General features: G+C 63.7%; 101 protein-coding genes, 4 tRNA genes and 1 other RNA gene (2 of these 106 running past the window's edge). 64 read left to right on the top strand and 42 right to left on the bottom strand.

What is annotated here, in order from left to right; translation table 11 throughout:
• On the bottom strand, nt 1-1,282 hold the 5' portion of the coding sequence (gene hemL / locus HWY05_RS13580; protein WP_176058674.1) for a glutamate-1-semialdehyde 2,1-aminomutase. Its footprint begins 2 nt before the window's first position; the window shows 1,282 of its 1,284 coding nt (coding positions 1-1,282); the start codon lies at nt 1,280-1,282; its stop codon straddles the left edge of the window (only 1 of its three bases is visible, at nt 1).
• A 131-nt stretch (nt 1,283-1,413) separates the two neighbouring features.
• Complete coding sequence (locus HWY05_RS13575) at nt 1,414-1,947, bottom strand: hypothetical protein (RefSeq protein ID WP_176058862.1); 534 nt, start codon at nt 1,945-1,947, stop codon at nt 1,414-1,416.
• 345 nt (nt 1,948-2,292) lie between these two features.
• On the opposite strand from HWY05_RS13575, the gene HWY05_RS13570 reads away from it, so the two are divergent.
• The gene (locus HWY05_RS13570) at nt 2,293-3,513 is read left to right on the top strand and encodes a Bcr/CflA family multidrug efflux MFS transporter (protein ID WP_035547777.1); all 1,221 of its coding nucleotides are present in this window, start codon (nt 2,293-2,295) and stop codon (nt 3,511-3,513) included.
• Nucleotides 3,514-3,677: 164 nt separating this feature from the next.
• Nucleotides 3,678-3,908, top strand: a complete 231-nt coding sequence (locus HWY05_RS13565) for a hypothetical protein (RefSeq protein ID WP_176058861.1) — start codon at nt 3,678-3,680, stop codon at nt 3,906-3,908.
• On the opposite strand, the gene HWY05_RS13560 is transcribed toward HWY05_RS13565, so the two are convergent.
• Complete coding sequence (locus HWY05_RS13560; protein ID WP_176058673.1) at nt 3,898-4,365, bottom strand: hypothetical protein; 468 nt, start codon at nt 4,363-4,365, stop codon at nt 3,898-3,900. The two genes, HWY05_RS13565 and HWY05_RS13560, sit on opposite strands and share 11 nt — an antisense overlap.
• Nucleotides 4,366-4,927: 562 nt before the next feature.
• Between HWY05_RS13560 and HWY05_RS13555 the strand changes: the two genes are divergently transcribed.
• Nucleotides 4,928-5,422: a hypothetical protein gene (locus HWY05_RS13555; protein WP_208459090.1), complete on the top strand. Its 495-nt coding sequence runs from the start codon at nt 4,928-4,930 to the stop codon at nt 5,420-5,422.
• Between the two features lie 195 nt (nt 5,423-5,617).
• Here the strand turns inward: HWY05_RS13555 and HWY05_RS13550 are convergent.
• The 4 genes from HWY05_RS13550 to rph all read right to left on the bottom strand — a co-directional run bounded on the left by HWY05_RS13550 (nt 5,618) and on the right by rph (nt 8,369).
• A tRNA-Ser gene (locus tag HWY05_RS13550) sits at nt 5,618-5,707 on the bottom strand.
• A gap of 55 nt (nt 5,708-5,762) precedes the next feature.
• Nucleotides 5,763-6,992 (bottom strand): radical SAM family heme chaperone HemW, encoded by a 1,230-nt coding sequence (hemW, locus tag HWY05_RS13545; protein ID WP_176058671.1) that lies wholly within the window; start codon nt 6,990-6,992, stop codon nt 5,763-5,765.
• A complete protein-coding gene (gene rdgB / locus HWY05_RS13540; RefSeq protein WP_176058670.1) occupies nt 6,989-7,636 on the bottom strand; it encodes an RdgB/HAM1 family non-canonical purine NTP pyrophosphatase in 648 nt (215 codons plus the stop codon). Before rdgB ends, hemW begins: the two co-directional genes overlap by 4 nt.
• Nucleotides 7,629-8,369 (bottom strand): ribonuclease PH, encoded by a 741-nt coding sequence (gene rph / locus HWY05_RS13535; protein WP_035547766.1) that lies wholly within the window; start codon nt 8,367-8,369, stop codon nt 7,629-7,631. The genes rdgB and rph overlap by 8 nt, the downstream gene beginning before the upstream one ends.
• A 242-nt stretch (nt 8,370-8,611) precedes the next feature.
• Here rph and HWY05_RS13530 point away from each other — a divergent pair, with 242 nt between their 5' ends.
• The 5 genes from HWY05_RS13530 (at nt 8,612) to HWY05_RS13510 (ending at nt 13,657) form a co-directional block, all read left to right on the top strand.
• On the top strand, nt 8,612-9,535 hold the full coding sequence (locus HWY05_RS13530) for a YicC/YloC family endoribonuclease (RefSeq protein WP_035547763.1): 924 nt from the start codon (nt 8,612-8,614) through the stop codon (nt 9,533-9,535).
• Between the two features lie 18 nt (nt 9,536-9,553).
• Nucleotides 9,554-10,234 carry a guanylate kinase gene (gene gmk, locus HWY05_RS13525; protein WP_035547760.1) on the top strand — a complete coding sequence of 227 codons (681 nt, stop codon included), beginning with the start codon at nt 9,554-9,556 and terminating at the stop codon, nt 10,232-10,234.
• Nucleotides 10,235-10,294: 60 nt separating this feature from the next.
• Nucleotides 10,295-10,498: a DNA-directed RNA polymerase subunit omega gene (rpoZ, locus tag HWY05_RS13520; RefSeq protein WP_006025620.1), complete on the top strand. Its 204-nt coding sequence runs from the start codon at nt 10,295-10,297 to the stop codon at nt 10,496-10,498.
• Nucleotides 10,499-10,639: 141 nt separating this feature from the next.
• Entirely contained in the window at nt 10,640-12,997 is a 2,358-nt protein-coding gene (locus HWY05_RS13515; protein ID WP_035547757.1) for a bifunctional (p)ppGpp synthetase/guanosine-3',5'-bis(diphosphate) 3'-pyrophosphohydrolase, read from the top strand.
• Between the two features lie 168 nt (nt 12,998-13,165).
• Nucleotides 13,166-13,657: a phage protein NinX family protein gene (locus HWY05_RS13510; protein ID WP_176058669.1), complete on the top strand. Its 492-nt coding sequence runs from the start codon at nt 13,166-13,168 to the stop codon at nt 13,655-13,657.
• Nucleotides 13,658-13,789: 132 nt separating this feature from the next.
• Here HWY05_RS13510 and HWY05_RS13505 read toward each other — a convergent pair.
• A tRNA-Arg gene (locus HWY05_RS13505) sits at nt 13,790-13,866 on the bottom strand.
• A 77-nt stretch (nt 13,867-13,943) separates the two neighbouring features.
• Nucleotides 13,944-14,020, bottom strand: a tRNA-Arg gene (locus tag HWY05_RS13500).
• Nucleotides 14,021-14,140: 120 nt separating this feature from the next.
• Here HWY05_RS13500 and greB point away from each other — a divergent pair.
• Nucleotides 14,141-14,710: a transcription elongation factor GreB gene (greB, locus tag HWY05_RS13495; RefSeq protein WP_035549386.1), complete on the top strand. Its 570-nt coding sequence runs from the start codon at nt 14,141-14,143 to the stop codon at nt 14,708-14,710.
• Nucleotides 14,711-14,857: 147 nt separating this feature from the next.
• On the opposite strand, the gene HWY05_RS13490 is transcribed toward greB, so the two are convergent.
• Both HWY05_RS13490 and HWY05_RS13485 read right to left on the bottom strand, forming a co-directional pair.
• Nucleotides 14,858-16,006, bottom strand: coding sequence for a porin (locus HWY05_RS13490; protein WP_035549383.1), 1,149 nt, complete (start codon nt 16,004-16,006; stop codon nt 14,858-14,860).
• A 533-nt stretch (nt 16,007-16,539) separates the two neighbouring features.
• Nucleotides 16,540-16,803 (bottom strand): hypothetical protein, encoded by a 264-nt coding sequence (locus HWY05_RS13485; protein ID WP_176058668.1) that lies wholly within the window; start codon nt 16,801-16,803, stop codon nt 16,540-16,542.
• Nucleotides 16,804-17,243: 440 nt separating this feature from the next.
• Here HWY05_RS13485 and HWY05_RS13480 point away from each other — a divergent pair, with 440 nt between their 5' ends.
• Nucleotides 17,244-17,447, top strand: a complete 204-nt coding sequence (locus tag HWY05_RS13480) for a cold-shock protein (RefSeq protein ID WP_035547750.1) — start codon at nt 17,244-17,246, stop codon at nt 17,445-17,447.
• Nucleotides 17,448-17,803: 356 nt separating this feature from the next.
• A complete protein-coding gene (locus tag HWY05_RS13475; protein ID WP_176058667.1) occupies nt 17,804-18,955 on the top strand; it encodes an exonuclease domain-containing protein in 1,152 nt (383 codons plus the stop codon).
• 48 nt (nt 18,956-19,003) lie between these two features.
• Here HWY05_RS13475 and HWY05_RS13470 read toward each other — a convergent pair whose 3' ends face one another.
• The 3 genes from HWY05_RS13470 to HWY05_RS13460 form a co-directional block, all read right to left on the bottom strand.
• Nucleotides 19,004-19,600, bottom strand: coding sequence for a chorismate mutase (locus tag HWY05_RS13470; RefSeq protein WP_035547745.1), 597 nt, complete (start codon nt 19,598-19,600; stop codon nt 19,004-19,006).
• 289 nt (nt 19,601-19,889) lie between these two features.
• On the bottom strand, nt 19,890-20,039 hold the full coding sequence (locus HWY05_RS13465) for a hypothetical protein (RefSeq protein ID WP_028200145.1): 150 nt from the start codon (nt 20,037-20,039) through the stop codon (nt 19,890-19,892).
• 473 nt (nt 20,040-20,512) lie between these two features.
• Nucleotides 20,513-23,197, bottom strand: a complete 2,685-nt coding sequence (locus HWY05_RS13460) for an excinuclease ABC subunit UvrA (protein WP_176058666.1) — start codon at nt 23,195-23,197, stop codon at nt 20,513-20,515.
• A 374-nt stretch (nt 23,198-23,571) separates the two neighbouring features.
• On the opposite strand from HWY05_RS13460, the gene HWY05_RS13455 reads away from it, so the two are divergent.
• A complete protein-coding gene (locus HWY05_RS13455; protein WP_176058665.1) occupies nt 23,572-23,754 on the top strand; it encodes a hypothetical protein in 183 nt (60 codons plus the stop codon).
• A 27-nt stretch (nt 23,755-23,781) separates the two neighbouring features.
• Nucleotides 23,782-23,982, top strand: coding sequence for a hypothetical protein (locus HWY05_RS13450; protein ID WP_035547738.1), 201 nt, complete (start codon nt 23,782-23,784; stop codon nt 23,980-23,982).
• On the opposite strand, the gene HWY05_RS13445 is transcribed toward HWY05_RS13450, so the two are convergent.
• The 6 genes from HWY05_RS13445 to pepN all read right to left on the bottom strand — a co-directional run bounded on the left by HWY05_RS13445 (nt 23,967) and on the right by pepN (nt 30,433).
• Entirely contained in the window at nt 23,967-25,088 is a 1,122-nt protein-coding gene (locus HWY05_RS13445; protein WP_035547736.1) for a hypothetical protein, read from the bottom strand. The two genes, HWY05_RS13450 and HWY05_RS13445, sit on opposite strands and share 16 nt — an antisense overlap.
• 407 nt (nt 25,089-25,495) lie before the next feature.
• A tRNA-Thr gene (locus HWY05_RS13440) sits at nt 25,496-25,571 on the bottom strand.
• A 55-nt stretch (nt 25,572-25,626) separates the two neighbouring features.
• Entirely contained in the window at nt 25,627-26,643 is a 1,017-nt protein-coding gene (locus HWY05_RS13435) for a class 1 fructose-bisphosphatase (protein ID WP_035547733.1), read from the bottom strand.
• Between the two features lie 123 nt (nt 26,644-26,766).
• Nucleotides 26,767-27,222, bottom strand: coding sequence for a HigA family addiction module antitoxin (locus tag HWY05_RS13430; protein WP_176058664.1), 456 nt, complete (start codon nt 27,220-27,222; stop codon nt 26,767-26,769).
• Between the two features lie 16 nt (nt 27,223-27,238).
• A complete protein-coding gene (locus HWY05_RS13425) occupies nt 27,239-27,520 on the bottom strand; it encodes a type II toxin-antitoxin system RelE/ParE family toxin (RefSeq protein ID WP_176058663.1) in 282 nt (93 codons plus the stop codon).
• A 207-nt stretch (nt 27,521-27,727) separates the two neighbouring features.
• Nucleotides 27,728-30,433 carry an aminopeptidase N gene (gene pepN, locus HWY05_RS13420; protein ID WP_176058662.1) on the bottom strand — a complete coding sequence of 902 codons (2,706 nt, stop codon included), beginning with the start codon at nt 30,431-30,433 and terminating at the stop codon, nt 27,728-27,730.
• A 225-nt stretch (nt 30,434-30,658) separates the two neighbouring features.
• On the opposite strand from pepN, the gene HWY05_RS13415 reads away from it, so the two are divergent.
• The 19 genes from HWY05_RS13415 to HWY05_RS13325 all read left to right on the top strand — a co-directional run bounded on the left by HWY05_RS13415 (nt 30,659) and on the right by HWY05_RS13325 (nt 49,491).
• A complete protein-coding gene (locus HWY05_RS13415) occupies nt 30,659-31,366 on the top strand; it encodes a DUF4136 domain-containing protein (RefSeq protein WP_035547721.1) in 708 nt (235 codons plus the stop codon).
• Between the two features lie 643 nt (nt 31,367-32,009).
• Nucleotides 32,010-32,774 (top strand): beta-ketoacyl synthase chain length factor, encoded by a 765-nt coding sequence (locus tag HWY05_RS13410; protein ID WP_176058661.1) that lies wholly within the window; start codon nt 32,010-32,012, stop codon nt 32,772-32,774.
• Entirely contained in the window at nt 32,758-33,552 is a 795-nt protein-coding gene (locus HWY05_RS13405; RefSeq protein WP_035547718.1) for a lysophospholipid acyltransferase family protein, read from the top strand. Before HWY05_RS13410 ends, HWY05_RS13405 begins: the two co-directional genes overlap by 17 nt.
• Nucleotides 33,527-33,826, top strand: coding sequence for a phosphopantetheine-binding protein (locus tag HWY05_RS13400; protein WP_035547715.1), 300 nt, complete (start codon nt 33,527-33,529; stop codon nt 33,824-33,826). Before HWY05_RS13405 ends, HWY05_RS13400 begins: the two co-directional genes overlap by 26 nt.
• Nucleotides 33,827-33,829: 3 nt before the next feature.
• Entirely contained in the window at nt 33,830-34,081 is a 252-nt protein-coding gene (locus tag HWY05_RS13395; RefSeq protein ID WP_035547711.1) for an acyl carrier protein, read from the top strand.
• Nucleotides 34,081-34,782, top strand: coding sequence for a membrane protein (locus tag HWY05_RS13390; RefSeq protein ID WP_035547708.1), 702 nt, complete (start codon nt 34,081-34,083; stop codon nt 34,780-34,782). The genes HWY05_RS13395 and HWY05_RS13390 overlap by 1 nt, the downstream gene beginning before the upstream one ends.
• Nucleotides 34,779-36,485: an AMP-binding protein gene (locus tag HWY05_RS13385; protein WP_176058660.1), complete on the top strand. Its 1,707-nt coding sequence runs from the start codon at nt 34,779-34,781 to the stop codon at nt 36,483-36,485. Before HWY05_RS13390 ends, HWY05_RS13385 begins: the two co-directional genes overlap by 4 nt.
• Nucleotides 36,485-38,254, top strand: coding sequence for a glycosyltransferase family 2 protein (locus HWY05_RS13380; RefSeq protein WP_176058860.1), 1,770 nt, complete (start codon nt 36,485-36,487; stop codon nt 38,252-38,254). The genes HWY05_RS13385 and HWY05_RS13380 overlap by 1 nt, the downstream gene beginning before the upstream one ends.
• Entirely contained in the window at nt 38,241-39,860 is a 1,620-nt protein-coding gene (locus tag HWY05_RS13375) for an aromatic amino acid ammonia-lyase (protein ID WP_176058659.1), read from the top strand. The genes HWY05_RS13380 and HWY05_RS13375 overlap by 14 nt, the downstream gene beginning before the upstream one ends.
• Nucleotides 39,857-40,288, top strand: a complete 432-nt coding sequence (locus HWY05_RS13370) for a thioesterase family protein (protein ID WP_035547697.1) — start codon at nt 39,857-39,859, stop codon at nt 40,286-40,288. The genes HWY05_RS13375 and HWY05_RS13370 overlap by 4 nt, the downstream gene beginning before the upstream one ends.
• Nucleotides 40,276-40,992, top strand: a complete 717-nt coding sequence (locus HWY05_RS13365; protein WP_176058658.1) for an outer membrane lipoprotein carrier protein LolA — start codon at nt 40,276-40,278, stop codon at nt 40,990-40,992. Before HWY05_RS13370 ends, HWY05_RS13365 begins: the two co-directional genes overlap by 13 nt.
• Nucleotides 40,992-43,532: an MMPL family transporter gene (locus tag HWY05_RS13360; protein ID WP_176058657.1), complete on the top strand. Its 2,541-nt coding sequence runs from the start codon at nt 40,992-40,994 to the stop codon at nt 43,530-43,532. The genes HWY05_RS13365 and HWY05_RS13360 overlap by 1 nt, the downstream gene beginning before the upstream one ends.
• Complete coding sequence (locus HWY05_RS13355) at nt 43,529-44,713, top strand: beta-ketoacyl-[acyl-carrier-protein] synthase family protein (RefSeq protein WP_176058656.1); 1,185 nt, start codon at nt 43,529-43,531, stop codon at nt 44,711-44,713. The genes HWY05_RS13360 and HWY05_RS13355 overlap by 4 nt, the downstream gene beginning before the upstream one ends.
• 8 nt (nt 44,714-44,721) lie before the next feature.
• Nucleotides 44,722-45,261 (top strand): hotdog family protein, encoded by a 540-nt coding sequence (locus tag HWY05_RS13350; protein WP_176058655.1) that lies wholly within the window; start codon nt 44,722-44,724, stop codon nt 45,259-45,261.
• Nucleotides 45,258-45,983 (top strand): 3-ketoacyl-ACP reductase FabG2, encoded by a 726-nt coding sequence (locus HWY05_RS13345; RefSeq protein WP_035547687.1) that lies wholly within the window; start codon nt 45,258-45,260, stop codon nt 45,981-45,983. Before HWY05_RS13350 ends, HWY05_RS13345 begins: the two co-directional genes overlap by 4 nt.
• Nucleotides 45,983-47,209 (top strand): beta-ketoacyl-ACP synthase, encoded by a 1,227-nt coding sequence (locus HWY05_RS13340; RefSeq protein ID WP_176058654.1) that lies wholly within the window; start codon nt 45,983-45,985, stop codon nt 47,207-47,209. Before HWY05_RS13345 ends, HWY05_RS13340 begins: the two co-directional genes overlap by 1 nt.
• Nucleotides 47,206-48,459 (top strand): beta-ketoacyl-[acyl-carrier-protein] synthase family protein, encoded by a 1,254-nt coding sequence (locus HWY05_RS13335; RefSeq protein WP_176058653.1) that lies wholly within the window; start codon nt 47,206-47,208, stop codon nt 48,457-48,459. Before HWY05_RS13340 ends, HWY05_RS13335 begins: the two co-directional genes overlap by 4 nt.
• A 38-nt stretch (nt 48,460-48,497) precedes the next feature.
• Complete coding sequence (locus tag HWY05_RS13330; protein ID WP_035547678.1) at nt 48,498-48,983, top strand: hypothetical protein; 486 nt, start codon at nt 48,498-48,500, stop codon at nt 48,981-48,983.
• Between the two features lie 64 nt (nt 48,984-49,047).
• Nucleotides 49,048-49,491, top strand: coding sequence for an excinuclease ABC subunit A (locus tag HWY05_RS13325; RefSeq protein ID WP_035547676.1), 444 nt, complete (start codon nt 49,048-49,050; stop codon nt 49,489-49,491).
• Between the two features lie 175 nt (nt 49,492-49,666).
• Here the strand turns inward: HWY05_RS13325 and HWY05_RS13320 are convergent, their stop codons facing one another.
• On the bottom strand, nt 49,667-50,407 hold the full coding sequence (locus HWY05_RS13320) for a class I SAM-dependent methyltransferase (protein ID WP_176058652.1): 741 nt from the start codon (nt 50,405-50,407) through the stop codon (nt 49,667-49,669).
• A 136-nt stretch (nt 50,408-50,543) separates the two neighbouring features.
• Here HWY05_RS13320 and HWY05_RS13315 point away from each other — a divergent pair, with 136 nt between their 5' ends.
• Entirely contained in the window at nt 50,544-51,788 is a 1,245-nt protein-coding gene (locus HWY05_RS13315; RefSeq protein ID WP_176058651.1) for an NAD(P)/FAD-dependent oxidoreductase, read from the top strand.
• A 124-nt stretch (nt 51,789-51,912) separates the two neighbouring features.
• On the opposite strand, the gene guaD is transcribed toward HWY05_RS13315, so the two are convergent.
• From guaD to HWY05_RS13265, 10 genes are all read right to left on the bottom strand, one after another.
• Complete coding sequence (gene guaD / locus HWY05_RS13310) at nt 51,913-53,277, bottom strand: guanine deaminase (RefSeq protein ID WP_035547672.1); 1,365 nt, start codon at nt 53,275-53,277, stop codon at nt 51,913-51,915.
• A gap of 105 nt (nt 53,278-53,382) precedes the next feature.
• Nucleotides 53,383-54,435 carry an adenosine deaminase gene (locus HWY05_RS13305; RefSeq protein WP_035547668.1) on the bottom strand — a complete coding sequence of 351 codons (1,053 nt, stop codon included), beginning with the start codon at nt 54,433-54,435 and terminating at the stop codon, nt 53,383-53,385.
• 82 nt (nt 54,436-54,517) lie between these two features.
• Entirely contained in the window at nt 54,518-55,534 is a 1,017-nt protein-coding gene (xdhC, locus tag HWY05_RS13300; RefSeq protein ID WP_176058650.1) for a xanthine dehydrogenase accessory protein XdhC, read from the bottom strand.
• A gap of 125 nt (nt 55,535-55,659) precedes the next feature.
• Nucleotides 55,660-58,104 (bottom strand): xanthine dehydrogenase molybdopterin binding subunit, encoded by a 2,445-nt coding sequence (gene xdhB, locus HWY05_RS13295; protein WP_176058649.1) that lies wholly within the window; start codon nt 58,102-58,104, stop codon nt 55,660-55,662.
• Nucleotides 58,104-59,651: a xanthine dehydrogenase small subunit gene (xdhA, locus tag HWY05_RS13290; RefSeq protein WP_176058648.1), complete on the bottom strand. Its 1,548-nt coding sequence runs from the start codon at nt 59,649-59,651 to the stop codon at nt 58,104-58,106. Before xdhA ends, xdhB begins: the two co-directional genes overlap by 1 nt.
• A 372-nt stretch (nt 59,652-60,023) precedes the next feature.
• Nucleotides 60,024-60,533 carry a disulfide bond formation protein B gene (locus HWY05_RS13285; RefSeq protein ID WP_176058647.1) on the bottom strand — a complete coding sequence of 170 codons (510 nt, stop codon included), beginning with the start codon at nt 60,531-60,533 and terminating at the stop codon, nt 60,024-60,026.
• A gap of 195 nt (nt 60,534-60,728) precedes the next feature.
• Nucleotides 60,729-62,108: an amidase gene (locus HWY05_RS13280; RefSeq protein ID WP_176058646.1), complete on the bottom strand. Its 1,380-nt coding sequence runs from the start codon at nt 62,106-62,108 to the stop codon at nt 60,729-60,731.
• A gap of 83 nt (nt 62,109-62,191) precedes the next feature.
• Complete coding sequence (locus tag HWY05_RS13275) at nt 62,192-62,872, bottom strand: GntR family transcriptional regulator (RefSeq protein WP_035547652.1); 681 nt, start codon at nt 62,870-62,872, stop codon at nt 62,192-62,194.
• 174 nt (nt 62,873-63,046) lie between these two features.
• Complete coding sequence (locus tag HWY05_RS13270) at nt 63,047-64,399, bottom strand: MFS transporter (RefSeq protein WP_176058645.1); 1,353 nt, start codon at nt 64,397-64,399, stop codon at nt 63,047-63,049.
• A 7-nt stretch (nt 64,400-64,406) separates the two neighbouring features.
• Nucleotides 64,407-65,093: a DUF2848 domain-containing protein gene (locus tag HWY05_RS13265; protein ID WP_176058644.1), complete on the bottom strand. Its 687-nt coding sequence runs from the start codon at nt 65,091-65,093 to the stop codon at nt 64,407-64,409.
• 209 nt (nt 65,094-65,302) lie between these two features.
• On the opposite strand from HWY05_RS13265, the gene HWY05_RS13260 reads away from it, so the two are divergent.
• From HWY05_RS13260 to HWY05_RS13245, 4 genes are all read left to right on the top strand, one after another.
• Nucleotides 65,303-67,060, top strand: a complete 1,758-nt coding sequence (locus HWY05_RS13260) for a cation:proton antiporter (RefSeq protein WP_035547643.1) — start codon at nt 65,303-65,305, stop codon at nt 67,058-67,060.
• Nucleotides 67,061-67,192: 132 nt separating this feature from the next.
• Nucleotides 67,193-68,806: a type 1 glutamine amidotransferase gene (locus HWY05_RS13255; RefSeq protein ID WP_035547640.1), complete on the top strand. Its 1,614-nt coding sequence runs from the start codon at nt 67,193-67,195 to the stop codon at nt 68,804-68,806.
• A gap of 91 nt (nt 68,807-68,897) precedes the next feature.
• The gene (locus HWY05_RS13250) at nt 68,898-69,065 is read left to right on the top strand and encodes a hypothetical protein (protein WP_176058643.1); all 168 of its coding nucleotides are present in this window, start codon (nt 68,898-68,900) and stop codon (nt 69,063-69,065) included.
• Between the two features lie 137 nt (nt 69,066-69,202).
• On the top strand, nt 69,203-69,928 hold the full coding sequence (locus HWY05_RS13245; protein WP_176058642.1) for a DUF2968 domain-containing protein: 726 nt from the start codon (nt 69,203-69,205) through the stop codon (nt 69,926-69,928).
• Nucleotides 69,929-70,061: 133 nt separating this feature from the next.
• Here HWY05_RS13245 and HWY05_RS13240 read toward each other — a convergent pair whose 3' ends face one another.
• Nucleotides 70,062-70,586, bottom strand: a complete 525-nt coding sequence (locus HWY05_RS13240; protein ID WP_035547634.1) for a GNAT family N-acetyltransferase — start codon at nt 70,584-70,586, stop codon at nt 70,062-70,064.
• Between the two features lie 317 nt (nt 70,587-70,903).
• Here HWY05_RS13240 and HWY05_RS13235 point away from each other — a divergent pair, with 317 nt between their 5' ends.
• Complete coding sequence (locus HWY05_RS13235) at nt 70,904-72,205, top strand: MFS transporter (protein WP_035547631.1); 1,302 nt, start codon at nt 70,904-70,906, stop codon at nt 72,203-72,205.
• A gap of 122 nt (nt 72,206-72,327) precedes the next feature.
• Here HWY05_RS13235 and HWY05_RS13230 read toward each other — a convergent pair whose 3' ends face one another.
• Nucleotides 72,328-74,175, bottom strand: coding sequence for a tetratricopeptide repeat protein (locus HWY05_RS13230; RefSeq protein ID WP_176058641.1), 1,848 nt, complete (start codon nt 74,173-74,175; stop codon nt 72,328-72,330).
• Between the two features lie 117 nt (nt 74,176-74,292).
• On the opposite strand from HWY05_RS13230, the gene HWY05_RS13225 reads away from it, so the two are divergent.
• The 3 genes from HWY05_RS13225 to HWY05_RS13215 all read left to right on the top strand — a co-directional run bounded on the left by HWY05_RS13225 (nt 74,293) and on the right by HWY05_RS13215 (nt 77,795).
• A complete protein-coding gene (locus tag HWY05_RS13225; protein ID WP_035547625.1) occupies nt 74,293-74,661 on the top strand; it encodes a metalloregulator ArsR/SmtB family transcription factor in 369 nt (122 codons plus the stop codon).
• Entirely contained in the window at nt 74,658-75,869 is a 1,212-nt protein-coding gene (locus HWY05_RS13220) for a cation diffusion facilitator family transporter (protein ID WP_244146605.1), read from the top strand. The genes HWY05_RS13225 and HWY05_RS13220 overlap by 4 nt, the downstream gene beginning before the upstream one ends.
• A gap of 201 nt (nt 75,870-76,070) precedes the next feature.
• Nucleotides 76,071-77,795, top strand: a complete 1,725-nt coding sequence (locus HWY05_RS13215) for an FAD-dependent monooxygenase (RefSeq protein ID WP_176058640.1) — start codon at nt 76,071-76,073, stop codon at nt 77,793-77,795.
• Between the two features lie 59 nt (nt 77,796-77,854).
• On the opposite strand, the gene HWY05_RS13210 is transcribed toward HWY05_RS13215, so the two are convergent.
• Genes HWY05_RS13210 through HWY05_RS13195 form a run of 4 tightly spaced genes read right to left on the bottom strand, consistent with a single transcriptional unit; the run spans nt 77,855 to nt 83,158 of the window.
• Nucleotides 77,855-78,106: a formate dehydrogenase subunit delta gene (locus tag HWY05_RS13210; protein WP_035547616.1), complete on the bottom strand. Its 252-nt coding sequence runs from the start codon at nt 78,104-78,106 to the stop codon at nt 77,855-77,857.
• Between the two features lie 8 nt (nt 78,107-78,114).
• The gene (fdhF, locus tag HWY05_RS13205; protein WP_176058639.1) at nt 78,115-81,072 is read right to left on the bottom strand and encodes a formate dehydrogenase subunit alpha; all 2,958 of its coding nucleotides are present in this window, start codon (nt 81,070-81,072) and stop codon (nt 78,115-78,117) included.
• 14 nt (nt 81,073-81,086) lie between these two features.
• Nucleotides 81,087-82,676 (bottom strand): formate dehydrogenase beta subunit, encoded by a 1,590-nt coding sequence (locus HWY05_RS13200; RefSeq protein WP_176058638.1) that lies wholly within the window; start codon nt 82,674-82,676, stop codon nt 81,087-81,089.
• Nucleotides 82,673-83,158 (bottom strand): NAD(P)H-dependent oxidoreductase subunit E, encoded by a 486-nt coding sequence (locus HWY05_RS13195; protein WP_176058637.1) that lies wholly within the window; start codon nt 83,156-83,158, stop codon nt 82,673-82,675. Before HWY05_RS13195 ends, HWY05_RS13200 begins: the two co-directional genes overlap by 4 nt.
• A 135-nt stretch (nt 83,159-83,293) precedes the next feature.
• Between HWY05_RS13195 and HWY05_RS13190 the strand changes: the two genes are divergently transcribed.
• The gene (locus HWY05_RS13190) at nt 83,294-84,370 is read left to right on the top strand and encodes a substrate-binding domain-containing protein (RefSeq protein ID WP_035547603.1); all 1,077 of its coding nucleotides are present in this window, start codon (nt 83,294-83,296) and stop codon (nt 84,368-84,370) included.
• Between the two features lie 109 nt (nt 84,371-84,479).
• Nucleotides 84,480-84,746, top strand: a complete 267-nt coding sequence (locus HWY05_RS13185) for a hypothetical protein (protein ID WP_035547600.1) — start codon at nt 84,480-84,482, stop codon at nt 84,744-84,746.
• Nucleotides 84,747-84,852: 106 nt separating this feature from the next.
• Here HWY05_RS13185 and HWY05_RS13180 read toward each other — a convergent pair whose 3' ends face one another.
• A complete protein-coding gene (locus tag HWY05_RS13180) occupies nt 84,853-85,221 on the bottom strand; it encodes a hypothetical protein (RefSeq protein WP_176058636.1) in 369 nt (122 codons plus the stop codon).
• Between the two features lie 564 nt (nt 85,222-85,785).
• Between HWY05_RS13180 and HWY05_RS38630 the strand changes: the two genes are divergently transcribed.
• From HWY05_RS38630 to HWY05_RS13160, 5 genes are all read left to right on the top strand, one after another.
• Nucleotides 85,786-85,911, top strand: coding sequence for a hypothetical protein (locus HWY05_RS38630; RefSeq protein ID WP_279614171.1), 126 nt, complete (start codon nt 85,786-85,788; stop codon nt 85,909-85,911).
• A 71-nt stretch (nt 85,912-85,982) separates the two neighbouring features.
• Nucleotides 85,983-86,936, top strand: coding sequence for a hypothetical protein (locus tag HWY05_RS13175; RefSeq protein ID WP_176058635.1), 954 nt, complete (start codon nt 85,983-85,985; stop codon nt 86,934-86,936).
• A 119-nt stretch (nt 86,937-87,055) separates the two neighbouring features.
• The gene (locus tag HWY05_RS13170; protein WP_176058634.1) at nt 87,056-88,249 is read left to right on the top strand and encodes an HlyD family efflux transporter periplasmic adaptor subunit; all 1,194 of its coding nucleotides are present in this window, start codon (nt 87,056-87,058) and stop codon (nt 88,247-88,249) included.
• 2 nt (nt 88,250-88,251) lie between these two features.
• Nucleotides 88,252-90,354: a peptidase domain-containing ABC transporter gene (locus HWY05_RS13165; protein ID WP_176058633.1), complete on the top strand. Its 2,103-nt coding sequence runs from the start codon at nt 88,252-88,254 to the stop codon at nt 90,352-90,354.
• Nucleotides 90,347-91,906, top strand: a complete 1,560-nt coding sequence (locus HWY05_RS13160) for a TolC family protein (RefSeq protein ID WP_176058632.1) — start codon at nt 90,347-90,349, stop codon at nt 91,904-91,906. Before HWY05_RS13165 ends, HWY05_RS13160 begins: the two co-directional genes overlap by 8 nt.
• Before the next feature lie 117 nt (nt 91,907-92,023).
• Here HWY05_RS13160 and ssrA read toward each other — a convergent pair.
• The 4 genes from ssrA to ompA form a co-directional block, all read right to left on the bottom strand.
• Nucleotides 92,024-92,393: a transfer-messenger RNA gene (ssrA, locus tag HWY05_RS13155) on the bottom strand.
• Between the two features lie 129 nt (nt 92,394-92,522).
• Nucleotides 92,523-93,236 (bottom strand): phosphoglycolate phosphatase, encoded by a 714-nt coding sequence (gene gph / locus HWY05_RS13150; protein ID WP_176058631.1) that lies wholly within the window; start codon nt 93,234-93,236, stop codon nt 92,523-92,525.
• Between the two features lie 31 nt (nt 93,237-93,267).
• Nucleotides 93,268-93,966 (bottom strand): bifunctional 2-polyprenyl-6-hydroxyphenol methylase/3-demethylubiquinol 3-O-methyltransferase UbiG, encoded by a 699-nt coding sequence (gene ubiG / locus HWY05_RS13145; protein WP_035547584.1) that lies wholly within the window; start codon nt 93,964-93,966, stop codon nt 93,268-93,270.
• Between the two features lie 264 nt (nt 93,967-94,230).
• A complete protein-coding gene (gene ompA, locus HWY05_RS13140) occupies nt 94,231-94,878 on the bottom strand; it encodes an outer membrane protein OmpA (protein ID WP_007180879.1) in 648 nt (215 codons plus the stop codon).
• 476 nt (nt 94,879-95,354) lie between these two features.
• On the opposite strand from ompA, the gene gyrA reads away from it, so the two are divergent.
• The 16 genes from gyrA to HWY05_RS13065 all read left to right on the top strand — a co-directional run.
• Nucleotides 95,355-97,991 (top strand): DNA gyrase subunit A, encoded by a 2,637-nt coding sequence (gene gyrA, locus HWY05_RS13135; protein ID WP_176058630.1) that lies wholly within the window; start codon nt 95,355-95,357, stop codon nt 97,989-97,991.
• A gap of 123 nt (nt 97,992-98,114) precedes the next feature.
• The gene (locus HWY05_RS13130) at nt 98,115-98,717 is read left to right on the top strand and encodes a DUF2059 domain-containing protein (protein WP_035547578.1); all 603 of its coding nucleotides are present in this window, start codon (nt 98,115-98,117) and stop codon (nt 98,715-98,717) included.
• A gap of 307 nt (nt 98,718-99,024) precedes the next feature.
• Nucleotides 99,025-100,107: a 3-phosphoserine/phosphohydroxythreonine transaminase gene (gene serC / locus HWY05_RS13125; RefSeq protein WP_035547575.1), complete on the top strand. Its 1,083-nt coding sequence runs from the start codon at nt 99,025-99,027 to the stop codon at nt 100,105-100,107.
• 68 nt (nt 100,108-100,175) lie between these two features.
• A complete protein-coding gene (pheA, locus tag HWY05_RS13120; RefSeq protein ID WP_176058629.1) occupies nt 100,176-101,258 on the top strand; it encodes a prephenate dehydratase in 1,083 nt (360 codons plus the stop codon).
• A gap of 97 nt (nt 101,259-101,355) precedes the next feature.
• Entirely contained in the window at nt 101,356-102,468 is a 1,113-nt protein-coding gene (hisC, locus tag HWY05_RS13115) for a histidinol-phosphate transaminase (RefSeq protein ID WP_176058628.1), read from the top strand.
• 63 nt (nt 102,469-102,531) lie between these two features.
• On the top strand, nt 102,532-103,473 hold the full coding sequence (locus tag HWY05_RS38315; protein ID WP_035547569.1) for a prephenate dehydrogenase/arogenate dehydrogenase family protein: 942 nt from the start codon (nt 102,532-102,534) through the stop codon (nt 103,471-103,473).
• An 18-nt stretch (nt 103,474-103,491) separates the two neighbouring features.
• The gene (gene aroA / locus HWY05_RS38310; RefSeq protein ID WP_035547566.1) at nt 103,492-104,796 is read left to right on the top strand and encodes a 3-phosphoshikimate 1-carboxyvinyltransferase; all 1,305 of its coding nucleotides are present in this window, start codon (nt 103,492-103,494) and stop codon (nt 104,794-104,796) included.
• Between the two features lie 35 nt (nt 104,797-104,831).
• Nucleotides 104,832-105,518: a (d)CMP kinase gene (cmk, locus tag HWY05_RS13105; protein WP_176058627.1), complete on the top strand. Its 687-nt coding sequence runs from the start codon at nt 104,832-104,834 to the stop codon at nt 105,516-105,518.
• Nucleotides 105,519-105,676: 158 nt separating this feature from the next.
• Nucleotides 105,677-107,410, top strand: a complete 1,734-nt coding sequence (rpsA, locus tag HWY05_RS13100) for a 30S ribosomal protein S1 (RefSeq protein ID WP_035547560.1) — start codon at nt 105,677-105,679, stop codon at nt 107,408-107,410.
• 21 nt (nt 107,411-107,431) lie between these two features.
• On the top strand, nt 107,432-107,755 hold the full coding sequence (locus HWY05_RS13095; RefSeq protein WP_007180889.1) for an integration host factor subunit beta: 324 nt from the start codon (nt 107,432-107,434) through the stop codon (nt 107,753-107,755).
• Nucleotides 107,756-108,033: 278 nt separating this feature from the next.
• On the top strand, nt 108,034-108,327 hold the full coding sequence (locus HWY05_RS13090) for a LapA family protein (protein ID WP_035549363.1): 294 nt from the start codon (nt 108,034-108,036) through the stop codon (nt 108,325-108,327).
• Between the two features lie 69 nt (nt 108,328-108,396).
• Nucleotides 108,397-109,572, top strand: coding sequence for a lipopolysaccharide assembly protein LapB (gene lapB / locus HWY05_RS13085; RefSeq protein WP_035547557.1), 1,176 nt, complete (start codon nt 108,397-108,399; stop codon nt 109,570-109,572).
• 155 nt (nt 109,573-109,727) lie between these two features.
• On the top strand, nt 109,728-111,131 hold the full coding sequence (locus tag HWY05_RS13080; RefSeq protein WP_035547555.1) for a UDP-glucose/GDP-mannose dehydrogenase family protein: 1,404 nt from the start codon (nt 109,728-109,730) through the stop codon (nt 111,129-111,131).
• Complete coding sequence (gene rfaE1, locus HWY05_RS13075; RefSeq protein WP_081935690.1) at nt 111,097-112,104, top strand: D-glycero-beta-D-manno-heptose-7-phosphate kinase; 1,008 nt, start codon at nt 111,097-111,099, stop codon at nt 112,102-112,104. Before HWY05_RS13080 ends, rfaE1 begins: the two co-directional genes overlap by 35 nt.
• 93 nt (nt 112,105-112,197) lie before the next feature.
• Nucleotides 112,198-113,190, top strand: a complete 993-nt coding sequence (rfaD, locus tag HWY05_RS13070; RefSeq protein ID WP_176058626.1) for an ADP-glyceromanno-heptose 6-epimerase — start codon at nt 112,198-112,200, stop codon at nt 113,188-113,190.
• A gap of 77 nt (nt 113,191-113,267) precedes the next feature.
• A protein-coding gene (locus HWY05_RS13065; RefSeq protein ID WP_035547549.1) for a helix-hairpin-helix domain-containing protein crosses the window boundary here: on the top strand, nt 113,268-113,317 show its 5' portion. 316 nt of this gene lie beyond the right edge of the window; the window shows 50 of its 366 coding nt (coding positions 1-50); the start codon lies at nt 113,268-113,270; its stop codon lies beyond the right edge, outside the window.

Genomic DNA, 113,317 nt, shown 5'->3' with positions numbered 1-113,317 from the left:
AGGCCGCGAGCGAAGCGAACGCGCCACGCGCCGCGTCGATCGTGGCGTCGATGATCGCGTCGTCGTGAACGATCGACACGAAGCCTGCTTCGTACGCCGACGGCGCGAAATACACGCCGGCGTCGAGCATTTTGTGGAAGAACGCGTTGAAGCGCGGCACGTCGCTCTTCGTCACTTCGGCGAAGCTCGCCGGAACCGCGTCGGCAAAGTAGAGGCCGAACATGCCGCCGAGGGAATCGGCCGCGAACGGCACGCCGGCTTCATGCGCGACCTTCACCAGACCTTGCGCGAGGCGCGTGGTGCGGGCGGTAAGCGTGTCGTAAAAGCCCGGTGCCTGGATCAGTTGCAAGGTTTTCAGGCCCGCGGCGACCGCGATCGGATTGCCCGACAGCGTGCCGGCCTGATAGACGCCGCCGAGCGGCGCGAGGTGCGCCATGATGTCGCGCCGTCCGCCGAATGCCGCGGCCGGCATGCCGCCGCCGATCACTTTGCCCAGACACGTCAGGTCCGGCGTGATGCCGTAGACCTGCTGTGCGCCGCCCAGCGCGACGCGGAAACCGCACATCACTTCGTCGAAAATCAGCACGGCGCCGTATTCGGTGCACAGGCGCCGCAAGGCTTGCAGGAATTCCGGCGTGGCGCGCACGAGGTTCATGTTGCCCGCCACCGGCTCGACGATCACCGAAGCGATCTCGTTGCCGAACGCCTTGAACGCTTCTTCGAGTTCCGCGACGTTGTTGTATTCGAGCACGGTGGTGTGCTTCGCGATATCGGCCGGCACGCCCGCCGAGGTCGGATTGCCGAAGGTCAGCAGGCCCGAGCCGGCCTTGACCAGCAGGCTGTCCGCGTGACCGTGATAGCAGCCCTCGAACTTGACGATGCGGCTGCGGTCCGTGAAGCCGCGTGCGAGACGCAGCGCGCTCATGGTGGCTTCCGTGCCGCTCGACACCATACGAACCTGTTCGATCGACGGCACCAGCTTGCAGATTTCTTCGGCGATTTCGATTTCGGACTCGGTCGGCGCGCCGAACGAGAAGCCGTTGCCGAGCACTCGCTGGACCGCTTCGAGCACGTCGGGGTGGACGTGGCCGAGAATCATCGGGCCCCACGAGCCGATGTAGTCGATGTAGCGCTGGCCGTCCGCGTCCCAGAAGTACGGGCCTTGCGCGCGCTCGATGAAACGCGGCGTGCCGCCGACCGAGCGGAACGCGCGCACCGGCGAGTTCACGCCGCCGGGGATGGTACGTTGCGCGCGTTCGAAGAGGGTTTCGTTGTTGGACATGGCGATAGCTGGAATAGAGGTTGCGCAGCGGCGCGGGTTGCCGGAAGGCGGTTCGCGCGGCGCTGGGATCGGTGAGGAAATTGTACCGGAGTCAGCGTGAAGCGGCTTTGCGGCTGGCCTTGTACCTGGGCTCAGGTTTTGCGCGCGCTTTTTGCCGCCACCGCGGCGTGCGCGCTGACTTTACTGGAACGCGGCGGTGTGGTCGGCGGTTCGAGTGCCGGCGACGGACGTGCACCGGTTAGCTCGCGCCAACGCTTTTCCAGCGCGCCTTCGGCGATCGCCTTGATGACGGTGCCGGAACTTTGCGCGTCCCATGTCTGCACCGAGAATGGATGCACGCGCAACGTGTCGCGCGGAATCACCACGCTTGCATGCGCATCGACCAGCCAGTCGTACACGAAGTCGATACACAGGCGGTAGCCGCGCTTCGTCGCCGCGTCCGGGACCTCGTACGGCGCACGCGTCACGTAGCCGGAGCCGAAGATACCCTTGGGTTCCATGGCCACACGGTGCAGAAACACCCGATCGCCCGGCAGGATGCCGCGCGCGAATCCGCAGCCCCAGACGTCGGACACCGCGACACCTGCGGCGACGCGCTTCGCCACGTCAGGCAGTTCGGGCCAAGGCCATTTCTTGGGGCTCCAGATCAGCAGGAAGGCGGTCATCGCGTGGTCGTTGCGGGAGGGTGGAGTAGGGCGGCCCGGATCGTTCATGCGGCGTCCGGATCGGTCTGGCGGCAGCTTAACCGATCGGCGGCGCGGTCGCGGTGGCGGGCCGGGGCCTACGCGCGCGGTTCAGCATGGACGCGCATTATTCGCGGATGCGATAGTGCGTGCGGCTGCGCGGTGTGTCGCGGCGCCAAGTGGTGCCAAGTGGTGCCAAGCGGTGCCGCGCGGTGTTGCACGATGTTCAGATTAACCGTCGCGTACAATTGAGGCGGTCAAGTCGTCGCATTCCCCGTTTCACCCGTTCCGCCGCCGGTCACGGCGCGGCGCATCATCTGGATTCCCATGTCTCACGTCACCAGACGCCGGCCCGATGGCCGGCTGATTCTGTTGCTCGGTGCGCTCGCCGCATGCGGGCCGATCTCCATCGATATGTATCTGCCGAGCCTGCCGACCATCGCGCAGGCGTTCGCGATCACCAACGGCGCCGCGCAGACCACGCTGACCAGCTTCATGTTCGGCTTTTCGATCGGCATGCTGCTCTACGGTCCGCTGTCGGATACCTATGGACGCCGGCCGGTGCTGCTCGGCGGCATCATCATGTATGCGCTGGCGAGCGTGGCCTGCGCGTTGTCGTTCTCGATCGGCTCGCTGGTGACGTTCCGCTTCGTGCAGGCACTGGGCGCGGGCGCGGCGTCGGTGCTCGCACGGGCAATCGCGCGCGACGCGCACGGTCCAACCGATGCCGCCCGCGTGCTGTCGATGCTCGCCATCGTCACGTCGATCGGGCCGCTGCTTGCCCCGCTGATCGGCGGCCAGTTGCTGCTGCTCGGCGGCTGGCGCGTGGTGTTCGTGGTGCTGACGCTGTTCGGCACGCTGTGCGCGGTCACTGCGTTTTTGAAGGTGCCGGAAACGTGGCCGCGCGAGAAGCGGGCCGAGTCGGCGCTGCTGAAGTCGTTCGGCGCGTACGGCAAGCTGCTGCGCGATCCGGTGGCGTGGGGGCACATGCTGTGCGGCGGCATGGCGTTCGCGTCGATGTTCGCGTACATCACGGCGACGCCGTTCGTTTATATCGAGTACTTCCATGTGTCGGCCCAGCATTACGGCTTTCTGTTCGCGCTGAATATCGTCGGCATCATGTTCGGCAACTTCATGAATACGCGGCTCGTCGGGCAACTCGGGTCGCTGCCGATCATCTCGTTCGCGGCAACCGTCAGTTGTATCGCGTCGTTGTTCGTATGCTTCGTGTCGCTGACCGGGCTCGGCGGATTGTGGTCGATCGTGTTCGGTCTGTTCTTCGTGGTCGGCGTGGTGGGACTGTTGTCAGCCAATTGCACGACCGATCTGATGCATCGCTATCCGGTCAATGCCGGCGCCGCGGCGGCCGTGTTCGGCGCGGTGCAGCTGGCGCTCGGCGCGGTGTCGAGTCTGGCGGTCGGATGGTGGCAGGACGGCTCGCCGAAGGGCATGGGTGTCGTCATCGGCGTCGCTGGCGTGTTGTGTTATGTGGGCCGGATTCTCGTTGTCAGATGGCATGGAACGAAGGCGCCGGTCGCGGCTGTGTGAACGCCGCGTTACGCAACGGTGACAAAGGTGCCTGAAGCGGCGCGCGCTTGTGCACGTCGCGCAATGCGATGTGTCTACGGAAAACACCAGGTGTTGCACGCGCGCGACCCTGTGTTTCGATTTGCATTGCTATGATGGGACCACTGTTCCTCGGAGCGGCAATCATGGCGATCAGAGATTTGATAAATGGCGAACGGCAACATGCCGCTTTCGCTGAAGCGCAGAAGCTGGCTGACAGCGGCGCCTATCACGATTACACGGACATCGAATACGTCCTGCGCTTTGATTTCGGTTTGTCTGATGTATCGGCGCTGCTCGACAGCCAGTTGATGCATCGCGACCTGAATCGCCGGTGTGCGGACGCGCGCGAAAGGCTGGAAGCGCTTAGTGTGTGAGATGGACCACGAGTCCATTGAACTGCGCATTGCCTGCGCCGGCGGCGATATTCACACCGACGTTGCCGCTCGCACCGGCTAATGCATGAGCGCCGAGTTCTGCGCTATCGCTGCCGCTCAACTGTGCGACGGCATGCACATTCTGCTGCGTGGAAATCTCCGCGCGAGGCGTGTCGATCACCGCGATTTCATTGGCTTGCGCGTTCAGCGCACCGGCGGCGAGATTGACGCCGAGGTTGCCGCTGACGCCGCGCAATGCATCCGTACCGAGTGCCGCCGAAGCGGGCCCGAGTTTCGCGCTGCCGCCGATATCCTGCAGATTTGACAATGTCGCCGAGCCGAACACGGCGGCGCTGTCATCGTCGGACAAAGCCGTCGATACCCCTGCGAACGCGAACGATGCGCCCGACCCCGCGGCCACGTAAATCAACGTAAAGACTAACGAACGGATCTTCATGAGCGCCTCCTGGCGTGTGCGTACCGCATCGATAGATTGGATATCGACCGGGGAAACGGGAAGTTGAGGGGCGCGGTCGACCTGAGTTTTCTATCGGTAGAGCGATACGCCTGTTTGAATCGGGCCGAACGAAGTGAGCGTCGCTGGAGAGATGGAGGCTGACGAAACAATATGCCCGATATAAGACTACGACCTTGTGCCGGCGCTCCGGTGCTTCAATGGACTCGCACTTCTGCAATGGAAAGTGCTCGGCGAAGCCGATTCGACTTTTCACGTAGACAAGGATAGCGAAATGAGAGTCCAGTCAGCCAACAGTCAAGCGAACGCATCAGGTCTGGCACAGGCACAGGCGACGCAAGGCGTAGGGCCGGCGGCAACGTCGGGTGCGGCGCCAGCCGTGTTCGATACGTCGGCACACGGGTCGTCGGATGGGGAAAGGCGCGCGGGTGGAGTCGGCCCAGGCGAGTCGCGGCCATTCGCGAGCAACGCGCGGTTCGGTGTGCCCGCGCATTACGCCATCGAACCGGTGGGTCGACTACGGGCCGATGCGATCCATCGAGGCGTGTACAAAGACGACAGCGGGGCGGCATACATCAGGCAAGGCACCCAGGCTTACCCGGTGAGGTACGACAAGGACAACGGCACCTGGCGAGTGCACCGGCCGGATAGGCCGACGAAGTACGCGTATCCCGTCAAACCGGACGATAGCGGCAGCTGGCGTGCGCACGGTGAGGTCGGGGTGCCGGGCGGCTGGCGTGGTGGGGCGCCTGGGGGGATGAGTTTTGGGCACCATGCCATCGGACAGTTGCAGCAGCAGGTGCAACAGTTGCAGCTTCAGAGGCAGGACTTACTGCAGCAGCGCCAACACTTGCAAGGTCAGCTGCATCAATTTCCGGGGCCCCAGCACGCGAACCGGTCGCCACTGGAACTGGCGTTTCTGCAGAGCGCGTTGAGCGCGCAGCTTGCTAACGTCAACAATCAATTGCATGGGGTCGAGCAGCAACTGCAACAGGCGAATCAGGCGTTACAACACCTTCAAAACGAGTTGCCGCAGTAGCGACAATAGCGTCGTCGAGAGTCAGCCGGTCGCTAGCAATCCAGACGGGACCATCGGACCAGGATGGCTGTCGGCGCATTCGGCGTTTCAGATTTTGCTGAGGGAAAGACAGTACTGTCGATGCCGGGAAGTGCAACCTGCGAGGCTTCCCGGCCAAGGAATCAGAGCGATTCCGAAGAGATAAAACACTTATTCTGGCGGAGGCGGTGAGATTCGAACTCACGGAAAGATTGCTCCTTCGCCGGTTTTCAAGACCGGTGCCTTAAACCACTCGGCCACACCTCCAAGCCCTAAATTGTAACCTGAAAAATCGGCCGTGCGGCACTCGCTCGAACCGCTATCACAGCGGATCTTTCAGAAACAGCTCCTGCAAGTCGTTCAGGAACGCCTGACCGAGCGGTGTCGGCGCGATCTTTTCATGGTCGCGCGTGATCAGCTTGCGCCGCTCCGCTTCCTGCAAAGCCGGTTCGATCGACGTCATCGACAACCCGGTGCGCTCGATAAACCGATGCACCGGAAACCCTTCCACCAGCCGCAGCGCGTTCAGCATGAATTCGAACGGCAGATCGCGCGGCCCGACTTCGTTCTCTTCCTGCACCGCCGTGCCGGCCATGGCCTGCTCGATAAAGGTGGTCGGATGCTTGTAGCGCACCTGGCGCAGCACGCGATTCGGAAACGACAGCTTGGTATGCGCGCCCGCGCCGATGCCGAGATAGTCGCCGAAGCGCCAGTAGTTCAGATTGTGCTTGCTCTGCTTATGCGGCTGCGCGTACGCCGACACTTCATAGCGACCGTAACCGGCAGCCGTGGTGCGCTCGTGAATCCAGTCCTGCATATCCGCGGAGGCGTCGTCGTCGGGCAGCGCCGGCGGGAATTTCGCGAACAGCGTGTTGGGTTCGAGCGTGAGGTGATACAAGGACAGATGCGGCGGCGCGAATGCCAACGCCGTATTGATATCGGCCTGGCATTCGGCGAGCGTTTGCCCCGGCAGCGCGAACATCAGGTCGAGATTGAAGTTGTCGAACGTGGTGGCCGCCACCTCGACCGCGTGGCGCGCCTGCGTCGCGTCGTGAATCCGGCCGAGCGCTTTCAGATGCGCCTCGTTGAAACTTTGAATTCCCACCGACAGCCGGTTCACGCCGCTCGCGCGAAACTGCGCGAACTTGTCGGCTTCGAAGGTGCCGGGGTTCGCTTCGAGCGTGATTTCCGCATCGGCGTCCAGCGGCAGTAGCGCACGCACGTCCGACAGCATCCGGTCGAGTCCCGCCGCCGACAGCAAGCTCGGCGTGCCGCCGCCGATGAACACCGTATGCACCTGGCGTCCCCACACCAGCGGCAGCGCCATCTCCAGATCGGCGCGCAACGCGTCGAGATATTCGTTTTCCGGGAACGTGTCGCCTTTCCACTCATGCGAGTTGAAATCGCAATACGGACACTTGCGCACGCACCACGGAAAATGCACGTACAACGCCAACGGCGGCAGCGACGTCAGCCGGATACTGCCCGGCGACGTGAATGCCTTGATGACGCCATTGCCGATGTCGGCCGGCACCGGTTTGATCGGAATCACGCTTCCTCCGTCAGGCGCGTGAGCAGTTGCCGTAACGCCATCGCGCGATGACTGCCGGCGTTCTTCACCGCCGGTTCGAGCTGCGCGGCGCTCGCGTTCAGCGACGGCAGGAAGAAGTGCGGGTCGTAGCCGAAACCATGCTCGCCGCGCGGCGTGTCGAGAATTTCGCCATGCCAGCGGCCTTCGGCGATCAGCGGTTCGGGGTCGTCGGCGTGACGCACCAGCGCCAGCACGCAGAAGTAATACGCGCGACGATCGGTCTCGCCTTGCAACGCGGCGACGAGCCGCGCGTTGTTCGCGGCGTCGCTTTTCTCGCCGCCGGCCAACTGCGCATAGCGCGCCGAATAAACGCCCGGCGCGCCGCGCAACGCACGCACGCACAGGCCGGAGTCGTCGGCGAGGGCGGGCAGGCCGGTCAGCTTCGCCGCATGACGCGCCTTGGTCAGCGCGTTTTCGACGAAAGTCGGATAGGGCTCTTCCGCCTCGGGCACGTTCAACTCGCCTTGCGGAATCAGTTCGATGCCGGCCGCGCCGAGCAGCGCCGCGAACTCGCGCAGCTTGCCGGCGTTATTCGACGCCAGCACCACCTTTTTCAACGGCGAATCCGAGCCGGACTCGCCGCCGCTTTGACGAACCTCATTCACTCTTTTGCTCCAGCGCTTCTTTCTGCTTCGCGATCAGCGTGGTGATGCCGTCGCTCGCCAGGTCCATCAGCGCGTTCATTTCGGCGCGCGAGAACGGCACGCCTTCGGCCGTGCCCTGAACTTCGACGAAACCGCCCGCACCGGTCATCACGACGTTCATGTCGGTATCGCACTGCGAGTCTTCGTCGTAATCGAGGTCGAGCACGGGCAGCCCGTCGTAGACGCCGACCGAAATCGCCGCGACGTAGTCGTTGATCGGCGAGCTTTCGATGCGGCCCGTGGCCAGCAACTTGGCCACCGCGTCATGCGCGGCCACGAAAGCGCCGGTAATGCTCGCCGTGCGCGTGCCGCCGTCGGCCTGGATCACGTCGCAATCGATATGCAGCGTGCGCGCGCCGAGCTTCTCGAGATCGAACACCGAGCGCAGCGCGCGGCCGATCAGCCGCTGGATTTCCTGGGTGCGGCCGGTCTGTTTGCCGCGCGCGGCTTCGCGGTCGTTGCGCGTGTTGGTGGCGCGCGGCAGCATGCCGTATTCGGCGGTCAGCCAGCCCTGGCCGCGGTCGCGCAGGAATGACGGCACGGATTCGGCGATGCTCGCGGTGCAGATGACCTTGGTGTCGCCGAACTCGACCAGCACCGAGCCCTCCGCATGCTTCGTGTAGTGGCGCGTAATGCGCACGTCGCGCAGCTGGTTGGCCTGGCGGCCGCTGGGGCGTTGGGTGGTGTGGGTCATGTTGGGATCGGTCTGGAAGAAAAGCGGGAGGGAAAGCGCGATTTTACCGCCGATCGCGTGGCGGCGGTCGCGTGCGGGGCGCTCGCATGCATCGCCGTGCGCCGGTCGGCGGCGAGCGTGGCAGGACGGCCCTTCCGGCAAAAATGGGATAATGCCGATTCTCCGCCCCGCGCCTCGTCAGCGCCGGGCGATTCGACTCTCCGGCCATCGTCTAGCGCATGGCCACAATCGCGAGAAATACGATGATCTACAGCATGACTGGCTATGCGAGCGCCACGCGCGAACTCGTCGCGGCCTCGGGCACCGGCGGCGTGAGCGTATCGGTCGAACTGCGCACGGTGAACTCGCGCTTTCTCGATCTGAACTTCCGCATGCCGGAAGACGTGCGCGTCTGCGAACCGACGCTGCGCGAAATGCTGATGAACAAACTGTCGCGCGGCAAGGTGGATATCCGTATCAATCTGCAGCGTAGCGAACAGACGGCCAGCGCGGGCTCGGTCAACCATGAAGCGCTGACGCAACTCGCGGTGCTCGAACGCACGGTGCTGTCCACGTTCCCCGAAGCCGGGCGCCTGCGCACCGGTGAAATCATGCGCTGGCCGGGCGTGCTGGCTGAAACTGGTGTGGCGCAGGACGTGTTGCGCGACGCGGTGCTCGCCTGCGGCAAACAGGCCATTACCGACCTGATCGACGTGCGCGGCCGCGAAGGCGCGCAACTGGCCACCATGCTGCTCGCCAACGTCACCGAGATGGAAGCGATCGTCACGAAGATCACGCCGCTCGTGCCGGAACTGATCGCCAAGCATCAGCAGAAGATCGTCGAGCGTCTGCAGGAAGCGCTGGGTATCGCCGCGCCGGACACGGCCGCGACGATCGTCTCGCGTGAAGAGATCAACGAGCGGATTCGCCAGGAAGTGACGATGTACGGCATTCGCATCGACATCGCCGAAGAACTGTCGCGCCTTACCGCGCACCTGAACGAAACGCGCCACGTGATCCAGAAGGGCGGCAAGGTCGGCAAGCGCCTCGATTTCATGATGCAGGAACTGAATCGCGAAGCGAACACGCTCGGCTCGAAGGCCGCCGCGAAAGAACTGGCGGATTCGTCGATGACCCTGAAGCTGCTCATCGAACAGATGCGCGAGCAAGTACAGAATCTGGAATAAGGCGGGAGCAACACGAACATGACCGACCACACACGCGAAACCGGCGCTCCGCGCAATCCCTACGCCGGCGCTTATCCGGGCAACCTGTTCATGGTGGTGGCACCGTCGGGGGCGGGCAAGTCGACGCTCGTGAACGCGCTGCTCGCCGGCGACGACGCGATCCGTCTGTCGATCTCCTACACGACGCGCCCGCCGCGTCCGAAGGAGCAGGACGGCGAGCATTATCACTTCACCACTGTCGACGATTTCATGACGCGTCACGACACCGGCGAGTTTCTCGAAAGCGCGGAAGTGCACGGCAATTACTACGGCACGTCGCGCGTCTGGATCGAGGATCAGATGAAAAGCGGCCATGACGTGCTGCTCGAAATCGATTGGCAGGGCGCGCAGCAGGTGAAGAAACAGTTTCACAACGCGGTCGAAATTTTCATCCTGCCGCCGTCGCTCGAAGCGCTCGAAGAGCGTCTGAAGAAACGCGGCCAGGACGAGCCGAATGTGATCACGCGGCGTTTGCTCGCAGCGGGTAGCGAGATGGCGCACGCGGCCGAAGCGGAGTACGTGGTGATCAACGAGAATTTCGATCGCGCGCTCGGCGAACTGCAGTGCCTCGTGGCCGCAACGCGTTCGCGCTTTGCGTCGCAATACGCGCGCCACACGCAGCTTTTCGTGCAGCTCGGCATTCACCTGCCACACGCGTGAACGCGGCGGCGTGTCGAGCACATAAGGTAGAATAAGTAACATACTGAGAAGGAACCCAACATGGCCCGCATTACCGTCGAAGACTGTCTCAAACAGATCCCGAACCGTTTCGAACTCGCGCTTGCCGCGACCTATCGCGCGCGTCAGCTCGCGCAAGGTCACACGCCGAAGATCGAAAGCCGCGACAAGCCCACGGTCGTCGCACTGCGCGAAATCGCAGCCGGCCAGGTCGGCGTCGAAATGCTGAAGAAGGTGCCGGTTTAAGGCGCGCTGTTTTCCGGTTTCGATTGCCCGCTTGCTTCACGTGCTTTTTGCTTCACCGCTACACTCGCTTTACGCATTTGCTACACGTAATTGCATCAACGTGCAGACCGGCGTCCAACCCCAACCGCTGCGGAGGCGACCATGAGTACCACCCCGCCCACCGCCACGGAAGTGGAACACGACGCCGACTCGCCCTCGTCCGCACGCAAATACATCGACGCGGTCCTCGAACAGTCGTTTCGCCATCTGTTCGGGCCGACCGCCACGCCGGAGCAACCGCGCCGGCATGACGTCGTCTCGATTGCCAAACTGACGTCCGCCTTGTCCGGCTATCTGCAGCCGGAAGAGATCAAGGACATCAAGGCGGCCTTCCATTTCAGCGACGAAGCCCACCTCGGCCAGTACCGCCAGAGTGGCGAGCCTTACATCACGCATCCTGTCGCCGTCGCGGAAATCTGCGCCGGCTGGAATCTCGACGCCCAATCGATCATGGCGGCGCTGCTGCATGACGTGATGGAAGACCAGGGCGTGACCAAGGCCGAACTCGCCGAGCGTTTCGGCGCCAAGGTCGCGGAACTGGTCGACGGGTTGTCGAAACTGGACAAGATGGAGTTTCGCAATCGCGAGGAAGCGCAGGCGGAAAACTTCCGCAAGATGCTGCTCGCGATGGCGCGCGACGTCCGCGTGATTCTGGTGAAGCTCGCCGACCGGCTGCACAACATGCGCACCCTGGGTGCGGTGCCGCACGAGAAACGCCGCCGGGTTGCGCGAGAAACGCTGGACATCTACGCGCCGATCGCTCATCGGCTCGGTCTGAACAATACTTATCGCGAGCTGCAGGACCTGAGCTTCGCGAACTTCAACCCGCACCGGTACGCCACGCTCGAAAAAGCCGTCAAGGCGGCGCGCGGCAACCGGCGCGAAGTGGTGGGCAAGATTCTGGAGTCGGTGCAGCGCGCGATTGCCGACGCGAAGATCGACGCCGAAGTCACCGGCCGTGAGAAAACCATCTTCAGTATCTACAAGAAGATGCGCGACAAGCAGTTGTCGTTCTCCCAGGTGCTCGACGTGTACGGCTTCCGCGTGGTGGTCGAGAGCGCGTTGGAGTGCTACACCTGCATCGGCGCGCTGCATGCGCTGTACAAGCCCGTGCCGGGCAAGTTCAAGGATTACATCGCGATCCCGAAGGTGAACGGCTATCAGTCGTTGCACACCACGCTGGTCGGCCCGTTCGGCGCACCGATCGAGTTTCAGGTGCGCACGCGCAAGATGCACGAGATCGCCGAAGCCGGCGTGGCCGCGCACTGGCTGTACAAGAACGGCAGCGCCGACCTGAACGACGTGCAGAAGCGCGCGCACCAGTGGCTCAAGTCGCTACTCGATATTCAGAGCGAAGCCGGCGACTCGAGCGAATTCCTCGAACACGTGAAGATCGATCTGTTCCCGGATGCGGTCTACGTGTTTACGCCGAAGTCGAAGATTATGGCGTTGCCGCGCGGCGCCACCGCGCTCGACTTCGCGTATTCGATCCACAGCGACCTGGGCAACCAGTGCGTCGCGGTGAAGATCAACAATGAACTGCTACCGCTTCGCACCGAGTTGAAGAGCGGCGACATCGTCGAAGTGATTACGGCGCCGTATTCGAAGCCGAATCCGGCGTGGCTTGGGTTCGTGCGCAGCGGCAAGGCGCGCTCGGCGATCCGTCATTATCTGAAGACTATGCGTTTGAACGAGTCCGTGCAGCTCGGCGAGCGGCTGGTCGATCAGTCGTTGAAGGGCTACGGACTGGCGTTGTCGGACGTTACACCGGAAGCGTGGGAAAAGCTCGTGCAGTGGACGGGCAACAAGAACCGTCAGGAAATTTTCGCGGACATCGGCCTCGGCCGGCGTGTCGCGGCCGTCATGGCCAAGCGCATCGAGGTGCTGATGAGCGGCCGCGACGCCGACGACGACGGCTCGCGCTCCAACTCCGATCTGCCGCATGCGCCGCCGGTGGTTATCACGGGCACCGAGGGCATGTCGGTGCAACTGTCCGCCTGCTGCCGTCCGATTCCCGGCGACGACATCATGGGCTATATCGGCATCGGCCTCGGCATGGCCATCCACACGACGGATTGCCGCGTCGCGCAGCGTATCCATAAGCGCGATCCGGGTCGCTGGATCGACGTGGCATGGGCGCCGCAGCCGGGGCGTCTGTTCGACGTCGCCGTCAAGGTGCTGGTCCAGAACACCAAGGGCGTGTTTGCCCGCGTGGCAGCCGACATTACATCGGCGGACGCGAACATCGTGCACATCGCGATGGACGAAGACCTGTCGCAGGAGTCCACGGTGCTGCGCTTCGTGATTCAGGTGAGCGATCGCGTCCATCTTGCCAATGTGATGCGTCGCGTGCGTACCAATCCGGACGTCATGCGCATTTCGCGCGAGCGACCGAGCGAGGAAGGTCATCACCGTCACGACGGCGGGATGCGGATTGATCGCGAGCGGGCGGATTACTGATTTTGTTCCGCGCACCGCGCGCCATGTGCGGTGTGCTTGAGATGGGGCCGAAGGCGTGCGCGAGCGCGCCTTTTGTTTTTTGCACTTAGCTTGTCTCAAGCGCCTTCCGCGTCAATCTGAACGCCCGGGCCGCCTGCGAGTCTCACGTGTTCTTCAGGGAGAACGCTCATGAACGTAGCTGACCTCACCGGCCTTGCGCTCGACTATTGGGTCGCGCGCAGCCTGCACGACTTCGTGCGCGAAATCCACTTTACCGACGGCGGCGAAACCGTTTCGATTCTCGGCAATGATCGCGGACGTCCGTGGGACGGCCGGTTCACGCCGTCCACGTCATGGGAGGCCGCGGCTGCGGTACTGGAGCGCGCGCAACGGCTCGAAGTTCGCGAGCGGACCGATCAGGGCTTGGCGCACTGCGTCGCGGATTTTGAAGGTAGTCACCGGACGGTGGAAGGGCGAGGGGACTCGCTGCGGGAGGCGTTGCTGCGGGCGTTCGTCGAAAGCCGGTATGGCGCGACCGTGGACGATGTGCTGCACGAGGCACAGGTGCTCAGCGGAGAGCGAGCACGGCCGATCGGCGAGGAAACCGCGCAAGGTTCGTATGGTGGCGATATGCCGAACCCGGATGGGCAGATTGGGGATATTCAGTCGGCGCCGCGGTAACTGAAGGGCTGGCGCGCCGTTGCGAGCCCAGCGAACTCATCAGCGCATGGGCTGCCTGCTTGAAGCAACTGAGCAAAGCAAAATCCGTCGAACAAAAACAAAGGGCCTTCCGATCGGAAGGCCCTCTATAGGTGGTGCGGCTGGCAGGATTCGAACCCACGACCCCTTGGTTCGTAGCCAAGTACTCTATCCATCTGAGCTACAGCCGCACGCTAAACGGGTAATGCATTACTTGTGAAACTGGGTAAAACGTAAGGGCCTCCCGGGAGGAAGGCCCTCGAATAAGTGGTGCGGCTGGCAGGATTCGAACCCACGACCCCTTGGTTCGTAGCCAAGTACTCTATCCATCTGAGCTACAGCCGCACGCAGAAACGAGATTATAGCAAAGGTTTTCAAAAAGGGAAGGGTGTAACTGCGATTTGTCTCATGGTCATGATCGTGTACCCTTGATAGGCAGTCGTTTGCTGCAGTCAACGGATGATCATGAACAAGGCCTTTGTTAAAGAGTCGAGTGAAGAGAATGACGACGACCTCGACGTCGCCCAGCCGGATGTCCCTGCGGGGACCAAAAATTACCTCACGCCTGCCGGCTACCGGCGCATGCGTGACGAACTGCTGAATCTGATCGACGTCGTGCGGCCCGAAGTGGTCAAGCTGGTGTCGTGGGCGGCGTCGAACGGCGATCGCTCGGAAAATGGCGATTACATCTACGGCAAGCGTCGGTTGCGTGAGATCGACCGGCGCATCCGCTTTCTGACCAAGCGCCTCGACCTCGCGGAAGTGGTCGACAGCAGTAAGCAGGAGAACATCGATCAGGTGTTCTTCGGCGCGACCGTCGAGTACGCGACCGAAGACGGCGAGGATCACGTCGTGACCATTGTCGGCGTCGACGAGGTCGATCTGGATATCGGCTACGTGAGCTGGATCTCGCCGGTTGCGCGCGCGCTGATCAAGGCAAAAATCGGCGATACGGTGACCTTGTACACGCCTGCCGGCCCGCAGCCGATCGACATACTCAACGTCACGTATCCACCGCCGGACACGGGCGGCTAGGGCGCTGAGCCGCCACGTTGTCGCACAAGAGATCCCGGGCGAGGCGATCGTGACATCGTGACGTTGACCCGGCGCGCCTGCGGCTCGACGACATAAAAAAAGGCGCCGCGAACGGCGCCTTCGATACGACGAGACCTGCCTGCCGCTTTAGAAGCGGTGACGCAGACCCGCAGTGACAGCCACTTGCTTGTTGTTGCCCGAAGCCGCCAGACCGTTGATGTCGGCGTCGACGATCGCGCCGTCGTTGACTTGCTGGTATTCGCCTTGCAGGTACACGTCGGTACGCTTGGACAGCGCGTACGCGGTTTGCAGGTTGAACTGGTTCCAGTGCGGACGCGTACCGGCCAGGCTTGCCTTGGTGTACGTGTAGGAACCGGCGATGCTCACTGCCGGCGTCAGAGCATAACGGGCGTTCGCTTCAAAGTTCTGGAAGTGAGCGCTGTCGCCGCCGAAGCCGCCGATACCAGCCGATTGACCCGACGCACCTGCGCCGATGCCAGCCAGACCCGACAGGTTGGTTTGCGAGTACACCAGGCCGACCGTTGCCGGGCCGAACGCGTAGTTCGCACCCGCGCCCCACGTTTGCTGGCGGCCAGCAAAGAACGTGTTGTCGCTCGACACCGCGCCGCCCGAGTTGAACGCAGCCGCTGCGCCGGTCGCGCCGTTGCTGTTCAGTTGCAGGTAAGCGGCAGCGACGTTCAGGCCGCCCCAGTTGTACGACGCGCCGGCGCTATACGCGCGGTTGTTCGCGAAGCCGTCAGCCTGGTTCGAGAAACCGTACAACGCGCCGAACTTGAAGCCGCCGTAGTTCACGCTCTGATACTTGACCGAGTTGTTCACACGGAACGAGTTGTTCAGGTTGTCGTTGTCGAACGGGTGCGCGAACTGCGTGCCGCCGTATTGCGTACCGGTCAGTGCCAGCGGGCCGACGTAGTCGACCATGCTGTCGTATTGACGGCCGAGCGTGACAGCGCCGAACTGGTCGCTTGCGAGACCGACGAACGCTTGCCGGCCGAATTCGCGACCGCCTTGCTTCAGCGTGCCGTCATTGATGCCGAAGCCGTTTTCCAACGTGAAGATGGCCTTGAGACCGCCACCCAGATCTTCAGCGCCGCGCAGGCCCCAACGGCTGCCGTTCACCGAACCGCTGGTTTCCTGCCAGTTGCTATGGCCGTGCTGGTTGTTCGTATAAGTAATGCCGGCGTCGATCAAGCCGTACAGCGTGACGCTGCTTTGAGCTTGCGCAGCCGTTGCAAAAACGCCCGTGAGGGCAGCGACCATGAGTGTCTTCTTCATCATTTTGTAACTCCGAGAGCGAGAGTGGGCATTGAACCCAGGCTTTAGGGAGACCTTCACGCGGCCGCTGCGAGAGGCGTGATCCGTGTGAGATGCGCGCGATAAAAAACGCGCTGGTTTCCGGTTACGCAAAGTGTAGAGAGACGGCTTGCGACATGGACATTCCGAATTGCGCAATAAAGTATTACGCAATTGGAAACGATGTGTGAATGCCGCGCGAGCCTTATAGATAAAGGCTGTCGGCGCTATTCGCGGAATGGGGAAAGCGGTTCGAAGCGATTGTCGTTGCTCATTTGCGACAGTAACCGATGCAAAAAAACAACGAGATAATTCGTAAAAAAGGATTGTTGTTGAGAATGAAATAGATGATTGTTGATTGTGTAAATAATCGGCGTCTTCTCAACCGCTATACTGAAACCTCTGCTTTTCGAAGCAGACTTTTTCGTTGACGAAAAAGATCTCCAAACCTTTGTCGGCGCGACTTCCCAGTCGCGCTTTTTTTTCGCCTGTCGGCGTGCGGATGCGTGCGCCGGTTAGTGTGCGGGCGCTGCGCCGTCAGTCAGATCCCATTCGGCGCTGACCGGCACGCTCCAGTCTTCCATCACATAGCGGCGCGCGCCCATGGGCGACGACAACAGGTTCTGCCAGTGATCGCCGTGCCAGGCGGGAGACACAGTATCGAACTGAAAGGCGGAGGAGCCTGTCATTTCCGCGTGAGCTTCGGACTGACCGTCCGTTGCCTTGACGTGCGACTGCGTGAGCCACGTGACCAACCGGCGGATTTCATTGAACAACATGGCACTCTCCTGATCTGCATCACAACATTTACTATTTTCAATGATGCTGATGCGAGTGCGGCGCAACAACTCGGAAAAACACTTACTAAAAATATCATTTGTTACATAAGTGGGCGTCGTGCAGAACTTTTTCCCGCTATTTCGCATGTCGCGCCGTTAAGTCAGTAATAATGACGTGAAAATTATTCAGTATTTACTGAGATATGCGATAAACATTGCCGATTGAGTTTGCGTTACGCATAGCGTGTTGCAAGCTAAACGAATATTAAAAATTTGCTTGACGACGATTCTTCGTCCCCCGTATAACGGCAAAGCTGAATTCACTAACCGATCTGATTTCAGATGGGTTGTCAGAAATAATCCATGGCGGATAATTTGACAGTGATATTCAGCGTGAGGGCATTGCCCGATTTTTATAAATCCTCGAGGGAAACTGGAACATGGAAACTGGTATCGTCAAATGGTTCAACGATGCTAAGGGCTTTGGCTTCATCACATCGGATTCGGGTGGCGAAGATCTGTTCGCGCACTTCTCGGAGATTCGCGCGGACGGCTTCAAGTCGCTGAAGGAAAACCAGCGCGTCTCGTTCGAAGTCAAGGCCGGCCCGAAGGGCAAGCAGGCTGCGAATATCCAGCCGCTGTAAGAAGCCGCGCACGGCCGTATCGCGCAGTGGATCGCCAAGGAGCCCTCGCACGAAAGCGAGGGCTTTTTTAATGCCTGTTTCGTTATCTCGACGTTATCGCAGCGCTGGATCGAATTAACTATCCGGTTCGAATGGCCGTTTCTGATCGAAAAAATCAAATGCACAACGTTTTTCAGATCGTTGCAACGTTTATCCGAAAAATATAATCGTGATGGATTTTATCGGTCGCGCGAAGGGCCGGGAAATGTGGCGCGCCGCGCTGCCGTTCAACCCAGATCGTTCGATGCAATCCGGGTACAGGCCAGCCAACTGGTGCATACTTGCCGCAAAGTCACGCGTCCAAAGTATCCCTTTCCATGTCTGAACAGTTTTTGTCGGAGCCGGCCCTGGATGGCCCGATCGTTTTCGTCGACCTCGAAACCACCGGCGGCTCGACCAGCGAGCATCGCATTACCGAAGTCGGCGTGGTTGAAATCGGACCCGCCGGCGTGTCGCGCTGGAGCAGTCTCGTCGACCCTCAGCAGCCGATCCCGTCCTTCATCCAGCAGCTCACCGGTATCACCAATGCGATGGTGCGCGGCGCGCCGACCTTCGACGTGATCGCGCCGGCATTGTTCGAGCGTCTGAACGGCAAACTTTTCGTCGCTCATAACGCGAGTTTCGATCGCGGCTTTTTGCGCGGTGAGTTTCGCCGCGCCGGGCTGGCGTTCGATCCGGACGTGCTGTGCACGGTGCGTCTGTCGCGCGCGTTGTTTCCGGCGGAAAAGCGTCACGGGCTGGATGCATTGGTCGAACGTCACGCGCTGGTGCCGTCAGATCGTCACCGCGCCCTCGCCGACGCCGATCTGATCTGGCAGTTCTGGCAGCGCCTGCATGGCCTTGTGCCGCTAGACGTATTGCGGACCCAGATCGAGCGCACCACGCGGCGCTACCGGCTCGCCGGCGACATCACCGAGGACCTGCTGGACAGCGCGCCGGCCGGATGCGGCGTCTACGCGTTTTATGGGGAAGAGGATTTGCCGCTGTACGTCGGACGAAGCGTGCGGGTGCGTCAGCGTTTGCGCTCGCATTTGACCGGCGAAAAGCGGTCGTCGAAAGATGTTCGACTTGCGCAGCAGGTGCGGCGCGTCGAATGGCGCGCGACCGGTGGCGAACTGGGCGCGATGCTGGCGGAAGCGCAGTGGATCGCGACCTTGCGTCCCGGTCACAACCGGGTGCCGCGAGTCACGAAAAGCGATCCGGCGGACGCCCCCTGGCCGTTTCAAGGCCCGATTGTTTTCGAGGAGCGCGAGGAAGGATCGCAGGCGCGCGCGTTTCATGTGGTTGATCGCTGGCGCTATGTGGGCCATGCGCCATCGCTCGCGCAGGCGGCGGATTTGCACGCGTCGAGCGTCGCGGGGCCGTTCGAACTGTCGACCTACCGCATCCTGCAAAGTCACCTCGCGCGCGGTTTGCGCGTGATGCCGTTGAGCGTGACGAGCGGCGCATCCGCGCCGAGTCTCGCTTAAACCATTCAGCCGGTTGAGCCTGGCGGCGTTCTATCACGCCGCGTAGCCTCAACCCGTCGCGCCTACACCGCCCGTCTCGCACACATGACCCAGCGCGCGAGTCAGCGCGCCCGAGCGGGCCGAGTCGTAGCGTGTCAGCGACTTCCAATTAGCCAGCGCTTGCGCGACGCGCGACGGACAATCCGGCGCCGAGCGCAGCGGCTGCACGCGCGCGAGGCCGGCCACCAGCGATTGCGTCAGCCGATCCAACTGCGGCCGCGTCGTGGTGGCGAGGTCCGGCGCCGGTCCTTGCGGTGGTTGCGTGGCGCGCCAGTCGGCAAACAGCGCGTTCTGCACGTCCTTGCTCGCGTCGATCTGATCCTGGAAGAACGCATGAGCGAACGCGGGGTCGACATTGGCGGCCGCCGCGCGTTTCTCCACGTCGGCGAGCAGTGCGTTTTCGCGCGGCGTATCGGTGATGGCCTGATGATTCGCCCACTTCCAGCGCGCGACCGGCTCCGCCAGCGCAAGGCGCTGCGAAGCCAGCGCGATCAGATTGGTGAGCGCTGTGTCGTCGCCATCCGCCACAGCGGGAGCGGACGTGAAAGCAAGCGCGGCGAACAACGTCAGCGCACAGAACGCGCCAATGCGAAACGAACGATTCATGGAGAAGGCGATGGCCGGACGGCCGTGGAAGAAAAACCAGAAGAATAGACGATGCCCGGCGCTGCGGGCGTATTCATCGGCGAAAAGCGGCGCGTGAGACAGAACCCGTAGCGCGTATTAAACCTTGAGGGCGAGCGTAACCGGACGCTGGGCGTCGCGCCCGGGCGTCGAATTCAGACGGTTTTAACCCGCGTCACCCGCAGAGCGTAAAACTCATCGCGAGGGGCGTGCGAATCCGCGCCGCGCGCCGAATGCGCGGACGCCGATGCTGCATCGCGCCACCGACTGATTACTTCGAGTCGCACGACTTTCGTTGTTCGTCGAAAAAGGCGCGAACGTGCTCCGGCAGTTCTGCACCCAGAAACTCGACGCCAGCGGGTTCCGGATCCGGGCTGAAAACTTTGTCCGGGGTCGGAATCTTCGGTGGTTTGGCATCCATGATCTTTCTCCTTTACAAACCGATTATCTGCCTCGGTCCCCGTTTTGCACCAGCAGCTGATGCAGCTCACCTGTTCTTTGTTGCTTTATCGGCACAGCTCAACATTTGAACAGAGTGTTTGAATAAAATTTATCGGTTGCCTTGCGGATGTCCGGTTTTACCCGCGCCCGTTCAAACCAGTCCGATACTCCCCTCCATTTCCCTGTCAGCCCTGTCGCACGGGCATTTCGCCGCAGTGCTTCTCATGCTTCGCGCGTCACGCGTTCAACGCAGTTGATATGAACAAACCGCGGTGATTTTTGTGCGCTGCCGCATTGGCAGGCTTTTCTCGTTAAGAGGCCGAACGTTCGTTAATTACCGGTTCGTTGGTCTGCTCATTCAGCCGCCTAATCTTTTCGTAAACGATTGATTCTCCGATTTCGTTGACGCCCAACAGGCGTTTTTAAGTTTTTTTTGCAAAAATTAAAAAAGCGTCACGCCGCCAGCAGTGGCCGCAGATAAACGGCCGTGCGGCTATCCTTCGCGCGCGCGATTTCAGACGGCGTGCCGCTCGCGACGATCGTGCCGCCGGCGTCGCCCGCGCCGGGCCCGACGTCGATCACCCAATCGCTTTGCGCGGCCACCCGCATATCGTGTTCGACGACCACGACGGTGTTACCGGCGTCGACGAGTCCCTGCAACTGAATCATCAGCCGATCGACGTCGGCGGGATGCAGGCCGGTGGTCGGCTCGTCGAGGATGTACAGCGTGTCGCCGCGCTGCGTGCGTTGCAGTTCGGTGGCGAGTTTGATGCGCTGGGCTTCGCCGCCTGACAGTTCGGTGGCGGGTTGTCCGAGCCGCAAATAGCCGAGTCCGATGTCGCGCAGCACACTTAACGCGCGCATCACGCCGGGTTCGTCGGCAAAGAAGGTGCAGGCGGCGTCGACGGTCAGGTCCAGCACCTCGGCGATGTTTTTGTCGTGCCAGGTCACTTCCAGTGTCGGCGGGTTGTAGCGCGTGCCGTGGCAGGTCGAGCAGGGCGCGTAGACGCTCGGCAGAAACAGCAACTCGACGCTGACGAAGCCTTCGCCTTCGCAGGTCGGGCAACGGCCCTGGGCGACGTTGAACGAGAAGCGGCCCGCGTTGTAGCGGCGTTTGCGCGCTAACGGCGTGTCGGCGAACAGCTTGCGCACGTGGTCGAACAGACCCGTATAAGTGGCGAGGTTCGAGCGCGGCGTGCGGCCGATCGGTTTCTGATCGACGCGCACCAGCCGCCGCAACGCGTCCATGCCGGCGGCGATATGGCCGCCGGTCGGTAGCGTGGCATCGGCGAGCAAGGGGTCGAGTTCGTCGTCGTCCGCGCTTTCGATGATTCGCCCGAGATGACTCGCGACGAGTTCGGGCAGCGCCTGACTCACCAGGCTCGATTTGCCGGAACCCGATACGCCCGTGACGGCCGTCAGGCAGCCAAGCGGAAACGCGACGTTCAGGCCACGGAGATTGTTGCGCGTGATGCCGGCGAGCTTCAGCCAGCCCGCGGTCTCGCGTGGCGTGCGAGCGACGGGCGAGGGCGGCGCGAACAGATGCCGGCGCGTCTGCGAGGCCTCGATCTTCTCGAGCCCGGCGGGCGGTCCGCTATAGACCACATGGCCGCCGGCTTCACCGGCTGCGGGGCCGACGTCGACCAGCCAGTCGGCGCGCCGCATCATCTGCAGATCATGTTCGACGACGAACAGCGAATTGCCCGCCGCCTTCAGCGATTGCAGCGCGGTGAAGAGCGCTTCGCCGTCGGCGGGATGCAGGCCGGCCGAGGGTTCGTCGAGCACATACACCACGCCGAATAGTTGCGACGACAACTGCGTCGCCAGCCGCAAGCGTTGCAGCTCACCGGAGGACAGCGTCGGCGTGCTGCGCTCCAGCGCGAGGTAACCGAGTCCCAGATCGATCAGCGTAGTCAGCCGCTCCAGCAGTTCGGCGGCAATGCGCTGCGCGGCGACGCGTTTTTCTTCGGACAGGTTCGGCGTGCGCCGCACGTCGCGGGAAGTTTTGTGCGCCGAGCCGCCGGCGGCAACTCTTTTGTCGATGGCGTCGCGCATCGCGTTCTCGCTCAGTATGGCGCCTTTGTTTTTTGCCGCGCTCTGAGCCGCGCCGGACTCCGGCCATTCGCCGCGAGCAATCGGCCGAAGCAGCGCCGCCAGCCCCGCCAGCGGCAACTGCGAAAACTCGCCGATATCGAGCCCGGCGAACTTCACCGAGAGCGCTTCCTTTTTGAGCCGCTTGCCATGGCAGGCCGGACACACGCTACCGATCATGTACTGCGACACGCGTTTTTTCATCAGCGCGCTTTGGGTGTTCGCGAAGGTGTGCAGCACGTAGCGGCGCGCGCCCGTGAACGTGCCCTGGTAGCTCGGCTCGTCCTTGCGTTTGAGTGCGGCGCGGGTTTCCTTCGGCGTGAGACCGGCGTAGACGGGCGCCGTCGGTTGCTCGTCGGTGAACAGAATCCAGTCGCGGTCCTGCTTCGGCAGATCGCGCCAGGGCGTGTCGACGTCGTAGCCGAGCGTCACCAGAATGTCGCGCAGATTCTGTCCGTGCCACGCCGGCGGCCACGCGGCGATCGCGCGCTCGCGGATGGTCAGCGAGTCGTCCGGCACCATCGACTTCTCGGTGACCTCGTACACGCGCCCGAGTCCGTGGCAGGTTGGGCAGGCGCCTTGCAACGTGTTCGGCGAGAAGTCTTCGGCGAACAGCATCGGCTGCTTCGCCGGATAGTCGCCGGTGCGCGAGTACAGCATGCGCACGAGGCTCGACAAGGTGGTCACGCTGCCCACCGACGAACGCGCGCTCGGCGTGCCGCGCTGTTGCTGCAACGCGACCGCGGGCGGCAGCCCTTCGATCGCGTCCACTTCGGGTACGCCGACCTGGTCGATCAGCCGCCGCGCATACGGGGCGACCGATTCGAAGTAACGCCGCTGCGCCTCGGCGTACAACGTGCCGAAGGCGAGCGACGATTTGCCCGAGCCCGATACGCCGGTGAACACGACGAGCGCATCGCGCGGAATGTCGACGTCGATGTTCTTCAGGTTGTGTTCGCGTGCACCGCGCACCCGGACGAAGCCGGTGAACGCGGGAGTATTGGAGCGTGTCGCTGTCGAGCGGGGCGGTTTGCGGATGGCGTCCATGGGGATGAATAGCGGGTTGGGGCGGCAGCCCGGTTACGGGCGTTGAACGCGGAAGTGGCCGCACGGACCGTGCCCGGCGATGAGTGGATTCCGTCTGAGTTATCACGGCACGGCAACGTTGCCGGCGCCGCGACGACTGACAGCGTAGCCGATACCCGCCGGAAAGCAGAAATTCGCGCTGCCGTTCCGGGCGGCGGCGCGGTCATGTTTTTGCGCCAGATTCGCGTCACCGGATGACAACCCGGCGCATGGGCGGGCGCGCCGCCTATCATGGATCGAATGAATCGAATGGATAGCGCTCTCGCGTGCGGTCGCGAACGGACGCGGTCAGGCGAGCGCGGAAGATGGCTGCTTTACCTCACAAGGAGTCCGCCATGGAAAACGCTGTGTACTGGAAGGGACGTCAGGTCGGCATCGAGTGCGCGGGCCGGATTTTGTGGTTCACGTCGGCGCCGCGCGAGGCGGTGCTCGCGTACGGGCCCCAGCGGAGCGAACCGGTCAGTGTCGAGCAGTCGATGCTGGCTCGCAATCTCGTCACCACCGCGTCCTATAGATAGCGAGCGGCACGCGACGGTCTGGCGTCTTTGGAGCGATCGATCCTGTCGGTCGATGCCGGGATTCGCATGCTCGGCAGCGCGGCGCTGCCGATCCGCTTTCGCCAGGCGAGCGCAAAAAAACGGCGAGCGGCGATGGCGCTCACCGTTGTCGTCATCTCCGGCGCCTGGCGCGCCGGAGATGTTCACCAGCGGGCGAAAGCGAAATTCACCAATCAGGACGGCAGATAGTTGATGAAGTAAAGCTGGCCCTTGCTCTGACCGCACTGGAACAACGCCACGTTGCCGGCATTGATGACGCCGGACATTTGGCCGCTCAAGTCGCCGCTTGCCGTGCCGACCTGCTGCTGCCCTTTCCAGAAGCTCGTCGACGCCGTGTTCTGCGACAGCAGCACGACTTGCCCCGGATTGGTCTGCGACTGGTAAATCAATTGCGGCGTGCCGGAGTTGCTGAGCATCAGCGGTGCGGAGGTGGTGATCGGCGAGTCGGCCAGCGTGAGGTTCACCCAGGTTCCGTTGGAATACGAACCGCTCGAATACATCAACGGGTTTGCCGATACACCGGATTGGCTGTTGAAGCCGGAGAACACCGAGTACGACGTGCCGGGATTGAACGCGGCCGCCGTGCCGAGCGTGAATTGCGGCGTGACGCTCGGGAGCGTACCGACCAGAGCCGGCGAACTCCAGCCGTCGCGGCCACCGCCCTGATATTGGGTCATCTGATAGATCTGGTTATTCGTGCCGATGGCGACCGCCTGCAGCGCGCCGGTATTCGTGTTCAGGAAAACCTGGAACGAGGCGCCGACGAGGAAGGTGCTGCCGAGTACCGACCAGTTGCTCCAGGTCGGGTTCGTTCCCACACTCGTCTGATAGGTGTGCCACATGTTGCCGTGGCTGTCGAGCATGAATGCCTCGAGCCGGTTGTTGCTGTTGACGGTCATCACCGGCGCGCCAGACCAGCTGACGCCCGACGGCGTGCCGCCCGCGAAATTGCTGAAGCCGGTTTGCGTGCCCTGGAACGGATTGACGTAGTTGATTTCGACCACGTTGCCTTGCATGAGCCCGAGCACGCCGAGCGTTCCGTTCGGCGAAATCGCCGACGCCGGGCTGTTCGTCAGTTGGCCGCCGAGTTGCATCCAGCTACCGGTTGTCGGCGACGTCACGGTACACATGCCCAACGTGTTGTCCGTATTTCGCGTGAAGGCATAGAGGCTTCCGCCGTAGTAGACGGGCGCCGCGATGCCGCGAAACGCGCCGCCTAGAGACGTCCAGGTCGAACTGGCTGCCGGAACCATAGCTTCGAGGTTTTTTGTGTGAAGTTCGCCGACGGTGGTCATGGGATTCGATCCTTAAGTTGGTCAGGAGAACGGTGTGGCCCGAGACGTTTGCGCATGGACGCCGGTCGGAATACCGGCGGCCGGCGCGTGCTGCTGCTCCATCGACGTAGCGAGGATCAGCGGCTGCCAGCAAGCAACACTGTGTGGATCGCCCTTATTGGTTTAATGAAAGGGCGCCGGACCAGCTAGAGCGAGACGCGTGCCAGGCGGCCGAAGACCCATGGGCCAACGGCGCGACGAAAAAAGCGGTGAATGAATGGGCGTTCCCGTCCGATGCTTCGGCGGGTAATGGACGAGATCGTCCATTGATCGATGGCGCTTGAGCGAGTGTTGAAACGCGTGCTGAAACAAGCGCCGAAAAGCAAAAAGCCCAGTCACGAGGACTGGGCTTTTTGCTTGAATCTTGATGGTGCCGGAAAGAGGAATCGAACCCCCGACCTTCGCATTACGAATGCGCTGCTCTACCGTCTGAGCTATTCCGGCATCAGGAGAAACGAGATTATAGGGACTTTTTTACGGGCTTGGCAAGCCCCTGCGCTCATTTTTTTGCTTCGAGATGGTAGCGCGTGACCCGGTCGACCTCGTTCTTCGAGCCGAGGAACACTGCCACGCGCTCGTGCAGGCTCTTCGGCTGGATGTCCAGAATGCGCTTTTCGCCGTTTGTCGCAGCGCCGCCGGCCTGTTCGACGATAAACGCCATCGGATTCGCTTCGTACATGAGGCGCAGCTTGCCCGGCTTGTCCGGCGTGCGCTTGTCGGCCGGATACATGAAGATGCCGCCGCGATTCAGGATACGGTGCACGTCCGCCACCATTGACGCGATCCAGCGCATGTTGAAGTCGCTCTGGCGCGGGCCGTCTTTACCGTCTTTCAATTCGCCGATGTACTGCTCGACCGGCGCATACCAGTGGCGTTCGTTCGACGCGTTGATCGCGAATTCACGGGTTTCGACGGGAATGCGCATATCGCTTTGCGTGAGGACCCACGAACCGAGTTCGCGGTCGAGCGTGAAGCAGTTCACGCCGTTGCCGGTGGTCAGCACCAGCACGGTTTGCGGGCCGTAGACCGCATAGCCCGCGGCGACCTGCTGCGTGCCCGGCTGCAGGAACGATTGTTCGGTGGGCTGCTGGCCGTCCGGGCAGCGCAGCACCGAAAAGATCGTGCCGATCGACACGTTGACGTCGATATTCGACGAGCCGTCGAGCGGATCGAACACCAGCAGGTATTCGCCCTTCGGATAGTTGGCCGGGATCGGGAAGAACTGCTCCATTTCCTCGGACGCCATGCCGGCCAGGTTGCCGCCCCATTCGTTCGCCTCGAGCAGAATTTCATTCGACAGGATGTCGAGCTTCTTCTGCACTTCGCCCTGCACGTTTTCGCTGCCCGCGGTGCCGAGCGCATCGCCCAGCGCGCCTTTGCTGACGTGGTAACTGATCGCCTTGCACGCGCGCGCGACGACTTCGATCAAAAGGCGCAGGTCGGCCGGCAGGTTGTTGGTCTCGCGCTGCTGCTCGATCAGGTACTTCGTGAGAGTGGTACGACGTTGCAAAGCCATTGCTGTACTCCGGGAAGGCTTGAGGAATTTCTCGATTTTAACCGTTCGTTGTGTCTGCTCCGTGCTTTTGACGAAGACCGCACTGGCCGACGCCGCAACGCGCCGCGCGCGGCGTGCCGGGAGTCAGGCTGCGCGCTGTGCCCGGCCGTCTTCGGCGCTGCTGCGCAAGCTGGTGGCCAGTGCCGCCGCGCGGGCGTGTTCGGCGGTGATTTTCGGCATTTTCGGCCGGTCCGCCTTGGGCATGGGCTCGATTTCGCGTTCAATCTGCTCGCCGGCGGCCGCGGCGGCGACGCGCAGGTCGTAGGCGATTTGCAGATTGAGCCAGAATTGCGCGCTCGCGCCGAAATAGCGTTCGAGGCGCAACGCGGTGTCGGCCGAGATGGCGCGCTTGCCGCGAACGACGTCGTTGATGCGCGGCGCCGGCACCCGCAGCGCGAGTGCGAGCGCATTGACGGACATGCCGAGCGGTTCGAGGAACTCGCCGCGCAGAATCTCGCCCGGATGGATTTCCGGCATGCTCTCGCCGGTATCGATGTCCGAGAAATCGATGCGGTCCAGATCGGAGCGTTTGATGACCATGGTGGCCTCCCAATAATCAGTGATAGTCGACAATCTCGACATTCAGCGCGTGCTCGCCGACAAAGCCGAAACAGATGCGCCACTGCGCGTTGATACGGCTGCTCCATTGCCCACCGCGCTCGCCTTGCAACGCTTCGAGCCGGTTGCCGGGCGGCGCGCGTAGAGTTTGGATGCAGTGGGCTGCGTCGATCATGAGCAGTTTGCGCCGTGCGAGTGTCTGCATGTGAAGCGGCAGTGATCGCACGAACTCGCCCTGAAAGATTCTCGCCGTAGCCTTGTCGTTGAATGTCGTGATCATGGATGATATAACGCCTCGCGTTAAACGTAAACCGTTAAAAGAGTACGTTTACTTTCACCCTGTCAGCGCTATTCGAACAATCGGCCAGATGGCTAACGTTGAGCACCGCGCGCGTGGCCGCCTCGTCCCACCCAAGACAAATTCAGAACGAAAAAAAGCCGGCAACGCGTGCCGGCTTCTCGCAACAAAACAGCGCTCAGACGAGCATCACCCCAACGCTTTCTCCACGATCTCGCGCACGTCGCGCGATTTCACCTGGGCGGCCACTTTCTCCAGCGCGGCGCGCATGCCGTCGCGCAGCGTCGGCGTGAAGCGGCGCCACAATTCGAGCGAGCGGGCGAGGCGGGCGGCCACCTGCGGATTGATCGCGTCGAGCGCGATCACCTGCTCGGCCCAGAATGCATAACCCGAGCCGTCTTCAGCATGGAACTGCGCCGGGTTGGCGGCGCAGAAGCTGAAAATCAGTGAGCGTGCGCGATTCGGGTTCTTCAGGTTGAACGCGGGGTGCGCCATCAGCTTGCGTACGACGTCGATCACCGGACGCTGCGCGCTGCCGCGCTGTACGGCTTGCAAGGCAAACCACTTGTCGATCACGAGCGGCTCTTTCTCGAAGCGCCGGTAGAAGTCGTCCAGCGCGCGCTGTGCGTCGGCGCCACTGCCGTGCGCCGCTGCCGAACTGAGCAGCACCGATAGCGCCGCCGCGCGGTCGGTCATGTTATTGGCGGCGTCGTATTGCGCGGCCGCGAGACGCACGGCTTCGGCCGGATCGTCCAGTTCGGCGAGATACGAGAGCGCGAGATTCTTCAACGCGCGATGGCCGGACGCCTCCGGCGTGGCTTCGTACGCACCCGGCGTGCGATGTTGCTCGACCACCTTGAGCCAGTCGCTCTTCAGCGCATTGGCGAGACGCTTGCGCACGAACTGGCGCGCCGCGTGCACGGCGGCCGGATTCGACTCCGCCATCTGCTCGGCCAGATACGCCTCGGACGGCAGCATCAACGCCAGTTCGCGGAACGACGGCGAGAGCGTTTCGTCGGTCAGCACGCGCGCGAACGCGGCGACGACCGAGTCGTCGAGCTGCAGCGGCACGCCGGTCGCAGCGCGCGCGGCGAGCGTCAGCAGCTCGCGGGTTGCGAGGCGTTGACCCGCTTCCCAGCGGTTGAACGGATCGCTGTCGTGCGCGAGCAGGAACGCCAGTTGGTCCGCCGAATAGTCGTATTCGACGATCACCGGCGCCGAGAAATTACGCAGCAGCGACGGCAGCGGTTCTTGCGCCACGTTGACGAACGTGAAGGTCTGCTCCGTCTGCGTGAATTCCAGCACGCGCGTGGTGTTATCCGAAGCCTGCGCCTCGCCGTCAAGCTGCAGCGGCAGGTCTGCGCCATCGCGGCCGATCAGGCCGATCGCGAACGGGATCAGCAGCGGTCCCTTTTGCGTCTCGCGCGCGGCCGAGGCCGCCTCGCCGTAGCCTTGCGTGAGCGTCACGCTGTAGCGCTGCTGGGTGGCGTCGTAACGGGTGCGTACCGACACGCGCGGCGTGCCGGCCTGGTTGTACCAGCGTTCGAACTGCGCCAGATCGCGGCCGTTCGCGTCGGCGAGCGCGTGACGGAAGTCGTCGCAGGTCACGGCCTGGCCGTCGTGACGCTTGAAGTAGAGGTCCATGCCTTTGCGGAAGCCGTCGCGGCCGAACAGCGTCTGATACATCCGCACGACTTCCGAGCCTTTCTCGTAGACCGTCATCGTGTAGAAGTTGTTGATCTCGACGTAGCTTTCCGGACGCACCGGATGCGCCATCGGACCCGCGTCTTCGGCGAACTGCATCTGGCGCAGCACGCGCACGTCTTCGATGCGCTTGGTGGCGCGCGCGGCTTCGTCGCTGCTGTTGGTCTGGCCGCCGGCCATGTCGGCCGAGAACTCCTGATCGCGGAACACGGTCAGGCCTTCCTTCAGGCTCAGCTGGAACCAGTCGCGGCAGGTCACGCGATTGCCGGTCCAGTTGTGGAAGTACTCGTGGCCGACCACCGCCTCGATGTTCGCGAAGTCGGTGTCGGTGGCCGTTTCGGGGTTCGCCAGCACGTACTTCGTGTTGAAGATGTTGAGGCCTTTGTTCTCCATCGCGCCCATGTTGAAGTCGCTCACCGCGACGATCATGAAACGGTCGAGATCCAGTTCGAGCCCGAAGCGTTCCTCGTCCCAGCGGATCGAGTTGATCAACGAATCCATCGCGTGACGGGTCTTGTCGAGATCGTGCGGCTCGACCCAGACCTGCAACAGCTTTTCCTTGCCTGAGCCGCTCTTCACGCGTTCTTCGAGCGCCACCAGCTTGCCCGCGACCAGCGCGAACAGATAGCTCGGCTTGCGGAACGGATCTTCCCAACGCGCGAAGTGGCGGCCGTCCGGCAGATCGCCTTCTTCGAGCAGGTTGCCGTTCGACAGCAGTACCGGATAATCGGCCTTGTCGGCGCGCAGCGTGACCGTGTAGGTCGCCATCACGTCGGGTCGGTCGAGGAAGTAGGTGATGCGGCGAAAACCCTCGGCCTCGCACTGCGTGAAGAAGTTGCCGCCCGACACATAGAGGCCCGACAACGTGGTGTTCTCAACCGGATTGCAGACGCTGGTGAGCGTGAGTTCGAAGTCGTCCGGGACATGGTCGAGCAGCAGGCCGTGCTCATGCGCATGCACGTTGGCGAACGGCTTGCCGTCGATCACGGCGCTGACGAATTCGAGTTGCTCGCCCATCAACGCGAGCTGCGTGGCGTGCGACGCGTCCGGATTGCGGCGCACCCGCATGGTGTTCTTCACGACTGTGCGTTCGGGGACGAGATCGAACTCGAGTGCGACGGTGTCGATCAGGAAAGCGGGCGGCGCGTAATCGGCGCGGCGGATCACATTGGGCGTAGCGGTATCGGCCATGGCGTTCTGTAGGATGGGAACTCGAGTCGGCAAGCTCGCTTCTGGCGTGCGAGCCGGGCTTGTCGAGCCATTGTACAAAGCCTCGGCCATTCGTGCGGCGCGAACTTTTTACCGAATCGCCTGGTCAGCGTATTATCGGGCGCCGACGCGGAACAAAGCCCGCGCGTCGGCGAATCCGCTCATGACGGGCGATAACGGGCAACACAGAGCTTCACGAGGTAGACCATGACAATCAATCGATGGACCCGCCGCGCCACGTTGCTGCTAGCGTCGCTGGCGGTGCTGCTGTCCGGCTGCACGACCTACGTGACCACCCAGGTCACAGCCTTCTCCGACTGGAGCGGCAACGACGCGACCCGCACCTATGCCTTCACGCGGGCGGCGGATCAGCAGAACAATCTGGAACTCAGTACTTACGAGCGCGCGGTGGCCAACGAACTGGCCACGCATGCGTTCCGTCAGGTGGACACCGCGCAGGCGCGCTATCTGGTCGGGCTCTCATACGGGATTCGCTCGGACATGGTGACGGTCTCCCAGCCGGTGTACTACAACCCGTGGCCCGCGCCTTACTGGGGACGGTCGTTCGATCCGTGGGGCCCGTGGGGTCCGTATGGACCGTTTCCGAACGGGTATGTGAGCCAGAGCTATCCGATCTTCACGCATCTGCTCGGCGTGCGGATCACCGAGCGCGCGACCGGCAAGGAAGTCTATAACGTGACCGCGCGCAACTCGGGCGCCGAGTCGTCGCTGGTCAGGGCCATGCCGTATCTGGCGCGCAGTGCGCTGGCCGATTTCCCGCTGGGCAACGGCATCGTGCATACCGTCAAGATTCCGCTCGACAAGAACGACGGCGCACCGAACGAAATGGCCGCCACGGGCGCCGCACCCGCTGCGATGCCGGCGCCGGCTTCCGCGCCGAAGGTCGTGCAGTAACCAGTAAGCGCAGTAAGCGGGTGCGCTGGAGGGCGTGATGACGCGCTCCAGCAATCCAGGCGGAAGAAACAGAACGGCCCGGCAGGGATGACCTGCCGGGCCGTTTCGCTTTTACCGCCAGCGAACCTGCATGGCGCGTAGCGCGGATTAAAACGGGGCGTCGCGTGAAGTTGGAAAATTCGTCAAATGAAACAGTTATTAAGAAAGTTAAATGAAAGTATTGGAGCGTAAGGATATCGTCCCAAGCATCGTTGTCGGCGGCCGAGCCCGGCGGGGCAGGGCGCGCGGCACAAGCGCGGTGCGGGGAAGCGCCGCCGGCGCGGCTTGACGCGTATTTGAAGAACCGTCGTGCAGGCGATACGGATACAGATGGATACGTCTTTTGTGGCTGATTTAATCCACAATATTCAGTATGATTCGGCCACCGTACGGGGGCTCGGGACAATTTGTCACACTAATTGTCAACGGTGCCTAAATAAATGGGGCTCGGTGCCGTTAATTCGCTGAACCCTATATAAGAAAGCTGGATCTGGATTGACTCCCGGCTGGAGATTGCCGGTCCGCGCGGCGCCCGCACGCTGTGACGGCTGCGTATTCCGTCAGGCGCTTCAGCCTCTCCTCGCATCAACGCGCGAACACCGATATGCCCGATCTGCACTGGACCATTCCGGTCGCTCGCTGGTCTAGCTGGCCTGCTGCCGCATCTGCTGCACCCGACATCGGCTTTATCGAGCCGATCGTACGGCGTCGTCTCAGCACTCTGTCGCGAGTCGCGCTGAAGGTTGCGCACGAGTGCGTCGCGCAAGAGCCGGCGCGGGTCGTGTTTGCGTCGCGTCACGGCGAACTGCGCCGGACCACCGACATCCTGCGCGCCATCAGCGCCGGCGAGCCGGTGTCGCCGACCGCGTTCAGCCTGTCGGTGCTCAACGCGATGACCGGCGTGTTCGGCATTGCGCGCGGCGACCGGTCCGCGGCCAGCGCGATTTCGGCCGGTGCCGAAACGCTCGGCTACGCGTTGCTGGAAGCGCACGCGCAATACGCGGCGCAATCCGGCTCGCCGGTGCTGCTGGTGTATGCCGACGAACCGGCCGATCCGGCCTACGGCACGATCGAAGACGAAGTGCCTGGCGGCGCGCTGGCGATCCTGCTGCACAGCGACGCAGCCACAGGGCAACTGATGTGCAGGTTGTCCGCGGGTGACGGCGCGGGCATGGCAGATGCGTCCGACAAGGCGCACGCGCCGGACAATGCAGACAGTCCGGCCGGCGCTGCAAACCCCCCCGTCCCCGAGACTACTTTTGCGACGCAAAGCCAGGCATTGCTGCACTGCCTTGAAACCGGCAACCCGGGCGCCTGGCAACACGCCGACGCCACCTGGCACTGGAGCTGGCATGACCTCGCGGCTTGATTACGGCTGGCGTCTCTGTGCAACGGGCATGGCCTTCGTGGTGTTCGGCGTATGCGGCACCCTGTTTTCGGTGCTGGTGTTTCCGCTTGCGTGGGTATGGCCGCATCGCGCGTCGCGGCAATTCGCGGTGACGAGCGTGATCCACTGGTTTTTCCGCGCGCTGGTCGCGGTGCTGCAGCGCGTCGGCGTGATGGAGCTCGATGTGTCGAACGTCGAGGCGTTGCGCGCGGGCGGCCCGGCGATCGTGGTCGCGAATCACCCCACTTATCTCGACGTGATGGTGCTGTTGTCGCTCACGCCGCACGCCTGTTGCGTGGTGAAAAACGCGCATTGGAGCAACCCCTGTTTCTGGGGCATCGTGCGCTCGGCGGAATACGTCAGCAATGCCGACCCCTCGGAACTCGTCGAGGCCGGCGCGCGGCAACTGGCGGCCGGCTACACGATGATCATTTTCCCGGAAGGCACGCGCAGTCCCGCGCCGAACCGCTTGCATGCGTTTTCGCGCGGTTTCGCGCACATGGCCCTGAAGGTCGGCGCGCCGATCGTGCCGGTGCTGATGGACTGCGATCCTCCCGCTTTCACCAAGCAGATGCGCTGGTACGACGTGCCGGCGCGCGCATTCCGGATGCGCGTGAATGTCCTCGAGCCGCTCGACGTCGAGCAGCTCGCGGCGCACGACGCGACACCGGCCCTTGCGGCGCGCAGCGTGACGAGCGCCATCGAAGCACACATTACTCAGCACCTGTTCGATTATGGATTCTTTAAAACTGGAAATTAAACAGCTTCTGATCGAGGCCCTCGATCTGGAAGACCTGAGCCCCGCCGATATCGACGACGACGCCCCGTTGTTCGATACCGACGGCATCGGTCTCGATTCGATCGATGCACTCGAAATCGGCATCGTGCTGCGCAAACAATACCAACTGACCATCGCAGCGAACGACGAACGCACGCGCGAACACTTCCGTTCGATCAGCACCCTGGCCGCGCTCGTCGCGAGCCAGCGCGAAGCGGCGCACGCTGTGAATGAAACCACCAGAAAGGGGGAATAAATCGTGTCCGAGGCTGAGATTCTTGAGCGCATCCGCGCCATTTTCAAAGAGAACTTCGCGATTGAGCCGGAGCGCGTGACGCCCGAAGCGAACCTGTTCGAAGAGCTCGATCTCGACAGCATCGACGCTGTCGACCTGGCGATCAAACTGCAGGAAATGACCGGCCGCCGGATCAAGCCGGAAGAGTTCAAATCGGTGCGCACGGTCGGCGATGTGATCGGTGCGGTCGAATCCCTGCTGGCGGCACAAGGCTGATGTTCGCCGCGCGCTCGCGTAGGCAAGCGGCGGCGGATCAGGCCGACGCCGACGCTCACGCTCACGTCACGGCCGCCGGGACCGTCCCGGCCTCGCCGGACGCCGGGCGCGGCTGGGCTAAAACCGCCGTCCAGGTGCTGTTGAAGCTCGCCTATCCCGCGCTGATTCTGTGCGCGTGGCGCTGGGACACGCCGCGCTACGTCGGCTGCATGCTGTTCGCGATCCTGTGGTTGCAGCGCTGGGCCGGCAGCGGTCCGGTCGCGACTTCGCTGCGGCGGCTTTCGTCGATCGATTGGACCGTGGTCGGCTTGCTGAGCTGCGCGTCGGCGGCGATCGTGCTGACCAATAGCGAACTGCTGTTGCGCCTCTATCCGTCGCTCGTCAATCTGGGGCTGTTGATCGCGTTCGGCGCGACGCTCGTGCGCGGGCCGTCGATGATCGAGAAATTCGCGCGGCTCGGCAATCCGGATCTGCCGCCGCGCGCGGTGCGTCATACGTGGCGCGTGACGCAGGTGTGGTGCGGCTTCTTTGCGTTGAACGGCGCGTTTTCCGCCTATACGGCGCTGTACTGGAGTCGCGCGAACTGGTCGCTGTATAACGGGGCGATCGCGTATGGGCTGATCGGCGTGCTGCTGGTGGCCGAGATTGTCTGGCGCTATCTGGTGGTGCTGCCGCGAGCCGCGCGTTCGGAGGCGGCATGATTGCGTTGCATGCTGTGTTGTCGGCGGCTGCCGAAGCCGCCGGGTTGAAAACGCCGGTATGCCGCGATGGCGGCGTGGTGCTCGATCGCGCCGCGTTTCGCGCGCGCGTGGCGGGGTTGATCGCGCTGCTGCAAACGCGCGACGCGCAACGTTACGCGCTGTGTATCGACGATCCCTTTGATTTTGCCTGCGCGTTGTTTGCGCTGTTCGCGTGCGGAAAAGAGCCGGTGATTCCGGCGAATGCGACGCCGGGGTATCTCGCGGATCTGGCCGATGCTTATGACGCGGTGCTGACGGATGCGGATTTGCCGCTGTTCGTGGCGGGCGATAACCCAGCGGCAACCCACGCGGCCTACGCCGCTCACCCCATCGACCCGCAAGCCCCGCTCACGCTCTACACCTCCGGCAGCAGCGGCATCCCCAAACCGATCCGCAAAACGCTCGCGCAATTCAACGCCGAAGTGCACACGCTCGAACGCCAATGGGGCGCGCTGGTCGGCGACGCGACGATGCTCGCGAGCGTGCCGCATCACCACATCTACGGTTTGTTGTTTCGCGTGTTGTGGCCGCTCGGGGCGGGCCGCGCGTTCGACCGCGCGATCAGCCTGGAACCCTTGCATCTGCAACAGCAGATCGACCAAAGCGGCGCGACGGTCGTGGTGTCGACGCCCGCGCAACTGTCGCGTTGGCCCGCGTTGCCCGGTTTTGCCGCATTGACGCCGGCGCCGCGCGCGTTTTTCTCGTCGGGCGGACCGCTCGCGCTGGACGCCGCGCGGGAATACGCCGCCGCCTATGGCGCCGCGCCGCTCGAAATCTACGGCAGCACGGAGACCGGCGGCATTGCGTGGCGGCGTCAGGATCAGACGGACACCTGGCAACCGGTAGCCGGTATCGAAGTGCGTCGCGACGAAGACGGTGCGCTGAACGTGCGCTCGCCGCATCTCGACCACCGCGGCTGGCATCGTACCGACGACCAGATCGCGCTCGACGCCGACGGCCGTTTCCGTCTGCAAGGACGCCTGGATCGCGTGCTGAAACTGGACGGCAAGCGCGTGTCGTTGCCGGAACTGGAAGCGCGTCTCGCGCGGCATCCGTATGTCGCGCAAGCGGCGCTGGTGCCGCTGGAAGGCGCCACGCGCGAGCGCGTCGGCGCTGTCGTGGCGTTGACCGAAGCGGGCAGCGAGGCGTTGCGCGGCGAAGGCCGCGTGGCGCTTGCGAAGACGCTGCGCCGTTATCTCGCCGACTATTTCGACGTCGTCGTGCTGCCGCGTCACTGGCGGTTTCGCGCGACGCTGCCGTTCGACGCACGCGGCAAGCTGCCGGTCGCGGCGCTCGCCGCCGCGTTCGAACCGCGCAGCGAAGGCATGGAAGTACTCGCCGAAGCGCGCAGCGGCGACACGCTGCACTACGACCTGCGTGTGCCGCCCACGCTCGTGCATTTTGCCGGCCATTTTCCGGGGCTGCCGATTCTGCCTGGCGTGGTGCAGGTCGACTGGGCGATCCGCCTCGCGGCCGATCATGTACCGGCGGCGCGCGCGATTGCATCGATCGATCGTTTGAAGTTCATGGCGCCGGTGGCGCCGGGCGCGGTCCTGAAACTGACCCTGGCCCACGACGCCGAGCGTCGGCGCGTGCAGTTCGTCTACAAACTGAGCGGCCGTGAATGCGCGTCCGGCGTGATCGTCTACCGGGAGCCCGCGTGATGAAGTTCGCCGCGTGCATCGTCATTCCGATCTACAACCATAAAGACGCGATCGGCGCGACCGTCGGTCATCTCGCGGTGCATGGTTTGCCGCTGTTCGTCGTCGACGATGGCAGCGACGAGGCGACCCAGCAGGTGCTCGCCGCGCTCGCGCAGCAGTACGCGGATCAGTTGACGCTGTTGCGTTTGCCGGTCAACGGCGGCAAAGGCGCGGCGGTGATGGCGGGGCTGCGCGCCGCGCACCGCGCCGGTTTCACGCACGCGTTGCAGATCGACGCCGATGGTCAGCACGACGCCACCGACGTGCCACGTTTCATCGAAGCCGCGCAAGCCGAACCCGGCGCGGTGATTCTCGGTCGCCCGGTCTACGACGAGAGCGTGCCGAAAGCGCGCCTCTACGGCCGATATCTGACGCATGTGTGGGTGTGGATCGAAACGCTGTCGCTGACCATTCGCGATTCGATGTGCGGCTTCCGTTTATATCCGCTGGCGCTCGCCTGCGAGTTGATCGACCGCGTGCAGTTGCCCACGCGTATGGACTTCGACATCGAGATCCTCGTGCGCCTCTACTGGCGGCGCGCGGCGTTCCGTTCCATTCCGACGCGCGTCACGTATGCCGCCGACGGTGTGTCGCATTTCGATGTGCTGTGGGACAACGTGCGCATCAGTCGCAGCCATACGCGGCTCGTGTTCGGCATGCTGTGGCGTCTGCCGATGCTGCTCGCGCACAAGGTAATGCCGCGCCGCGCTGTACTCGCGAATGCCGGAACCGACCAAAGCGCTCAAAGCGCTCCAATCGAAAAGCCCAACAAGCACGATAAAACCCAGCAAGACTGGTGGCGCATCGCCGAACGCGGCAGCCACCTCGGCATGTCCTTGCTCGCGCTCAGTTGCAAGCTGTTCGGCCGCCGTTTCACCTCGCTGTGGCTGCATCCGATCGTTGCGTATTTTCTGCTGACCGGCCGCGCCGCGCGCGAAGCGTCGAGCAACTACTTCAGACATCTCGGCGAAGCCGCGCCGCACGGCGATACGCCGCGTCCCGGCTGGCTGTCCGCGTACCGGCACATGCTGGCGTTCGCGCAATCGGGCTTCGACAAGCTCGCGGCATGGTCCGGCCGCGTCAACAACGCCGACGTCATATTCGAAGATCCCGCCGCCTTCCAGGCGCTGACCGCGAGCGGCAAGGGCGCGCTCGTGATCGGCGCGCATCTCGGCAATCTGGAAATGACCCGCGCGCTCGCCGCGCAGGGCGCTTATGCGAAGGTCACCGCGGTCGTCTATACCGAGCACGCGCGCCGCTTCAACAGCGTGCTGGCGTCGGCCAATAGCGAGTTCGCGCGCCATCTGCTCGAAGTCCGCGACTTCGGTCCCGAGACCGCGATGCTGATGCAGGAACGCGTGGACAACGGCGAGTTGCTGGTGATCGTCGGCGACCGCGTGCCCGCGCACGAAACGGGACGCACGACCGAAGCACAATTTCTCGGCTCGACCGCGCCGTTCGCGCAGGGCCCTTATGTGCTTGCGCACGCGTTGGGCTGCCCGGTCTATCTGTTTTTCTGTCTGAAAGAACAGGACGGTTACCGTCTTTATTTCGAGCCGTTCGCCGAGCGCATCGAGTTGCCGCGCCGCGAACGCGCGCAGCATCTCGCGGCATGGGCGCAACGTTACGCCGCGCGGCTCGAACACTATTGCCGCAAGGCCCCTTATCAATGGTTCAATTTCTTCGATTTCTGGGCCAGCCCCAAGCGAGGCGCGAATGGCCGAACATGATCTGATCGATGCGTCGGTTACCGACGCAAAGACGAACGCAAAAGCTAATGCCGATGCAGCCGAAAACGCCGTCGTGGTCGGCGGCCGCAAGCTGACGATCGAAGAGGTCGTCGCGATTGCCCATCAACGTGCGCCGATCGCGCTGAGCGCCGATCCGGCGTGGCGCGCGCGAATCCAGCGCGGTGCGGATTTCCTGCGCCGTCATCTGGCGGAGGGCGCGACCGTCTACGGCGTCAACACCGGTTACGGCGATGCCTGCGTGGTGGACGTGCCGATGGAACTGGTCGAAGCGCTGCCGTTGCAACTCACGCGCTATCACGGCTGCGGCATGGGCCAGTATCTCGACGACGCGCAAACCCTCGCAGTGATCGCCGCGCGGTTGAACTCGCTCGCTTATGGCTTTTCCGGCGTGCGTCCGGTGTTGCTCGAACGGCTCGCCGATCTGGTCAATCATCGCGTGCTGCCGCGCATTCCGTCGGAAGGTTCGGTCGGCGCGAGCGGCGACCTGACGCCGTTGTCGTATGTGGCCGCCGCATTGGCGGGCGAACGCGACGTGATGTTCGCCGGGCAACTGCGCGACGTGCGCGACGTCTGGAGCGAACTCGGTCACGCGCCGCTCACACTCGCGCCGAAAGAAGGCCTCGCGCTGATGAACGGCACGGCAGTGATGACGGGCCTCGCCTGTCTCGCGTTCGCGCGCGCCGATCACTTGACGCGCCTCACCGCGCGTCTCACGGCGCTCTGCACGGTGGCGCTCGACGGCCGCGCCGCGCACTTCGACGCGATGCTGTTCGAAGTGAAGCCGCACGCCGGCCAGGCCGAAGCCGCAGCCTGGATTCGCGACGATCTGAGCGGACGCGACGATACGCCGGGTCATCGGCTGCAGGATCGCTATTCGATTCGCTGCGCGCCGCACGTGATCGGCGTGGCGCGCGACGCGCTGACGTGGGTGCGTCGCGACGTCGAGAACGAGTTGAACAGCGCGAACGACAATCCGCTGATCGATCCCGACAACGGACGCGTGCTGCACGGCGGCAACTTCTACGGCGGCCATATCGCGTTCGCGATGGATTCGCTGAAGGTCGCGGTGGCCAATCTCGCCGATCTGATGGACCGGCAGCTCGCGTTGCTGGTCGATGTGAACTTCAACAATGGCTTGCCGCGCAATCTGTCGGGCGCGGCGCCCGCGCGGGCGGCGATCAATCACGGCTTCAAGGCGGTGCAGATTTCGTCGTCCGCATGGACTGCCGAAGCGTTGAAGAACACGATGCCCGCGAGTGTGTTCTCGCGCTCCACCGAGGCGCACAACCAGGACAAAGTCAGCATGGGCACGATCGCAGCACGCGACTGTTTGCGCGTGCTGGAATTGACCGAACAGGTGGCCGCCGCGCACACGCTGGCAACCGTGCAGGCCGCGCGCCTGCGCCTGAGGCTCGATAGCGAGACGCCGGTGCCGGCGCCGCTGCAGCGCTTTATGGACCGTGTGAGCGCGGCATCGCCGTTCGTCGACGAAGACCGTGCGCTCGAACACGAGTTGCGCGCGCTGACCGCGCGCATTGCCGATTGCGATCTGCTGCAAGACTATCGCGGAGGGACGCACGCATGAGCGAGTCCCGCAAAGTGCCGAGCGCGAGCGCCATGGTCGAAGTGCCGTTCCACGACGTCGATGCGATGAACGTCTGCTGGCACGGCCATTATCTGAAGTACTTCGAGATCGGCCGCGCGGCGCTGCTGCGTACCTTCGATTACGACTACCGCGAGATGCAGGCGTCCGGCTATCTGTGGCCGATCGTCGAGGTGCATCTCAAGTATGTGCGGCCGGCCATTTACGGCCAGCAGATCGAAGTGCGCACGCAACTGCTCGAACACGAAAACCGCCTGAAAATAGGCTACGAAATCGTCGACTGCGCGTCCGGTACGCGGCTGACCAAAGGCTATACGATTCAGGTCGCGGTCGATGCCGCGACCCAGGAGCTGCAGTTCGTGTCGCCGCCGGTCGTGTTCGACAAGCTGGAGCGCGCATGGGGACAATGAGCTTGCGCGCGGCGCTGGTGAGCGGCTGGGTCGCACTCGGTGCGTGCGGCGTGGTGGGGGCGCTCGCGTGGCCGCTGTCCGCCATGGCCGCGCAATCGTCGCCATCGTCGCAGACATCGTCGGCATTGCAGGCATCCGCTGCCGGCAACCCCGCGCTGGTCTCGCAGATCGCCGCGCATCTCGCGCAGGCCAAGGGCGTGCGCGCACAGTTCACGCAGACGCAGACCCTCGCCGCGATGAAACAGCCGCTGGTCAGCAGCGGCTCGCTGCTGTTCTTCCGCGAACGCGGCGTGATCTGGCAGATCGACACGCCGTACAAAGCCACCTACGTGATCACCGATTCCGGCGTCGCCGAACTCAACGCCGCCGGCCAGCGCGTGACGGCTCACAGCGCACAAGGCGCGCGCGGCGTCGCGCAAGTCTCGAAGATGATGCGCGCGATGCTCGGCGGCGATCTGTCCGCGCTGTACTCGCAATTCGACGTGCAAGCCGAAGGCAGCGCCGCGCAATGGCGCATGCAACTCACGCCGAACCAGCCGCAGATCGCGCAATCGATCAAGGGTCTGGAGATGAGCGGCGGGGACTTTCTGCAAAGCTTGCGCATCACGCTCGCGAATGGCGACGTGACCCGGCTCGACTTCGCGAAGAGTGCGGCGGTCGCCGAACTCACGCCGGCTGAACGCAGCCTGCTCGGAGCGCCGTAATGGACATGCTGCAACAGCGGTCCGCGAAACAGGCGTGGAGCATGCGCGCCGCGTGGCTGCTGCTCGCGCTGATCGCGACGCTGTATTGCGGTTGGCGTTTCGCGGGACCGTCGCCGTTGCAGACCAATCTGCTCGCGCTGTTGCCGGCCACCGAGGCCGACCCGGTCGCCGAACAGGCGGTCGACACGCTGGCGAGCGCGCTCGGCGATCGCACGGTGTTTCTCGTCACCAGCAAGGACGACGCGCATGCGAAGGCCGCGGCCCGGCAATTAGGCGCGTCGCTGCGGCAGAGCGGGGCGTTTGGTTCGGTGACGGCGGAGTTGCCGCCGTTCGATCTGTCGCAGATCGGCGCGTTGTATCTGCCGTATCGCTTTGGGTTGTTGACGCCGGCCGATCGCGCGGCGCTCGCTACACCACAGCAATCCACCTTGCACGACACGCTCGCGCAGCGCATCTATAGCCCGCTGCACGGCGGCCTGACGACGCAACTCGCCGACGACCCGTTCGGCTGGCTCGAACACTGGCTGAACGGCCTGCCGCTCGCCACCTCGAATCTCGAACTCGACGACAACCTGCTGGTATCGCATCGCGGCGCCGCGACCAGCGTGCTGATCGTCGCGACCTTGCCGGGCTCGGCGTACGAAACGAAGACGCAGCACGCCGTGCTCGCCGCGCTTGCCCGAGGCGAACAGCAACTCAAGTCATCGTTCCCTGACGTCTCGGTCGCGCGAACCGGTGCGGTGTTCTACGCGGAATCGGCGCGCAGCGCTTCCGAACATGAGGTACATCTGATCGGCGTCGCGTCGCTGTGCGGCATCGCGCTTCTGATGATGTGGGTGTTCCGCTCGCCGCGTCTGCTGCTGCTCGGCTTCGTGTCGACGGCGCTCGGCATTGTCTGCGCGCTCGCCGTCACGATGCTGGTGTTCGGCAAACTCCATCTGTTGACGCTGGTGTTCGGCGCGAGCCTGATCGGTGAGGCCGTCGATTATTCGATCCAGTATTTCGTGGTCTATCTCGGCGCGGGCCGCGATTGGGATGCCCGGCGCGGCGCGCGCGCAGTGCGTCCCGCGCTGACGGTTGCATTGACGACCAGCCTGCTCGGCTACGCGATCCTGATGTGGGTGCCGTTCCCCGCGCTCAAGCAGATTGCGTGCTTTGCGATGGCCGGTATCACGACGGCATTCGCCTCGGTGCTGTGGCTGTTGCCGGCCTTGCTGACGCGGCCGCCGAAGCGCAGTCCGCAGCGTCTGTTCGCGGGTGCGGCGCGTGGGCTGACGGTCTGGCATCGCGCGATCGGCGGCCGACGCGCGTGGTTCGTCGCGGCGCTGCTGCTGATCGTCGCGATTCCCGGCTGGCTGCGTTTGACCAGCGACGACGATATTCATTTGCTGATCCAGCGCGATCCGTCGCTCGTCGCGCAGGAGGACAAGGTGCGCGACGCGATCGGCGTGGACAACAGCGCGCAGTTTTTCGTCGTGCGTGGCGAGACGCCGGAGCTCGTGTTGCAACGCGCCGAAGCGCTGGGTTCGAAACTGGATGCGTTGGACGGCACCGCGAACAAGGTGGGCAGCTATCAATCGGTCGCGCAATTCGTGCCGTCCGCGAAACAGCAGAACGACGATCATGCGTTGCTCGCGCAACACGTTTTCAATGACCCGGCCGCGTTGCGCGCGACGCTGCTGCAAGCCGGCTTCAAGGACGAAGTCGCCGACGCGTGGCTCGCCGCGTTCGCCAAACCGCAAGCGCCGTTGACGGTGAACACATGGCTCGCCGCGCCGTGGTCGCAACCGTATCGGCATTTGTGGCTCGGCGAAGTCGATCCTGCTACGAAAGCGTATGCCGCCGTGGTGATTCCGCAGGGCGTGACGCCGCAAAATGAACCCACGCTGATCGCGACGGCGCAAAGTCTGCCGGGCGTGGTGTTCGTCGACAAAGCCGCGAGCGTGTCGAAGCTGTTCGGCGCGTATCGCGTGGATAGCGGCTGGTGGCTCGGCGGCGCGCTTGCGCTCGTGCTGATTCTGCTGGTGGTGAGATACGCGCCGAAGGACGTTACCTCGGTGGATGTCTCGCAGGAAGGCCGCCCGGTGCGCGCCGCGAACGCAGCATCCGTGACGGACACCTCGCAGAACGACCGTGTGCCAGGCACCCGACCTACAATCCACGTGGCCGATCGTCTGCGCGGCGGCATCGCCGTGACCTTGCCGGTATTGCTCGCCGTGAGCGTCACGCTGGCCGCATTCGGCTATGCGCACGTGCCGCTCAATCTGTTCAACTGGCTCGCGCTCATGCTGGTGCTCGGCGTCGGCGCAAACTATGCCGTGTTTCTGCGCGAAGGTTGTCTGCGCGCGGAGGCGGATCTCGGCGCGGTCTGGACCGGCGTGCTGCTCTCGTCGGCCACTACGCTGTTGTCGTTCGGCATGCTCGGCATGAGCGCCATGCCCGCGCTGAAGAGTTTTGGCGCCACGCTCGCGCTCGGCATTCTCGTCTCGGTGCTGCTCGCGCCGATCGGCATGCCATCGGAATCAAGGAGGGTCGCATGAAAGCGCCATCAGTTTATTTGCACGCGCTCGGCATGATCAACGCGCTCGGCGGCGACCTCGACCACATCGCTCCGGCGCTCGCCGCCGCGCAGTCGCCCGGCATGGGCAGCGCGCATACGGGAATCGGCGAGGCGTTCGTCGGCAGCGTGCTCGCGCCGCTCGATCTGGCGCCGCCCGCCGAACTCGCGCGTTACGACTGCCGCAACAACCGTCTGCTGCTCGCCGCGTTGACGCAGATCGCCCCCGCCGTCGAGGTCGCGCGCGAACGTTACGGCGCGCACCGGATCGGCGTGGTGCTCGGCACCAGCACGTCGGGCATCGAAGCGGCCGAAGCCGCGTTCGTCTATCAGGTGCAGGCCGGCAGCTTGCCCGCGAGCTTCAATTACCGGCAGATGGAAATCGGCACCGCCGCGCCGTTCGCCGCCGCTGTGCTCGGATTGCGTGGGCCGGCGTTCACGATTTCGACGGCCTGCACGTCGAGCGCGAAGGCGTTTGCGTCAGCGCGTCGTCTGCTGCAGTTGCAGTTGTGCGATGCGGTGGTGGTGGGCGGCGTCGATTCGCTGTGCGAGTTGACGGTGCAGGGTTTCGCCTCGCTCGAATCGACCAGCGCCGTGCGCACTAATCCGATGAGCCGCAATCGCTGCGGCATCAACGTCGGCGAAGGCGCCGCGGTGTTTCTGATGAGCCGCGACGAAGCGACGGTGCGGCTCGCGGGCGTCGGCGAGTCGAGCGACGCGCATCACATCTCGGCGCCGGACCCGCAAGGCGTGGGCGGCGAACTCGCGCTGCGCGAAGCGCTCGCGGATGCGGGCGTCGCGTCGTCGGCGATCGGCTATGTGAATCTGCATGCCACTGCCACACGCAAGAACGACGAGATGGAAGCCGGCCTGATGGCGCGAGTCTTCCCCGAGGGCGTCGCGGCGAGCGGCACCAAGCCGTTGACCGGCCACCAGCTCGGCGCGGCCGGCGCCACGGAACTCGGCTTCGCGTGGCTGACGCTGTCGCGCGACGACGTGCCGCTGCCGCGTCATGTGTGGGACGGCGAGGCCGATCCTTCACTACCGGCGTTGGACCTCGTCGAGAACGAGCGCTTTCTGCCGCGCGGCGCGGATTCGCAGTACGTGATGAGCAATTCGTTTGCTTTCGGCGGCAGCAATGTCAGCCTGATTCTGGCCCGGTAATGCGCACCATGACTACGACGACGCTAACCCCAACCACGCCGGCTGCGACGCAAACGCCAACGTCGACACCGACGCCAACTCACGAGCAACTGCTGCAACAGCCGATCGAAGCGATCATCCCGCATCGCGGCACCATGCTGCTGATCGACGCCGTGGAAGCCTTCGACGACGACACGCTGAGCGCGCGCGCCACCGTCCACGCCGATGCCTGGTACGCGGACGCCGACGGCGCGATGCCCGCATGGCTCGGCATCGAACTGATGGCGCAGACGATCGCCGCGCATGTCGCGTTGCTGGCCATGCGCGGCGGCGGCCGCGCGCGGCCCGGTGTCCTGCTCGGCTCGCGCAGTTACAAAGCGCTGGAGCCGTCGTTCAGCGGCGGCGCACGACTGCGCGTTCACGTCACCGAACTGCTGCGCAGCGAAGAAGGCCACGGCGCGTACGAATGCACGATCCATCACGGCGATCTGCACTGCGCGGAGGCCGTCATCAAGGTGTTTCAACCGCCCGATTTTCAGTCATTCATTGAGGGGAGTTTCAGTTCATGAGCCGGCGTGTTCTCGTTACCGGCGCAAGCCGCGGCATTGGCCGTGCGATTGCGTACAAGTTGGCCGCCGACGGCTTCGCCGTCTCCGTGCATTGCCGCACGGGACGCACTGAAGCGGAAGCGGTTGCGACGGGCATCGCCGCGCAGGGCGGCATGGCACGCGTGCTGCAATTCGACGTGCGCGAACGCGCGGTGTGCCGCGACGTGCTCGAAGCGGATGTCGCCGCGCACGGCCCGTACTACGGAATTGTCTGCAGCGCGGGCGTGACCCGCGACGCCGCATTTCCCGCGCTCACCGAAGAAGACTGGGACATCGTGATCGAAACCGGTCTCGACTCGTTTTACAACGTCGTGCATCCGCTGACCATGCCGATGGTGCGCGCCCGCAAGGGCGGCCGGATCGTCACGATCGCGTCGGTGTCCGGCGTGATGGGCAATCGCGGCCAGGTCAACTACAGCGCGGCGAAAGCCGGCCTGATCGGCGCGAGCAAGGCGCTCGCCGTCGAACTGGCGACGCGCAACATCACCGTCAACTGCGTGGCGCCGGGTCTGATCGAGACCGGCATGCTCGAAGAACTGCAACTCGAGCACGCGCTGAAGACGGTGCCGATGAACCGCGTCGGCCAGCCTGCCGAGGTGGCGTCCGTGGTCAGCTTCCTGATGTCGGATGCGGCCTCGTACGTCACGCGTCAGGTGATCGGCGTCAACGGTGGGATGGTGTGATGAAGCGTGTCGTCATTACCGGCATGGGCGGCGTCACGGCGTTCGGCGATAGCTGGGACGCGATCGAGCCGCGCCTGAGAAGCGGCGTGAACGCGGTGCGCCGCATGCCCGAATGGGATTACTTTGAGTCGCTGCATACGCGGCTCGCGTGTCCGTTGCCGGAATTCAAGCTGCCCACGCACTATCCGCGCAAGAAGACCCGTTCCATGGGCCCCGTGTCGATGTATTCGGTGCGTGCCAGCGAACTCGCGCTCGCCGACGCCGGCCTCGCCGATAACGACACCATCAAGGACGGCCGCATGGGCGTCGCCTACGGTTCGTCGTCGGGCTCGGTGCAGCCGATCCGCGCGTTCGGCACGATGCTCGAAACCGGCTCGATGGGCGACGTCACATCGAACAGCTACGTGCAGATGATGCCGCACACCACGGCGGTCAACGTGAGCCTGTTCTGGGACCTCAAAGGGCGGATCATTCCGACTTCGTGCGCGTGCGCGTCGGGCAGTCAGGCGATCGGCTACGCGTATGAGGCGATCCAGAGCGGCAAACAGACGCTGATGCTGGCGGGCGGCGCGGAAGAGTTGTCGGGCCCGGCGGTCGCCGTGTTCGACACGCTGTACGCGACCAGCACGCGCAACGACGAGCCGCATCTGACGCCGCGTCCCTTTGATGCCGCGCGCGATGGCCTGGTGGTCGGCGAAGGCGCGGCCACGCTGGTGCTCGAAGAATACGAACATGCCATGGCGCGCGGCGCGCGGATTCACGCCGAGATCGTCGGCTTCGGCTGCAATTCGGACGGCGCGCACATGACCCAGCCGACCGCCGAAACCATGGCGCTCGCCATGCAACTCGCGCTGCGCGACGCGCAACTGCCGCCCGAAGCGATTCAGTATGTGAACGCGCACGGCACGTCGACGGATCGCGGCGATATCGCCGAAAGCCATGCGACCGCGCAGACCTTCGGCGCGCACATGCCGATCAGTTCGCTGAAGAGCTATGTCGGCCACACGCTCGGCGCGTGCGGCGCGCTCGAAGCGTGGTGGACTATCGAAATGATGAAGCGCAACTGGTACGCGCCGACCCTGAACCTGAGCCAGGTCGATCCGGCTTGCGCGCCGCTCGATTACATCGTCGGTACGGGCCGTGAGATCGACGCCGACTACGTGATGAGCAACAACTTCGCGTTCGGCGGCATCAACACGTCGCTGATATTCAGGCGCGTTCGATGAGCGTGGCGCTGCAACGGGTCGTCGTGACCGGCATGGGCATCGTGTCGTGCCTCGGCAATACGCTCGACGGCGTGTCCGCCGCGTTGCGCTCGGGCCGCTCGCGGATCGAACGGATCGACGCGTGGCGCGAGCGCGGCTTCGGCTCGCAGGTGGCGGGCGTGGCCTCGGTCGCGCACGAGCCGCCGTTCGAGCGCAAGCTCGAGCGCTTCATGGGCGACACCGCGCGCTTCGCCTGTCACGCCGCACGCCAGGCGATCGACGACGCCGGGCTCGCGCAAGCCCGGTTGCATTCGCCGCAAACGGGCACGGTGATCGGCTCGGGCGTCGGCAACATGCTGAGTTACGACGCGGCCATGCTGATCGCCAACGCGCGCGGCATCGACAAGGTGCCGCCGTACGTCGTGCCGCATGCAATGAGCAGCACGGCGTCGGCCAACGTCGCGCAGGTGTTCGGGCTCGAAGGCGTCAGCTATTCGCCGTCGTCGGCGTGTACCACGTCGGCGCTCGCAATCGGGCAGGCCATGCAACTGATTCAGAGCGGCCGCCAGCAGATCGTGCTGGCCGGCGGCAGCGAATCATTGCACGACAACATGACGCTGATGTTCGATTCGATGGGCGCGTTGTCGCGGCGCTTCAACGACACGCCGCAGCACGCCTCGCGGCCTTACGACACGGCGCGCGACGGCTTCGTGATCGCCTCGGGCGCCGGCGTGCTGGTGCTCGAAGCGCGCGATCACGCGCTGGCGCGCGGCGCGCGCATCTACGCGGAGCTGACCGGTTTCGGCGACTGCACCGACAGCGCCGGCATGGTCACGCCGCGCGCGGCCGGCATCGCGCGGGCCATGCGCGGTGCGCTGAGCGAAGCGGGCAAGCGGCCCGACTACATCAACGCGCACGCACCGTCGACACCGCTCGGCGACGTCGAAGAACTGCGCGCGCTGAGCGACGTGTTCGGCGCCGCGTCCGACCGGTCCTTTGGCCACGGCGTGCCGGCGTTCTCGTCGACCAAAGGCATGACCGGGCATCCGCTCGGCGCGTGCGGCGCGCACGAGGCGATCTATACGTTGCTGATGATGCGCGACGGCTTCATCGCGGGGACGGCGGGGATCGAGACACCCGAACCGGAGTTGGGCGATTTGCCGCTCGTGCGCACTACGCGCGACGCGCGGATCGAGACGGCGATGTCGGTGTCGTTCGGGTTCGGCGGCAGTTGCGCGAGCCTGATGTTTGAAGCGTGGCAAGGCGGCTGAGACGGCCGCGAAATCTAAAAAAACCGAGGGCGATAACAATGAAAAAGATAGGTGTGTTGGGCGCGCTGGCGGTCGTGGCGCTCACGCAGGCGGGTTGTGCGACGCAGGTGTTGTCGGTGCCGCTGAATGCAGCCGGCGGTCAATCGGGCGGCGGCGACCCGGTCCATTTCCGCAAGCTGGTGGCGCCGGGTGCGGCCGCGGGTCAAACGGCCGAGAGCGTGCAGGTGTATTTCGGCCAGCAGGATCACCCGGCGGTGAAGACCCAGTTGGGCGATGTGTCGTACTCGGTGCGGATTGCCCGTCAGGTCAACACGCCGGATGGCGCGTGCCATGCGGCGCTCGCCGAAGCGGTGCGCAAGCTGCGTGCGGCGGCGCGCGAACGTAACGCGAACGCGGTGATCGACGTGCAGACGCGTTTTCATAGTACCGAGACCAACTCGTCGACGGATTTCACGTGCGGCGTGAGCAATAGCGCGGCGGCGGTCGCGGTGAAGGGGCAACTCGTCGTGCTGGACGCGAACTGAGTCGTTGAAGCAGGCTGGATTGAAATAGAACTCACATAGCAACAACAACCACCAAGGAGTCTCAATGAAACGCCATCTGATGTGTGCTGCACTGATCGCTTCGTTCGCCACGCTGAGCGCCACGCCGGCCTTCGCGCGCGATACGGTCGACAACTATCCGATCGACGCCGCCTTGCACAGCGAACCGGGCAAGGTCAGCGACGACATCGGCCTGTATTTCGCGGGTCAGCACCACGCGGCCGTTGTCAAATCGATGGGCGAATTCGCCACCAACAAGAAGACCAACGCGTTCGGCAAGAGCGACCTGGAGGCGTGCCAGCACGTGTTCCTGTCGGCGGTGATCGAATTGCAGGAACGCGCGCGCAAGGAAGGCGGCAACGCGGTGATCAACATCAAGAGCAACTACAAGAACGAACTGCGTGAAAGCGCGACCGAGTTCACGTGTGGTGCGGGTGCGGTGATCGCCGGTGTGGCATTGACGGGCGACGTGGTGACGTTGCGCAAGTAAAAGCAGGTGGTTGGAAGCGGCGCCTCGCGGCGCGGCGAAGCAGGAAGGCGGCGAGGTGGCAAGGCGAACGGCAATGCATGCCGCCGCCTTGCGCCGCTAAAGCAGAGAAGCAGAGAAGCAGAGAACCAGGGAACCAGGTTTGATTCGTGCTGGAACGGTGTTGACCTGACGAGCTTTAAAGCGAGCTTGGGTCGGCCTTGACCGCCGCGACATTGACCAGCGTCTCACGACGCTTGCCGGGCCGCGGATGAGACAGACCGATGCGTTCGAACAGACCGAAGTCTTTCGCGCGGCTCCACCACAGGTAAGGCAGCGAAACGTTGCGCGGGGTGAAGCTGAAGCCGCCACGGCGAATCATGTCGAGGTAGCCGTCGGCGCTCTTTTGCACGTGCATGGGATGACGGAACAGCAGTCGGATCACCCACGACTTGATGTACGCGTCGGTGGATTCGGCGAACAGCAGCACGCCGCCCGGTTTGAGCACGCGGCGGAACTCGGCGAGCGCGCGGTCCTGCTCGACGAGATGATGAAAGGTTTGATGGCAGAACACGATGTCGGTGCTTGCGTCAGGCAGCGGCAGTTTCGCGCAGTCGCCGTGCAGCACCTCGATATCGGCGCACTGGGCGCGGCACGCGTTGGCCGCGTTCGTGGCGAGCGCCAGCGACGCCTCGTGAAAGTCGACCCCGACAATGCGCCGCGGCCTGAACGCCTCGGCCAGCAGCCGGAACGAAATGCCTTGTCCGCAGCCGACGTCGACGATCACCGGCGCAGCCGGTAACGGTGTGTCGATCAGGCGTTTGAGGTCGTTGATCGCGACCCGCAGGACATGGTGTTCCCATGTGTGGGTACGCAGGAACCAGATCCCGAAGGCCGTTTCGGGCACGTACGGCACGCTGGATGTTTCGGATGGCGACACGCTGGGCTCCGCGGCGAAATTTTGTTTTTGCTGTGCCCCGGGCGCATTTCATGCGGGGCGTTTAGCAGGCAATTGTAACGAGAAGTAAGGATGCAGCGTAACGCTGCACATGGCAAGCAAACGATTTGAGGCAAACTTGACTACACACACGTCAGAGCGCACTAGCGTCGATGTCGCGATCATCGGCGCGGGTCCGGCGGGCGCGGTTGCAGCAGCGCTGCTGCGCAAAGCGGGTCGTTCCGTGCTGGTGCTGGAGCGCCAGCACTTTCCGCGTTTCTCGATCGGCGAGAGCCTGCTGCCGCAGAGCATGGCCTACCTCGAAGAAGCCGGCATGCTGCAGGCCGTGGTCGAAGCCGGCTTCCAGTACAAGAACGGCGCGCATTTCATTCACCGCGACAAGTCGTCGGCGTTTGACTTCCGCGACAAGCATTCGCCGGGTTGGGGCACGACCTATCAGGTCGAACGCGCGGTGTTCGACGACATTCTGATTCGCTGCGCGGCGCAGCAGGGCGCCGACGTGCGTTTCGGTCACGCGGTGCGCGCGGTTCACACCGGCGCGAGGCCATTGGTCGACGTGATCGACGAGGCGGATCGCGCGTATCAGATCGAAGCGCGTTTCGTGCTGGACGCGAGTGGTTTCGGCCGCGTGCTGCCGCGCCTGCTGAACCTCGAAGCGCCGACCCGCATGCCGACCCGCGCCGCGATCTTCACGCACGTGCAGGACGGCATTCCGGCCGGCGTCACCGATCGCAACAAGATCTGCGTGGCGACCCATCCGGAGCGCCGAGACGTGTGGTTCTGGATGATTCCGCTGGCGGGCGGGCGCTCGTCAGTGGGCTGCGTGGCCGAGGCGAGTTTCCTTGAGGTGCCGGAAGCGGAGCGCGACGCGAAGCTGCGTGAGTTGATCCAGCAGGAGCCGACGTTCAACCGGCTGATCGGCAACGCGCCGTTCCTGATGCCGGTGCGGCATATCGGTGGTTATGCGGCGAACGTGGAGCGCTTGCATGGGCCGGGTTACGCGTTGCTCGGCAATGCGGGCGAGTTTCTCGATCCGGTGTTCTCGTCCGGTGTGACGATCGCGTTGCGCTCCGCGCATCTCGCGGTTGAGACCTTGAACCGGCAACTGGACGGCGAAGAGATTGACTGGTCCGCCGCTTACGACGTGCCGTTGCGCAAGGGGATCGATACGTTCCGCGCGTTTGTCGAGCGCTGGTATACGGGCGCGTTGCAGGACATCATTTTCTATCCGGAACAGGCGCCGTCGATCCGGCGGATGATCGCCGCGGTGCTGGCGGGCTATGCGTGGGACGAGTCGAATCCGTATGTCGCCGATCCGGTGCGGCGGCTTAACGCGTTGCATGAGATTTGCACCATGCGTTGAGCGGGTCGTCGTCACTGTCGCCACGGCCGCCACGGTATGAGCCAAAGAGAAACGGCGCTTCGAATCGAAGCGCCGTTTTTTCATTCCGCTGCGTGACGATTGTTATGCCACGCTCAAATCACGCTCAAGCCGCGATTCTCGCCGTACGCGGTGCATGCACCCGCACGTCGTCGCGACGATGCACGCGCTTGCCTGCCGCATACGTTTCATAGATCGCGCGATCGTCGCCGAGCAGCGCGAACGCGAACAGCAACTCTTCCAGCGATTCGGTGCGCGCGGTGCGGCGTGCGAGCAGCGGCGTCGCTTGCGGATCGAGCACGACGAAGTCCGCTTCCGACTTCGGCTTCAACGTGCCGACCTTATCCGCGAGGTCGAGCGCTTCGGCGGCGCCGGCGGTCGCCAGATAGAACATGCGTGTCGCGGTCAGATGATGGCCCGTGAGACGCGCCACCTTGTGCGCCTCGTTCATGGTCTGCAGCATCGAGAACGACGTGCCGCCGCCGACGTCGGTAGCCAGCGCGATCGGCATACCCGCTGCGTCGGCCTTGTCGAAGTCGAACAGGCCGCTGCCGAGGAACAGATTCGACGTCGGGCAGTGCGACGCGACCGCGCCGGTTTGCGCCATGCGCTTGCGGTCTTCCTCGTCGAGGTAGATGCAATGGCCGTACACCGCGCGGCGGCGCAGCAGACCGTAGTGATCGTAGATGTCCAGATAACTGCGGTGGCCCGGGAACAGATCGGCGACCCACTTCACTTCGTCGGTGTTTTCCGCGACGTGGCTCTGAATGAAAATGTCCGGATGCTCTTTGGCCAGCACGCCGCACGCTTCGAGTTGCGCTTCGGTCGACGTCGGCGCGAAACGCGGCGTGAGCGCGTACATCTGGCGGCCACGGTTGTGCCAGCGGCCGATCAATTCGGCGCTGTCGTCATAGCCCGATTGCGGCGTGTCCTGCAGGAACTCGGGGCAATGGCGGTCCATCAGCACCTTGCCGGCCACCATCCGCAGATTGCGCGCTTCGCTTTCGGTGAAGAGCGCATCGGCCGATTCCTTGTGGACCGTGCAATACACCAGCGCGGTGGTGGTGCCGCAAGCCAGCAGTTCTTCGACGAAAAAGCTCGCCGTGTCTTGCGCATACGCCGGATCGCTGAAGCGGCGTTCGGTCGGGAACGTGTACGTGTCGAGCCACGGTAACAGACCCGGCGCTGGCGAGGCGATCATGTCGGTCTGCGGATAGTGGATGTGCGTGTCGATGAAGCCCGGCACGATCAGCTTGTCGCGCATGTCCTGCACCTGGGTGCCGGGCGCGAGTTGCGACGCGAGCGCCGCATACGCGCCGGCCGCGACCACATGACCGTCTTCGACGATCAGCAAGCCGTCCTCGTTGAAGACCGCCGCATTGGGCGATTGCGCGGGATCGCCGTTGAAGGTCAGCAGTTGTGCGCGGAATGCGGATTGGCCTGCTTTAGCCGGGTTGGCCGAATGAGTCATGGAAAAACCGTCTCCGATTGTGGGAAGCTGAACAGCTCGGCGACGGTGTTTTGCCTGCGCTCTCTGGAGAGCGTGCGCCGCCGCCGGCTGCTATACGTCGGCCCGTCAGTGCGGGCCGTCTGGGTGCCAGTGCGCGTCGAGCTTCGCGATCAGTTCGCTGCGTTGCTCGGGCGTGACGAACGACGCTTCGAAGCTGTTGCGGATGATCGTGTAGACCTCGGCATCGTTGAGCTTCAACGCGTCGATAGTGGCGAAATAATTGGCGTTCACGTAACCGCCGAAATAAGCGGGATCGTCGGAATTCACCGTCACGGCGACGCCGCGATCCAGCAGGTCCTTTAGCGTGTGTTTGGTCAGATCGTCGAACACGCACAGCTTCAGGTTCGACAGCGGACACACGGTCAACGCCACGCGCGAATCGGCCAGACGCGCAACGAGCGCCGGATCTTCGATACTGCGCACGCCGTGATCGACGCGGTCCACTTTCAGCAGATCGAGCGCTTCGTAGATATACGACGGCGGGCCTTCTTCACCCGCATGCGCGACCAGTTTCAGACCGAGCGCGCGCGCCTTCGCGAACACGCGTTCGAACTTCGAGGGCGGATGGCCGCGCTCCGACGAATCGAGCCCCACGCCGATCAGGCGATGCTTGTACTGCTCGAACAGCGGCCGCGCTTCTTCGAAGGTGGCGAGCGCATCTTCTTCCGACAGATGACGCAGGAAACACAGAATCAGCTTGCTGGTCATGCCGCGCTTTTCAGCGTCGGCGAGCGCGCGTTCAATGCCGGCGACGGCCGTCGCGATCGGCACGCCGCGTTCGGTGTGCGTCTGCGGGTCGAAGAAAATTTCGCTGTGAATCACGTTGTCGGCGAGGCAGCGTTCCACATACGCCGTCGTCATGTCGTAGAAATCCTGCTCGTGCAGCAGCACGCTCGCGCCGGCGTAATAGATGTCGAGGAACGATTGCAGATCGGTGAACGCGTACGCGGCGCGCAATGCGTCGATCGAGTCGTACGCGAGCTTCACGCCGTTGCGCTCGGCGAGCGCGAAAATCAGCTCGGGTTCGAGCGAGCCTTCAATATGAATGTGCAACTCGGCCTTCGGTGCCCGCGCGGTTTTGTCGGCGAGCGTCGTGGGGGTAGCGGTCGTTGTAGTCATGGTCGGTCAGGGGTGGTGTTGGAGTCGGTTCGCACTGGATGCTGTCGCCTTATCTGAGGGCTGTCGGACAAGGCGCCTTGCGTCAAACCGTATGCGTCGCGTGATGCAGGCCTGCGTTCGCCTCGACGGCTTGCAACACCTGCGCCGCCGCCGAGATCGCGATGATTTCCGGCGACTTGTCGACGATACCGTCCACGCCGAGCGGGCATTTCATTCGCCCGATCAGCGCCGGGTCGAGGCCGCGCGCGGCGAGCCGGTGTTCGAACTGCTTGCGCTTGCTATGCGAGCCGATCATGCCGAAGAACGCGAAATCGCCACGCCGCAGAATCCGCTCGGCCAGTTCCAGATCGAGCGCGTGGTTATGCGTCATCACGATGAAGTACGTGTTCGGCAAAGCCTGGTCGATGGCTTCGTCGGGGGCGTCGTTCGGATCGATTTTCACGTTGGCCGCGTGCAGCAATTCGGCCGGTGGAAACTGCGCGTCGCGCTCGTCCACCCAGCGCACCGCGCAGGGCAGCGTGGCTAGCACGCGAACCAGCGCCGCGCCCACGTGACCGGCGCCGAACAGCACGACCGAAAAGTCGCCTGGCGCGATGGTCTCGGTGAGCAGCGCGCCGCTGTCGTCGAAGCCGGCGCCGTCCCACAGCAGGCAGTCGGCGGCGTCGACACCCGGCTCGGGGTCGGACAGCATCACCGCATCCGGTGCGGGGCCGAATGATACGCTACGCACCGTCGATTGGCCCGCGGCCACGCGTTTCGCGAGCGACGTAATCCAGCCGAGATCGCCGATATCGAGCCGCTCGAACGCGAGAATCACCGCACCGCCGCAGCACTGGCCGAGGCTTGGGCCGAGCGCGAAACGCTCCAGCCGGCGCATGTGCGGCGAGCGCATGCCGTCGCGCAAGACCTGGCGCGCGGTCTCGATCGCTTTCCATTCGAGGTGGCCGCCGCCAATCGTGTGTTTCGCCGATTCGCGCGTGACGATCATCTTGGTGCCGGCCTCGCGGGGCGCCGACCCTTCGACGCGCGCGACCGTCACCAGCACGGCGGCGTCGCCGTGCGCGAGCAGTTGTTGCAGGTCAGGTAGCCAGGCTTGCATCCGGCGGTTCTCCATACAGGGCCGCGCGGGGTGTCCGTGCGGCCGGTTGAGTGTGGTCCGACGCGTTCGTGTCGCGTGGGGCCGTGGTTCGGGTGGTTCGGTTCATGCGCTTCGATTCAGGTTCTTCACATCACGTCGCTCGATTCGGCGGGTTGCGTGTCGCTTGCCGCATGTAAGGCGTCCAGCGCGTCGAGAATCGCCTCGGGCGTGGCCGGCGCGCGTAAGGGCGGCGCTTGCTGCGCGTTCGGCACGGCGGCCGCGATCGCGTCGCGAATCGCCAGAAACACCGAGAAAGGCAGCAACAGCGGCGGCTCGCCGACCGCCTTCGAGTGGAACACGGTCGGCTCGGCGTTGCGGTTCTGATAGAGCTGCACGTGGAACGCCGCTGGCGTGTCGCTCACCGCCGGAATCTTGTACGTGGACGGCGCATGGGTCATCAGACGGCCGTCGCGGTTCCACCATAGTTCTTCGGTGGTGAGCCAGCCCATGCCCTGAATGAAGCCGCCTTCCACCTGGCCGATGTCGATCGCCGGATTGATCGACTGGCCGGCGTCGTGCAGCACGTCCGCGCGCACCAGTTTCCATTCGCCAGTCAGCGTGTCGATCACGACTTCCGACACCGCCGCGCCGTACGCAAAGTAATAAAACGGGTGACCGGTCAGCGTTTTCGCGTCCCAATGCACCTTCGGCGTGGTGTAGAAACCGTCCGACCACAACTGCACGCGCGCCAGATACGCGGCGCTCACCAGTTGTTCGAACGGCATCGCGCCGCCGTTCACCGACACCTCGCCGTTGGCGAAGCGCACGTCGTTCGCGTGGCCGCCGAGTTGCTTCGCTGCAAGTTCGGCGAGCCGCGCGCGGATGGTGTGCGCGGCGGCTTCGGCGGCTTTGCCGTTCAGATCGCTACCGGTCGATGCCGCGGTCGCCGAGGTGTTGGCGATCTTCGACGTGTCGGTTGCCGTGACCCGCACGCGCGTGAGCGGCAACCCCAATGCATTGGCGACGACCTGCGCGACCTTCGTGTTGAGCCCCTGGCCCATCTCGGTGCCGCCGTGATTGACCAGCGCCGAACCGTCTTTGTACACATGCACCAGCGCGCCGGCCTGATTCAGAAACGGCACGTTGAACGAAATGCCGAACTTCACCGGCGAGAACGACAGACCGCGTTTGAGCACCGGGCTCGTTGCGTTGAAGGCCGCGATTTCCGCGCGGCGCGCGCGATAGTCGCTGGTGTCGAGCAGTTCGTCGGTCAGCGGCGCGATCACGTTGTCTTCGACACGCTGCCCGTACGGCGTCGTATCGCGCTCGCCGATCCCATAGTAATTGGCGACGCGCACGTCGAGCGGATCGCGCTTCAACTGACGCGCGATGCTGTCGATCATCACCTCCATCACGAGCGCGCCTTGCGGGCCGCCGAAGCCGCGAAACGCGGTGTTCGATTGCGTGTTGGTCTTGCAGCACAGCGCGACGATATCGACGTCGGACAGGTAGTACGCGTTATCGAAATGGCACACGGCGCGCGTCGCGACGGCGCCGGAGAGGTCGGCAGAATAGCCCGCGCGCAAAGCGATTTCGACGCGCGCGCCGAGAATGCGGCCGTTGTCGTCGAAGCCGGCTTCGTATGCGTAGATCGCGTCGTGGCGCTTGCCGGTGATCATGAAATCGTCGTCACGATCGGCGCGCAGTTTGACCGGACGGCGCAGCAGTTTCGCCGCCAGCGACGCCACGCACGCGAACACCGCCGATTGCGATTCCTTGCCGCCGAAGCCGCCGCCCATGCGCCGGCATTCGCACACCACGCTATGCGCCGGCCAGTCGAGCATATGCGCGACTACCTGCTGCATTTCGCTCGGATGCTGCGTCGAACTGTAGACCAGCATGCCGTCCATTTCTTTCGGCACGGCGTACGCGATCTGGCCTTCGAGATAAAACTGTTCCTGGCCGCCGACCTCGAACGTGGCGGCGATCCGGTGCGGCGCGGCGGCGATTTTCGCGGCCGGCTCGCCGCGCTTCAGATGCAGCGGCGGCAGCACGTATTGTTGCCGCGCCTTGGCTTCGGCGGGCGTGAGGATCGCTTCGAGCGGTTCGTAGCGGATCACGTCGTCGCTCTTCGCGAGCGCGGCGGCGCGGCGCGCGAGGTCGTGGCTTTCGGCGATCACGGCGAAGACCGGCTGGCCGAGATACAGCACTTCGTCGACGGCGAGAATCGGGTCGTCGTGCAGCACCGGGCCGCAATTGTTTTCGCCGGGGATATCTTCCGCGGTGAGCACGGCGATCACGCCGGGCGCGTTTCTGACCGCGTCCAGATCCATCGAGACGATCCGCGCGTGCGCGTGGCGCGACAGGCCAAGCGCGGCGTGCAGCGTGCCGTGCAGTTCGGCGACGTCGTCGGTGTAGGTGGCTTCGCCGCTGACGTGCAGCGCCGCGGATTCGTGCGGCAGCGAGACGCCGATTGCCGTGTCGTGGTCGAGCGCGGCGACGTGCCGGGCGGCCGGATTCGCGGCGTGCCTTGCAGCCTGATTCACGATCGGTTTCACGGCCTGATCGACGAAAGCATCGGTGCGGTTCATCACGACGGCTCCTTCGCCACGAGGGCGTCCGGTGCGCCGGTCTCGAATGCGAACGCATTCACGTCGCACAGCGCGAGCGGCGCGTCGTCGCGCGTTTCGAGGTGGAAGCGCCACAGCACGTTGCGCGCCACCTTCAGCCGGTAAGCGCTCGACGCGCGCATGTCGCTAAGCGGCTGGTAATCGGCGACGAGCGCGTTCATGGCTTGCCGCGCGGTGCTTTCGTTCCATGTCGCGCCGCTCAGCACGGCTTCGGTTTGCGCGGCGCGCTTCGGCGTCGCCGCCATGCCGCCGAATGCGATACGGGCTTGCCGGATCGTGCCGGTTTCGTCGATCTGCAAGGCAAAGGCCGCGCACACCGCCGAGATGTCCTGATCGTAGCGTTTCGACACTTTGTAAGTGCGAAAGCGCAGCGTGCCCGCCGGCCGCGGTACGCGCAGCGCCGCGACGAATTCGCCCGCTGCCAGCGCGGTTTTCTGGTAGCCGAGGTAGAACGCGTCGAGCGGCAGCGTGCGGGTTTTCGGGCCGTGACGCAGCACGACTTCGGCGTCGAGCGCGAGCAGCGCCGGCATCGAATCGCCGATCGGCGACCCGTTCGCGACATTGCCGCCGAGCGTGCCGGCGTTGCGTATCGGCAGCGACGCGAAGCGGGTCCACAGTTCGGCGAGTTCGGGGTAATCGACGGCGAGCGCGGCGTACGCGTCTTCGAGCGTGACGGCGGCGCCGATGGTCAGCATTTGTGCGTCGCGCTCGATCGTCTTCAATTCGGCGACGTTGCCGATGTAGAGAATGTCGCCGAGATCGCGGAACTGCTTGGTGACCCACAGGCCGACGTCGGTGCTGCCGGCCAGCAGGCGCGCCTGCGGATGCTCGGCACGCAGACGGGCGAAGGCGTCGAGCGAAACCGGCGCGTGGAAGGCGGGTGAGCCGAACCCGGCGCCGCGCGCGTCGGCGGCGCGGTATTCGAAGGTGTCGCGGCGTTGCAGCGCGCGCAGTTGCTCCGCGATGGCCTGACGGTCCAGCGTCACGCGCGGGTATTGCGGGTAATCGAACATTTTCTGCGACGCGTCGACGATCGGCCGGTAGCCGGTGCAGCGGCACAGATTGCCGGACAGCGCGGCGTTGATCTCATCGCGGGTGGGCAGGCCGGCGGCGGCCGGCTGGTTTTCGTACAGCGCCCACATCGACATCACGAAGCCGGGCGTGCAGAAACCGCATTGGGAGCCGTGGCAATCCACCATGGCTTGCTGGACGGGGTGCAGCGTGCCGTCGGCGGCGCGCAGGTCTTCGACGGTGAAGAGGGCGCGGCCGTCGAGCGTGGGCAGGAACTGGATGCAGGCGTTGACCGCTTTCAGCGCCAGTTCGCCGTGCGCGTCCAGTTCGCCGATCACGACCGTGCAGGCGCCGCAGTCGCCTTCCGCGCAGCCTTCCTTGGTGCCCGTGCAACGCAGATCCTCGCGCAGGTGCTGAAGCACGGTGCGCGTCGCCGGAACGTCCACGACTTCACGGACGGACCCCTGGTGATAAAAGCGGATGGTTTGCGATGTCATGGCGAATCCAGAAGACAGTGCGGACCGGGCGCGCGTTACGCATGGGGTCGCGCCAAAGCCGGCCTCGCGCACGTAGATCGCCATCCAGGTCCGAATTTAGCACTACCCAGTCTCAAAAATATTTCCCATGGCGCATGACGCTTATTCGGATGCGGTCATGAATAAGTACGATTCGCGCCGCGCCGGGAAGTTGCGTGACGGTGAAAATGGCGCAAAGCCAGATGGGGCGGGGTGCGGCGGGGATTTGTCGCGAATGCGTGCGGGTACGGCGCGGGAGGGAGTGCGAACGCAATTGGCGCAAAAAAACGCCGGAGTTCGCGCCGCCGCGAACGGCGGCCGGCACGCCGGCGCTATTTCAATACCGCAGGTGGTTCAGGCGAACCGGCGGCGATTCTTCATCAGCGTCAACGCCAGCGGGATGAACGCCACCACGAAGGCGGCCAGCGACCACATGGGCAGCGTCAGGCCCAGAATCGGCGGATAGGCCGTTTCGCACAGCCCGGCGACCTTGAACACGCCCGGCAGCCAATGTGCGGGCGGCAGGCTGTCGACCACCGGCTGCAACGCATCGAAACCGCAGCTAAAGCCCGGATTCGCCTGCACGTAGACGTGGCGCGCGGCCGTCAATGCGCCGGCCAGCGCCGACAAAGCCGCCATCACTTCCAGCAGCCGGACACCGCGCCAGCTATTAAAACGCGCGCCGAGGAACGCGAAAATCGCGATCAACAGGAAGAAATAGCGCTGGATGATGCACAACGGGCATGGGTCTTCGTGCAGGAAGTATTGCAAATACAGCGCGCCGGCCACGAGGGCGACGCAGATCAGGCCAAGCAGAACCAGCAGGGAGCGCTCGCGGCGCAGCATCGCAGTGTCGTTATTCATGGATTATGTGGCTGTCTTGGAAACGGAAAGGGCGGGTGCCCGCGATTCTAGCGCGAACCCCCGCCCCGCCGCTTATCGCGGTATTACGGCACGTTTGCGGGCGGGGAACGCGGCGATTCGCCGCATTTCCGGCGCGCTTGCGGCTGTATGAATGCGCTCCCGCCCCGCCTTCGCCTTCCCGCCGCCTTCACCCACTCAACGAATCGCGTTCAGCACCGCCTCCGCGGCCCGGCCGATGGCGAGTAACGCGTCGTCGGCATGCGGCGCGCCGGCCAGCATCAGCCCGACCGGCGCGTCGCCGCGCAGATGGCAGGGCAACGACAGCGCGCACGAATCCAGGAAGTTGAACACGCTCGGATTGCGCAGGATCAACGCATTGGTGCGGCCGAACGCGTCGTCGTCGTTCACCAGGTCGGCCACGCGCGGCGGCAGCACCGGCACGGTCGGCGCGACCACCGCGTCGAAACGCTGCCACAGCGTGCGCGCGGCTTCGTTCAGCAGCGCCTGGCGCTCGGCCAGCAGGTCCAGATAGTCGACGGCGCTGGCCGGTTGGCCTTTGAGAATGCGTACCAGCACGCGCGGGTCGTATTGCTCGCGGTGCTTCTCCAGCAACGGACGGTGCCACGCGTACGCTTCGATCGGCGAAAAGCCGAAGCGGTTGATCTCCGGCAGACGGTCGAGCGGCGCGAAGCGCACTTCGGTGACGATTGCGCCGGCCGCTTCCAGATGCTTGAGCGCCGTGTCGATCGCGGCGGCAACGGCTGGTTCGACGCCGTCGGTGACGAAATTGGTCAGCACGCCAAGGCGCACGCCTTCGAGCGGCCGGGCGGCCGGAATGCGCGGCTCGAGGCCGGCCAGCATGCGGTCCACCAGCGCGCAGCAGGCGACCGAGACGCCGATCGGGCCGAATGAATCGAGCGTCGACGACAGCGGCACGCCGCCTTGCCTGGGAATCCGGTCGGCGGTCGGTTTGAAGCCGGTCAGCCCGCACAGCGCCGCCGGAATGCGAATCGAGCCGCCGGTGTCGGTGCCGAGCGCGATTGCCGCCATGCCGTCCGCGACCGAGGCCGCCGCGCCCGACGACGAACCGCCCGAAATCCGCTCGTCGCCCTTCACGCCGCGCTGATAAGGCGACAGCGGGTTGCCGTAGTGCGGGTTCAGGCCGAGTCCGGAGAACGCGAACTCGCTCATGTTGGTGCGCCCGACCAGCACGGCGCCCGCCCGCTTCAGGCGCGCGACCGCCACCGCATCCGCTTTGGCGGCGGGCGCGTCGGCGAGCACGACGGAGCCGGCGCGGGTCGGCTGGCCTTCGATATCGAACAGGTCCTTGACCGACACCGGAATCCCGGCGAGCGGCGAGAGGACCGTGCCGGCGGCGCGCAGGCGGTCGTGCGCGTCGGCGGCGGCGCGGGCGTTGTCCGCGTCGACATGCATGAAGACGGCCGCGCCCTGGCCGGCCGGATCGGCGATCCGTTCAAGCGCGGTTTCGACCAGCGCGCGGCTGGTGGTGCGGCCGGCGGCGAGATCGGCGGCGAGCTGGGCAAGCGGCGGGAAGGGCGTGAAGGCAGTGGCCATGATGGGTATGAATCCGGTTGAACCGGGCAAGCCGGTTGAGTTCGATTGAGAGCGCGCCGTTCAGGGCGTTCGGTCGAGGGCGCTCACATCCGGTTGAACAGCGTCGCGCGGAACGCCTCGATATGCTTCTGCACCGACTCGCGCGCGCCTTCGGCGTCGCGTTCGCGCAGCAGACGGAACAGCTCGAGATGCTCCTCATGGACGTCTTCCAGATGATGCGGCTCGGACAGCGAAATGAACCAGAAGCGCAGCGACCGCTCATGCAGGCCGCGCAGAATATCGGCCAGCACCGGGTTGCGCGACGCGGCCGAAATCGCCAGATGGAATTCGCGGTCGATATCCATCATGCCTTCAATGTCGTGCGCGGCGACGCACACCGACGAGCGCTCCAGCAGCGCCTGCATCGCGTCGTAATCGTGCTGCTGCGCGTGGCGCGCGGCCAGCTCGACGCAGTAGCTTTCGTTCACGAGCCGCACGTCGATGATCGCGAGCACGTCGTCGAGCGAAACCGGCCGGACCATGATGCCTTTGCGCGGCATGATGGTCAGCATGCCTTCGTGCACCAGCCGATGCAGCGCCTGATGCACCGGCGTGCGGCCGATGCCGGTCAGCGCCATCAGCTCCGCTTCGTTGAGCACCTCGCTCGGCCGCAAACGCATCGTGATGATCTCGCGTTTGACGAACGCATAGGCCTGTTCGGCGAGGCTCGCGGCAGCGGTCTCGCGGGTGGGTCGGGAAGGGCGGGCAGTCTGCAAAAGCGTCATGTGTGGAACTGGCGGGCGATGTCGTCCGCATTGTAGAGCAAGGTTTTGCGCGGGCGGCGCGGCCAGGGCGGGTGAGCGCCGCATGCCGCGCTGCTTGGCGTGCCGGGCCGCGCATGCGCGCGTCCGCAAACAACGCGCACGTACGCAAACACAAACATCAAAGTCGCAAACGCATCAGGCGTTGCCCGGCACGGCCGTCGCCGCGTGTTGCACCTTCACGCGCGGCATCATCAGCGTCACCAGCCCGCCGACGATCAACGCCCCCGCGATCAGCACCAGCCCAAGCGTCACGCTATGCGTCGCGTCCTTGACGATGCCGAGCACATACGGACTCACATAGCCCGCCAGATTCGCGATCGAGTTGATCACCGCGATCCCGGCGACGGCCGCCGAGCCTTGCAGGAAAGTCGTCGACATCGACCAGAAGATGCCGAAGCCCGCGAGAATCCCGACATACGCAATCGACAAACCGGTCACGGCGAGCGGAATCGAGTTCGTGACCGACGCGCTGCCCAGCAATCCCGCCGCGCCGATAAAACAGCACACCGCGTAATGCCAGCGCCGTTCGCCGGTGATATCCGACGAGCGCCCGATCAGAATCATGCCGATGCCCGCCGCCAGATAAGGAATCGCGGTGACGAAGCCATTGGTGACGAGGTTCGTCACGCCGAGATCCTTGACGATCTGCGGTAGCCAGAACGAGAAACCCGCGTTGCCGGTGACGAGGCAGAAGTAGATCAGCGTCAGCAGCCAGAAGCGGCCCGAGCGCAACGCCACTGCGAGGCTATGCTCGGCGCCGGCCGCCGCGGCCGCGTTGTTTTCGCGCGCGAGGCGCTGCAGGATCACGCGCTTTTCGTCGTCGGTCAGCCACGCGGCTTCGGCCGGCGTGTTGCGCAACACGGCGAGCGCCCAGAAACCGGCGAGGATCGACGGAATACCTTCGATCAGAAACATCCACTGCCAGCCGCGCAAACCGTGCGTTTCATGCAGCGCCGACATCAGAAAGCCCGACAACGGCGCACCGATAATGCCGGCCACCGGAATCGCCGCCATGAACACGGCGACCATCCGCGCGCGCCGGTCGGACGGAAACCAGAACGTCAGATAAAGCACTACGCCCGGCACCAGACCCGCTTCGGCGACGCCGAGGAAAAAGCGCAGCACGTAGAACATGGTTTCGCTGTGCACGAACATCATCAGGCACGACAGCAGGCCCCACAGCATCGTGATACGGGCGATCGTGGCGCGCGCGCCGAACTTCTTCAGCAGCAGATTGCTCGGCACCTCAAACACGAAATAGCCGAAGAAAAAGATCCCCGCGCCGAGTCCGTACGCCGCGTTCGTGAGGCCCAGGTCGCCGGTGAACTGCAGTTTCGCGTAACCGATGTTGACGCGGTCCAGATACGACAGCACATAGACCAGAAACAGGAACGGCATGATGCGCCACGTGATCTTGCGCAGGGCGGCGGCTTCGAGCCACGCGTCGGAAGACGCGTCGGCGCTGACGGAGTGCGAAGGGGAGCTCATGGGTGCCTCATTCGACGATAGGTAGCGCGCGCACGCGATAAGCGTGGCGCAGCGTGCGGTTCAGGATCGGGTCGTGCAATTCGAGTTCGAGCGCGTCGCCGTCGAGCATGCCGACGATGCCGCCCTGTACCGCCAGCGTGCCGCAGTACATCGCCGCACCGGCCGCGAGCGGCGCGCGCGTGAGCAGATCGGCGGCCGGCAGCAGCGACGCGACGCTGCCTTGCTGATAGACGCGCCGCTCACCGTTCGTCACGGCGTAGGCGCGCAATTCCAGTTGGTCCCAGTGACCGGCGACGTCGTCGAAACGCCAGGCGTCGCGGGCGAGCGGCTTCGGGCATACCTGTTTGGACACCGTGACGCCGTAGGCCTCGACCTCGCGGTCGGTGTGGTCGGAGCCGACCGTGACGAGCAGGCCCGCTTTGCCATTCACCAGCACGCATTCGGCCTCGCCGCTGGACCTCACGCCGACCACGTCGATCTGCTCGGCCTGCGTCAGCAGTTCCGCGCCGAGACGATAGAAACACGGCGTGGTGGACGGCCGTTTCACGCCGAGTTCGGCCAGTTCGGCGATGTGATGCTCGATCGCGGCCTGATCGCGCCCGGCCCAGCCGGCAATCGTCAGACGGTTCACTTCGACGATCTCGGCGCGGCTCGCGCCGCTACGGTCTACAACGTTGAAAGACACCTGCTGCATCACGCGACTCCCGTAAAAATATGCTTCAAATATTATTGTGATATTTCACAGGTGTCCAGCGTTTCAAAAACATTCCGGTTTGCGTGTCGCATCGAATCGTTCCATGACCCGGCAAGCCCGTTCCGTGCGGATGTTCCGGCCGACAGGCGTGTCGCGATCCTTTGTTACACTGCGTTTTTGAGACATTACTTTCTGTAAGGATCGCGTTCATGCACCATGGCATCGGCTTCATTCAGGACCTGGCGGTCGTGATGGCGCTCGCCGGCGTCGTCACCGTGCTGTTCCATCGCCTGAAGCAGCCGGTGGTGCTCGGTTACATCGCGGCGGGCGTGATCATCGGACCGTACACGCCGCCGTTCCAGCTGATTCACGACGAGCAGACCATTCAGACGCTAGGCGAACTCGGCGTGGTGTTCCTGATGTTTTCGCTCGGCCTCGAATTCAGTCTGCGCAAGCTCTTCAAGGTCGGCGCGACGGCGATCGTCGCGGCGCTGTCCGAAATCGTGCTGATGCTGTGGATCGGCTATGAGATCGGCAGCGCGTTCGGCTGGAGTTCGATGGACTCGCTGTTCCTCGGCGCGATCCTGGCGATCTCGTCGACCACCATCATCGTCAAGGCGCTCTCGGAGTTGGGGCTCAAGCGCGAGAGCTTCGCGCAACTGGTGTTCGGGATTCTGATCGTCGAGGACATTCTCGCCATCGCGATGCTCGTGCTGCTGTCGGGCATCGCGCAGACCGGGCAGTTGAGTGCGGGCGTCGCGATGGTCACGCTTGGCAAGCTGCTGCTGTTCATGACGGTGTCGCTGGTGGTGGGCATTCTGGTGGTGCCTCGTGCGCTGAACTACGTGGCTCGCGCGAAAAGCGACGAGATGCTGCTAGTGTCGGTGCTCGGTTTCTGTTTCGGCTTCTGTCTGCTGGTGGTCAAGCTCGATTACAGCATCGCGCTCGGCGCGTTCCTGATTGGCGCGATCATGGCGGAGTCGCGTCATCTGCATCGCATCGAGCATCTGATTGCGCCGCTGCGCGACGCGTTTTCGGCAATCTTCTTCGTGACGATCGGCTTGATGCTGAACCCGGCCGTGCTGGTCGACTATGCGTGGCCGATCGCGGTGATCACGGTGGCGGTGATCGTCGGCAAGATCGTGTCGTGCGGGCTCGGGACTTTTCTGGCCGGCAAGGACGGCCGCACGGCGATGCGGGTCGGCATGACCGTCTCGCAGATCGGCGAGTTCTCGTTCATCATCGCGTCGCTCGGCTTGACGCTGAAGGTGACGAGCGCGTTTCTGTATCCGATCGCGGTGGCGGTGTCGGCGTTGACCACGTTGTTCACGCCGTATCTGATCAAGGCCGCGGACCCGCTGACGCAGCGCCTCGGCCAGGCGATGCCACGCACGCTCGTCAATGGGTTCGGCCTCTATGGACAGTGGTTGCGCAGCCTGAGCACCGGGAGCGGTGAACCGACGCTGTTCAGCATGACGCGACGGATCATTCTGCAAATCGCGGTGAATCTCGCGCTGGTCGCCGCCATTTTTCTGACGGTGTCGTATAGCGCGCCATACACCAGCGCGTGGCTCGCGCATTGGCTGGCTGCCGAGCCGTTGCAGCGCGTGGTGCTGTGGAGCATCGCGCTGATCGTGTCGTTGCCGTTTCTGGTGGCCGTCTACCGGAAGACCAAATCGCTCGCGTTGCTGCTCGCCGAAGTCAGCGTTCAACCGGCGACGGCGGGGCGCTTTACGCGCGCGATCCGTTACGCGATTTCCGACCTGGTGCCGGTGGTGTCCATGGTTGGGGTGTTTTTACTGCTGGCCGCGCTGTCGGGCGGGATATTGCCGCCTACGGGCTTGCTCACCGCCGTGTTGATCTGCGCGGCGCTGCTGCTGGCGCTCGTCTGGCGCTGGTGCGTGAAGATCCACGCGGCGATGCAGATCGCGTTGCGCGAAACTTTCGATGAACAGCCGGATCCCTGATCAGGTCCGTCGAGATTGTGTCGTCTGAAACAACAATGTGAGCAATTGTGTGCGGGTTTGCGGGGCTTGGCTCGCTAGCGGATAATCAGGGCATATTCATTCGTTCGCGTGAAAGGCGCCTGTCTGACTGTCATGAGCGAAAACAAACCTGAAAACGCCGGTCAGCCCGGCAGTCCTCCGTCGCCTTCGGCGTCGCCCGCGCCGTCTGGCGCAAGTCCTTCTGGTGCAATTGCCGGGTCTGGTGCGGGTTCTGGCGCACCCTCTGGTGCGAGTTCCGGCGCAGGTTCTGGCACGGTGACGGGCGCGCCCTCCGGTGCGTCTTTCAAGCCCGCCGAGCCGCCGCCCGATCCGGCGACCTCGTTGCCCCTCTCACACGAAGATTCCATCCAGTCGCCGATCAAGGACGTGAAAACGCCGTCCGCTGCGTCGGAGGCTGCGGCCGGGGAAGCCGCCGTCAGATCGTCCACCGACGACCCCGACAGCGCCTCCGCCGTGACGCCGGCCGATCCGCAAGCCGCCCGGCAGCGCGATGCCGCCGAGGCGCGCAGTTCCGCTGCGGCATCGACGGCGAAGCAGGAGGCGGCGGTTCATGACAAAGCGGCACACGACGCCCGCGCCCACGCTAAGCCTGCCGAAACATCAGCCGAAACACCTGCCGCGCCTAAACACGAGACGACGCTGTCGAGCAGCGAGCCGCTTGCCGGCGAAGTGACGTCCTCAGTGGAAGCGGATAGCGTCGCCGCCGTACCGGAAGCGGCCGCCGCCTCCGCCGCGCGGCCGGCCGGCGCACCGCCGCCCGGTTTCGGCGCAGCGCCGGATTTTTCCGCGTCCAATCCGCCGCCGCCCAACGCGTTGCCGCCGTCGCCGCCGCGCTATCTGAAGCAGAACGATTCGGCGTGGACGGTGTTCGGCCGCATCATCGCGGCGCGCGCTCGTCAGTTGTTCGATCGCGCGGGGCAACGGATCACGCAGCGCACGCTGCGCATCGGCGTGTCGGCGCGGATCTTCCACCCGGAACCGGGTGCGAAGGGGCTGCGCGGCAAGACGCTGCAGTACCTCGAGGAATCGATCGCGCACTGGGTCATGTCGCGCGACGTGCTGGTGTTCATGATTCCGACGGTCGGCCATCAGGGCATGCTGCATCCGAGCAATATCCGTTTGCGCGACTATGCCAAGCATCTCGACGGCCTGTTGCTGCAAGGCGGCGCGGATGTCTCGCCGCAGTCGTACGCGGAAAACGCGACCAGCCACGAGTGGCCGGGCGATCGCGTGCGCGATATGTACGAGCTCGAATTGCTGCATGAATTTATCGAGTCGGGTAAGCCGGTGCTCGGCGTATGCCGCGGATGCCAGCTGATCAACGTGGCGTTCGGCGGCACGCTGTATCAGGACATCGCCACCGACGTGCCCACCGCCGGCGCGCACGTCAACGAGAACTACGATCAGCATCGGCACGGCATTCACTTTCCGGACGGGTCGACGCTGGCCAATATGTTCCCGGGTCGGCGCGATGCGATCGTCAACTCGATCCACCATCAGGCGGTCAAGACGCTGGGGCGTGACCTCAATATCGAAGCGGTGTCGGCGTCCGACGGCATCATCGAGGCGGTGCGTTACCGTCGTGCGCCTTTTGTGATGGGGGTGCAATGGCATCCGGAGTTTCATCGCGCGGGCGGGCCGGAATTGCTGGATTGCACGCCGTTGCTGGATACGTTCCTGCGGGTGGCGCGCGAAACGCGCTTTTAAGCGGGTGGGAGCGCCAGGTCTGCGTCTCGGTGGCGCGGCCTGGCGCTCCGCAAGGTTTGCTGTTTTCCAAAGCGTTTTCAGTTCGTCGTGTTTGTCTCTCGACAATCGTGGCTTGCACTTCACGCTCGGGCAATCCGGCTACTGGCGCACCGCCAGTTTTCGCCTGATTCACCTGAATCCCATGCAGATTCGGATTCGTCCGCACATGAGGCGGATCGTCGTGTTTTCGCGCAATCCCACCGTGTTTATTCCGCAATAAGCCCGCTCCATTCGGCGGAATTATTCGCGATCTATTTGTCTCAATTTAAAGTCCCATTTCGGGACACGTGAGTGCTTCGCTTGACGGCTGATCCGCGCGATAATCGTCGGCTGTTTTGAATTCGCATGGAGCACGTTATGAAGTACCCCTTAACTGTATGGCGCGCCATGTTGCTCGCAATCTCGTGCGTGCTGTTGCAGCAAAGTGGTTTCGTGCTGGCGGCGCAAGACGGCGAGGCCGCCCCCTTGGCCGGCGCGCGGCCGGCCATGAACGCCCTGACCGCGCAGCCGGTCGGCAACGCGCCGGGCGTCGCGGCATCGGGCATCTCAACTACGGCGACCCCTGTCGCCGAATCGCAGGGCAACGTCGCCGAATTGATGCAAATGATCCACGGCGCAAAGTTGAACGAACTGCGCACCACGTATAACGGCAGCTACGGCGCGAGTCTGTTTTTCTATCCGCAGGAAATGACGTATTACGTCGCGTTGTTTCAGGACAAACATTTCTGGCGCGTCATCAAGTCCGAAGACGCGGCGCGCGCGGAATTGATCTATGCGGACTTCGTTCTGCAAACGGCGCAACTCGCGGAGGTCGAAATTCGTCGCACGCAGTTGCTGGCGCAGAAGGTTTATATCGAAGACATCATTGCGTTGTCGGAAGACCGCGCGAAACGTCTGCAGGCCGATCTCGACGTAGCGCGTGCGCAGCAGGCCAGGGTCAACGACTACCAGCGGCAAACGCAGAGCGAAGCGGCCGCGTTGCGTTTGGAGAGGGAGAAAGCGCAGGCGCAACTGCGTCGGGTGCAGGGTGAGGTACTGCAACTGCAGCGGCAAACCGAATCGGGATTGCCGCTGCAGAAGTAAGCGTGAGACTGAAAAAAACCCGACCGATTATCGGCCGGGTTTTTTTATGACGCCGGTCCCGGTAGCCATGATCGGCTTACGTCAAGCACTGATCCGCCAAGGTCGGAGCGACGCGCGGACCCGCCGAAGCCGTTTATTTTTTCAATCGGTACACATAGCGCAGCGCGGTGATATCCATACCGCCCATGTGATCCGGTTCCGCGCCCACGAACTGCCAGCCTTGCCGTTCGTAGAAACCGATTGCAGGCGTATTGCCTTCGAGCACATACAGATACAACTGCGCCTCGCCTTGCGCGCGAGTCCAATCCTCGGCGGCGCGCATCAGCAGCTTGCCGACTCCGATGCCCTGATAGCCCGGCAACGCATGCAGGTTGTCGAGCAGCACGCCCCACGCCGATTCCGGCTGACGTTCCGCGCAGACAAAACCAATCGGCTCGCCGTCGAGTTCAGCGATCCGGACGACGCGGCGCTCGCCGCCCGGCGCGCTCAGACGCGCTTCCCAATACGCCGCGCGTTCACGCGTGACTTCGCCGTCGAGGAAGGCGTCGGGCAGCAAACCGCGATAGGTGGCTTGCCAACTGGCGGCATGGATCGAAGCAATCAGAGCGGCATCAGCGAGAGTCGCGGGGCGCAGCGAGAGAGTGCGGTTGGCTTGCATCGGGGTGGCGATCAGCGCGAAGTGGCGGGACGCAAATTCTATCGGGACGACGGCTGTCGTCGGTGGCCGGCGGGGTCTGTAATGATTCTGTATGCATTACGCGACAACGCCAACAACGGTAACATTACGTGGCATGGGCTCGGCCTGTTTCACGATGTTTACCCTGATATCAGCCGAGTGCTTTCAGCATGAAAATGCAGCGCCCCCGGCGCGTTCCTGCTGCCTTGCAGCGGCAACCGCCTGACCGAAGCCAGTGGATCGTTTCAACTGCCTGATCGCCGCCACAACCGAGGGCGACGGGCTTTCCAGAGAATGTCATGTCTACAGCGACACACGCCACTTCCTCATCCCAGGAATCGAAAGTCAAGACAGTGTTCCGCGTCGTCAGCGGCAACTTTCTTGAGATGTACGACTTCATGGTCTACGGCTATTACGCGTCGGCCATTGCCAAGACCTACTTCCCGAGCGGTAACGAATTCGCGTCGCTGATGCTGTCGCTGTCGGTGTTCGGCGCCGGCTTCCTGATGCGTCCGCTCGGCGCGATCGTGCTCGGCGCGTACATCGACCATCACGGCCGTCGCAAAGGCCTGATCCTCACGCTCGGCTTGATGGCGCTCGGCACGCTCACGGTGGCGGCGATTCCAGGCTACGCGACGATCGGCGTACTCGCGCCGGCGCTCGTGCTGTTGGGCCGCCTGTTGCAGGGCTTCTCCGCCGGTGTCGAACTGGGCGGCGTGTCCGTGTATCTGTCGGAGATCGCGACCAAGGGCAACAAGGGCTTCTACTGCGCGTGGCAGTCGGGCAGCCAGCAGGTTGCGGTGGTGTTCGCGGCGCTGATCGGCGTGGTCCTGAACAAAGTATTGCCGGCTGACCAGATGGGCGCCTGGGGCTGGCGCGTGCCGTTCCTGATCGGCTGCCTGATCGTGCCGTTCCTGTTCCTGATCCGCCGTTCGCTGCAGGAAACCGAGGAATTCATGGCGCGCAAGCATCGTCCGAGCATGGGCGAGATCGTGAAGACCATGGCCGCCAACTGGGGCATCGTACTCGGCGGCATGGGCATGGTGATCATGACCACGGTGTCGTTCTACATGATCACGGCTTACACGCCGACCTTCGGCAAGGTCGTGCTGAAACTGTCGTCGATTGATACGCTGGTGGTGACCGTCTGTATCGGTCTGTCGAATCTGGTCTGGCTGCCGCTCGCGGGCGCCTTGTCGGATCGGATCGGCCGCCGTCCGGTGCTGCTGGTTTTCACGATTCTCACCATCATTACCGCGTATCCGGCGTTGCAATGGCTGGTCGCCGAACCGTCGTTCGCGCGCTTGCTGGCCGTCGAGTTGTGGCTGTCGTTCCTGTACGGCAGCTATAACGGCGCGATGGTGGTGGCGCTGACCGAAGTGATGCCGGTCGAAGTGCGCACCGCCGGTTTTTCGCTGGCGTACAGCCTCGCTACGACGATCGGCGGCTTCACGCCGGCTATCTCGACGATGCTGATTCACACCACGAGCAACAAGGCGGCGCCGGGACTGTTCCTCGGCGCGGCGGCGATCTGCGGGCTGGTCGCGACCCTGGTGCTGTATCGCACGCCGGAATCGCGCAATCAGTATCGAGCGGCCTGACGCTCGTCGTCCGCCGTTCGGCGGGACAAATAAAAAACCCCGCGCTCTGAAAAAGCGCGGGGTTTTTGTTTGGGCAAACGGGAAGCGGAACCGCTTTCCCAATGTCGATAAACAAGCGCCGGCTAACCGTGGCGCAACTCGTTCGCCACCGCTTCGACGACCTCATGCCACGCGCCCGGCTGCGGCTGACGCACGAGCGTCGCGCCCGGATACCAGGGGCTGCGCGCGTCGCCGGTAAACCAGCGCCAATCCGCCGCGAACGGCAGCATCAGCCACAACGGTTTGCGTAGCGCGCCGGCCAGGTGAGCAATGGACGTATCGATCGACACCACCGCGTCGAGCCGTTCGATGATCGCGGCCGTATCCGCGAAATCGCCGATCCGTTTATCGAAGCGATGAATCGACCCCGCGCGCGGATGCGTGTCGAGCGCCGCGCGTTCGTCCGCGCTCAGCTCGGGTTGCAGCACGATCCAGTCGATGCCGTCGAGCGCGAACAGCGGATCGAGCGCGGCGAGCGGCATGGAGCGGGTTTCGTTGGGCTGGATGCGCCCCGTCCACGCAATGCCGATCTTGCGTTTCGCCTGGCCGCCGAGCGAACCACGCCATTTGCGGCCGTAGGCGGCCGGCACGTCGAGGTAGGGCGTGCGTGCCGGAATGCTGTCGTAAGTCGTACCGAGCGCGAGCGGCAAGCTGAGCAGCGGGCAGTGCAGATCGGCGGCCGGGCGCGGCGTGCCCTGGGCGATCAGCGTCACGCGCCAGGCTTGCGCTACGGGCGCCAGCAGCGCCAGCAGCGCAGGCTGCACTTCGAGCACCACGCGCGCGGCGCGTTGCGCGGCGAGCGGCACGAAGCGCGCGAACTGCAGCGTGTCGCCGAAACCTTGTTCGGCGTGAATCAGCAGCGTGCGTTGATCGATCGGTTCGCCGTGCCAGCGCGGCAGCGTCTGAATTGCCGGCTCCGCCATGGTTTGCAGCCGCCATTCGTACTCCGGCAGTCCGCGTGCGAAATCGCGCAGCGCGAGCCACGCCAGCGCGCGGTTCATATGTGCAGACGCGAGGTCGGGACGCTGGCGCAAGGCCTGATCGAACGCGCGCACCGCGGGCGCATGCGCGCCCAGCGCGAGGTGCGCGTTGCCGAGACTGAGCCACGCCAGCGCGAATTGCGGGTCAAGACCGACCGAGCGTTCGAGATACGGCAACGCCTGCGCGGGACGGCCCAACGCCGCCAACGCATTGCCCATGCCGAAGATGGCCGGCGGCAGGTTCGGCTGCAAGCGCAGCGCCGCTTCGAACGATTTGACCGCTTCGGCGTGGCGGCCGGTAGCGTCGAAGGTATTGGCGAGATTGAAGTACGCGGCGACGAAGCGCGGTTCGGCGGCCAGCGCTTTCTGGAAGCAGGGAATCGCTTCGTCCGCGCGGTCGAGCGCGTTCAGCGACATGCCCATGTTGTTCAACGCGCCGGCGTGGCCGGGGCGCAGTTGGAGCGCGCGCGTGAACGACGCGATCGCTTCCGTGTGCTGGCCGAGCGCGTGCCGCGCGTTGCCCAGATTGTTGTGCGACGACGCGTCGTCCGGTTGCAGACGCAACGATTTTTCGAAGGCGTCGGCGGCGTCTTCATGACGGCCCTGCGACGCGTACGCGTTGCCGAGGTTGTAGTGCGCCATCGGGAACGACGGCGCGAGCGTCAGTGCGTTGCGAAACTGTTCGATGGCGTTGTCGATCTGGCCCAGCGCCTTCAGCGCGTTGCCCAGGTTCAGTTGCAGCGCGGCGTCTTCCGGGCGCAGTTTCACCGCGCGCCGTACGAGCTCGGCGGCTTCGGCGTGCTGGCCCTGCTGATGGCGCAGGACGCCCAGCAGGTGCAACGCATCGACGTGCGTGGGATTGCCCTGGAGCGTTGCGCGATAGTCGCGTTCGGCGTCGTCGAGGCGGCCGTCACGATGCGCCGCGAAAGCGCGGTCAAATACAGGTTGCATGACGGGGGATGGTGAGGCAGAGGCCGCATTTTCCCACACTCGACGCACCGCGCTCCGATTTGACCGGTCATGTCGATGCGTATAACATGTGAATACCTGTTCATATGTGTGCTGACCATGACGACCGCCGTGGCTTCTACCGTTTCCGACGTTTCGTTTAGCCGTTTCGACGACCGGTCCGCGGACACCATCGTGCCGCTGGCGGATCTGTTTCGCCTGCTGGGCGACCCGACGCGTTTGCGGATCGTGCTGACGTGCGTCGACGGGCGTCGCCCGGTGGGGGCGATTGCGGAGGCATTGGGCTTGTCGCCTTCACTGGTGAGCCACCATTTGCGGCTGTTGCGCGCGGCGCGGATCGTGCGCGCGGAGCGGCAGGGCAAGCAGGTGTTCTACCTCGCCGCGGATCGTCACATCAGCGCGATGCTAACCAACATGCTGGAGCACGTGGCCGAACCGGCCAGCGATTTTCCTGTGGATGCGACATGAAGAATACGAATAACCCGGATCGGGCAGCGGAAGAGCGCGAGGATGAGCACGCGCCGGTGTGGGTCGATGGAGGCGATGGCGCGGCGCAGGGCGGGCACGATCATGAAAGCCAGAGCCACGAGCATAGTGCCGATGATCATGGGAGTGATGAGCACAGCCATGGCGGTCACAGCCACAGTGGTCACGACCACGGCGGCCACGATGACAGCGGTCATGCCCACGGCGGTGACCATGGCGACCGCGCCCATAGCGGCCACAGCCACGCCGCCCAAAGCCACGCCGGCCATTCCCACGCCGGCCACTCCCACGCCGGCCACAGCCACGCCCACGCCCCCATCCCCGGCCACGGCCGCGCGTTCGCGCTCGCCGTCGCGCTGAACGTCCTGATCGTCGTGATCCAGGCGATCTACGGCGTGCTCGCGCATTCCACCGCACTGCTCGCCGACGCCGGCCACAACCTCTCCGACGTGCTCGGCCTGCTGCTCGCCTGGGGCGCCGGCTGGCTCGCCACGCGGCGTCCTTCGGCGCGCTATACGTTCGGTTACGGCAGCTCGTCGATTCTCGCGTCGCTGGCCAATGCGGGGCTGCTGCTGTTTGCATGCGGCGTGATCGTCGCCGAGGCGATCGGCCGTCTGATGAACCCGGCGCCGGTAGCCGGCCTCGCCGTGTTCGTCGTGGCGACCACCGGCGTGGTCGTCAACGGTATTTCCGCTTGGCTCTTCATGCGTGGGCAGAAGGAAGATCTGAACATCCGCGGCGCATTTCTGCACATGGCGGCCGATGCCGGTATTTCGGCGGCGGTCGCGATCAGCGGCCTGGTGATTCTGTACACCAACTGGACGTGGCTCGACCCGGTGATGAGCTTGCTGGTCGTCGCCGTCGTCGTGGTCGGCACATGGGGCTTGTTGCGCGATTCGGTGCGCCTCGCGCTCGACGCCGTGCCGCCCGGCGTCGACCTGCAACGCATCCGCGACTATCTGGCGACCCAGCCCGGCGTTGTCGATGTGCACGACTTGCACGTGTGGGCGCTGTCGACCACCGGCAACGCACTCAGCGCGCATCTGGTGATGCCGGCCGGCCATCCGGGCGACGAATCGCTCGACGCGATCGTCGTCGTGCTGCGGGAGCGTTTCTCGATGCTACACGCGACGCTGCAGGTCGATCTCGGCACCACCCAGCATCATTGCGCGATGGAGCACGCGCATTGACGTAGGGCGTAATCCTCTACACAAGGGTCACGCAACGCTCTCGCAACGAGCCACTAGAAAGCGCACCCAAAACCCCCGTCCCAACCCGTCCCACCCGCGCATTTTTGACGCAGCGCATCGTAAAACACCTCACCGGCAGCGTCTCCAGGGTGACTTCGTCAGGGCGTACACTAGAACGCACTGCCGCCTCCGGAGCCCCGCATGGACGTTGCTGCAAACAACGCGTCGCCGGTGCTGATCGTCGGCGCGGGTCCCACCGGACTTGCCGCCGCCATGAGCCTCGCGCGTGCCCACGTTCCCGTGCGTCTGATCGACAAGGCCATGCAGCCGAGCCCGTATTCGCGCGCCATCGGCATCCAGGCGCGCACGCTCGAACTGCTCGAGCAGCATCGCCTGATCGAGCCGTTTCTCGCACTCGGTCATCGCGCGCGCGTGGCCAATCTTTTTTCGAATGGCATGCGTCTCGCGCGGCTCGATTTCGATCCGCTGCACACGCGCTATCCGTATCTGCTGTTTCTCGACCAGGCCGTGACCGAGCGTTTGCTGACCGAGCATCTCGCGACGCTCGGCGTGACGATCGAACGCGGCGTCGAACTGATGAATTTCGCACAAGGCTCCGCCAGCGTTCAGGCGACGCTGCGCCGCGCCGACGGCCACACGGAGACCATGCGTCCGTCCTATCTGATCGCCGCCGACGGCGCGCATAGCGCGGTGCGTCATCGGCTCGGCCTGAGCTTCGCGGGCAAGACCCTCGAACAGACCTTCCTGCTCGCCGATCTGCACGCCGAAACCGATTGGCCCGACGACGAGTTTCATATGTTCGCCTCGAACGACGGTCTGGTCGCGCTGTTCCCAATGGGCCACGGCCGGCATCGGTTGATTGCGGATCATGCGGTCGAGCCGTCGGCCATGGCGCCGGCCGCCACGCCCGCGGTGTTGGGTGAGCCGCCGCTCAACCGCGTGCCGCCGCCGTCGCTCGACGACTGCAAGGCGCTGATCGCGCGCCGCGTGCGCGAACGCGTCGACGTGTCGGATCTCAAGTGGTCCGCGCACTTTCATCTGAACAGCCGGATGGTGGACCGCTTGCGTGTCGGCCGGATCTTTCTCGCGGGCGACGCGGCGCATGTTCACAGCCCGGCCGGCGCGCAAGGGATGAACACCGGCATTCAGGAAGCGTTTAATCTCGGCTGGAAACTCGCCCGCGTGCTGAAGAGCGCGGCGCCGGATCGGCTGCTCGATACCTATCACGCCGAACGGCATCCGATCGAGCGCGACGTGCTGCGTCAAACGGGCTTCGTCATGCAGATGGCCGAAGCCGATCATGGACCGCTCAAGCTGTTGCGCGAGCGGGTCATGCCGGTGCTCGCCGCGCTCGGTCCGTTGCGTGACGCCGCGCGTTTGACGATCAGCGAGTTGTCGATCCAGTACCGGCGCAGTCCGCTCACACTCGAACGGGTGCTCGACGGCGGCCCGCGCGCCGGCGAGCGGGCGCCGGATGCGCTGGTGCATGTGGTGGATGGACCGCTGGGCCGCGCGCCGGGCGTCGGCTGTATTTTCGATCTGCACGACCCGGCGTTCTTCTCGCTGTTTCTGCTGGTGCCGCCGCTGCCGGTCGACGGCACGCCGCTCGATCCCGCCGCGAAACATGCGTCGCCGCCGGACGCGGACCGGGATCGCATGGTGGCGGAAGTCGAGCGCCTGTTGCCGGGCGCGGTGCGTATCTGGCGCATTACCGACACGACCGGCGACGGCGGCCCGGCGCTATCCGAATCGTATGGACGCACACGGCCTTCGTTCTACCTCGTGCGACCGGATGGCTATATCAGCGCGCGCGGGCGCACCGGCACCGATCTGCACGCCTTGCTGCGGCATTGCGAAGCATGGTTCGCGGTGGGCGGTGAGATCCCCGAGCCGACCGCGCTATGACGCGGGCGGCCGCAAAACTGCAACGCTGCAAAGCCGCAACGCTGCAAAGCCGCAACGCATTAAACCGGCGCAGGCACGGCAGGCGTCAATTGCTCGCGATGTTTGAGCAGCGCTTCCCTGACGATCGCCGACATCTCGACGCCGCCCGCTGCCGGTTCATCGAGAGACGCCAGCAACGCGCGCCGCATGCGCGGTTCCCAGAAGCGGTGGATATGATCGGCGATGCCGCCCAACGCTTCTTCGCGGTCCGGCATCGAATCGAAAAAATCGCCGATCCGGTTCGCCATGTCGATCAGATTCTGAGTGTCCATGGCTCGCCTCACTTGCCCGAGGTGGCGTTGGCCAGCTCGCGTTGCTTCAGCAGATCGAGCTGTTCGGTGTTGAAGCGCGAATAGTCTTTCTGCCATTGCGACGGCTGTTCGACCGGCATCACCTGCACCGCGGTCACCTTGTATTCCGGGCAGTTGGTGGCCCAGTCGGAGCTGTCGGTGGTGATCACGTTCGCGCCCGATTCGGGGAAGTGGAACGTCGTGTAGACGACGCCCGGCTGCATCCGCTCGGTGACTTTCGCGCGCAACACGGTTTGCCCCGCGCGCGATTCGATGCCGACCCAGTCGTCCATCTTGATGCCACGTTCCTCGGCGTCGTGCGGATGGATTTCCAGACGGTCCTCGTCGTGCCAGCGTGAGTTCTCGGTGCGGCGCGTTTGCGCGCCGACGTTGTATTGCGACAGAATCCGCCCGGTGGTCAGCAGCAGCGGGAATTTGCGCGTGACCTTTTCCGGCGTCGCGATGAACTTCGTAATCACGAACTTGCCCTTGCCGCGCACGAATGTATCGATGTGCATGGTCGGCGTACCGTCCGGCGCGTTCTCGTTGCACGGCCACTGAATGCTGCCGAGTTCGTCGAGCTTCCTGTACGACACGCCGTGAAACGTCGGCGTGAGACGCGCGATCTCGTCCATGATCTGCGACGGGTGCGTGTAGTCCATTTCATAGCCGAGCGCGCGCGCGAGCATCACCGTGACTTCCCAGTCGGCGTAACCCGGCACCGGCGGCATCACCTTGCGCACGCGCGAGATGCGGCGTTCCGCGTTGGTGAAGGTGCCGTCCTTTTCGAGGAACGACGAACCCGGCAGCAGCACGTGTGCGTATTTCGCGGTCTCGTTGAGGAAAATGTCCTGCACCACGATGCATTCCATCGCCGACAGCGCCGCCGCCACATGATGCGTGTTCGGATCCGACTGCACGATGTCTTCGCCCTGGCAGTACAGACCCTTGAAGGTGCCATGCACGGCGGCGTCGAACATGTTCGGAATCCGCAGGCCCGGTTCGGGCTGCAGCGTGACGTTCCACGCTTGCTCGAACAGCGTGCGCGTGACCGTATCGCTAATGTGGCGATAGCCCGGCAACTCGTGCGGGAACGAGCCCATGTCGCACGAGCCCTGCACGTTGTTCTGGCCGCGTAGCGGATTCACGCCGACCCCTTCGCGGCCGATGTTGCCGGTGACCATCGCGAGATTGGCGATGCCCATCACCATCGTCGAGCCCTGCGCGTGTTCGGTGACGCCGAGGCCGTAGTAGATCGCGGCATTGCCGCCGGTCGCGTAGATGCGCGCGGCTTCGCGCACGTGTTGAGCCGGCACGCCGCTCAACGCTTCAGTCGCTTCCGGCGCGTTCTCCGGTAGCGAAACGAAATCGCGCCACTGTTCGAACGCGCGCGTGTCGCAGCGCTCGGCCACGAAGGCTGCGTTGAACAGGCCTTCGGTCACGATCACGTGCGCCAGCGCGTTCACCACGGCCACGTTGGTGCCCGGCCGCAATTGCAGATGATGCGAGGCTTTCACATGCGGCGTGTCGACGATATCGATCCGCCGCGGATCGACCACGATCAGCTTCGCGCCTTCCCGCACGCGGCGTTTCATCCGCGAGCCGAACACCGGGTGGCCGTCGGTCGGATTCGCGCCGATCACCATGATCACGTCGGCTTTATCGACCGAGGCGAAGGTCTGCGTGCCCGCCGATTCGCCGAGCGTGGCCTTCAGGCCGTAGCCGGTCGGCGAATGGCAGACGCGCGCGCAGGTGTCGACGTTGTTGTTGCCGAATGCGGCGCGCACCAGCTTTTGCACGAGGTACGTTTCTTCGTTCGTGCAACGCGACGAGGTGATGCCGCCAATCGAATCGCGGCCGTGTTGTGCCTGAATCCGGCGGAATTCCGACGCCGCGTAACTCAGCGCTTCTTCCCAACTGACTTCGCGCCACGGGTCGGTGATCTTCGCGCGAATCATCGGCCTGGTGATGCGGTCCTTGTGCGTCGCATAGCCCCAGGCGAAGCGGCCTTTCACGCAGGCGTGGCCTTCATTGGCCTGGCCGTTTTTGTGCGGCACCATCCGCACGACCTGGTTGCCTTTCATCTCCGCCTTGAACGAACAACCGACGCCGCAATACGCGCAGGTGGTGACGACCGAATGCTCCGCCTGACCGAGCATGATCACGGTCTTTTCCTGCAGCGTCGCGGTCGGGCAAGCGGCGACGCACGCGCCGCACGACACGCACTCCGATTCCATGAACGGCTGGTTTTCGCTCGCCGCCACGCGCGATTCGAAGCCGCGTCCCGCGATGGTCAGCGCGAACGTGCCTTGCGTTTCCTCGCACGCGCGCACGCAGCGATTGCAGACGATGCACTTCGACGCGTCGTAGGTGAAATACGGGTTCGACTCGTCCTTCTTGTCCTTCAGATGATTCGCGCCGTCGAAGCCGTAGCGCACTTCGCGCAAGCCCGTCACGCCCGCCATGTCCTGCAATTCGCAGTCGCCGTTGGCGGGGCAGGTGAGGCAGTCGAGCGGGTGATCGGAGATATACAGCTCCATCACGTTGCGGCGCAGCGATTGCAGACGATCGGTCTGCGTGCGCACCTTCATGCCGGCTTCGACGGGCGTCGTGCACGACGCCGGATAGCCGCGCTTGCCTTCGATCTCGACCAGACACAGGCGGCACGAGCCGAACGGTTCCAGCGAATCGGTGGCGCACAGCTTCGGCACGTTCACGCCGGCTTCGACGGCGGCGCGCATTACCGAGGTGCCGGCCGGCACCGTCACGCTCTGACCGTCGATTTCCAGCGTGATATCGACGTCGGCATGACGTTCGGGCGTGCCGTAGTCGGTGTCGTCGAAGAACGAACGGGGCGGGCGCAGCGGCGCCTGTTGCAGCGCCTGCGACTTGCACGCGCAGTTGCCTGAGCCGCAGCCGCCGGCAGGGGAGTTGAGCACGTCGGACATGGTGAGCTCCTGGGTCAGGCCGCTTTGGGCGCGTGATGAGGCACGTTCGGGGACGCGTCGGAAGACGCGCCGGCGAGACCGAAGTCTTCGGGGAAATGATCGAGCGCGGACAGCACCGGGAACGGCGTCATGCCGCCCATCGCGCACAGTGAACCGGACACCATCGTGTCGCACAGATCGCGCAGCAATTGCACCTGGCGCGTGGACGTATCGCCGTTGCGGATCCGGCCGATCACTTCGACGCCGCGCGTCGAGCCGATCCGGCACGGCGTGCATTTGCCGCACGATTCGAGCGCGCAGAAGTGCATGGCGTATTGCGCGAGTTCGGCGAGATTCGATGTGTCGTCGTGCACGACCAGGCCGCCGTGGCCGACCACCGCGCCGACCGCCGCATAGGCCTCGTAGTCCATCGGAATGTCCCACTGGCTTTCGGGCAGATAGGTGCCGAGCGGGCCGCCCACCTGCACCGCGCGTACCGGCCGGCCGCTGGCCGTGCCGCCGCCGTAGTCGACCAGCAATTCGCGCAGCGTCACGCCGAATGCGAGTTCGACGAGACCGCCTTGCTTCACGTTGCCGGCCAGTTGGAACGGCAACGTGCCGCGCGAACGGCCCATGCCGAAGTCTTTGTAGAACGCCGCGCCGCGCGCGAAGATCAACGGCACGGTGGCGAGCGTGATGACGTTGTTGATCACGGTCGGCTGCCCGTACAGGCCGACGAGCGCCGGCACCGGCGGCTTCGCGCGGACGATGCCGCGTTTGCCTTCGAGCGATTCGAGCAACGCGGTTTCCTCGCCGCACACATAGGCGCCGGCGCCTTTCGCGACGAACAGCTCGAAGCGATGCGCCGCCGAGCCGAGCACGCTGTCGCCGAGCCAGCCGGCGGCGCGCGCTTTCGCGATGGCCGCTTCGAGCGTCGCGATCGAATGCGGATACTCGCTGCGCACGTAGATATAACCGACGGTTGCGCCCGTCACGACACCCGCGATGATCATCCCTTCGATCAGCATGTACGGATCGCTTTCCATGACCAGACGATCGGAGAACGTGCCCGAGTCGCCTTCATCCGCATTGCAGACGATGTACTTCTGCGCCGCTTTCGCGCCGCGCACCGTGCGCCATTTGATGCCGGCCGGGAACGCCGCGCCGCCGCGGCCGCGCAGGCCGGATTCGATCAGCGCTTCGCAGGCGGCGTCGCCGTCGGTGTGCAGGGCGGCACGCAGGCCGTCGAGGCCGCCGTGGGCAACGTAGTCGTCGACGGAAAGCGGATCGGTGATGCCGATGCGCGCAAACGTCAGGCGCTGTTGCTTCTTCAGATACGGAATCTCGTCGACGAGACCGACGCGCCGCGCGTGTTCGCCGCCTTGCAGGAAGCCGGCGTCGAACAAGGCGGCGACGTCGTCGGCTTCGACATTCGCGTAGCCGATGCGGCCTTCGGCCGTTGCGACTTCGATCAGCGGTTCGAGCCACAGCAAACCGCGCGAGCCGTTGCGGACCAGTTCGATTTCGATGCCACGCTGTGCGGCTTCGGCGACGATCGCCTGAGCCAGCGCGTCGGCGCCGAGCGCCAGTGCGGACGAATCGCAGGGAACGTAAATGCGCGTCATGCCGTCACCTCCACGCACTTTTCGGCGGCGGCGAGAATCGCGTCGAATTTGTGCGGCGTGACCTTCGCGTGCAAGGTGCCGTTGAGCATCAACGCCGGCGAGAGCGCACATTGACCGAGGCAATACACCGATTCGAGTTCCACTGTCGCGTGAGGCTCGTGTTCGGCGTCGAAGCGGCAACCGGTGCGCGCCTCGATATGCTGCGCGAGCGCTTCGGTGCCCATGCTGCGGCAGGCTTCCGCGCGGCACAGTTGCACCGTGACCGGTGCGGCCGGCTGCGTGCGGAAGTGGTGGTAATAAGTGATGACGCCATGCACCTCGGCGCGCGACAGATTCATCGCCTTGGCGAGCGGCGCGACCGTGGCCGGCGGAACATAGCCGAGTTCGTCCTGAATCGCATGCAGCACAGCTAGCAGCGACATGCCCGGACGCGCGTGACGCTGCACGAGTTGATCCGGCGCGACGGCGAGGGAATCGTCCAAGTGGGGGCTCCTCCAAAAGTCATATATGCACTTGTATTTCATAAAGCGTGCACTTATGCTTTGTTTATTCGATATGGGATAGCCGAACAATAGGCGGGTGAAACAGCCCGTGCAATAGGAAAGAGTTGAGCATATATGATCAGAATCGAGTGCCAGGCGGAGCTGGTTGTGAAGGGTGCGGACGGCCGCGAGGCCAGCCTGTCGGACGTCGTGCCGCTGCTCGCGCTGGTGGACGAATCCGGCAGCATCGCGCAGGCGGCCACGCTTAAGGGTTTGTCCTACCGTCATGCATGGGGTCTGTTGCGCAGCATCGAAGAACGTCTGGGCGGTCCGCTGATTGCGAAGGAGCGCGGCCGCGGCTCGGTGCTCTCCGAACTCGGCCAGGCCGTGCTGCGTGCGCAGCGTCTATGCGGCGAACGGCTCGACGGCAACATGCAGGCACTCGCCAGCGAAGTGGCGAGCGATCTGAACCGCTGGCTCGCGCCACCCGCCGACGACGTGCGCATTTTTGCGTCGCATGGGTACGCGGTGGCTGCGCTCGTCACGTCGCTGGTTGCGCACGATCTGCCGGTCGACATCAAATACCGCGACAGCGCCGACGCCGTCAGCGCACTGGCGCGCGGCGAATGCGATCTGGCCGGCTTCCACTTGCCGCGCGGCGAGTTTCGCGCGGCGTGCGCCGATACCTACCGGCGCTGGCTCGATCCGCAGCGCCATGTGCTCGTGCATCTGACGCGGCGCAAGCAGGGACTGTTTCTCGGCAAGGGCAACCCGCGAGGCATTGGCGGTCTCGGCGATCTGGCGCGTGACGACATCCGCTTCGTCAACCGTCAGCCGGGCTCGGGCACGCGCATGCTGCTCGATCTCGCGTTGCGCAAAGTCGGTGTCGATCCGGATCGGGTGAATGGCTATGCGTCGACCGAGCTGACGCATTCGGCGATCGCGGCGTTCGTGGCGAGCGGCATGGCGGACGTGGGCTTCGGCGTGGAACCGGCGGCGCATCACTTCGGGCTCGACTTCATTCCGATCGTCGACGAAGACTATTACTTCGCCTGCGACCGCAGCCGTCTGGAACGCGCGCCGCTCGCGACGGTGATCGAGCTGCTGCGCGGCGCCGCGTTCCGGCATAGCGTCGATCAGCTCGAAGGCTACGATCCGCAGGAATGCGGCACGCTGGTCGACCTCGAAGTCGGCCTCGGCGTGGCGGCGTAAGCAGCCGTAACCATCTACGTGGGTTCGGCGCTGCGCATGGCGCCGGTTTGCGATACGCTCTAAGCTTTCGTTTTCGCCTCAATCGCGCGAGTCGTCGCGCTCAATCGCTATGAAAGCTCTTCTTCACGCATGGGTTGCAGTTGCTGCAACCGGTATGGTTCTCGCCACTGCTCCGGTCGCGTTCGCCCAGAATTCGCCCGGCGTGCCGGGCGGGATCCTGAATGACCAGTTCCGTCTTGCCGAGCATCCGCAAATGCCGTTCGCTGCGTCGGCGCCGTCGGACAAGTATCAGTCGAACAAGAAGTCGGCCATGCGCAAGCGCGGCGACAATGGCGACCCGAACGGCTGTAACCTGCAATGTCCTAAAGACGAGTAACGCGGGAGAAGGTTTTCCGTCTGATTTGTCATGCGACGCCGGCTCGATGCCGGCGTTTTTCATTTGAGCGTGCGTTTCACCGGTGCGCTTATCGCGCGGCGGCCGTTCAGGGCTTGGCGGTGTGCCACATGTCCTTGAACCCATTTCCCTTTTCATCGCCGGACTGCTTGTCCGCCGCGTAGCGGTACAGCGGATGGCCCTTGTACGCCCACTGCTGTTTGCCGTCCGCTGCGGGGATCAGCGTCCAGTCGCCCGACGGCTTATCCATCGAGCCGGCCACCGCGGCGGGCCAGTAACTCATGCAGCCCCCGGTGCAGGCGCTGACGCCGGGCGTGGTGTCTTTGTCGAAGGTATAGAGCGTCATGCCGTCGGCGGTGACGAAGCGGCCGTCGACCGCCTTGGGCGCCTCGGCGAACGCGCTGGGTTGCAGGGCAAAGAGGCTGACAAGGGCGACGCCGAAGAGTGTCTTGCGCATGATGTGGGCTCCTGGTTTGACCGCGTACGGTTTCGAGTTTGTGCAGCGCGGGTCATGCCCGCGCTGCCGGTTTGCGTGCGTGCCAGTCTTAAACGGATCAGGACGGTGATTTATTCCATGTCATACGACGTTACCGGGTTCGTGAGCGCCTGGTTTCATTGGCGTGACTATTTAATGTGAAAATTAATGTTCCGAATTTTCTAATTATTTGTAAGAAATTTCGGGGTAAATTTTTTAATTATGTCTGGTTGGGTTGTTTCGTCATGGAATGGTTGGTGATTGGCTCGCGTTATCCGGGGTTGGAGGAAATATCTCGCTTCCTGGTGGCGATGCCTTCGTCCTGAGCCTTGTTCAGCGAGTCTGAATGAAATTAATTGAGAATGAAAATTCCCCGTTTGGTGGGTAGCACGACCCGATGGGTTTATTGAGTTAGGTCGGATTTGTAAAATAAAGCAAAGGTCCTTCTACCAAAAAAATATGCTGATAAGATTTTATTCGCTTCAGGAGTTAAGAAATTCTTGTGGGCTAATTTAATTTATCGACTTATTCAAAAAGGTACCTCAAATGCAAAAAATCAATCGTAACGAACTGGCTAAATCCGCTGTTGCAGGCGGCTGCTGCAAGTGCAACTCGCAGCCGGCTCAGGCGCCGGTGAAGAGCACGCCGGTCCCGGCGAACACGCGCTCGTAAGCGTGTAGCGCGCACTGGGGCGGTTCCTGAAGGATCGCCCCAGTGCCACGATATGGGCTGTGGAGTTGAAGATGGAATCGAGGCGTACCGCGTCAGCCTTACTGACTTTGCTACGCAACCAATTGGCGTATGCGTGGCGCAGCGCGTGGGGGGCGTTGATGGCTCGCCTGCCGCCTTCGGCTATTGAGCCGTGTGCCTCGGTTGTGTGCAAGTTTCTGGGTCTCGTCAGCGCGCGCAAGCGTTGGCAAGGTATCGCGCGCCTGGAGATCGGGCGAGATGTGCTGCAACTGGCGCCGCTCGATAAGAGTCGTGTCGCCGCAGGACATCTGCGCGAGAAGCTGATCGATCAACGTATTTACTTCGGCCGCTTATCGCGCGGTAGCGAAGCGTGGCCCGACCTGCAGCGCGTCGCCGCCGCACTGGCCGGGAAAATCCGCCAGCTTCAGGCCGAGGAACCGGGGCGTCCTGTCATCGTGTCGCCGTTTCACTACGTGTCGCAATACGCAAACATTTACGTCATCGACGAATTGCGCGCGCTGCTCGGACTCGAGTCGATTGCGGTCGTGTCCGGCGTGCCGCGCGACATGTATGGCAACGATCACGCGCTTATTCCCGGCGTCAACGTGCTCTACACCTATGGCGAAGACGACCGCAACGGACTTGGCCTGCGCGTCGCCCGCGCGTTGAAGCGCAGCGGCGTTGTGGTGTTGTTTGCCGATGTGCCGCCTTTCGCGTTGCATCGCTATCCGATGGAAACCGTCGGCGTGTCCCTGTTCGGCCGTGACGCGCGGATTCACAACGGTGTGTTCCGGCTTGGCGCGCCATTCGGCGCCATGCTTTTGCCATTTTATTTGCGTTTCGAACGCGGGCGCTTCAGTGCCGAACTGTTCGATCCGCTACCCCTTGCCGCCCCTGATGCCGTGCAGCAACTCGCGCATTGCATCGAAACGGCGGTTACCCACAACTATCCAGACTGGCTAGTCGCCGGACATCCGTCGATGTACGCGTTCGCGCCAGTCCGCTAGACCCGTCCGCACGGCGAGGGCGACTGCGACGGCAACACCGACGCAGCCGTGCAACACCACACCCGCCGCAGCCTGGCGGATCGAACCAGCGCCGGGCGCTATCCGGCAGCAATGAAGCTATGGAACCTATCAATCTCCCGCAGTTCAGGGACGTCTCGTGGCGTTGGATCGCTTATGCGACATCGTCGCTAATGGCGATCGCAACCCTATCCGCCTTCTTCCACGACGTCGAACTGAAACAGGACGTGCGTGCGGAAATCGTCTCGCCCGCCGAGGTCAAGATTCAGGGGCTGACCGGACTCGTTTCGGCGATCTACGTCGAGCCGTCCGCGCGCGTCGCGCAGGGGGCCGCGCTGTTCCGGCTCGATCGCGATCTCTCGCTGGCGAGCGACGGTCAACAACGCCCGGCGTTCGACGAACAGATGCGCGACGAACAGATTCGCACGAGCGAAGCCCAATACGCGCAGCGCAAAGCGGATCTGTCCGCGCAATGGGATGCCGCACGCGTCGCCGTGCAAAGCCGGCGCGCGGAAATCACGGCGCTGGGCGAGCAACTGGCGCAGAACCGTGAACTGTCGGACGAAGCCGGCCGCAAACTGACGCGGCTCGAATCGGTCGCCGACTACGTCACCGCGGACCGGGTCGAGCAGGCGAGGGCCGATACGCATCAGGCGAAAGTCGCGCTCGCGCAGGGCGCCGCGCGTCGCCAGCAACTGGGTGCAGAACTCGGCGCGGCGATCGGCACGCAAACGGGCCTCGGCGCCCAGCTCAACGAGCTGGAGGCGCGCCACGCCCGCGATCTGCAGGACATTCGCGTGCGCTTCGAACAAACCCGTCAGGACGCGACGATTTCCGCGCCCAAGGCTGGCGTGGTTACTTTTTCAGGGCTCGTGCCGGGCCGCACGCTTGCACCGGACGACGTCGCGCTCGTCATCTCGACCGGCGAAAAGGGCGGTTTGCGCGCGGCACTGCGCATCCCTTCGCGCCGACGTGGCTTTGTCCGCGAAGGGCAGATCGTGCGGCTGAAGTTCGACGCGTTTCCATACGCCAAATTCGGCAGCTATGAAGCGCGCATCGACTCGATTTCGCGCACGACCGTGCGTTCGGCGATCTCGCGCGGCGCGCCGTCGAAGTCGCCCGGTCCGGACGGCGACTACATGGCGTGGGCCACGCTGAGCGGCGACCAGTTTCACTTCGAGCGGCAACGCTTCGACATCCTGCCCGGCATGGCCGCGACGGCGAGCATCGTGATCGAGCGCCGCACCATCGCCGAATGGGTGCTCGCGCCGCTGTTCCGCGTGCTACGAGGCTGACCATGCGTGCGATCTATCAGAACGAAGTCGCCGAGTGCGGCTATGCGTGTCTCGCCATGGTGTTGTCGCATCTTGGGCGGGCCACGGAAGTGCGCGAATTGCAGGCGTTCAGGCCGGTGTCGGCCAACGGCCTGACGCTCATGGACCTCTACGACGTCGCCGTCGAATTCGGTCTCGCCGTGCAGGCCTACCGGTTCGACGGCGGCGATCTGCCGCGCGTGAAGCGCGGTTCGATCCTGCATTTCGGCGGCGCGCATTTCGTGGTGTTCGAGAAGTGCGGGCGTGGTTACGTCCAGGTGATCGATCCGGCCAGCGGCCGCCGGCGCATTTCGATGGACACCTTCGTGGCCAACGTGTCCGGCTATCTGCTCGAATGCGCGGCGACGCCGCTCATGCCGCGCATCCGCGACAAGTCTCGGGTGCCCGCCGCGCTCGCCCGTGTGCGTGCGCTGAATCCGCAACTCAAGGCACAGATCGCCAAGGTGATGTTCGTGGCGCTCGGCAGCCAGTTCGCGATCCTCGCCATGCCGTATCTCGGCAATCTGGTGCTCGACGACGTGGTCGCCGCCGACAACCTCAATCTGCTGAACGTGCTCATGCTGACGTTCTCGGGTATTTTCGTCGCGGGCGCGCTGAGCCACTACGTCGAAACGTATCTCGTCGGACTGCTGCATGGTTTCGTGCAGATGAACATGACCGAGGGGCTGCTGTTGAAGCTGTTGCGCAATCCGATTCCGTACTTCGAGAAGCGGCACGTCGGCGATCTGTTCGCGCGCGTGAAGGCGCAGGACGAAATCAGCATCTTCACGACGCGCACTACCATCGCGCTGTGTATCGACATGGTGGTCGGCACCTTGGCGCTCGCGCTGATGCTGGTGCAGAGCCCGCAACTCACGGTGATCGCGCTGCTGGTTTTCACGGTCTACGTTGCCGTGTCGTTCGCGCTGTTTGCGCGAATGCGCGATACCCACGCGCTCGTGCTGGAAGAATCGGCCCGCTGCGACGACACGCTGATCGAGACGATACGCGGCGCGTCGCTGATCAAGCTGTCGCAGGGCGAGACGCGGCGCACCGCGATCTTCATGGCCAAATACCGCGCGTATACCGCGGCGCTGGTGCAAAACAGCAAGCTCGGCAGCGCGCGCGACGCGATCCTGAAGCTCGTCAATTACGCCGACATGATCGCGATCACCTGGTTCGCGGCGCGGCTGATGCTGGGCGGCGTGATCTCGGTGGGCGTGTTCTATTCATTTCTGATCTACAAGTCGCTGCTGTCGGAGCGCTTTGCGCGTTCCATCAACGCGGCCTTTGAGTATTTCATGCTGAGCGTGCCGGCGGCGCGGGTCGGCGACATCGTCGACTGCGAGGCGGAGCGCTACACGCCGCCTGCCGACACGCATAAAACCGTCGAGGTGCGCAGCTTCGAGCGCATCGACGTGCGCGACGTCACGTTCCGCTACGGCGTGTCGGATCAGCCGGTGCTCAAGCGCGCGAATATCGTCATTCGCCGCGGCGACAAGATCGTGATCACGGGTTCATCGGGCAGCGGCAAGTCCACGCTTTTCAAGCTGCTTGCGGCGGCTGAGCCGCTTCAGGACGGCGAGATCACGCTGAACGGCATCGCGTGGCCGAACCTCACCGTCGACGAAATCCGTCGCCACGCCGTGCATATGCGCCAGGGCGATCTGATCCTGCATGGCTCGATTGCGGAGAATGTGTCGCTGTTCGCCGGCAACGCGGACGAAGCCCGCATTCACGCCTTGCTTGACGACGTCGGCCTGCTGCCCGACGTAATGCGTTTGCCGATGCGTACGCGCACGGTGATCAGCGACACGATCGCGAATATTTCCGCCGGGCAGCGGCAGCGTCTGCTGCTTGCGCGCGCGTTGTATCAGCAACGTGAGCTGCTGTTGCTCGATGAGCCGACGTCGAATCTCGATCCGGCGTCGGTGCGGCAGATCGTGGCTTTGTTGCAGCGCATCGAGCGAACGGTCGTGGTGATTACGCACGACATGTCGCTTGCGGCGGCGTTCGACACGCGTTACCGGTTGGTCGAAGGCGAGTTGGTGTGCGAGGCGCGTGCGGGCGTGATGGCCCATGACTAGGCGCACGGTGCCGGGCTGGCTCTGGCTGATCGCGCTCGCCTGTGTCGCGCTGGCGAGGCCGGCTGCGGCGGTCGATCTGTCGACGGTGGTCGAGCAGGCCACCGACCACGACGCGGATCTCGCGGCATTCCGTGCGGGCTCCAAAGCGGCCCAGCAGGCGCTGCCCAAGGCGCGCGCCGGGTTCTTGCCGCAAGTCGCGGGCGGCTGGGGGCGCGCGTACAACAGTACGGTGATGGAAGGTTTTCCGCGTAACACCTACTGGCAGAACGGTTGGAGCGTCACGCTGACGCAGCCGGTCTTCGACTGGAGCCGCTGGACGGTTTACAAGCAGGCTGACGTGATTGCGGCGCGCGGCGTGCTGGAGGTGGCGAGCGCTCAGCAGTCCTCCATCGTGCAGGCGGTGCGCGCGTATTTCGACGAGCTTGCCGCTGAAGACGAGCTGACGCGCGCCAACGACTACACGATGGCCCTCGATTTGCATTTCGACCAGTTACGCCGCAGGCAGGCGGCGGGCGAGGCGACCGTGATCGACCTGCAGGAAGCCGACGCGGCGCGCGAGCAGGCCCAGTTGCAGCAGCAGGACGCGCGTAGCGAGTTGCAGCTTAAGCGGCTTGCTTTGGAACAACTCACGGGGCAGCCGTTTGCTGCGCTGTCGCGGCTGTCGGACAGCGCGGCCATGCCGAGGTTGGACCCAGTGGACGGCGAGAATTGGGCCTCGCAGGCCGAAACCCACGACTTCCGGGTGCAGTTGAAGCAGATCGACCGACGCTTGGCGGAACTGGAGGTCGAGAAGGCGCGGGCGAGACATCTGCCGGTCGTGAACCTGTCGGCGAGTCACACGCCGGCGGGCGCCGCATCCGGCTACTCCCGGCCGACAACGACCACGACCGCGATGTTGTCGATCACGATTCCGCTGTTCGAAGGCGGCGATACTACTGCCATCGTCGACGAAAAGCTCGCGCTGGAAGACAAGGCGCAGGACGAACTGCTGGCGGCGCAACGCGTCGCGAGTGCGACGGCGCGCGAGAACTGGTCGCGCTTTCGCAGCGGCGCGGCGCGGGTCGATTCGCTGACGCGTTTGATGCGGACTTCGCGCGCGGCGCTCGACGCGACTCAGGTGGGTTATAAGGTGGGCAGCCGGACCAGCGCGGATGTGTTGCGCGCGTCGGATGCGTTGTACTCGACTCGGCGGGATTGGATCCGCGCACGCTACGCGACGATTGTGGCGTTGCTGCAGCTTAAGGCTGCGACGGCGGCACTGGATTTTGACGAGGTGGAGCGGGTGAATGGGTTGCTGGTGAGGGCGGGTGGTGGGGCGGCGAGCGTGGCTGTGAATGGGCCTGTGAATGGGCTCGCGAATGAGGCTCCTGCACATGCAATTGCGAACAGAGCTGCAGTTGTGACGATCGAGCGGCCGCCCAGCAGTGCCGCGGCCGTGGGTCAGACCATTCCCGAGCATAGCGCTGACGGTTGGGCCTCGCCTTCGGCCTCAGCCTCAGCCGCCGCAAACGCACTCCAAACCTGGCGCGCCTCGACGCTAACGGAGCAGTAAACGCGCAGCGCGTTTGCATCGAATCGCTCGCCGGACGCCGGCAACAAAAAACCCCGAGAGCTCGACGCTGTCGGGGTTTTTCATAAAGCGCGGCACCGGTGCGGTGTGCGCGATGTCTGGTGGAGGCGGCGGGAATCGAACCCGCGTCCAGAAGCACTCTACGACTAGTTCTACATGTTTAGTTCTGTCATTTGATTTAACCCGAGCGACGCGGACGAACACGCTGCACTAAGGCGATTCACTAGGTTTTCGACCCGGATGTCGTGACACCACCAAGGCTTAACTGACGTATATGACCTCTGTCGGTATTGCTACCGGTCTTGCGACTCTAGCCCGTCAGTGAACTAGGCAGAGGACGGCGGCCCTTAGGCTGCCAGTGCGAACGTTTCGTCGTTTGCAGTTACGTTTTTCCCATTGATTAACGAGGTGACGGGTCCTCGACATGCCCTAGCCGCTTCGCAACCCCTGTCGAAACCAGGTCGCCCCCGCGGTTCGTTGCTCAAAACCTCTGAACCAACGTAGATTTTACAATAGATTGACGGCCGCGTCCTGACTCATTGGCAAAGCGAATGCGGCGGCGCGCTGCGTTCGCTTTGCTGCGGCATTCGTTGGGACATCAACCGATGTCGCGCAGGAGCTTTTGCAGTTCCGCCGGCGACTGAACGACGTGTTGCGCATGCCATTGCGTCGGCGGAATGTCGTTGCCGCAATAGCCGTACGCGGCGGCGATTGTTTTCATGCCGGCGGCGAAGCCTGCCTGCACGTCGCGCAGGTCGTCGCCGACGTAGACGATGCGCTCCGGCACCACGTCCAGCTCACGTGCGGCGTGCAGCAACGGCGCGGGGTGGGGCTTCGAGTGCGGTGTCGTGTCACCGCTCACGATGCAGCCCGCGCGCTCTTCCAGACCGAGCTGGGCGATCAGCGGCTCAGTGAGCCGGGCCACCTTGTTCGTGACGATGCCCCAGCGCACGCCGCGGGCGTCGAGCTCGTCCAGCATCTCGGGAATGCCCGGAAACAGCGTGGTCTCGATGCACAAGTCCGCCTCGTAGTTGGCGAGGAATTCTTCACGCATCGACGCGAACTCGTGACTGTCGGGACCGATGCCGAACGCCCCACCAATCAGCCCACGCGCGCCGGCGGAGGCGAGCGGCCGCAGGTCTTCGAGCGGCACCATCTCGAGCCCGCGATCGTGGCGCATCTTGTTGACGGCGGCCGCGAGATCGGGCGCCGTGTCGGCTAGCGTGCCGTCCAGATCGAACAGGACGGCATGGCAAAGACCTAAGGCATCCTCGTTGTCTTCGCGTTGGGGCAGGGGCGTGGGATCGCTCATTGATGGGTTCGGGTCGGCAGGTCGTGGCGAATCAGACGTCGCGGCGGCAGGCGAGCATGTAGTTCACGCTCGTGTCGGCGGACAGCGCGAAATGCTTGCTGAGCGGGTTGTAGACGATACCTTTGATGTCGGCTGTGCGCAGCTCCGCCGCGCGCACGAAGCTCGCCAATTCCGACGGGCGAATGAAGCGAGCGTAGTCGTGCGTGCCCTTGGGCAGCATGCGTGCGATGTATTCGGCACCGATCACCGCAAACAGGTACGACTTCACGTTGCGGTTCAGCGTGGAGAAGAACACCCAGCCGCCGGGCTTCACCAGCGTTTTGCAGGCTTCGACAATGGCGGACGGCTCCGGCACGTGCTCGAGCATTTCCATGCAGGTGACCACGTCGTACGTGCCCGGTTCGCGGGCGGCGAGCGCCTCGGCGGCGATTTCTTCGTAGTCGACGGTGACGCCGCTTTCAAGACTGTGAAGATCGGCCACGCCGAGCGCCTGGTGCGACAGGTCGATACCTTTGACGTGCGCGCCCAGGCTAGCCATGGACTCCGACAGAATCCCGCCGCCGCAGCCGATATCCAGCACCTTCTTGCCCGCGAGAGGCGCATGAGCGTCGATCCAGCTCAGACGAATGGGATTGAGTTCGTGCAGCGGTTTGAATTCCGCATTCGGGTCCCACCAACGATGTGCAAGGTCGCTGAATTTCTGCAGTTCGTGGGGATCGGCGTTGGTCATAGCGGAAGCTGCCTCGATGAGAGCGGTGAGCGGGCGCTCGAGGATAAACCCTGAGTATATAGGTCGAGCGACAGGGCGGCAAAATGCCGCGTCGTTCTGGGGCGCGATCCATGCCGTCGTGCCGTGCGGGGTCGCTCGTGAATCTGCAAGACGCGTGTATCTGCGCGTGGGAATCCGCCTCGACACGCCTTCGATCTGCGGGAAAAACAGGCATAAAAAAAAGCCCCGCCGAAGCGGGGCTTTGATACTGCGGTAACTTGGAGCTTATTGCTTCGAAGTACCGACAACTTCGACTTCCACGCGACGATCCGGTGCGAGGCAGGCGATAAGTTGCTTGCGGTTCTTCTGGTTGCAACCGGTCGTGACCGGGTTGCGCTTGCCCTTGCCTTCCGTATAGATACGGTTGGATTCGATGCCCTTGCTGACCAGGTATGCCTTGACAGCTTGAGCGCGGCGCAGCGACAGACGATCGTTGTACTTGTCCGAACCGATACGGTCCGTGTAACCCGTTGCAACGACGACTTCCAGGTTCAAAGCGCCGATCTTCGATGCGAGATCGTCCAGCTTTTCCTTACCGCCCGGCTTCAGGATTGCCTTGTCGAAGTCGAACAGCGCGTCAGCTTGATACGTAATCTTTTGGCTGGTGATAGCCGGTGCAGGTGCGACCGGAGCCGGCGGGGTCGGAGCCTGGGCAACCAGGGCGCCATCGCACTTTGCGTTGGCCGTTGCCGGCGTCCAGAATGCATCGCGCCAGCAAAGTTCGTTCGTGCCGTTCATCCACACGTATTCGCCGGTACCATTCACCCAGTTGTCGTTCGTAGCTTGTCGCGACGCCGGCACCGACTGCGCCATGGCGGATGCAGCCATAACTGCGGTAGCTGCAATGAACGCGAGCTTTGAAAGTTTATTCATATTTCTCCTCTCGAAATTGAGATTACCGCAGGTTTACTGCGAGCCTGTTGACGAAGACAAGTCATACATTGCTCGAAGTATAACATCGGTGTAGAACAAAAAAGCGTGCTGTGTAGACTTCGAGCAGTGTCTAACTCTTTGTGCGTTGGCATTTTGCCATATCGTTCCCTTCCCACGATAAAAAAATCTGCCCCCAATCAAATCGCCCTTCAATTGTGGTGCATGCGCAACAGAAGCAATCCGCTGGAGGCTCCGCCAGTCATGGCTGAGCGGCGGATTGCCCCACGCACGAATCGCGCCTGACCGGCGCAAAAGTGGGGCATCGGGACGCGCTCTCCAATCACCCTCTAATAGGTATACGTGCCTGAGTCGGGAGCGGATTCGCGGCATGTTAGAATCGCGTGATGCGTTGCGCCTGCAATGCTTACGCCAAGGCGTCGTTTACTCGTCGCGTTGGCACGTAAAAGATACGGATAATGGATCAATTCGCCAAAGAGACTCTGCCAATCTCCCTAGAGGAGGAAATGCGCCGTTCGTATCTCGATTACGCGATGAGCGTGATCGTGGGGCGTGCGCTTCCTGATGTTCGCGATGGCCTGAAGCCGGTGCACCGGCGCGTGCTGTACGCGATGCACGAACTGAACAACGACTGGAACCGGGCTTACAAGAAGTCGGCGCGTATTGTCGGCGACGTCATCGGTAAGTACCACCCGCACGGCGACACGGCTGTTTACGACACCATCGTCCGGATGGCGCAGAACTTCTCGCTGCGCTACATGCTGGTGGACGGCCAGGGCAACTTCGGTTCCGTGGACGGCGACAACGCCGCCGCGATGCGATACACCGAAATCCGCATGGCGAAGATCGGCCACGAGTTGCTGGCCGACATCGACAAGGAAACGGTCGACTTCACGCCGAACTACGACGGCAGTGAAAATGAACCGGCCATTCTGCCCGCGCGCATTCCCAATCTGCTGATCAATGGCTCGTCCGGTATCGCGGTCGGCATGGCGACCAACATTCCGCCGCACAACCTCAACGAGGTCGTCGACGCTTGCCAGCATCTGCTTAAAAACCCGGAAGCCACGATCGACGAACTGATCGAGATCATTCCGGCGCCCGATTTCCCGACCGCCGGCATCATCTACGGCGTCGCCGGCGTGCGCGACGGCTATCGCACCGGCCGCGGCCGCGTGCTGATGCGCGCGCTCACGCACTTCGAGGAAATCGATCGCGGTCAGCGCATGTCGATCATCGTCGACGAACTGCCGTACCAGGTGAACAAGCGCTCACTTCTGGAACGCATTGCCGAGCTGGTCAACGAGAAGAAGCTCGAAGGCATTTCCGATATCCGCGACGAGTCCGACAAGAGCGGCATGCGTGTCGTGATCGAGCTCAAGCGCGGTGAAGTGCCGGAAGTCGTGCTCAACAATCTGTACAAGGCGACCCAGCTTCAGGACACCTTCGGCATGAATATGGTCGCGCTGGTCGACGGCCAGCCGAAGTTGCTGAACCTGAAGGAAATGCTGTCGTGCTTCCTGTCGCATCGCCGGGAAGTGCTGACGCGGCGCACCGTATACGAGCTGCGCAAGGCGCGCGAACGCGGTCACGTGCTCGAAGGTCTGGCGGTTGCGCTCGCCAACATCGACGAGTTCATCGCGCTCATCAAGGGTGCGCCGACTCCGCCGATCGCGAAACAGGAATTGATGGCGCGTCCGTGGGATTCGTCGCTGGTGCGCGAAATGTTGTCGCGTGCCGAGTCGGAAAACGCGTCGGCCGGCGGTCGCGAGGCCTACCGTCCTGACGGGTTGAATCCGGCGTTCGGTATGCAGTCCGACGGCCTCTACCGTCTGTCCGACACCCAGGCTCAGGAAATTCTGCAGATGCGTCTGCAACGCCTGACGGGTCTCGAGCAGGACAAGATCATCGGCGAGTACCGCGAAGTGATGGCGCAAATCGCCGACCTGCTGGACATTCTGGCTCGCCCGGAACGCATTACGGCGATCATCGTCGACGAACTGACGTCGATCAAAGCCGAATTCGGCGACGCGCGCCGCTCGAAGATCGAGATGAACGCGACCGAGCTGAACACGGAAGACCTGATCACGCCGCAGGAAATGGTCGTGACCATGTCGCATGCCGGCTATGTGAAGTCGCAGCCGCTGTCCGAGTACAGTGCGCAGAAGCGTGGTGGCCGCGGCAAGCAGGCCACGGCCATGAAAGAAGACGACTGGATCGACACGCTGTTCATCGCGAACACGCACGACCACATTCTGTGCTTCTCGAACCGCGGTCGCGTGTACAGCGTGAAGGTCTACGAAGTGCCGCAAGGTTCGCGGAACTCGCGCGGCCGTCCGATCGTGAATATCTTCCCGCTGCAGGAAGGCGAAAAGATTACGGTTGTCTTGCCGGTCAAGGAATTCTCGGCCGACAAATTCGTGTTCATGGGCACCGCGTTAGGAACGGTAAAAAAGACGCCGCTGGAAGCCTTTGGCCGCGTGCTGCGCAAAGGTATTATTGCGGTCGGTCTGGATGACGGCGATTACCTGATTGGCGCCGCGATTACAGACGGCCAGCACGACGTCATGCTGTTCTCGGATTCGGGCAAAGCGGTTCGCTTCGACGAGAACGACGTGCGTCCGATGGGCCGTGAGGCGCGCGGCGTGCGCGGCATGCAGCTCGAAGACGGCCAGAACGTGATTGCGTTGCTGGTGGCCGGCGACGAGCAGCAGTCGGTGCTCACCGCTACGGAAAACGGTTTTGGCAAGCGTACGCCGATCATCGAGTACACCCGTCACGGGCGCGGCACGAAGGGCATGATCGCGATTCAGACGTCGGAGCGCAACGGCCGGGTCGTCGCCGCAACGCTGGTCGATCAGGAAGCGCAGATCATGCTGATCACCAATACGGGCGTGCTGATTCGCACGCGCGTGTCGGAAATCCGCGAAATGGGCCGTGCAACCCAAGGTGTTACACTCATCAGCCTTGACGAAGGGACCAAGCTTTCAGGTCTGCAACAGGTTGCTGAAGCGGAAGCTGAGGGTGATGTGGAAGGCGACACCGAAGGTCCGGCCGAAGGTGAAAACGGCAGCGACGAAGGTGGGGCAGCCTGATCCGCGTTGGCGGCTTTCAGTCTCAGTGATTGGTTGAAAGCTGCGCAGGGAATAATGGCGTATCGGGCCGATACGTATCCCGCGCAGCGCGCAGTTCAAATTAATTTCTCTTAGGGAGTAATGATGCAAAAACGATTCAAACAACTGATGTTGCTGGCTGCCCTCGTGCCGACCTTTGCTATGGCTCAAGCGCTTCAGAGCCCGGCTCCGGCGGCTCCGGCTGCTGCCGCAGCACCGGTTGATCCGGCCAAGCAGGCTGCTATCAAAGATCTGCTGGACGCAATCGACGCACAGAAGCTCGTCGGCGCGATCGGCAACAGCGCACAGATGCAAGCCAAGCAGCTGGTTCCGGCCATCCTGTCGGACGCCCTGAGCGAAAACAAGACGATGACGGACAAGCAGAAGCAGGCTTCCGTCCCGACGCTGCAAAAGAATGCAGTGCCGAAGCTGGTTGACGGCGCAGGTCAGGTGTTCGCAACGGACTCGTTCCGTTCGGACGCAATGCAAGCTCAGTACGACGCTTACGCGAAGTACTACAGCACGTCGGAAATCAAGGATCTGACCGCGTTCTACAAGAGCCCGACCGGCCGCAAGTTCATCCAGGTACAAGACCAGGTTGGCCGCGACGTCGTGAATGGCTTGATGCAAAAGTACATGCCGCAATCGATCAAGGCAACGCGTGACCAGGCAGACAAGGAAGTCGCTTCGGTCAAGCCGGCCAAGTAAATCCCAGGTCGAAAGGCTGCGCTGAAATCGCGCTAGCCGCTTTCTCGGGCGCGTTTCGTAGGCTCTACGGCGCGCCGGGTTTGGCGGCTTGACGGTGACAATGCGATAATGGCCGTTTGCGCACACGCGCAAACGGCCATTATCTTTTTCAGCGCGAAACGGCGGGCAATTCGCTCGGTCGGTTTGCGTTGTCGAACCGATGCGATCGGCACCGCGCGGCCCGCTTCACAGTGGTTGCCTTCACGGCGGCCAATTTCGCCGAATATGCGCGATCCTTCTTTTTCGCGCCTGCTTCCAGGATTTCACGATGCGCGTCTTTAATTTCTCCGCCGGCCCCGCGGCCATGCCCGAAGAAGTGCTGCGTCAGGCAGCCGACGAGATGCTCGATTGGCAAGGCAGCGGCATGAGCGTGATGGAAATGAGCCATCGCGGCAAAGAATTCATGTCGATCCACGAGCAAGCGCTCGTCGATCTGCGCGACCTGCTTGAAGTGCCGGCAAGCCATCGCATTCTGTTTCTGCAGGGCGGCGGTCTCGGCGAGAACGCGATTGTCCCGATGAACCTGCTTGCCGCGAAACCGCGCGCGGATTTCATCGTGACCGGTTCGTGGTCGCAGAAGTCGTTCAAGGAAGCGCAAAAATACGGCACCGTACATCTCGCCGCGAGCGGTCAGACGGCGGACGGTTTCACGCGTTCGCCCGCGCGCTCGGAATGGCAGTTGTCGGACGATCCGGCCTACGTGCATTTGTGCACGAACGAGACGATCCACGGCGTCGAAACGTTCGAGATTCCGGATCTCGGCGATATTCCGCTGGTGGCCGACGCGTCGTCGCATATTCTGTCGCGCCCCATGGACATCGCCAAATACGGCGTGCTGTTCGGCGGCGCGCAGAAGAATATCGGCATGGCGGGCGTAACGGTGGTGATCGTGCGTGAAGATATGCTGGATCGCGCGCTGTCGATCTGTCCGTCGGCATTCGAATGGAAAACCGTCGCCGAAAACAATTCGATGTACAACACGCCGCCTACTTACGCGATCTATATCGCCGGGCTGGTGTTCAAGTGGTTGAAGAAGCAGGGCGGCCTCGTTGAAATGGAAGCGCGCAACCTCGAAAAGTCGAAGCTGTTATACGACACGATCGACGCCAGCAGCTTCTATCTGAACAAGGTCGAACGTGGCTCGCGCTCGCGGATGAACATACCGTTCTTCCTCGCCGACGAGTCGCGCAACGATGATTTCCTGGCCGGTGCGAAAGCCCGGGGAATGGTGCAGCTAAAGGGCCACAAGTCCGTCGGCGGCATGCGGGCGTCGATTTATAACGCCGTCCCGCTCGAAGGCGTCAAAGCGCTTGTCGAATACATGAAGGAATTCGAACAGCGCAGCGCCTGAGCAAGCAGCATCGAGCCGCAGGCGCGCGCATCCTTTCCAGCAGTTACCCGGCAGGGCCGTATTCACGCATGGACGACGAACTCAATACCCGACTCAAACCCCTTCGCGAACGCATCGACGCGCTCGACGCGCAGTTGATCGCGCTTCTCAATCAGCGCGCCGCGGTGGCGCTCGAAGTGGGTGAGGTCAAGAAGCATTTCAACGCGCCGGTGTTCCGACCCGAGCGCGAACAGCAGGTGATCGCGCGTCTGCAGGGCATGAGCGACGGGCCGCTCGCGAGCGAGCACATCAGCGCGATCTGGCGCGAGATCATGGCCGCGAGCCGTGCGCTCGAAAAGACCATCAAGGCCGCGTATCTCGGGCCGGTTGGTACGTATAGCGAGCAGGCCATGCACGAGTACTTCGGTCAGTCGATCGAAGGTCTGCCGTGCACGTCGATCGACGAAGTGTTTCGCTCGGTCGAAGCCGGCGCCGCGGAATTCGGCGTCGTGCCGGTCGAGAATTCGACCGAAGGCGCGGTCTCGCGCACGCTCGATCTGCTGCTGCAAACGCAACTCACGATCGGCGGTGAACTGGCTTTGCCGATTCATCACAATCTGCTGTCGCTGAACGGCGGTTTGGCCAGCGTCACGCGCGTCTGCGCGCATGCGCAGGCGCTTGCACAGTGCCAGCGCTGGCTATCGACGAACGCGCCGCATCTGGAGCGTCAGGCGGTGTCGAGCAACGCTGAAGCGGCGCGCATGGCGGCGGCCGATCCGACCATCGCGGCGATCGCCGGCGATCGCGCGGCGACCCACTACGGTTTGCAAGTCGCCTACGCGTTGATCCAGGACGATCCGCACAACCGCACGCGCTTCGTGATGATCGGCAAGCAGCCGGGCGGTCCGAGCGGGTACGACCAGACGTCGCTGATCGTGTCGGTGGTGAATGAGCCCGGCGCAATGGTCAAGCTGCTGGAGCCGCTGGCGCGCCATAGCGTGTCCATGACCCGTTTCGAATCGCGCCCGGCGCGCGTCGGCACGTGGGAGTACTACTTCTACATCGACGTCGAAGGTCATCGCGACGATCCGGGCGTGGCCGCCGCGCTCGCCGAACTCGGCGAGAGGGCCGCGTTTCTGAAGATTCTGGGCTCGTATCCGCGCGCCCGTTAATGGCGCACAGACTGACACACAGACACAGGCAGCGCCCAACGGCATGCGCGGCGCGCCGGTCGCAGACTCATTGGCTAATAATCGTTCGGAGATTTTCATGACAGCGTCTTTCGGTCCTTCCTATGTGCGCGCGATTGCCCCTTACGTCGCTGGTAAGCCGATTTCGGAAGTGGCCCGCGAGTTTGGTCTGGACGAAGCGAGCATCGTGAAGCTGGCGTCGAATGAAAACCCGCTGGGCATGCCGGAATCGGCGCAACGTGCCATGGCAAAAGCCGCCAGCGAACTGGGTCGCTATCCGGACGCGAACGCGTTCGAACTGAAGAGCGCGCTGAGCAAGCGTTACGGCGTGCCGGCCGAGTGGATCACGCTCGGCAACGGCAGCAACGACATTCTCGAAATCGCCGCGCACGCGTTCGTGGAGAAGGGCCAGTCGATCATCTACGCGCAGTATTCGTTCGCGGTGTACGCCCTGGCCACGCAAGGCCTGGGCGCACGCGCGATCGTCGTGCCGGCCGTCCAGTACGGTCACGACCTCGACGCGATGCTCGCCGCGATCACCGACGACACGCGCCTGATCTTCGTCGCCAATCCGAACAACCCGACCGGCACGTTTATCGAAGGTCCGAAGCTCGAGGCGTTTCTCGACAAGGTGCCGCGCAACGTGGCCGTCGTGCTCGACGAGGCGTACACCGAATATCTGCCGCAAGAGAAGCGCTACGACTCGATCGCCTGGGTGCGTCGTTATCCGAATCTGCTGGTGTCGCGCACGTTTTCGAAAGCGTTCGGCCTGGCCGGTCTGCGCGTGGGCTTCGCGATCGCGCAACCGGAATTGACCGATCTGCTGAACCGGCTGCGTCAGCCGTTCAACGTGAACACGCTCGCGCAAGCGGCGGCGATCGCGGCGCTGAACGACACGGCGTTTCTGGAAAAGAGCGCCGCGCTGAACGCGCAAGGCTATCGCCGTTTGACCGAAGCGTTCGACAAGCTCGGTCTCGAGTACGTGCCGTCGGACGGTAACTTCGTGCTGGTGCGTGTGGGCAATGACGACTCGGCCGGCAACCGCGTCAACCTGGCGTTGCTGAAGCAGGGCGTGATCGTGCGTCCGGTTGGCAACTACGGTTTGCCGCAATGGCTGCGTATCACGATCGGCCTGCCGGAAGAAAATGAAGCATTCATCGCGGCGCTCGAAAAAACGCTCGCCGCCGCCTGAACGGTAACCTGAGCGGCAATCCTTGATCCGCGCGCCGCATCGCATGAGAGGCGCGCTTTTACTATGACCGACGTGGCTGCGTTTTCCTTTAACAAGTTGGTAATTTTCGGTGTCGGCCTGATCGGCGGATCGCTGGCGCGCGCGCTGCGCGAACGCGGCGAGACGACGGGCGCGCGCAAGGTGATTGGCGTCGGGCGCTCGTCCGCGTCGAGCGCGCGGGCGCTGGAATTGGGTGTGATCGACAGCGCCGTGGCGTTGAACGACGACAGCGCGCTAAGCGAGGCATTGTCCGGCGCGGACTTCGTGCTGCTGGCGGCGCCCGTCGCGCAAACGCAGCCGTTGCTCGAACGCATTGCGCCGTTTCTCGATGCAGAGACGATCGTCACCGACGCCGGCAGCACCAAGTCCGACGTGGTCGCGGCCGCCCGCGCGGCGCTTGGCGCGCAGATCGGCCAGTTCGTGCCGGGGCATCCGATTGCCGGCCGCGAAGCGAGCGGCCCGGATGCCGCGTTGCCCGACCTGTACGTGAACCGCAATGTCGTGCTGTGCCCGTTGCCGGAGAATGCGGCGGAGGCGGTCGAGCGCGTCGCCGCGATGTGGCGTGCCACTGGCGCCTGCGTGCGCGATATGTCGCCGGAGCAGCATGATCGCGTGCTGGCGTCGGTCAGTCATTTGCCGCACGTGTTGTCGTTCGCGCTGGTCGAGCAGATTCTCAATTCGCCGGACGCCGCGTTGAAGTTTTCGTTCGCGGCGGGCGGCTTTCGCGACTTCACGCGCATCGCGGCGTCGAGCCCGGAAATGTGGCGCGACGTGTGCGTCGCCAATCGCACCGCGCTGCTCGAAGAGCTCGACAGCTACACGGCCGTGCTCGCCCGCTTGCGCGCAGCGATCGAGGCTGGCGACGGCGCGACGCTCGAAGCCGTGTTCGCGCGCTCACGCGTGGCGCGCAGCGAGTGGCAGGAACAGCGCTCGGCCGGCGTCGCGCATAGCGACGCGTCGAAATAACCGGAACTGGACTCAATCATGGAATTCCTCGACCTCGGACCTTTTTCCCGTGCGTCCGGCACGATTCGTCTGCCTGGCTCGAAGAGCATTTCGAATCGGGTGTTGCTGCTGGCGGCGCTTGCCGAAGGCGAAACGACGATCACCAATCTGCTCGACTCCGACGACACCCGCGTGATGCTCGACGCGCTCGAAAAGCTCGGCGTGCGTCTGAAGCGCGACGGCGACACCTGCGTCGTTACCGGCACGCGTGGAGCGTTTACGGCGCGCACGGCGGATCTGTTTCTCGGTAATGCGGGTACGGCGGTGCGTCCGCTGACCGCGGCGCTGGCGGTGAACGGCGGCGACTATCGCATTCACGGTGTGCCGCGTATGCATGAGCGGCCGATCGGCGATCTGGTCGACGGCTTGCGCCAGATCGGCGCGCGGGTGGATTACGAAGAGAACGAAGGCTATCCGCCGCTGCGCATTCGCCCGGCGCAGATTTCCGCCGAGGCGCCGATCCGCGTGCGCGGCGACGTGTCGAGCCAGTTCCTCACTTCGCTGCTGATGACGCTGCCGCTGCTGCGCACCGAAAGCGGCGTCAGCACTGTGCAGGTGGACGGCGAACTGATCTCGAAACCGTACATCGAGATCACGATCAAGCTGATGGAGCGCTTCGGCATCAAGGTCGAGCGTCAAGGCTGGCATCAGTTCGTCGTGCCGGCGGGGCAGCGGTATCAGTCGCCGGGCACGATCATGGTGGAAGGCGATGCGTCGTCGGCGTCGTATTTCCTCGCGGCCGGCGCGCTCGGCGGCGGGCCGCTGAAAGTGGAAGGCGTGGGTCGCGCGAGCATTCAGGGCGACATCGGCTTTGCCGACGCGCTGATCCGCATGGGCGCGAACCTGCAAATGGGCGACGACTGGATCGAAGTGCGCGGCGTCGGTCACGACAGCGGCAAGCTCGAGCCGATCGACATGGACTGCAATCTGATCCCCGACGCGGCCATGACGATCGCCGTCGCCGCGCTGTTCGCGGACGGCGCGACGACGCTGCGCAATATCGCCAGCTGGCGCGTGAAGGAAACCGACCGGCTCGCCGCGATGGCGACCGAATTGCGCAAGGTTGGCGCCAAGGTGCAGGAGGGCGAGGACTATCTCGTCATCGAGCCGCCTGAAAAACTGATTCCGAACGCCGCGATTGATACTTACGACGATCACCGCATGGCGATGTGCTTTTCGCTGGTGAGCCTCGGCGGCGTGCCGATCCGGATTAATGACCCGAAGTGCGTCGGCAAGACATTTCCCGATTATTTCGAGCGCTTTACCGCGCTTGCTCAACCCTGATTCGCCCCCGAATCGCCTGACGTGCGACTTTTTAGATGAAACCGACCCGTCCCTTTCACCAGACGCCCGTCATTACGATCGACGGCCCGAGTGCCTCCGGCAAAGGCACCGTGGCCGCGCTGGTTGCCGCGAGCCTTGGCTTTCACCTGCTGGATAGCGGCGCGCTGTACCGGCTTGCCGCGTTGGCGAGCTGCCGCTACAACGTCGCGGCCGATGACGCCGACGCGCTGGTCAAGCTGATCGACGAGCTGCACATCACGTTTCGCGAGGGCCTGGCGCAGCTCGACGGCGTCGACGTATCCGCCGACATTCGTGCTGAGGAAGTCGGCAGCCGTGCTTCCGCGATCGCCGTGCACGCTCCCGTGCGAGCCGCGCTGGTGGCGCGTCAGCGGGCGTTTCGCAAGGAACCTGGGCTGGTGGCCGACGGCCGGGATATGGGCACGGTGATCTTCCAGGATGCCGTGCTGAAGGTGTTCATGACCGCCAGTGTCGAGGCCCGCGCGGCCCGCCGGCATAAGCAATTGATCCAAAAAGGTTTTTCTGCTAGTATAGATGACTTGCTCCGGGATTTGCGTGAGCGCGACGAGCGTGACAGTCAGCGCGCGGCCGCGCCGCTCAAGCCCGCGGCGGATGCAAAGCTGCTTGATACCTCGGCATTGTCGATCGACCAGGCGGTTGAGCACGTGGTGCAGTGGTATGAAGCTTTAGTCCCGCACGCCTGACAGAAGTACGAGTTGTGTCGGCGGCGGGCGCAGTAGAAAGTCCGTTGTCAGTAGGTGCTTCACGATCGTTGTGAAGCTGTATTAACCCCTTAACCCCGCGTGGCATTCGCACTTTTTACCGATGCTGACCATCCGGCCAGCCGGGCACCGCGAGAACCATGCAAATTTTGATTTTTATGTCCGACCTGCAAACCTCTACCCCGAATACCGAATCTTTTGCGGCTCTGTTCGAAGAGTCGCTGACCAAGCAAGACATGCGCGCCGGCGAAGTGATCTCCGCCGAAGTCGTGCGTGTTGACCACAACTTCGTGGTCGTCAATGCTGGTCTCAAGTCCGAAGCCTACATCCCGCTCGAAGAGTTCCTGAACGACGCGGGCGAGGTAGAAGTGCAGGCGGGCGACTTCGTTTCCGTCGCGATCGACGCGCTGGAAAACGGCTACGGCGACACGATCCTGTCGCGCGACAAGGCGAAGCGTCTGGCTTCGTGGCTGTCGTTGGAAAAAGCGCTCGACAACAACGAACTCGTGACCGGCACGATCACGGGTAAGGTCAAGGGCGGCATGACCGTCATGGTCAACGGCATCCGCGCGTTCCTGCCGGGTTCGCTGGTCGACACGCGTCCTGTCAAGGACACGACCCCGTACGAAGGCAAGACGCTGGAATTCCGCGTCATCAAGCTGGATCGCAAGCGTAACAACGTGGTGCTGTCGCGCCGCGCTGTGATCGAAGCGACCCAAGGCGAAGAGCGCGCAAAGCTGCTCGAAACGCTGAAGGAAGGCGCGATTGTGGAAGGCGTGGTGAAGAACATCACGGACTACGGCGCATTCGTGGACCTCGGCGGTATCGACGGCCTGCTGCACATCACCGACATCGCATGGCGTCGTGTGCGTCACCCGAGCGAAGTGCTGTCGGTTGGCCAGGAAGTCACCGCGAAGATCCTCAAGTTCGATCAAGAGAAGAACCGCGTTTCGCTGGGCATCAAGCAACTGGGCGACGATCCGTGGGAAGGCATCTCGCGCCGTTACCCGTCGGGCACGCGCCTGTTCGGTAAGGTTACCAACATCACCGACTACGGCGCATTCGTCGAAGTGGAATCGGGCATCGAAGGCCTGGTTCACGTGTCGGAAATGGACTGGACGAACAAGAACGTTGCACCGTCGAAGGTTGTGCAGCTGGGCGACGAAGTCGAAGTCATGGTTCTCGAAATCGACGAAGACCGCCGCCGTATCAGCCTCGGCATGAAGCAATGCAAGCCGAACCCGTGGGACGATTTCAGCCGCAACTTCAAGAAGGGCGACAAGCTGCAAGGCGCAATCAAGTCGATCACCGACTTCGGCGTCTTCATCGGTCTGCCGGGCGGCATCGACGGTCTGGTTCATCTGTCGGACCTGTCGTGGAGCGAAACGGGCGAAGAAGCAGTTCGCAAGTACAAGAAGGGCGACGAAGTGGAAGCGATTGTTCTCGGCATCGACGTCGAGAAGGAACGTATTTCGCTGGGTATCAAGCAGCTCGAAGGCGACCCGTTCAGCAACTTCGTTGCAATGAACGACAAGGGTTCGACCGTCGACGGCGTGGTCAAGACGGTGGACGCGAAGGGTGCCGTGGTTCAGTTGTCGATGGAAGTCGAAGGCTACCTGCGTGCTTCGGAAATCGCCCAAGACCGCGTGGAAGATGCTCGCAACGTGCTGAAGGAAGGCGATAAGGTCAACGCGATGATCATCAACATCGATCGCAAGTCGCGTGGTATCAACCTGTCGATCAAGGCCAAGGATTCGGCTGAGCAACAGGAAGCGATCCGCGGCCTGGCTTCGTCGGATTCGAGCACGGCTGCTACCGGCACGACGAACCTCGGCGCGCTGCTGAAGGCCAAGCTCGACGGCCAGAACCAGTAAGCCTGAGAGGTCTGCTGCAGTATGACCAAATCGGAATTGGTCGCCCAGCTGGCCACGCGATTTCCGCAGCTTGTTCTTAAAGATGCGGATTTCGCGGTGAAGACGATGCTTGATGCGATGTCGGAGGCACTTGCCAACGGTCATCGCATCGAAATTCGTGGCTTCGGCAGCTTCGGCCTCAACCGTCGTCCCTCCCGCGTCGGGCGTAATCCGAAGTCGGGCGAGAAAGTGTTGGTACCTGAGAAGTACGTACCGCACTTCAAGCCAGGCAAGGAGTTGCGCGAACGGGTAGATCGTCGCGCGGGCGAGCCGCTGAAGGCCGAAGAGCCGGATGACGACCTGTAAATGTTCCGCTGCGTGGTTTGCAGCGTGGCATTGGTAACGTCAGCGGCCAAAGCCAGTCGGCAAAAGACCAGAAAAAGCGCCTTCGGGCGCTTTTTTTTCGCCTGTACTTTTTGCGCGAGCGCGATGACACCTTTCGCCGCCACGCCGCTTTCAGCCAGTTCCTGCCCAGCCGCGAGGGCTTCAATTACAATACGGGTCACTTCGGCGCGGGCAACACCGTGGCGCGACGCGTCATCAAGCCGGCGTCACCCCGCAACTGCCGTCAAGAGACCTTATTCATGAAATTTATCGTCTGGCTGATCCGTGTACTGGTGTTCGTGCTGCTGCTGGTGCTGGCGCTCTCCAATACGCAAACTGCTACGCTGAATTTCCTCGCGGGCTACGCATGGTCGGCGCCGTTGATCCTGATCGGCCTCGCGTTCTTCGTGGTGGGGCTGCTGGCCGGGCTGGTGTCGTCAATGCCGGCAATGGTGCGCCTGCGCATGGAAAACGGCCGGCTCAAGCGCGAGTTGCGCGTGGCGCGCGAAACCCCCGTGGTGGTCGAACAACCGCCCATGCCGCCGCTGATCTGACATTTCCTCAGCCGCGCGTCGTCAGCGCGGCTTTCCGTTTCCGCTTTCCCGCTCATTTGCATCAATCGCATGGATCTAGACTTCTGGTGGCTGCTGGTCATACCCGTCGCATTCGCGTTCGGCTGGATGGCCGCGCGCTACGACCTCAAGACGCTGCTGTCCGAAAGCGCCAACCTGCCACGTTCGTATTTCCGCGGGCTGAATTTCCTGCTCAACGAGCAGCCGGACCAGGCGATCGACGCGTTCATCGAAGTGGTCAAGCTCGACCCGGAAACGATCGAACTGCACTTCGCGCTGGGCAATCTGTTCCGGCGCCGTGGCGAAACGGACCGCGCGATCCGCGTGCATCAGAACCTGCTGAGCCGGTCCGATCTGCCCGTCACTGAGCGCGATCACGCTCTTTACGAGCTCGGGCAGGACTTCCTGAAAGCCGGCCTGCTCGACCGCGCCGAGGAGACGTTCAGTTCGCTCGAAACCGGCGACTATGCGCTGGGCGCGCAACGCGCGCTGCTGACCATCTACGAAATCGAGAAGGACTGGGTCAAGTCGATCGACACCGCTCGTCATCTCGAAACGATGGGCGCCGAATCGCTCGACAAGGAAATCGCGCAGTTCCATTGCGAACTCGCGCAAGAAGCGCTGCAACAGAAAAACCCGGACGAAGCACGCCGTCAACTCGGCTACGCGCTGAAGGCGAACCCGACCAACGTGCGCGCCACGATCCTGTTCGGCGACGTCGACGCGGCCGGCGGCGCGCAGGAAGCGGCCATCGCGCAATGGCGGCGCGTGGAGGAGCAGAATGCGGCGTATCTGCCGCTCGTCGCGGAAAAGCTGATGAAAGCCTACGAGGCGCTCGGCCGCCCGCAGGACGGCGCGGATCTGCTGACCACCTGGGTCGACCGCTATCCGACCAACGACCTGCTCGACGTCGCCTATCAGCACGTCGCGTCGCTGCGCGGACCCGACGCGGCGCACGCGCTGGCGCGCTCGCAGATGCAGAAGTCGCCGAATCTGGCCGGCATGACGCGCCTGCTCGAAGCGCAGGAAGCCCTCGCGGAAGAGCCGCGGCGCAGCGAGCTGGAACTGATGCGCACGCTGATCCGCCAGCGCACCAAAAATCTGCCACGGTATACGTGCCAGAATTGCGGTTTCAGGGCGCGGCTCTTCTACTGGCAGTGCCCGGGTTGCAGCGGTTGGGAAACCTATGCGCCGCGTCGCGTCGAACCGATCACCGCGTCGAACTGACGCCATGGCGGCGCGTCGGCCATTAATCGGACCGCCGCGCGCCTACCGCATCACGCGCCAGGCGACAGCGCCCGCGCAGGCGGATATCGCAGCAACGTGTTCATGACCGGCTTCACCGCCGGGAATCATCACCGGAACCCTCTACCGGAAAGCGTATGAAAATCACCATTATCGGCACGGGCTATGTGGGCCTCGTCACCGGCGCGTGCCTCGCCGAAATCGGCCACGACGTGTTCTGTCTCGACGTCGATCCGCGCAAGATCGAGATCCTCAACAACGGCGGCGTGCCGATTCACGAGCCGGGTTTGCTGGAAATCATCAACCGCACGCGCGCGGCGCGCCGCATCACGTTTTCGACCGATATCGCAGCGAGCGTGGCGCACGGCGAGGTGCAGTTCATCGCCGTCGGCACGCCGCCCGACGAAGACGGCTCGGCCGATCTGCAATACGTGCTCGAAGCGGCCCGCAACATCGGTCGCACGATGAACGGCTTCAAGGTGATCGTCGACAAATCGACGGTGCCGGTCGGCACCGCGCAGCGCGTGCGCGCGGTGGTCGAAGAAGAGCTGGCCAAACGCGGGCTCGCCGATAGCGAGCAGCATCGCTTTTCAGTGGTGTCGAATCCCGAGTTCCTCAAGGAAGGCGCGGCGGTCGACGACTTCATGCGGCCCGATCGCATCGTGCTCGGCCACGACGAAGACGAATCCGGCATGCGCGCCCGCGAACTGATGAAGCGCCTGTATGCGCCGTTCAACCGCAATCACGAACGCACGCTGTACATGGACGTGCGCTCGGCCGAATTCACCAAATACGCGGCCAACGCCATGCTCGCCACGCGCATCTCGTTCATGAACGAGATGTCGAATCTGGCGGACCGTGTCGGCGCCGATATCGAAGCGGTGCGTCGCGGCATCGGTTCGGATCCGCGGATCGGCTATCACTTCCTGTATGCCGGTTGCGGCTACGGCGGCTCGTGCTTCCCGAAGGACGTGCAGGCGCTGATCCGCACGGCGAGCGAAAGCGGCCATCCGCTGCGCATTCTCGAAGCGGTCGAGGACGTGAACAACAACCAGAAAGACGTGCTGGTGAACAAGATCGCCGCGAAGCTCGGTAACGATCTGAGCGGCCGCACGTTCGCCGTCTGGGGCCTCGCGTTCAAACCGAATACCGACGACATGCGCGAAGCGCCCAGCCGTCGCGTGATCGCCGAACTGCTGGCGCGTGGCGCGCAGGTGCGCGCGTACGATCCAGTCGCGGTGGCCGAAGCGCGCCGTGTTTTCGCGCTCGATCTGCACGACGCGCCGGAGCAACTCGCGCGTCTGACCTTCACCGGCACGCAGGACGAAACGCTCACCGGCGCGGACGCGCTCGTGATCGTCACCGAATGGAAGGAATTCAAGAGCCCGGATTTCCTGCATCTGAAATCCGTGCTGAAGTCGCCGCTGATTTTCGACGGTCGCAATCTGTACGAACCGGACGCGATGACCGAGATCGGCATCGACTATCACTCGATTGGACGCCCTTATGCCCAACCCTCTGAACTTCCGGCCGATGTCTGAGACCTTGCCTGGAGCTACAGCGTCCACGCCGGCGCCGGCGCTCATCGTGGTGCCGCGTGAGCAACTCGCCGCCGCGCGCGTGCTGGTGGTCGGCGACGTGATGCTCGACCGCTACTGGTTCGGCGACGTGAACCGCATTTCGCCGGAAGCACCGGTGCCGGTCGTTCATGTGCAACGCCAGGAAGACCGTCTGGGCGGCGCGGCCAACGTCGCGCGCAATGCGGTTGCGCTCGGCGCGCAAGCCGGCCTGCTGTGCGTGGTCGGTCATGACGAACCCGGCGAGCGCATCGTGCAATTGCTCGGCGAAAGCGGCGTGACGCCGCATCTGGAACGCGATCCGGCCTTGCTCACCACGATCAAGCTGCGCGTGCTGTCGCGCCAGCAGCAGTTGCTGCGCGTCGACTTCGAAAACTCGCCGGCGCATGAAGTGCTGCTCGCAGGCCTCGCGCGCTTCGACGAGTTGCTGCCCTCGCACGACGTGATCCTGATGTCCGATTACGCGAAGGGTGGCCTGACCCACGTCACGCAGATGATCGCCAAGGCACACGCGGCCGGCAAGGCGGTGCTGGTCGATCCGAAGGGCGACGACTGGGAACGCTATCGCGGCGCCACGCTGATCACGCCGAATCGCGCCGAGTTGCGCGAAGTGGTCGGCCAGTGGAAATCCGAAGAAGACCTGATCGCGCGCGTGACGAAGTTGCGCGCCGATCTGCAGTTCAAGGCGCTGCTGCTGACGCGTTCGGAAGAGGGCATGACGCTCTTCTCCGACGACGGCATCCTGCACGCGTCGGCGGTTGCACGCGAAGTGTATGATGTCTCGGGCGCCGGCGACACCGTGATCGCGACGCTCGCGGCCATGCTGGGCGCGGGTCTCACGCTGGTCGACGCGGTTGGTCTCGCGAATCGCGCGGCCGGTATCGTGGTCGGCAAACTCGGCACGGCCACCGTCAACTACGACGAACTCTTTCATTGACCCAGGCCCGGCGGATCTCTCGTCACGCGCGCATTGGCAGCGCGGTATAGGGATCGCGGGGCGTCAGCTGAAACTCCTTACCGCAGGATCATCATGACCGTCATCGTCACCGGCGCGGCCGGCTTTATCGGCAGCAATCTCGTGAAGGCGCTCAACGAGCGCGGCGAACAACGCATCATCGCCGTGGACAACCTCACGCGCGCCGACAAGTTCAAGAACCTGGTCGACTGCGAAATCGACGACTACCTGGACAAAACCGAATTCGTCGAACGCTTCAAGTGCGGCGACTTCGGCAAGGTCCGCGCGATTTTCCACGAAGGCGCCTGCTCGGACACGATGGAAACCGACGGCCGCTACATGATGGACAACAACTTCCGCTACAGCCGCGAGGTGCTCGACGTCTGCCTCGCACAGAACATCCAGTTCCTGTACGCGTCGTCGGCGGCTACGTACGGCGGCTCGAGCCGTTTCGTCGAAGAGCGCGAAGTCGAGCAGCCGCTGAACGTGTACGGCTATTCGAAGTTCCTGTTCGACCAGGTGATCCGCCGCGTGCTGCCGACCGCGAAGAGCCAGATTGCCGGCTTCCGTTACTTCAACGTCTATGGGCCGCGCGAAACGCATAAGGCGCGCATGGCGTCGGTGGCGTTTCACAACTTCAACCAGTTCCGGGCCGAAGGCAAGGTCAAGCTGTTCGGCGAGTACAACGGCTATGCCGCGGGCGAGCAGACGCGCGATTTCGTCTCGATCGAAGACGTGGTGAAGGTCAACCTCTTCTTCTTCGATAATCCGGACAAGTCGGGCATCTTCAATCTGGGCAGCGGCCGCGCGCAACCGTTCAACGACATCGCGAGCACGGTGGTCAACACGCTTCGCGGGCTGAACAATGAACCGCCGTTGTCGCTCGCGGATCAGGTGCAGCGCGGGATGATCGAATACATTCCGTTCCCCGACGCGCTGCGCGGCAAGTATCAGTGCTTCACGCAGGCCGATCAGACCAGGCTGCGCGCGGCCGGCTACGACGCGCCGTTCCTGAGCGTGCAGGAAGGTGTCGATCGCTACGTCCATTGGCTATTCGGCCAGGTTTAATTAGTCCGGACACCTCTGTAAAGTGGAATCTCCCGGTGGGTGATGGTCGCCAACCGGTTGTACGAGGGAGATTCCATATGTTTCGAAAAATTCTGGTTACCGCGGCGATGCTCGCCGCTTTCGGCCA

The organism is Paraburkholderia sp. BCC1876 (assembly GCF_902833695.1).
GTDB lineage: Bacteria > Pseudomonadota > Gammaproteobacteria > Burkholderiales > Burkholderiaceae > Paraburkholderia.
This window is presented reverse-complemented; position numbering and strand designations above follow the sequence as displayed.

What these genes read in the sequence shown, in the direction of transcription:
- HWY05_RS13575 (WP_176058862.1), bottom strand. Translation starts at nt 1,947, where the DNA reads ATGACCGCCTTCCTGCTGATCTGGAGCCCCAAGAAATGGCCTTGGCCC.
- HWY05_RS13570 (WP_035547777.1), top strand. Translation starts at nt 2,293, where the DNA reads ATGTCTCACGTCACCAGACGCCGGCCCGATGGCCGGCTGATTCTGTTG.
- HWY05_RS13565 (WP_176058861.1), top strand. Translation starts at nt 3,678, where the DNA reads ATGGCGATCAGAGATTTGATAAATGGCGAACGGCAACATGCCGCTTTC.
- HWY05_RS13560 (WP_176058673.1), bottom strand. Translation starts at nt 4,365, where the DNA reads ATGAAGATCCGTTCGTTAGTCTTTACGTTGATTTACGTGGCCGCGGGG.
- rph (WP_035547766.1), bottom strand. Translation starts at nt 8,369, where the DNA reads ATGACCCACACCACCCAACGCCCCAGCGGCCGCCAGGCCAACCAGCTG.
- HWY05_RS13530 (WP_035547763.1), top strand. Translation starts at nt 8,612, where the DNA reads ATGATCTACAGCATGACTGGCTATGCGAGCGCCACGCGCGAACTCGTC.
- gmk (WP_035547760.1), top strand. Translation starts at nt 9,554, where the DNA reads ATGACCGACCACACACGCGAAACCGGCGCTCCGCGCAATCCCTACGCC.
- rpoZ (WP_006025620.1), top strand. Translation starts at nt 10,295, where the DNA reads ATGGCCCGCATTACCGTCGAAGACTGTCTCAAACAGATCCCGAACCGT.
- HWY05_RS13515 (WP_035547757.1), top strand. Translation starts at nt 10,640, where the DNA reads ATGAGTACCACCCCGCCCACCGCCACGGAAGTGGAACACGACGCCGAC.
- HWY05_RS13510 (WP_176058669.1), top strand. Translation starts at nt 13,166, where the DNA reads ATGAACGTAGCTGACCTCACCGGCCTTGCGCTCGACTATTGGGTCGCG.
- greB (WP_035549386.1), top strand. Translation starts at nt 14,141, where the DNA reads ATGAACAAGGCCTTTGTTAAAGAGTCGAGTGAAGAGAATGACGACGAC.
- HWY05_RS13490 (WP_035549383.1), bottom strand. Translation starts at nt 16,006, where the DNA reads ATGAAGAAGACACTCATGGTCGCTGCCCTCACGGGCGTTTTTGCAACG.
- HWY05_RS13485 (WP_176058668.1), bottom strand. Translation starts at nt 16,803, where the DNA reads ATGTTGTTCAATGAAATCCGCCGGTTGGTCACGTGGCTCACGCAGTCG.
- HWY05_RS13480 (WP_035547750.1), top strand. Translation starts at nt 17,244, where the DNA reads ATGGAAACTGGTATCGTCAAATGGTTCAACGATGCTAAGGGCTTTGGC.
- HWY05_RS13475 (WP_176058667.1), top strand. Translation starts at nt 17,804, where the DNA reads ATGTCTGAACAGTTTTTGTCGGAGCCGGCCCTGGATGGCCCGATCGTT.
- HWY05_RS13470 (WP_035547745.1), bottom strand. Translation starts at nt 19,600, where the DNA reads ATGAATCGTTCGTTTCGCATTGGCGCGTTCTGTGCGCTGACGTTGTTC.
- HWY05_RS13465 (WP_028200145.1), bottom strand. Translation starts at nt 20,039, where the DNA reads ATGGATGCCAAACCACCGAAGATTCCGACCCCGGACAAAGTTTTCAGC.
- HWY05_RS13460 (WP_176058666.1), bottom strand. Translation starts at nt 23,197, where the DNA reads ATGGACGCCATCCGCAAACCGCCCCGCTCGACAGCGACACGCTCCAAT.
- HWY05_RS13455 (WP_176058665.1), top strand. Translation starts at nt 23,572, where the DNA reads ATGGAAAACGCTGTGTACTGGAAGGGACGTCAGGTCGGCATCGAGTGC.
- HWY05_RS13445 (WP_035547736.1), bottom strand. Translation starts at nt 25,088, where the DNA reads ATGACCACCGTCGGCGAACTTCACACAAAAAACCTCGAAGCTATGGTT.
- HWY05_RS13435 (WP_035547733.1), bottom strand. Translation starts at nt 26,643, where the DNA reads ATGGCTTTGCAACGTCGTACCACTCTCACGAAGTACCTGATCGAGCAG.
- HWY05_RS13430 (WP_176058664.1), bottom strand. Translation starts at nt 27,222, where the DNA reads ATGGTCATCAAACGCTCCGATCTGGACCGCATCGATTTCTCGGACATC.
- HWY05_RS13425 (WP_176058663.1), bottom strand. Translation starts at nt 27,520, where the DNA reads ATGATCACGACATTCAACGACAAGGCTACGGCGAGAATCTTTCAGGGC.
- pepN (WP_176058662.1), bottom strand. Translation starts at nt 30,433, where the DNA reads ATGGCCGATACCGCTACGCCCAATGTGATCCGCCGCGCCGATTACGCG.
- HWY05_RS13415 (WP_035547721.1), top strand. Translation starts at nt 30,659, where the DNA reads ATGACAATCAATCGATGGACCCGCCGCGCCACGTTGCTGCTAGCGTCG.
- HWY05_RS13410 (WP_176058661.1), top strand. Translation starts at nt 32,010, where the DNA reads ATGCCCGATCTGCACTGGACCATTCCGGTCGCTCGCTGGTCTAGCTGG.
- HWY05_RS13405 (WP_035547718.1), top strand. Translation starts at nt 32,758, where the DNA reads ATGACCTCGCGGCTTGATTACGGCTGGCGTCTCTGTGCAACGGGCATG.
- HWY05_RS13400 (WP_035547715.1), top strand. Translation starts at nt 33,527, where the DNA reads ATGGATTCTTTAAAACTGGAAATTAAACAGCTTCTGATCGAGGCCCTC.
- HWY05_RS13390 (WP_035547708.1), top strand. Translation starts at nt 34,081, where the DNA reads ATGTTCGCCGCGCGCTCGCGTAGGCAAGCGGCGGCGGATCAGGCCGAC.
- HWY05_RS13385 (WP_176058660.1), top strand. Translation starts at nt 34,779, where the DNA reads ATGATTGCGTTGCATGCTGTGTTGTCGGCGGCTGCCGAAGCCGCCGGG.
- HWY05_RS13380 (WP_176058860.1), top strand. Translation starts at nt 36,485, where the DNA reads ATGAAGTTCGCCGCGTGCATCGTCATTCCGATCTACAACCATAAAGAC.
- HWY05_RS13375 (WP_176058659.1), top strand. Translation starts at nt 38,241, where the DNA reads ATGGCCGAACATGATCTGATCGATGCGTCGGTTACCGACGCAAAGACG.
- HWY05_RS13370 (WP_035547697.1), top strand. Translation starts at nt 39,857, where the DNA reads ATGAGCGAGTCCCGCAAAGTGCCGAGCGCGAGCGCCATGGTCGAAGTG.
- HWY05_RS13365 (WP_176058658.1), top strand. Translation starts at nt 40,276, where the DNA reads ATGGGGACAATGAGCTTGCGCGCGGCGCTGGTGAGCGGCTGGGTCGCA.
- HWY05_RS13360 (WP_176058657.1), top strand. Translation starts at nt 40,992, where the DNA reads ATGGACATGCTGCAACAGCGGTCCGCGAAACAGGCGTGGAGCATGCGC.
- HWY05_RS13355 (WP_176058656.1), top strand. Translation starts at nt 43,529, where the DNA reads ATGAAAGCGCCATCAGTTTATTTGCACGCGCTCGGCATGATCAACGCG.
- HWY05_RS13350 (WP_176058655.1), top strand. Translation starts at nt 44,722, where the DNA reads ATGACTACGACGACGCTAACCCCAACCACGCCGGCTGCGACGCAAACG.
- HWY05_RS13345 (WP_035547687.1), top strand. Translation starts at nt 45,258, where the DNA reads ATGAGCCGGCGTGTTCTCGTTACCGGCGCAAGCCGCGGCATTGGCCGT.
- HWY05_RS13340 (WP_176058654.1), top strand. Translation starts at nt 45,983, where the DNA reads ATGAAGCGTGTCGTCATTACCGGCATGGGCGGCGTCACGGCGTTCGGC.
- HWY05_RS13335 (WP_176058653.1), top strand. Translation starts at nt 47,206, where the DNA reads ATGAGCGTGGCGCTGCAACGGGTCGTCGTGACCGGCATGGGCATCGTG.
- HWY05_RS13330 (WP_035547678.1), top strand. Translation starts at nt 48,498, where the DNA reads ATGAAAAAGATAGGTGTGTTGGGCGCGCTGGCGGTCGTGGCGCTCACG.
- HWY05_RS13325 (WP_035547676.1), top strand. Translation starts at nt 49,048, where the DNA reads ATGAAACGCCATCTGATGTGTGCTGCACTGATCGCTTCGTTCGCCACG.
- guaD (WP_035547672.1), bottom strand. Translation starts at nt 53,277, where the DNA reads ATGACTCATTCGGCCAACCCGGCTAAAGCAGGCCAATCCGCATTCCGC.
- HWY05_RS13305 (WP_035547668.1), bottom strand. Translation starts at nt 54,435, where the DNA reads ATGACTACAACGACCGCTACCCCCACGACGCTCGCCGACAAAACCGCG.
- xdhC (WP_176058650.1), bottom strand. Translation starts at nt 55,534, where the DNA reads ATGCAAGCCTGGCTACCTGACCTGCAACAACTGCTCGCGCACGGCGAC.
- xdhB (WP_176058649.1), bottom strand. Translation starts at nt 58,104, where the DNA reads ATGAACCGCACCGATGCTTTCGTCGATCAGGCCGTGAAACCGATCGTG.
- xdhA (WP_176058648.1), bottom strand. Translation starts at nt 59,651, where the DNA reads ATGACATCGCAAACCATCCGCTTTTATCACCAGGGGTCCGTCCGTGAA.
- HWY05_RS13285 (WP_176058647.1), bottom strand. Translation starts at nt 60,533, where the DNA reads ATGAATAACGACACTGCGATGCTGCGCCGCGAGCGCTCCCTGCTGGTT.
- HWY05_RS13280 (WP_176058646.1), bottom strand. Translation starts at nt 62,108, where the DNA reads ATGGCCACTGCCTTCACGCCCTTCCCGCCGCTTGCCCAGCTCGCCGCC.
- HWY05_RS13275 (WP_035547652.1), bottom strand. Translation starts at nt 62,872, where the DNA reads ATGACGCTTTTGCAGACTGCCCGCCCTTCCCGACCCACCCGCGAGACC.
- HWY05_RS13270 (WP_176058645.1), bottom strand. Translation starts at nt 64,399, where the DNA reads ATGAGCTCCCCTTCGCACTCCGTCAGCGCCGACGCGTCTTCCGACGCG.
- HWY05_RS13265 (WP_176058644.1), bottom strand. Translation starts at nt 65,093, where the DNA reads ATGCAGCAGGTGTCTTTCAACGTTGTAGACCGTAGCGGCGCGAGCCGC.
- HWY05_RS13260 (WP_035547643.1), top strand. Translation starts at nt 65,303, where the DNA reads ATGCACCATGGCATCGGCTTCATTCAGGACCTGGCGGTCGTGATGGCG.
- HWY05_RS13255 (WP_035547640.1), top strand. Translation starts at nt 67,193, where the DNA reads ATGAGCGAAAACAAACCTGAAAACGCCGGTCAGCCCGGCAGTCCTCCG.
- HWY05_RS13245 (WP_176058642.1), top strand. Translation starts at nt 69,203, where the DNA reads ATGAAGTACCCCTTAACTGTATGGCGCGCCATGTTGCTCGCAATCTCG.
- HWY05_RS13240 (WP_035547634.1), bottom strand. Translation starts at nt 70,586, where the DNA reads ATGCAAGCCAACCGCACTCTCTCGCTGCGCCCCGCGACTCTCGCTGAT.
- HWY05_RS13235 (WP_035547631.1), top strand. Translation starts at nt 70,904, where the DNA reads ATGTCTACAGCGACACACGCCACTTCCTCATCCCAGGAATCGAAAGTC.
- HWY05_RS13230 (WP_176058641.1), bottom strand. Translation starts at nt 74,175, where the DNA reads ATGCAACCTGTATTTGACCGCGCTTTCGCGGCGCATCGTGACGGCCGC.
- HWY05_RS13225 (WP_035547625.1), top strand. Translation starts at nt 74,293, where the DNA reads ATGACGACCGCCGTGGCTTCTACCGTTTCCGACGTTTCGTTTAGCCGT.
- HWY05_RS13220 (WP_244146605.1), top strand. Translation starts at nt 74,658, where the DNA reads ATGAAGAATACGAATAACCCGGATCGGGCAGCGGAAGAGCGCGAGGAT.
- HWY05_RS13215 (WP_176058640.1), top strand. Translation starts at nt 76,071, where the DNA reads ATGGACGTTGCTGCAAACAACGCGTCGCCGGTGCTGATCGTCGGCGCG.
- HWY05_RS13210 (WP_035547616.1), bottom strand. Translation starts at nt 78,106, where the DNA reads ATGGACACTCAGAATCTGATCGACATGGCGAACCGGATCGGCGATTTT.
- fdhF (WP_176058639.1), bottom strand. Translation starts at nt 81,072, where the DNA reads ATGTCCGACGTGCTCAACTCCCCTGCCGGCGGCTGCGGCTCAGGCAAC.
- HWY05_RS13200 (WP_176058638.1), bottom strand. Translation starts at nt 82,676, where the DNA reads ATGACGCGCATTTACGTTCCCTGCGATTCGTCCGCACTGGCGCTCGGC.
- HWY05_RS13190 (WP_035547603.1), top strand. Translation starts at nt 83,294, where the DNA reads ATGATCAGAATCGAGTGCCAGGCGGAGCTGGTTGTGAAGGGTGCGGAC.
- HWY05_RS13185 (WP_035547600.1), top strand. Translation starts at nt 84,480, where the DNA reads ATGAAAGCTCTTCTTCACGCATGGGTTGCAGTTGCTGCAACCGGTATG.
- HWY05_RS13180 (WP_176058636.1), bottom strand. Translation starts at nt 85,221, where the DNA reads ATGCGCAAGACACTCTTCGGCGTCGCCCTTGTCAGCCTCTTTGCCCTG.
- HWY05_RS38630 (WP_279614171.1), top strand. Translation starts at nt 85,786, where the DNA reads ATGCAAAAAATCAATCGTAACGAACTGGCTAAATCCGCTGTTGCAGGC.
- HWY05_RS13175 (WP_176058635.1), top strand. Translation starts at nt 85,983, where the DNA reads ATGGAATCGAGGCGTACCGCGTCAGCCTTACTGACTTTGCTACGCAAC.
- HWY05_RS13170 (WP_176058634.1), top strand. Translation starts at nt 87,056, where the DNA reads ATGGAACCTATCAATCTCCCGCAGTTCAGGGACGTCTCGTGGCGTTGG.
- HWY05_RS13165 (WP_176058633.1), top strand. Translation starts at nt 88,252, where the DNA reads ATGCGTGCGATCTATCAGAACGAAGTCGCCGAGTGCGGCTATGCGTGT.
- HWY05_RS13160 (WP_176058632.1), top strand. Translation starts at nt 90,347, where the DNA reads ATGACTAGGCGCACGGTGCCGGGCTGGCTCTGGCTGATCGCGCTCGCC.
- gph (WP_176058631.1), bottom strand. Translation starts at nt 93,236, where the DNA reads ATGAGCGATCCCACGCCCCTGCCCCAACGCGAAGACAACGAGGATGCC.
- ubiG (WP_035547584.1), bottom strand. Translation starts at nt 93,966, where the DNA reads ATGACCAACGCCGATCCCCACGAACTGCAGAAATTCAGCGACCTTGCA.
- ompA (WP_007180879.1), bottom strand. Translation starts at nt 94,878, where the DNA reads ATGAATAAACTTTCAAAGCTCGCGTTCATTGCAGCTACCGCAGTTATG.
- gyrA (WP_176058630.1), top strand. Translation starts at nt 95,355, where the DNA reads ATGGATCAATTCGCCAAAGAGACTCTGCCAATCTCCCTAGAGGAGGAA.
- HWY05_RS13130 (WP_035547578.1), top strand. Translation starts at nt 98,115, where the DNA reads ATGCAAAAACGATTCAAACAACTGATGTTGCTGGCTGCCCTCGTGCCG.
- serC (WP_035547575.1), top strand. Translation starts at nt 99,025, where the DNA reads ATGCGCGTCTTTAATTTCTCCGCCGGCCCCGCGGCCATGCCCGAAGAA.
- pheA (WP_176058629.1), top strand. Translation starts at nt 100,176, where the DNA reads ATGGACGACGAACTCAATACCCGACTCAAACCCCTTCGCGAACGCATC.
- hisC (WP_176058628.1), top strand. Translation starts at nt 101,356, where the DNA reads ATGACAGCGTCTTTCGGTCCTTCCTATGTGCGCGCGATTGCCCCTTAC.
- HWY05_RS38315 (WP_035547569.1), top strand. Translation starts at nt 102,532, where the DNA reads ATGACCGACGTGGCTGCGTTTTCCTTTAACAAGTTGGTAATTTTCGGT.
- aroA (WP_035547566.1), top strand. Translation starts at nt 103,492, where the DNA reads ATGGAATTCCTCGACCTCGGACCTTTTTCCCGTGCGTCCGGCACGATT.
- cmk (WP_176058627.1), top strand. Translation starts at nt 104,832, where the DNA reads ATGAAACCGACCCGTCCCTTTCACCAGACGCCCGTCATTACGATCGAC.
- rpsA (WP_035547560.1), top strand. Translation starts at nt 105,677, where the DNA reads ATGCAAATTTTGATTTTTATGTCCGACCTGCAAACCTCTACCCCGAAT.
- HWY05_RS13095 (WP_007180889.1), top strand. Translation starts at nt 107,432, where the DNA reads ATGACCAAATCGGAATTGGTCGCCCAGCTGGCCACGCGATTTCCGCAG.
- HWY05_RS13090 (WP_035549363.1), top strand. Translation starts at nt 108,034, where the DNA reads ATGAAATTTATCGTCTGGCTGATCCGTGTACTGGTGTTCGTGCTGCTG.
- lapB (WP_035547557.1), top strand. Translation starts at nt 108,397, where the DNA reads ATGGATCTAGACTTCTGGTGGCTGCTGGTCATACCCGTCGCATTCGCG.
- HWY05_RS13080 (WP_035547555.1), top strand. Translation starts at nt 109,728, where the DNA reads ATGAAAATCACCATTATCGGCACGGGCTATGTGGGCCTCGTCACCGGC.
- rfaE1 (WP_081935690.1), top strand. Translation starts at nt 111,097, where the DNA reads ATGCCCAACCCTCTGAACTTCCGGCCGATGTCTGAGACCTTGCCTGGA.
- rfaD (WP_176058626.1), top strand. Translation starts at nt 112,198, where the DNA reads ATGACCGTCATCGTCACCGGCGCGGCCGGCTTTATCGGCAGCAATCTC.